Origin of the sequence: Polaribacter sp. IC066, from assembly GCF_007997085.1 — a bacterium.
GTDB lineage: Bacteria > Bacteroidota > Bacteroidia > Flavobacteriales > Flavobacteriaceae > Polaribacter.
Map to the genome: position 1 here is coordinate 1 of NZ_VORR01000005.1, position 115343 is coordinate 115343.

The 115343-nt window shown below is 31.6% G+C and carries 96 protein-coding genes, 9 tRNA genes and 6 pseudogenes (1 of these 111 running past the window's edge); 74 read left to right on the forward strand and 37 right to left on the reverse strand.

Annotated features, from left to right (window positions below):
* Positions 1-128: 128 nt before the first annotated feature.
* The 5 genes and pseudogenes from ES044_RS02300 to ES044_RS02320 all read left to right on the forward strand — a co-directional run.
* Positions 129-608, forward strand: a pseudogene (locus tag ES044_RS02300) (nicotinate phosphoribosyltransferase); the annotation flags it as partial.
* A 9-nt stretch (positions 609-617) separates the two neighbouring features.
* Positions 618-1373: a phosphoribosyltransferase family protein gene (locus ES044_RS02305; RefSeq protein ID WP_147117960.1), complete on the forward strand. Its 756-nt coding sequence runs from the start codon at positions 618-620 to the stop codon at positions 1371-1373.
* Between the two features lie 78 nt (positions 1374-1451).
* The gene (locus ES044_RS02310) at positions 1452-1592 is read left to right on the forward strand and encodes a hypothetical protein (protein WP_410524666.1); all 141 of its coding nucleotides are present in this window, start codon (positions 1452-1454) and stop codon (positions 1590-1592) included.
* Positions 1593-1742: 150 nt separating this feature from the next.
* Complete coding sequence (locus tag ES044_RS02315) at positions 1743-1883, forward strand: hypothetical protein (RefSeq protein ID WP_410524666.1); 141 nt, start codon at positions 1743-1745, stop codon at positions 1881-1883.
* A gap of 150 nt (positions 1884-2033) precedes the next feature.
* Positions 2034-2165 (forward strand): annotated as a pseudogene (locus tag ES044_RS02320) (transposase); the annotation flags it as partial.
* 365 nt (positions 2166-2530) lie between these two features.
* On the opposite strand, the gene ES044_RS02325 reads toward ES044_RS02320, so the two are convergent.
* The 4 genes from ES044_RS02325 to uvrA form a co-directional block, all read right to left on the reverse strand.
* Positions 2531-4984, reverse strand: coding sequence for a thiamine pyrophosphate-dependent enzyme (locus ES044_RS02325; protein ID WP_147117959.1), 2454 nt, complete (start codon positions 4982-4984; stop codon positions 2531-2533).
* 145 nt (positions 4985-5129) lie between these two features.
* Positions 5130-7895, reverse strand: a complete 2766-nt coding sequence (locus tag ES044_RS02330; RefSeq protein WP_147117964.1) for a M1 family metallopeptidase — start codon at positions 7893-7895, stop codon at positions 5130-5132.
* Positions 7896-8187: 292 nt separating this feature from the next.
* Positions 8188-8895 (reverse strand): TIGR00730 family Rossman fold protein, encoded by a 708-nt coding sequence (locus tag ES044_RS02335; protein WP_147117958.1) that lies wholly within the window; start codon positions 8893-8895, stop codon positions 8188-8190.
* 30 nt (positions 8896-8925) lie between these two features.
* The gene (gene uvrA, locus ES044_RS02340) at positions 8926-11748 is read right to left on the reverse strand and encodes an excinuclease ABC subunit UvrA (RefSeq protein WP_147117957.1); all 2823 of its coding nucleotides are present in this window, start codon (positions 11746-11748) and stop codon (positions 8926-8928) included.
* 110 nt (positions 11749-11858) lie between these two features.
* Here uvrA and ES044_RS02345 point away from each other — a divergent pair, with 110 nt between their 5' ends.
* The 25 genes from ES044_RS02345 to ES044_RS02465 all read left to right on the forward strand — a co-directional run bounded on the left by ES044_RS02345 (position 11859) and on the right by ES044_RS02465 (position 35373).
* Positions 11859-12086 carry a PspC domain-containing protein gene (locus ES044_RS02345; RefSeq protein ID WP_147117956.1) on the forward strand — a complete coding sequence of 76 codons (228 nt, stop codon included), beginning with the start codon at positions 11859-11861 and terminating at the stop codon, positions 12084-12086.
* A 2-nt stretch (positions 12087-12088) separates the two neighbouring features.
* Positions 12089-13087 (forward strand): potassium channel family protein, encoded by a 999-nt coding sequence (locus tag ES044_RS02350; RefSeq protein WP_147117955.1) that lies wholly within the window; start codon positions 12089-12091, stop codon positions 13085-13087.
* Positions 13088-13213: 126 nt separating this feature from the next.
* Entirely contained in the window at positions 13214-14113 is a 900-nt protein-coding gene (locus ES044_RS02355; protein ID WP_147117954.1) for an SDR family oxidoreductase, read from the forward strand.
* A gap of 87 nt (positions 14114-14200) precedes the next feature.
* A complete protein-coding gene (locus ES044_RS02360) occupies positions 14201-15823 on the forward strand; it encodes an alanine/glycine:cation symporter family protein (RefSeq protein ID WP_147117953.1) in 1623 nt (540 codons plus the stop codon).
* A gap of 147 nt (positions 15824-15970) precedes the next feature.
* Positions 15971-17563 (forward strand): alanine/glycine:cation symporter family protein, encoded by a 1593-nt coding sequence (locus ES044_RS02365; RefSeq protein WP_147117952.1) that lies wholly within the window; start codon positions 15971-15973, stop codon positions 17561-17563.
* A 9-nt stretch (positions 17564-17572) separates the two neighbouring features.
* The gene (locus ES044_RS02370) at positions 17573-18481 is read left to right on the forward strand and encodes a ComEA family DNA-binding protein (RefSeq protein WP_147117951.1); all 909 of its coding nucleotides are present in this window, start codon (positions 17573-17575) and stop codon (positions 18479-18481) included.
* 20 nt (positions 18482-18501) lie between these two features.
* Positions 18502-19668, forward strand: a complete 1167-nt coding sequence (locus ES044_RS02375; RefSeq protein WP_147117950.1) for an acyl-CoA dehydrogenase family protein — start codon at positions 18502-18504, stop codon at positions 19666-19668.
* 381 nt (positions 19669-20049) lie between these two features.
* Positions 20050-20247 (forward strand): 30S ribosomal protein S21, encoded by a 198-nt coding sequence (gene rpsU / locus ES044_RS02380; protein ID WP_018945147.1) that lies wholly within the window; start codon positions 20050-20052, stop codon positions 20245-20247.
* Between the two features lie 257 nt (positions 20248-20504).
* Positions 20505-21392, forward strand: a complete 888-nt coding sequence (locus ES044_RS02385) for a tyrosine-type recombinase/integrase (protein WP_147117949.1) — start codon at positions 20505-20507, stop codon at positions 21390-21392.
* A 3-nt stretch (positions 21393-21395) separates the two neighbouring features.
* Positions 21396-21704: a ribosome hibernation-promoting factor, HPF/YfiA family gene (hpf, locus tag ES044_RS02390; protein ID WP_147117948.1), complete on the forward strand. Its 309-nt coding sequence runs from the start codon at positions 21396-21398 to the stop codon at positions 21702-21704.
* Between the two features lie 106 nt (positions 21705-21810).
* Positions 21811-21884, forward strand: a tRNA-Thr gene (locus tag ES044_RS02395).
* Positions 21885-21927: 43 nt separating this feature from the next.
* Positions 21928-22009, forward strand: a tRNA-Tyr gene (locus ES044_RS02400).
* 15 nt (positions 22010-22024) lie between these two features.
* Positions 22025-22097, forward strand: a tRNA-Gly gene (locus ES044_RS02405).
* A gap of 86 nt (positions 22098-22183) precedes the next feature.
* Positions 22184-22256, forward strand: a tRNA-Thr gene (locus ES044_RS02410).
* Between the two features lie 61 nt (positions 22257-22317).
* Positions 22318-23505: an elongation factor Tu gene (gene tuf, locus ES044_RS02415; protein ID WP_147117947.1), complete on the forward strand. Its 1188-nt coding sequence runs from the start codon at positions 22318-22320 to the stop codon at positions 23503-23505.
* A 78-nt stretch (positions 23506-23583) separates the two neighbouring features.
* A tRNA-Trp gene (locus ES044_RS02420) sits at positions 23584-23655 on the forward strand.
* Positions 23656-23675: 20 nt separating this feature from the next.
* A complete protein-coding gene (secE, locus tag ES044_RS02425) occupies positions 23676-23873 on the forward strand; it encodes a preprotein translocase subunit SecE (protein WP_147117946.1) in 198 nt (65 codons plus the stop codon).
* Positions 23874-23875: 2 nt separating this feature from the next.
* Positions 23876-24427, forward strand: coding sequence for a transcription termination/antitermination protein NusG (gene nusG, locus ES044_RS02430; protein ID WP_147117945.1), 552 nt, complete (start codon positions 23876-23878; stop codon positions 24425-24427).
* 71 nt (positions 24428-24498) lie between these two features.
* The gene (gene rplK / locus ES044_RS02435) at positions 24499-24936 is read left to right on the forward strand and encodes a 50S ribosomal protein L11 (RefSeq protein WP_147117944.1); all 438 of its coding nucleotides are present in this window, start codon (positions 24499-24501) and stop codon (positions 24934-24936) included.
* Between the two features lie 20 nt (positions 24937-24956).
* On the forward strand, positions 24957-25646 hold the full coding sequence (rplA, locus tag ES044_RS02440; protein ID WP_147117943.1) for a 50S ribosomal protein L1: 690 nt from the start codon (positions 24957-24959) through the stop codon (positions 25644-25646).
* Positions 25647-25665: 19 nt separating this feature from the next.
* The gene (gene rplJ / locus ES044_RS02445; protein ID WP_147117942.1) at positions 25666-26181 is read left to right on the forward strand and encodes a 50S ribosomal protein L10; all 516 of its coding nucleotides are present in this window, start codon (positions 25666-25668) and stop codon (positions 26179-26181) included.
* A gap of 50 nt (positions 26182-26231) precedes the next feature.
* Positions 26232-26603, forward strand: coding sequence for a 50S ribosomal protein L7/L12 (gene rplL, locus ES044_RS02450; RefSeq protein ID WP_147117941.1), 372 nt, complete (start codon positions 26232-26234; stop codon positions 26601-26603).
* A gap of 145 nt (positions 26604-26748) precedes the next feature.
* The gene (gene rpoB, locus ES044_RS02455; protein ID WP_147117940.1) at positions 26749-30558 is read left to right on the forward strand and encodes a DNA-directed RNA polymerase subunit beta; all 3810 of its coding nucleotides are present in this window, start codon (positions 26749-26751) and stop codon (positions 30556-30558) included.
* Between the two features lie 96 nt (positions 30559-30654).
* Positions 30655-34929 (forward strand): DNA-directed RNA polymerase subunit beta', encoded by a 4275-nt coding sequence (rpoC, locus tag ES044_RS02460; RefSeq protein WP_147117939.1) that lies wholly within the window; start codon positions 30655-30657, stop codon positions 34927-34929.
* Between the two features lie 132 nt (positions 34930-35061).
* Positions 35062-35373 (forward strand): DUF3467 domain-containing protein, encoded by a 312-nt coding sequence (locus ES044_RS02465; RefSeq protein WP_147117938.1) that lies wholly within the window; start codon positions 35062-35064, stop codon positions 35371-35373.
* A gap of 305 nt (positions 35374-35678) precedes the next feature.
* On the opposite strand, the gene ES044_RS18415 is transcribed toward ES044_RS02465, so the two are convergent.
* The 5 genes and pseudogenes from ES044_RS18415 to ES044_RS19170 form a co-directional block, all read right to left on the reverse strand.
* Entirely contained in the window at positions 35679-35855 is a 177-nt protein-coding gene (locus tag ES044_RS18415; protein ID WP_189663168.1) for a hypothetical protein, read from the reverse strand.
* A 2-nt stretch (positions 35856-35857) separates the two neighbouring features.
* Positions 35858-35998: a hypothetical protein gene (locus ES044_RS18420; RefSeq protein ID WP_189663167.1), complete on the reverse strand. Its 141-nt coding sequence runs from the start codon at positions 35996-35998 to the stop codon at positions 35858-35860.
* Between the two features lie 7 nt (positions 35999-36005).
* Entirely contained in the window at positions 36006-36482 is a 477-nt protein-coding gene (locus tag ES044_RS19165; RefSeq protein WP_147117937.1) for a serine hydrolase, read from the reverse strand.
* Between the two features lie 74 nt (positions 36483-36556).
* Positions 36557-36661 (reverse strand): annotated as a pseudogene (locus ES044_RS19410) (hypothetical protein); the annotation flags it as partial.
* Between the two features lie 113 nt (positions 36662-36774).
* The gene (locus tag ES044_RS19170) at positions 36775-37128 is read right to left on the reverse strand and encodes a serine hydrolase domain-containing protein (RefSeq protein WP_147117936.1); all 354 of its coding nucleotides are present in this window, start codon (positions 37126-37128) and stop codon (positions 36775-36777) included.
* 473 nt (positions 37129-37601) lie between these two features.
* Here ES044_RS19170 and ES044_RS02485 point away from each other — a divergent pair, with 473 nt between their 5' ends.
* Both ES044_RS02485 and ES044_RS02490 read left to right on the forward strand, forming a co-directional pair.
* Positions 37602-40373: a M16 family metallopeptidase gene (locus ES044_RS02485; protein ID WP_147117935.1), complete on the forward strand. Its 2772-nt coding sequence runs from the start codon at positions 37602-37604 to the stop codon at positions 40371-40373.
* A 663-nt stretch (positions 40374-41036) separates the two neighbouring features.
* Positions 41037-42548 carry an NADP-dependent isocitrate dehydrogenase gene (locus tag ES044_RS02490; RefSeq protein ID WP_147117934.1) on the forward strand — a complete coding sequence of 504 codons (1512 nt, stop codon included), beginning with the start codon at positions 41037-41039 and terminating at the stop codon, positions 42546-42548.
* Between the two features lie 339 nt (positions 42549-42887).
* Here ES044_RS02490 and ES044_RS02495 read toward each other — a convergent pair whose 3' ends face one another.
* Entirely contained in the window at positions 42888-43988 is a 1101-nt protein-coding gene (locus tag ES044_RS02495; protein WP_147117933.1) for a heparan-alpha-glucosaminide N-acetyltransferase domain-containing protein, read from the reverse strand.
* Positions 43989-44177: 189 nt separating this feature from the next.
* Positions 44178-45242: a chorismate synthase gene (gene aroC, locus ES044_RS02500; protein ID WP_147117932.1), complete on the reverse strand. Its 1065-nt coding sequence runs from the start codon at positions 45240-45242 to the stop codon at positions 44178-44180.
* Between the two features lie 239 nt (positions 45243-45481).
* On the opposite strand from aroC, the gene ES044_RS02505 reads away from it, so the two are divergent.
* Both ES044_RS02505 and ES044_RS02510 read left to right on the forward strand, forming a co-directional pair.
* A tRNA-Ser gene (locus tag ES044_RS02505) sits at positions 45482-45566 on the forward strand.
* A gap of 220 nt (positions 45567-45786) precedes the next feature.
* On the forward strand, positions 45787-46122 hold the full coding sequence (locus tag ES044_RS02510) for a helix-turn-helix domain-containing protein (RefSeq protein WP_147117918.1): 336 nt from the start codon (positions 45787-45789) through the stop codon (positions 46120-46122).
* A gap of 118 nt (positions 46123-46240) precedes the next feature.
* Here the strand turns inward: ES044_RS02510 and ES044_RS02515 are convergent, their stop codons facing one another.
* From ES044_RS02515 to ES044_RS02590, 16 genes and pseudogenes are all read right to left on the reverse strand, one after another.
* The gene (locus ES044_RS02515) at positions 46241-46978 is read right to left on the reverse strand and encodes an SOS response-associated peptidase (RefSeq protein ID WP_147117917.1); all 738 of its coding nucleotides are present in this window, start codon (positions 46976-46978) and stop codon (positions 46241-46243) included.
* Positions 46979-47567: 589 nt separating this feature from the next.
* A pseudogene (locus ES044_RS19415) lies at positions 47568-47796 on the reverse strand (ATP-binding protein); the annotation flags it as partial.
* Between the two features lie 198 nt (positions 47797-47994).
* A complete protein-coding gene (locus ES044_RS02525) occupies positions 47995-48378 on the reverse strand; it encodes a DUF6979 family protein (protein WP_147117915.1) in 384 nt (127 codons plus the stop codon).
* Positions 48379-48522: 144 nt separating this feature from the next.
* A complete protein-coding gene (locus ES044_RS02530) occupies positions 48523-49194 on the reverse strand; it encodes a hypothetical protein (protein WP_147117914.1) in 672 nt (223 codons plus the stop codon).
* A gap of 63 nt (positions 49195-49257) precedes the next feature.
* Positions 49258-49680 (reverse strand): hypothetical protein, encoded by a 423-nt coding sequence (locus ES044_RS02535; RefSeq protein ID WP_147117913.1) that lies wholly within the window; start codon positions 49678-49680, stop codon positions 49258-49260.
* A gap of 12 nt (positions 49681-49692) precedes the next feature.
* Positions 49693-51585 carry a hypothetical protein gene (locus ES044_RS02540; protein ID WP_147117912.1) on the reverse strand — a complete coding sequence of 631 codons (1893 nt, stop codon included), beginning with the start codon at positions 51583-51585 and terminating at the stop codon, positions 49693-49695.
* A 60-nt stretch (positions 51586-51645) separates the two neighbouring features.
* The gene (locus ES044_RS02545; RefSeq protein WP_223269098.1) at positions 51646-52887 is read right to left on the reverse strand and encodes a restriction endonuclease subunit S; all 1242 of its coding nucleotides are present in this window, start codon (positions 52885-52887) and stop codon (positions 51646-51648) included.
* Between the two features lie 40 nt (positions 52888-52927).
* On the reverse strand, positions 52928-54553 hold the full coding sequence (locus ES044_RS02550; RefSeq protein ID WP_147117910.1) for a class I SAM-dependent DNA methyltransferase: 1626 nt from the start codon (positions 54551-54553) through the stop codon (positions 52928-52930).
* A gap of 278 nt (positions 54554-54831) precedes the next feature.
* Positions 54832-55809, reverse strand: coding sequence for a RhuM family protein (rhuM, locus tag ES044_RS02555; protein WP_147117909.1), 978 nt, complete (start codon positions 55807-55809; stop codon positions 54832-54834).
* A gap of 53 nt (positions 55810-55862) precedes the next feature.
* Complete coding sequence (locus ES044_RS02560) at positions 55863-58931, reverse strand: type I restriction endonuclease subunit R (RefSeq protein WP_147117908.1); 3069 nt, start codon at positions 58929-58931, stop codon at positions 55863-55865.
* Positions 58932-59564: 633 nt separating this feature from the next.
* Positions 59565-60245, reverse strand: a complete 681-nt coding sequence (locus tag ES044_RS02565; RefSeq protein WP_223813539.1) for a hypothetical protein — start codon at positions 60243-60245, stop codon at positions 59565-59567.
* A gap of 822 nt (positions 60246-61067) precedes the next feature.
* Positions 61068-61304: a hypothetical protein gene (locus ES044_RS02570; protein WP_147117906.1), complete on the reverse strand. Its 237-nt coding sequence runs from the start codon at positions 61302-61304 to the stop codon at positions 61068-61070.
* Positions 61305-61314: 10 nt separating this feature from the next.
* Complete coding sequence (locus ES044_RS02575; protein WP_147117905.1) at positions 61315-61866, reverse strand: CopD family protein; 552 nt, start codon at positions 61864-61866, stop codon at positions 61315-61317.
* 157 nt (positions 61867-62023) lie between these two features.
* A complete protein-coding gene (gene hemH / locus ES044_RS02580) occupies positions 62024-63040 on the reverse strand; it encodes a ferrochelatase (RefSeq protein WP_147117904.1) in 1017 nt (338 codons plus the stop codon).
* A 110-nt stretch (positions 63041-63150) separates the two neighbouring features.
* A complete protein-coding gene (locus ES044_RS02585; protein WP_147117903.1) occupies positions 63151-63660 on the reverse strand; it encodes a TrmH family RNA methyltransferase in 510 nt (169 codons plus the stop codon).
* Between the two features lie 32 nt (positions 63661-63692).
* Positions 63693-64577, reverse strand: a complete 885-nt coding sequence (locus ES044_RS02590; RefSeq protein WP_147117902.1) for a helix-turn-helix transcriptional regulator — start codon at positions 64575-64577, stop codon at positions 63693-63695.
* Between the two features lie 164 nt (positions 64578-64741).
* Here ES044_RS02590 and hemA point away from each other — a divergent pair, with 164 nt between their 5' ends.
* The 15 genes from hemA (at position 64742) to ES044_RS02660 (ending at position 81104) form a co-directional block, all read left to right on the forward strand.
* Positions 64742-66016, forward strand: a complete 1275-nt coding sequence (hemA, locus tag ES044_RS02595) for a glutamyl-tRNA reductase (protein WP_410524664.1) — start codon at positions 64742-64744, stop codon at positions 66014-66016.
* 9 nt (positions 66017-66025) lie between these two features.
* Positions 66026-67660 carry a hydroxymethylbilane synthase gene (gene hemC, locus ES044_RS02600; RefSeq protein WP_147117901.1) on the forward strand — a complete coding sequence of 545 codons (1635 nt, stop codon included), beginning with the start codon at positions 66026-66028 and terminating at the stop codon, positions 67658-67660.
* Between the two features lie 128 nt (positions 67661-67788).
* A complete protein-coding gene (gene hemB / locus ES044_RS02605) occupies positions 67789-68751 on the forward strand; it encodes a porphobilinogen synthase (RefSeq protein WP_147117900.1) in 963 nt (320 codons plus the stop codon).
* An 89-nt stretch (positions 68752-68840) separates the two neighbouring features.
* Entirely contained in the window at positions 68841-69836 is a 996-nt protein-coding gene (locus ES044_RS02610) for a YhcG family protein (protein ID WP_147117899.1), read from the forward strand.
* A 103-nt stretch (positions 69837-69939) separates the two neighbouring features.
* Entirely contained in the window at positions 69940-71229 is a 1290-nt protein-coding gene (hemL, locus tag ES044_RS02615; RefSeq protein ID WP_147117898.1) for a glutamate-1-semialdehyde 2,1-aminomutase, read from the forward strand.
* A 140-nt stretch (positions 71230-71369) separates the two neighbouring features.
* On the forward strand, positions 71370-72401 hold the full coding sequence (gene hemE, locus ES044_RS02620) for a uroporphyrinogen decarboxylase (protein ID WP_147117897.1): 1032 nt from the start codon (positions 71370-71372) through the stop codon (positions 72399-72401).
* 283 nt (positions 72402-72684) lie between these two features.
* The gene (locus ES044_RS02625) at positions 72685-73173 is read left to right on the forward strand and encodes a DUF6973 domain-containing protein (protein WP_147117896.1); all 489 of its coding nucleotides are present in this window, start codon (positions 72685-72687) and stop codon (positions 73171-73173) included.
* A gap of 74 nt (positions 73174-73247) precedes the next feature.
* Positions 73248-74618, forward strand: a complete 1371-nt coding sequence (locus tag ES044_RS02630; RefSeq protein WP_223269097.1) for a TrkH family potassium uptake protein — start codon at positions 73248-73250, stop codon at positions 74616-74618.
* A 1-nt stretch (position 74619) separates the two neighbouring features.
* Positions 74620-75378 (forward strand): EI24 domain-containing protein, encoded by a 759-nt coding sequence (locus ES044_RS02635; protein ID WP_147117895.1) that lies wholly within the window; start codon positions 74620-74622, stop codon positions 75376-75378.
* A 273-nt stretch (positions 75379-75651) separates the two neighbouring features.
* Positions 75652-75810 carry a hypothetical protein gene (locus ES044_RS18425; protein ID WP_189663166.1) on the forward strand — a complete coding sequence of 53 codons (159 nt, stop codon included), beginning with the start codon at positions 75652-75654 and terminating at the stop codon, positions 75808-75810.
* 7 nt (positions 75811-75817) lie between these two features.
* A complete protein-coding gene (gene hemF / locus ES044_RS02640) occupies positions 75818-76726 on the forward strand; it encodes an oxygen-dependent coproporphyrinogen oxidase (RefSeq protein ID WP_147117894.1) in 909 nt (302 codons plus the stop codon).
* A gap of 64 nt (positions 76727-76790) precedes the next feature.
* Positions 76791-78188: a sensor histidine kinase gene (locus tag ES044_RS02645; protein ID WP_147117893.1), complete on the forward strand. Its 1398-nt coding sequence runs from the start codon at positions 76791-76793 to the stop codon at positions 78186-78188.
* Positions 78188-78895, forward strand: coding sequence for a response regulator transcription factor (locus ES044_RS02650; protein WP_147117892.1), 708 nt, complete (start codon positions 78188-78190; stop codon positions 78893-78895). Before ES044_RS02645 ends, ES044_RS02650 begins: the two co-directional genes overlap by 1 nt.
* Before the next feature lie 103 nt (positions 78896-78998).
* On the forward strand, positions 78999-79571 hold the full coding sequence (locus ES044_RS02655; RefSeq protein ID WP_147117891.1) for a hypothetical protein: 573 nt from the start codon (positions 78999-79001) through the stop codon (positions 79569-79571).
* 189 nt (positions 79572-79760) lie between these two features.
* The gene (locus tag ES044_RS02660; RefSeq protein ID WP_147117890.1) at positions 79761-81104 is read left to right on the forward strand and encodes a dihydrolipoamide acetyltransferase family protein; all 1344 of its coding nucleotides are present in this window, start codon (positions 79761-79763) and stop codon (positions 81102-81104) included.
* 445 nt (positions 81105-81549) lie between these two features.
* On the opposite strand, the gene ES044_RS02665 is transcribed toward ES044_RS02660, so the two are convergent.
* The 7 genes and pseudogenes from ES044_RS02665 to ES044_RS02695 form a co-directional block, all read right to left on the reverse strand.
* Entirely contained in the window at positions 81550-82719 is a 1170-nt protein-coding gene (locus ES044_RS02665) for an ATP-grasp domain-containing protein (RefSeq protein WP_147117889.1), read from the reverse strand.
* 207 nt (positions 82720-82926) lie between these two features.
* A complete protein-coding gene (locus ES044_RS02670) occupies positions 82927-83115 on the reverse strand; it encodes a hypothetical protein (RefSeq protein ID WP_147117888.1) in 189 nt (62 codons plus the stop codon).
* A gap of 72 nt (positions 83116-83187) precedes the next feature.
* Positions 83188-83451: a hypothetical protein gene (locus ES044_RS19175; RefSeq protein WP_317131210.1), complete on the reverse strand. Its 264-nt coding sequence runs from the start codon at positions 83449-83451 to the stop codon at positions 83188-83190.
* A gap of 110 nt (positions 83452-83561) precedes the next feature.
* Positions 83562-83813, reverse strand: a pseudogene (locus ES044_RS19180) (serine hydrolase); the annotation flags it as partial.
* A 180-nt stretch (positions 83814-83993) separates the two neighbouring features.
* The gene (locus ES044_RS19420; RefSeq protein WP_147117961.1) at positions 83994-84146 is read right to left on the reverse strand and encodes a serine hydrolase; all 153 of its coding nucleotides are present in this window, start codon (positions 84144-84146) and stop codon (positions 83994-83996) included.
* 516 nt (positions 84147-84662) lie between these two features.
* A complete protein-coding gene (locus ES044_RS02690) occupies positions 84663-85349 on the reverse strand; it encodes a GNAT family N-acetyltransferase (RefSeq protein ID WP_147117885.1) in 687 nt (228 codons plus the stop codon).
* Between the two features lie 68 nt (positions 85350-85417).
* Positions 85418-87985, reverse strand: coding sequence for an ATP-dependent Clp protease ATP-binding subunit (locus tag ES044_RS02695; RefSeq protein WP_147117884.1), 2568 nt, complete (start codon positions 87983-87985; stop codon positions 85418-85420).
* Between the two features lie 264 nt (positions 87986-88249).
* Between ES044_RS02695 and gyrA the strand changes: the two genes are divergently transcribed.
* Both gyrA and ES044_RS02705 read left to right on the forward strand, forming a co-directional pair.
* Complete coding sequence (gene gyrA / locus ES044_RS02700; protein WP_147117883.1) at positions 88250-90790, forward strand: DNA gyrase subunit A; 2541 nt, start codon at positions 88250-88252, stop codon at positions 90788-90790.
* A gap of 23 nt (positions 90791-90813) precedes the next feature.
* Positions 90814-92061, forward strand: a complete 1248-nt coding sequence (locus ES044_RS02705; protein WP_147117882.1) for a tetratricopeptide repeat protein — start codon at positions 90814-90816, stop codon at positions 92059-92061.
* A 54-nt stretch (positions 92062-92115) separates the two neighbouring features.
* On the opposite strand, the gene ES044_RS02710 is transcribed toward ES044_RS02705, so the two are convergent.
* Both ES044_RS02710 and ES044_RS02715 read right to left on the reverse strand, forming a co-directional pair.
* Positions 92116-92886: a C40 family peptidase gene (locus ES044_RS02710; protein ID WP_147117881.1), complete on the reverse strand. Its 771-nt coding sequence runs from the start codon at positions 92884-92886 to the stop codon at positions 92116-92118.
* A 15-nt stretch (positions 92887-92901) separates the two neighbouring features.
* On the reverse strand, positions 92902-94077 hold the full coding sequence (locus ES044_RS02715) for an acetyl-CoA C-acyltransferase (RefSeq protein WP_147117880.1): 1176 nt from the start codon (positions 94075-94077) through the stop codon (positions 92902-92904).
* Positions 94078-94217: 140 nt separating this feature from the next.
* Between ES044_RS02715 and ES044_RS02720 the strand changes: the two genes are divergently transcribed.
* From ES044_RS02720 to ES044_RS02745, 6 genes are all read left to right on the forward strand, one after another.
* Positions 94218-96281 carry an HD family phosphohydrolase gene (locus tag ES044_RS02720; RefSeq protein WP_147117879.1) on the forward strand — a complete coding sequence of 688 codons (2064 nt, stop codon included), beginning with the start codon at positions 94218-94220 and terminating at the stop codon, positions 96279-96281.
* A gap of 100 nt (positions 96282-96381) precedes the next feature.
* Positions 96382-96465 (forward strand) — tRNA-Ser (locus ES044_RS02725).
* Between the two features lie 66 nt (positions 96466-96531).
* Positions 96532-96606, forward strand: a tRNA-Pro gene (locus ES044_RS02730).
* A gap of 30 nt (positions 96607-96636) precedes the next feature.
* Positions 96637-96710: transfer RNA gene (locus ES044_RS02735), tRNA-Arg, on the forward strand.
* 194 nt (positions 96711-96904) lie between these two features.
* Entirely contained in the window at positions 96905-98095 is a 1191-nt protein-coding gene (locus ES044_RS02740; protein WP_147117878.1) for a site-specific integrase, read from the forward strand.
* 176 nt (positions 98096-98271) lie between these two features.
* The gene (locus ES044_RS02745; protein WP_147117877.1) at positions 98272-98988 is read left to right on the forward strand and encodes a hypothetical protein; all 717 of its coding nucleotides are present in this window, start codon (positions 98272-98274) and stop codon (positions 98986-98988) included.
* 130 nt (positions 98989-99118) lie between these two features.
* On the opposite strand, the gene ES044_RS02750 is transcribed toward ES044_RS02745, so the two are convergent.
* Positions 99119-99388 carry a helix-turn-helix transcriptional regulator gene (locus ES044_RS02750; protein ID WP_317132300.1) on the reverse strand — a complete coding sequence of 90 codons (270 nt, stop codon included), beginning with the start codon at positions 99386-99388 and terminating at the stop codon, positions 99119-99121.
* Between the two features lie 37 nt (positions 99389-99425).
* On the opposite strand from ES044_RS02750, the gene ES044_RS02755 reads away from it, so the two are divergent.
* From ES044_RS02755 to ES044_RS02840, 17 genes and pseudogenes are all read left to right on the forward strand, one after another.
* Positions 99426-100232, forward strand: a complete 807-nt coding sequence (locus ES044_RS02755) for an RHS repeat domain-containing protein (protein ID WP_147117875.1) — start codon at positions 99426-99428, stop codon at positions 100230-100232.
* Positions 100233-100288: 56 nt separating this feature from the next.
* On the forward strand, positions 100289-100678 hold the full coding sequence (locus tag ES044_RS02760; protein ID WP_147117874.1) for a hypothetical protein: 390 nt from the start codon (positions 100289-100291) through the stop codon (positions 100676-100678).
* A gap of 305 nt (positions 100679-100983) precedes the next feature.
* Positions 100984-101424: a hypothetical protein gene (locus ES044_RS02765; RefSeq protein ID WP_147117873.1), complete on the forward strand. Its 441-nt coding sequence runs from the start codon at positions 100984-100986 to the stop codon at positions 101422-101424.
* Positions 101425-101681: 257 nt separating this feature from the next.
* Positions 101682-102104, forward strand: coding sequence for a hypothetical protein (locus ES044_RS02770; RefSeq protein ID WP_147117872.1), 423 nt, complete (start codon positions 101682-101684; stop codon positions 102102-102104).
* A gap of 5 nt (positions 102105-102109) precedes the next feature.
* On the forward strand, positions 102110-102628 hold the full coding sequence (locus tag ES044_RS02775) for a hypothetical protein (RefSeq protein WP_147117871.1): 519 nt from the start codon (positions 102110-102112) through the stop codon (positions 102626-102628).
* A 52-nt stretch (positions 102629-102680) separates the two neighbouring features.
* Positions 102681-103700 carry a hypothetical protein gene (locus ES044_RS02780; protein ID WP_147117870.1) on the forward strand — a complete coding sequence of 340 codons (1020 nt, stop codon included), beginning with the start codon at positions 102681-102683 and terminating at the stop codon, positions 103698-103700.
* A 184-nt stretch (positions 103701-103884) separates the two neighbouring features.
* Positions 103885-104229, forward strand: coding sequence for a hypothetical protein (locus tag ES044_RS02785; protein ID WP_147117869.1), 345 nt, complete (start codon positions 103885-103887; stop codon positions 104227-104229).
* Positions 104230-104344: 115 nt separating this feature from the next.
* Positions 104345-104524, forward strand: coding sequence for a hypothetical protein (locus ES044_RS02790; protein ID WP_223269096.1), 180 nt, complete (start codon positions 104345-104347; stop codon positions 104522-104524).
* Positions 104496-104993, forward strand: coding sequence for a restriction endonuclease subunit S (locus ES044_RS02795; RefSeq protein WP_147117868.1), 498 nt, complete (start codon positions 104496-104498; stop codon positions 104991-104993). Before ES044_RS02790 ends, ES044_RS02795 begins: the two co-directional genes overlap by 29 nt.
* 123 nt (positions 104994-105116) lie before the next feature.
* Positions 105117-105539: an endonuclease domain-containing protein gene (locus ES044_RS02800; protein ID WP_147117867.1), complete on the forward strand. Its 423-nt coding sequence runs from the start codon at positions 105117-105119 to the stop codon at positions 105537-105539.
* Positions 105540-105719: 180 nt separating this feature from the next.
* Positions 105720-107114: an RNA-binding domain-containing protein gene (locus ES044_RS02805; protein WP_147117866.1), complete on the forward strand. Its 1395-nt coding sequence runs from the start codon at positions 105720-105722 to the stop codon at positions 107112-107114.
* Between the two features lie 35 nt (positions 107115-107149).
* Positions 107150-110638 carry a DEAD/DEAH box helicase family protein gene (locus ES044_RS02810; RefSeq protein ID WP_147117865.1) on the forward strand — a complete coding sequence of 1163 codons (3489 nt, stop codon included), beginning with the start codon at positions 107150-107152 and terminating at the stop codon, positions 110636-110638.
* Between the two features lie 73 nt (positions 110639-110711).
* A complete protein-coding gene (locus ES044_RS02815; RefSeq protein WP_147117864.1) occupies positions 110712-111203 on the forward strand; it encodes a GIY-YIG nuclease family protein in 492 nt (163 codons plus the stop codon).
* A 45-nt stretch (positions 111204-111248) separates the two neighbouring features.
* Positions 111249-112376, forward strand: coding sequence for an AAA family ATPase (locus ES044_RS02820; RefSeq protein WP_147117863.1), 1128 nt, complete (start codon positions 111249-111251; stop codon positions 112374-112376).
* Between the two features lie 12 nt (positions 112377-112388).
* A complete protein-coding gene (locus ES044_RS02825) occupies positions 112389-112928 on the forward strand; it encodes a DUF3696 domain-containing protein (protein ID WP_223269099.1) in 540 nt (179 codons plus the stop codon).
* Position 112929: 1 nt separating this feature from the next.
* Positions 112930-113913, forward strand: coding sequence for a hypothetical protein (locus tag ES044_RS02830; RefSeq protein WP_147117861.1), 984 nt, complete (start codon positions 112930-112932; stop codon positions 113911-113913).
* Between the two features lie 960 nt (positions 113914-114873).
* Positions 114874-115343: pseudogene (locus tag ES044_RS02840) on the forward strand (IS3 family transposase) (it continues 758 nt past the right edge of the window).

Below are 115343 nucleotides of genomic sequence, written 5' to 3' on the forward strand. Positions count from 1 at the left end.
ATTGCTTTAAACTTACTGAAAAATGAAAACTCTAAAAAACTATCTGTAAAAAGTAAAAGGCTTGAAGCTGGATGGAATGAAGACTATTTGCTCAAAATATTAAATATAAAAGTATGATTCTGCCCTGTGTGGTTGAGTTGCTTTGGGATGTTTTTGGCGGAACGATAAATGCACAAGGTTTTAAAATTTTAAATCCGAAAATTGGTGCTATTTATGGCGATAGTATCACCACAGAAAGAGCAGAAGAAATTTGTAAACGTTTGCACAATAAAGGTTTTGCATCTACCAATGTTGTTTTAGGGATTGGTTCCTTTACCTATCAATTTAAAACGAGAGATACCTTTGGTTTTGCCATGAAAGCAATATCTGTAGTTGTAAACGGAGAAAGAAAAGAGATTTTTAAAGATCCTGTAACTGATAACGGAATTAAGAAATCTGCAAAAGGTTTACTAAAAGTAGTTTTAATGAACGGGAAATATATTTTAAAAGATCAAGTTTCAGAAAGAGAAGAAAATGAAGGGGAATTGCAAGTTATTTATGAGAATGGTGTATTTTTAAATACCATTAGCCTTGAAAAAATCAGAGAAAAAATCAATCAAAATATTTAAAAAATAAAGATGAAATACGCAATAAAGAAATTTAAAGACCATCAAGTTGCTGCTACAATTATAGAAGAAGGAGATTTACATGTAAAAATGAGAGGAAATACCTATGAAGATTTATTTAAAGCGGCGGCTATAAAAGAAGCTTGGGACGCAATTTTAGAAAATAAAAATAAGCTTGCTACTTTAACAATCTATTGCCTAATTGGGCAACGTTCAGACAGACGGTTTCATGAAAATGAATCTTTCGATTTAAAAGTAATCTCTAAATTTATCAATAGTATGAATTTTGATGTTGTTAAAATTTTACATCCGCATAGTTCGGTTTCATTAGCGTTGATAGATAATTCATCAGAGATAAATAGTTTTGAATATGTACAAAAAGCCTTCCATAAAATCAGAAATCCTGTCTTAATTAGTCCAGATGCAGGCGCTTATAAAACTACGCATGAGATGGCAGAAAAACTAAATGCAGATATTATTCCTTCCAATAAGGTTAGAATTAAGGGCGTTCCTCAAATTAAAATACAGGGTGATGTAAAAAATAAAGTGTGTTTGCTTGTGGATGATTTAGCCGATGGCGGCAGAACATTTAAATTATTAGCAGAAGAATTAAAGAAACAAGGTGCTAATAAAGTGTTCTTATATGTTACACATGCACAATTTAATTATGGTTTTGAAGAGCTTAAAAAAAGTATAGAACATATTTTTTGCACCAATAGTTATAAAGATATTCAAGATGATTTTGTAACGCAGTATAGAGTAATATAGTTGTACCCACAAACGTTAGCGCGAGCGTCCCGCTCTTGCCGATAAATATTATTACCCTGTTTTTACTTAAAAAAAGTTATGAGTAGAAAATATAAATTCAGAGAAAAGTCAGGAGCATACTTTATAAGTTTTGCAATTGTAAATTGGATTGATGTATTTACGAGAGAAATTTATTTTTCTTGTATTATAGAATCTTTAGACTTTTCTAAAAAGATTTGAATTAGTTTATGGTCACGAGCAAGATGCTCGCGTTAACGTCTATTATGTAATGCGTTATAATATAATCTGCTTTTTTATTTATTACCGCAAGCGCGAGCGTCCTGCTCGTGCCGATAAATATTATTACCCTGTTTTTACTTAAAAAAAGTTATGAGTAGAAAATATAAATTCAGAGAAAAGTCAGGAGCATACTTTATAAGTTTTGCAATTGTAAATTGGATTGATGTATTTACGAGAGAAATTTATTTTTCTTGTATTATAGAATCTTTAGACTTTTCTAAAAAGATTTGAATTAGTTTATGGTCACGAGCAAGATGCTCGCGTTAACGTCTATTATGTAATGCGTTATAATATAATCTGCTTTTTTATTTATTACCGCAAGCGCGAGCGTCCTGCTCGTGCCGATAAATATTATTACCCTGTTTTTACTTAAAAAAAGTTATGAGTAGAAAATATAAATTCAGAGAAAAGTCAGGAGCATACTTTATAAGTTTTGCAATTGTAAATTGGATTGATGTATTTACGAGAGAAATTTATTTTTCTTGTATTATAGAATCTTTAGCCTTTTGTAGAAATATTTGAATTTGTTTATGGTCACGAGCAAGATGCTCGCGTTAACGTGTATTATGTAATGCGGTATAATATAATCTGTTTTTTATTTATTACCGTGAGTGCGAGTTTCTAGCTCATGCAAAATTTATAAATTATTAAAAGGAAAAGATTTTATATTTCTTGAGTCAAATAAAAAAATATCCTGTAATACTTATTTAAAAAGTTTGTCTGTCTTAACTAAAAATTTCAAAAATGATGAAGTACTATTTCCATTCCTAGAAATTTCAAGAGATTTACAAGAAATTATCAAAGGTGAAAAAATAAAATCTTAATAAAAAATCCCAATCAAATTTTTGAGTGGGATTTTATTTTTTTTATTAAAAGAACTAATACAAACTCTTAAATTTTTGCGGATTAAACTCATGCATAATCTCATATACTTTCTCAAATACATCTTCGGCAGAGGGTTTTGAGAAATAATCGCCATCTGTACCGTATGCTGTTCTGTGTTCTTTAGCAGTTAAAGTTGATGGTTTGCTATCTAAATGTTCATATGCGTTTTGATTTTCTAAAATTTCTTGCAAAAGATATGCAGAAGCGCCACCAGGAACATCTTCATCCACCACTAATAACTTATTTGTTTTGGCAACACTTTTTACCGTGTCGTGATTTAAATCAAAAGGCAGTAAACTTTGTGCATCAATAATTTCGATATCAATACCAACTTGATGCAAATCTTTTGCAGCTTCTTCAACAATACGTAAAGTAGATCCATAAGAAATAATCGTTAAGTCTTTGCCTTCTTTAATGGTTTCTACAACGCCAATAGGTGTTTTGAAATCGCCTAAATTTGTTGGCAATTCTTCTTTTAAACGGTAACCGTTTAAACATTCTATAACGAGTGCAGGATCATCACCTTCTAGTAAAGTGTTATAAAAACCAGCAGCTTTGGTCATGTTTCGGGGCACTAAAACATGCATTCCTCTTACATTATTTATAATGCCGCCCATTGGCGAGCCCGCATGCCAAATTCCTTCTAGTCTGTGGCCTCTGGTTCTAATAATTAAAGGTGCTTTTTGTTTGCCAAAAGTTCTGTAACGCAAAGTTGCTAAATCATCGCTCATAATTTGAAGTGCGTACAGCAAGTAATCTAAATATTGTATTTCTGCAATGGGTCTTAAACCTCTCATTGCTAATCCAATTCCTTGACCAATAATTGTTGCTTCTCTAATACCAGTGTCAGAAATTCTAATATCTCCGTACTTTTCTTGCAAGCCTTCTAAACCTTGATTTACATCACCAATAAAACCAGCATCTTCACCAAAAATAACCACATCTTGATGTTTAGAAAGAATAGCATCAAAGTTATCTCTCATTATAATTCTGGCATCTACAAGATTTTTATTTTGAGCATACATCGGTTTATCCTCTAAAACATTTAGAGCAGCTAATTCAGTTTCGCTTAATAAATGGGTCGAATATTTGCCTTGAGCTATAGTTGTCGAAGTTTTTATAAAGTTTTGAAGTGCTACTTTTTCACTAAAATGTTCATCTTTTACATAGCGCAAACATTTTCTTGCAGCCGATAAAATATCTTTTCTTGTGGGCTCTGTTATTGCCGATAAATCGTTTTTATATTTCGTAATAAATGTACCGTTATTGCTCTTTGCAGCAACATTTTCTAATAACTCAACTGCAACTAAAAGTTCAGATTTTATTTCATTTAAGAACGCGTTCCATGCATTTCGTTTTGCATTGGTTACTTCTTTTTTTGCTTCTTTTTCTAAAATAATTAAGTCTTCTTCAGAATCTACAAAACGTAAAATATCGCCAGTTTCTGTTTCTAATTCAAAATCTAGAATCCACTCCCGAAATTTTGTATTACAATCGTGCTCTTTTTCCCATTGTAAACGTTCCTTGCCCTTATATCTCTCATGAGAACCAGAAGTAGAGTGCCCTTGAGGCTGTGTTAATTCTTTAACATGAATTAAAACAGGTACATGTTCTTCTCTTGCAATTTTTGCAGCGTTTTGATAGATATCACAAAGTTGCACATAATCCCAACCATTGATAACAAAGATTTCGTAGCCATCTTTTTCATGATCTCTCTGAAAACCTTTTAAGATTTCTGAAATACTTTCTTTGGTAGTTTGATGTTTTGCATGCACAGAAATACCATATTCATCATCCCAAACACTCATAACCATTGGCACTTGTAAAACTCCTGCGGCATTTATGGTTTCAAAAAATAAGCCTTCACTTGTGCTAGCGTTTCCGATAGTTCCCCAAGCAACTTCATTTCCTTTGTTAGAAAACTTGGTTTTATGTTTTACACTTTTTTCGTTTCTATAAATCTTGGATGCTTGTGCTAATCCCAACAAACGAGGCATTTGGCCGGCTGTGGGAGAAATATCTGCACTAGAATTATATTGTTTTGTTAAATCTTTCCAACTACCATCTTCATTTAAACTGTGGGTAGCAAAGTGCCCACCCATTTGTCTTCCTGCAGACATAGGGTCTGCTTTGATGTCTGTGTGTGCGTACAAACCCGCAAAAAATTGTTGCGCTGTAAGCTCACCAATAGCCATCATAAAAGTTTGATCTCTGTAATAACCAGATCTAAAATCGCCTTTTTTAAAGGCTTTGGCCATCGCCAGTTGCGGTATTTCTTTACCGTCACCAAAAATACCGAATTTTGCTTTTCCGGTAAGTACTTCACGCCTGCCTAATAAACTACATTCTCTGCTAATTTTTGCAATTTTATAATCATTTAAAACTTCTTTTTTAAAGTCGTTAAAAGAGATTTCTTGTTTGTTTAAAGTAACTGTTTTTTGCAACATATGTTTATCGTTTTTACTTTTACAAAGATAGTTTTTTTAATCGATATTTAGAAATATTTAGATTTGTTTAAGAATATGGTAAATTAACAAGGGTAAATATTGTTTTTGTTGAGAATTATACAATGCATATTATTTTGTTATAATTTTACAAAAATCCTCTTCTAAAGAAATTATAAATTGAGCTTATATCTCCTGTTAATGTAAATCTAATTTTTTGGGGATAAGACTCTTGTGTTATTTCCCAACCGTTATTTGAATAGAGCGGAAAGTAAATTTCGAGTATATTATGGATAAAGTTAAGTCGAACTCCGTTATTATAACCAAAGTAAACAGGGTTTTCTCTGCTTTTTAAAAAAGCAACATCATTATAGAATTCTACCCATCTCCAGATACCTATACTAGAGTTAAAAGATAGCATAAATTGATTTGCAAATCTAACTGGTAGTGCAGATTTAAAGCCTCCTTCGGCAATAATATATTGTTGACTAAAAATGCCAGAATCTTCTGAACGACCAAAATAATTAAGCTGAAATAAATAATCATTTGCCCTGTCTAAACCAAAGCTAAAATAATCGCCAACAGAATTATTATGTAAAAACACACCTGCAAATACTCTAAAATCTAGCTGCGTATCTGAAGTTGATAGCGACCTAAAACGCAAGTCGGTTGCAATTTTAGAAAATTTTTCTGCATATTCAAAACTAAAATTATATCGAAATTCTTTTATAATATCGGGGTTAATAAAGTTATAGCTTGCACTAAAAACACTGTAATTATCTTCAGAAGTTTTAATTTGTCCTTCTGGTATTTCTTTATCAATATGCAACAATCTTGCTCTAACAAATTCTTGCGTGGCATCTCTTAAATCTTTTCTTTTAAAAATAATATTTACAAAGGGTACAAATGATCTGTAAGATAGATTGGGTGCATAATCTAACGTTTGACCACTAACACCGTACATAATTTTATAAATAGATGTTTTTTCAAAATACTGATTATAAAGCGCAGAAAAAGAACCGATTACTGTATTGCTTTTTGTTGCGTAAGATGGGGCAAAAGAAAGTTCTAAATTTCTGGCTATTAGTGGTTTATTGTGTAGGCGCGCACCTAAAATTAAACCATTATAAAAATTATAACTTACGTTTGGTTGGTAAAAAATTTGATTGTAATAAGGATCTTCTATGTCTTTTATCAAACTGAACTTTAAAGGCTTATTAAATATTTTATCTTGTAAATCTCTCCAGTTATCTAACGTATTTATTTCTGGATATAAATTTTCATAATTTAAGGCTACCTTATTAATACCGTGTTTTGGTATCGTTGTCGTTTTTAAATCTTCAACGTTCGTAATCCATTTTTTAAATTTTATTTCTTTGTCTTTTAAACCATACAATAAAACGGGCGTTGTAATATTTCTTTTATTTTTGATGGTTACTTCTAAACTGTCTTTTTTAATTACTACTTTATCTATAGTGTGGTCTATTTTTTTATTTGTTTTGATAAAATCATTAAAAAACCAATCAATATTTTTAGTTGTTTTTGCTGACAAAATTTCTTGAAAATCAAGACTTGATACTATTTTATTTTGATTCTTTTGATAGAAATCTCTGATACTGTGATTTAAAATACTATCACCCAAAAAGCCTTTTAAATATCTAAAACCTAAACCGGCTTTGTATTTATTTGCAATTTTTCTATTAAAGTTTGATAAAGAATCTGTAGAGGTATCTAAAGATTGATCTAGAAATTGGCGAGAAATAAATTGATAAACAAAAGGATATTTATCATTAAAGTCTAATTTAGAAAAATTAAAGCTTTTTATAAACCAGTAGTTTGATACGTCACCTAATAATTTTGTGTTAGGATAAAATTCTTCGATATATTCAATCATCAAATAATTTTGTAATCCCTCTAAAAACCAGTGATCTTGCCTCTTGTTTAAAAGTAGTGTATTTTCGATATATTTTCTGCTAACGGCTTTAAACATGGTTACATCCCATTTAAAAATATCAGAAAACGGTCGTAAAAAATCTGGTAATTGACTCAAACCATAAATAGGATCTTTACTTTGGGTAACTTTATCTATATAAAGCTCTTTATGCGGATATTTACCTAAAAATGTTTCAATAAAATGCAACTCTCTACTTAATATATCTGTGGCTATAGAATCACGAACTTCTTCATTAAATACATCGGTAGAAACTGTTATGTTCTCTGTTTTAAAAGTTCTTAATACCTTACTTTTATTAACACCTAATATAATATCGGTTTTATTTTTTCCTGATAAAAAATAGCGATCAAAATCTGTATTATCAGTTTTATATTGATACAAATTGCTTTCTAAAATGTATTCTTTTGGGATGTCTAATTCTATGGTAAAATTGGTTGCTTTTTCATATAAATCATCAATATTTAGGTTGCTCATTAAATGCCAACTCTCATCGTAAACTGCGGGTGTAATGTACCAATAGCGTAAATGAAAACCTTCTTTAGTTTTGCCGTAACCCGTAAATTTAGCACTTGGTATTTTTACAGTGTAGGTTAAAGATATTTTTAAACTATCTTTTTGCACAAGAGGCTGTTTTAGAAATACTTGTAAAATGTCAGCATTATCTTCTAGCTCATCAAACTCGGTGTTCGCAAAGTTGATTGCAAGATTTTTTATGGTAGTTTTTCCTAAATTTTCTTCTTTAGCAAAGTATAAATCTTTACGAAAATCTTTTATAAGTCTTTTAGATAAGGGAGTTTTTCGGTCTCTGAAACTATTAGCCCAATTATGTAAATAGATATTTGATAAAATAGAATCTGAAGTATTTACAAAGGTAATTTCTTGTTTTATAAAGAGTGCGTTATCATCAATATTTAGTTTTGCTTCTATATGAATAGCGTTTTCTTGGGCTTTACAGAGCATGCAGCCAACAAGAAAAAAGAATAAGATGTTGAAAAATTTTTTAAAATGAAATTTTCTCAAATTTTGATATTTTATGATTTTCAAAGGGATTATGAGAAACTATTTTCTTTTAAACCAAAAAAATATGCATCAACCGCTTTTAATATTGTTTAAAATTGTTCTCACACACGAGCGATTATTTTTTGTAAACAGCTCTAATTAGTATCGTATAATAGATTGTTTTTTTGCTGTAACTTGTTTCACTTTTTAGCGCACAAATAACAGCAAAAAAACATTCATTTCTTAAACATTCTTAAAAATTAGGTTTCAATTGATGTTTAGCGTAAAATTTATTAAAATGTTCTACGGTTTCATCTGCGGTATCTACCAGTCTAAAAAGATTTAAATCTGCTTCACTGATATTACCCTCTTCTAAAAGTGTACTTTTTATCCAATCTAATAAACCACCCCAGAACTTTTTACCGACTAAAACAATAGGAAAACGACCAATTTTTTTAGTTTGAATTAAGGTAATCGCTTCAAAAAGTTCATCCATTGTTCCAAAACCACCGGGCATTACTATAAAACCTTGCGAATATTTTACAAACATTACTTTACGCACAAAAAAGTAATCGAAATCTAAACTTTTACCTTGATCTATCCAAGGGTTGTCATGTTGTTCAAAAGGCAGTTCAATGTTTAAGCCTACAGAAAGTCCTTTTCCTCTATTGGCACCTTTATTTCCGGCTTCCATAATACCGGGTCCACCGCCAGTAATTACACCAAAACCATTTTGGGTTAATTTATAGCCAATCTCTTCGGCTAATAGATAATAAGGATGGTCTGGTTTTGTTCTGGCAGAGCCAAAAATCGAGACACAGGGTCCAATTTTACTTAAACGTTCATAGCCATCTACAAACTCGGCCATTATTTTAAAAATAGCCCAAGAATCGTTTGTTTTTATTTCGTTCCAAGTTTTTTGCTGCAAGCGTTCTCTTATTTTTCTATCGTCGTTTGTCATTAGGGTTGTTTTATTTTTTTTAACAGTCTACTAAATTAGTAATTTTTTCAAAAACTTTGCGGTATAACTTGTTTTATGTTTAGCAACTTGTTCTGGAGTTCCTGTAACTAAAATTTTTCCTCCTTTTTTTCCGCCTTCCATACCAACATCAATTACATAATCTGCCAATTTTACTACATCTAAATTATGTTCAATAATTAAAACAGTATTTCCTTTATCTGCTAATTTATTCAAAACTTCCATTAAAACTCTAATGTCTTCAAAATGAAGACCTGTTGTGGGCTCGTCTAAAATATAAAAAGTATTACCAGTATCTTTTTTTGATAATTCTGCGGCTAATTTTATCCGCTGTGCTTCACCGCCCGATAGGGTAGTAGACCTTTGGCCAAGCGTTATATAACCAAGCCCAACATCTTTAATCGTTTTTACTTTTCGGTGTATTTTAGGAATCAATTTAAAGAAATCGGTAGCATCTTCAATCGTCATATTTAAAATATCTGAAATCGATTTTCCTTTATAACGAATTTCTAATGTTTCTCTATTAAAACGTTTTCCTTGGCAGGTTTCACATTCTACATGAACATCTGGTAAAAAGTTCATTTCTATAACGCGAACCCCTCCTCCTTGACATGTTTCACAGCGACCTCCTTTTACATTAAAAGAAAATCTACCTGGTTTATAACCACGAATGGCAGCTTCTGGAGTTTTAGCAAACAGACTTCTAATTTCATCAAACGTTTTTGTGTACGTGGCAGGGTTAGAGCGCGGAGTTCTACCAATAGGAGATTGATCGATATCAATTACTTTGTCTACATGATCTAAACCTTCTATTTTCTTATAAGGCATTGGTTTTTTGACACCCCTATATATATGAGCATTTAAAATAGGATATAAAGTTTCGTTTATTAAAGTCGATTTCCCACTTCCAGAAACTCCTGTTACACAGATCATTTTTCCCAGAGGAAATTCGACAGAAACATTTTTTAAATTATTGCCAGAAGCTCCTTTTAATTTGATCGTTTTACCGTTTCCTGCTCGTCTGCTTGTAGGAACTTCAATTTTTTTTCTTCCGGTTAAATAATCGGCCGTTAAGGTGTTTTCTTTTTTTATCGATTCAAAAGTACCTTGACTTACAATTTCTCCTCCATATTTTCCTGCACCAGGGCCAATATCTAAAACAAAATCGGCTTTTTTAATCATATCCTCATCATGCTCTACCACAATGACAGAGTTACCAACATCTCGTAGTTTAATTAAAGAATCTATTAATTTCTCGTTATCTCGCTGGTGTAAACCAATACTAGGTTCATCTAAAATATATAAAACGCCCACTAATTGCGAGCCAATTTGAGTTGCCAAACGAATTCTTTGAGCTTCGCCACCAGAAAGTGATTTAGAAGTTCTGTCTAAAGTTAAATAATCTAAACCTACATCTAATAAAAACTGAATTCTAGTGCTTATTTCTTTTAAAATTTCTGATGCAATTGTAAGCTGTTTTTCTGATAAATCTTTTTCTATATTCGCAAACCACTTTGCCAATTCAGTCACATCTAGTTGCGCTAAATCGCTAATATTTTTATCGGTTATTTTAAAATTAAGTGCTTCTTTTTTTAACCTTTTTCCTTGGCAACTAGAGCACGTAACTTCTTCCATAAAGTTTTTTGCCCAACGTTTTATAGAAGTACTTTCGGCATTGTCATACTGCCCAGTAATAAAAGCAACAATACCTTCAAAATCAATTTTATAATTTCTGGTGATGCCCACCGTTTTAGATTCTATTTCAAAAGATTCGTTGCCACCATGTAAGATGATTTCTAATGCTTCTTTCGGAATATCTTTAATAGCATCTGTTAATTTAAACTGATATCGTTCTGCAATATTTTGGACTTGTTTAAAAATCCAACTATTTTTTTGTTCTCCTAAAGGAACAACACCGCCATTTTTTATGGAGATAGAAGTATCTGGAATTACCTTTTTTAGGTTAATTTCATTCGTGATTCCTAAACCATTACAATTATCACAAGCACCTTTTGGCGAGTTAAAAGAAAAATTATTAGGTTCAGGGTTTGGATATGCAATTCCGGTTGTTGGGCACATTAATTCACGGCTAAAATAACGAGGATGGTTGTCATCCACATCAATCACCATCATTATATTATTACCAGAATATAAAGCAGTTTTTATCGTTTCTTCTAATCTTTTTTCTGCAGATTCACTAATCGCTAGTCGATCTATAACCACTTCAATATCGTGGGTTTTATAACGATCTAGCTTCATGCCTTTTTCGATTTCCTTGATAACGCCGTCAACACGAACTCGTAAAAAACCTTGTTTAGAAATTTGTTCAAAAAGTTCCCGATAATGTCCTTTTCTAGACTTTACCAACGGCGCTAAAACGGCTATTTTTTTGCCATCAAAATCTTTTAAAATAAGTTGTCTAATTTGTTCATCAGAATAACTTACCATCTTCTCACCAGTATTGTAAGAGTAAGCATCTGAAGCTCTTGCAAACAACAATCGTAAAAAATCGTAAATTTCAGTGATGGTGCCAACTGTAGAACGCGGACTTTTATTAGTGGTTTTTTGTTCGATAGAAATTACTGGAGAAAGGCCATCAATTTTATCAACATCGGGTCTTTCTAATCCGCCTAAAAACTGACGAGCATAGGCAGAAAACGTCTCTATATAACGTCTTTGTCCTTCGGCATAAATGGTGTCAAAGGCTAAAGAAGATTTACCGCTTCCGCTCAAACCAGTGATGACCACTAGTTTTTCACGAGGAATTTTTACATCTATATTCTTTAAATTATGAACTCTTGCTCCGTAAACTTCTATATATTCTTGGTCTTTCAAAAAAGGGTGGTTTTTGCAAAAGCGCAAAGTTAATCAATAGAAATCATTTTAGATAAAAAAGAAGAGAACAAATAAAGAGATTATAGTATCTTGCAGGTAAAATTTTATTGATGAAATTTATACATGCTATCCGTCATTTTTTTGAAAGACATGGTTTTGGCGTTTTTTCTAGACTAGCCGATAGATTGGGCATGCATGCAAAAAATGTACGTATTTATTTTATTTATGTAACCTTTTTTACAGTAGGATTGTCTTTCGGGTTTTACTTAACCTTTGCCTTTTTAATGAAGTTAAAAGATTTGGTGTATACCAAAAGAAGCTCGGTTTTTGACTTATAAATATGAAGGTTTTAGGTTCTAAAATAAATGTAATTCTTGGGTTAATTGCATCTGTAATGGCAATTGGTACAACAGGGTATATGTGGCTTTCGCATTACACTTTTATAGATGCTTTATATATGACTGTAATTACAGTTACTACGGTGGGTTTTGGGGAGTTAAGACCTTTTTCTCCAGAAGAAAAGGTGTTTACAATTTTTTTAATTTTAACAAGTATTACTATTTTTGGGTATGCAATATCTGCCTTTTCAGAATATTTGGTAAGCGGAAAATTATTTGATCATTTTAAACAAAGAAACGTGGAAAAACAAATAAATAGATTAGAAGGGCACACCATTGTTTGTGGGTACGGTAGAAATGGAAGACAGGCAATTATAAAGTTAAAAAATTATAATATCGATTTTGTAGTAATCGATAATTGTAAAGAAGTGATTGATTTTTTAGACACCGAAGACATGTTAAATGTTCGGGGTGACGCTACTACAGATGAGATTTTAATGAATGCTGGTATTTTAACAGCATCAAATTTAATCACCACATTGCCCTCTGATGCAGATAATTTATTTGTGGTTTTAAGTGCAAGACAATTAAATAAAAAGTGTAAAATAATAAGCAGAGCCTCTAAAGAAAGCTCTTACAGCAAATTAAAAATTGCAGGTGCAGATAATGTAATTATGCCAGATAAGTTAGGCGGCAATCACATGGCATCTTTAATAGCAACGCCAGATGTGATTGAATTTGTAGATCGGTTAACCATTGAAGGTGAAACCACCGCCAATTTAGAGGAAATTGCGGTAGATGATTTGCCAAAAGAATATGTAAATAAAACAATTTTAGATCTCGATTTAAGAAAGAAAACGGGTTGTACCGTTATAGGGTACAGAAATCCTGATAAAGACTATATTATAAATCCAGCATCAAATTGTAAACTAATTTCAGGATCTCACTTAATTGTTTTGGGAAGACCAGAACAGATTTCTAAATTGAGAGAGATTTTTTAAATAAAAATAACATGCTGGTTGTAGACTTAAAAACCCAAATACAGGTGGTTAATCTTGTGGTTTATAAAAAACTTCAAGCTCTGCTTCTTACTGATTGGTATGTTTCAAAAAAACACATAAATATTAATGAATAAAGTAGTCATTACAGGTAGTAACGGTTTATTGGGTCAATCTTTAGTAAGTTTATTGTTAAAAGAAAAAGAAAAGTATCAAGTTTTTGGACTTTCAAGGGGCATTAATAGAAGCGGTAGAAATGATTTTTCTTATATTTCTATTGATTTAACAGACGAAAGAAGTCTTAAAAAAGAACTTCAAGAAATACAGCCTCATGTTATTATCAATACTGCTGCCATGACTTTGGTTGATGTTTGCGAAGATCAAAAAAAAGCCTGCGATGTGTTAAATGTTTCGGTGGTAAAATGGTTGTCTGAAGTTTCTGAAGAATTAAAAGCCCATGTAATTCATCTCTCTACAGACTTTGTTTTTGACGGATTAAAAGGTGTTTATAAAGAGACAGATTCTACAAATCCGATTAGTTATTATGGGATGTCAAAACTAAAATCTGAAGAAGTTCTGCTAAAATCTAAAATTGATTTTACAATTTTAAGAACAATTTTGGTGTACGGTAAGGTATTTGATATGAGTAGAAGTAACATTGTTCTTTGGGTAAAACAAATGCTAGAAGAAGGAAAAGAAATGACCATTGTAGAGGATCAATATAGAATGCCAACGTTCGTAGAAGATTTGGCAATGGCTTGCAAGATTTCTATGGATAAAAAAGCAACGGGTATCTATCATATTTCATCGAACGAGTTGTTAAGTGTTTATCAAATTGCGCAACAAGTCGCAGAGGTTTTTCAATTAGATAAAAGTCTCATAAAACCCATCTCATCGGCTACTTTAAATCAAAGAGCACAAAGACCACCAAAGACGGGTTTCGATGTATCAAAAACAAATAAAGAACTAGGTTTTTATCCAAAATCATTCAAAGAAGATTTGTATAGATTTAAGGCAACTATGAGTTAAAAACACTTTTAACGCATAAAAAGTCGTTAAACCTTCTATTTTTCATCATATTGCAAGTCTTTAAATAAACATAAATCAAAATATATTATGATCAAAAAACTTCTTTCGTTGTTATTTCTAGCAGCACCCCTCTTTACGCATGCAGAAGAATTAACAATAGACGAACAAATAGAAGAAAAATTTAAACCTTTTGCGGATGCTGTGAGTTCAGTGGTTTTCTATCCAATTTCAATTGTTGGTATAGATGTTCCTATTGTTGTTATTCTTTTGTTATCGGGGGCTTTATTTTTTACATTATACTTTAAGTTTGCTAATATTAGACTGTTAGGTGTTGCCATTAGAGCAACTAATGGAAAATATGACGATGTTGACCATAATTCAGTTGATGAAATGGCAGGAGATCCAACGCCAGGGGGTGATATTTTTGAAACTGTAAAATCAGATGGGGTTATTGGAGAGGTCACACATTTTCAAGCTTTAACAGCCGCACTATCTGCAACGGTAGGTTTAGGTAATATTGCTGGGGTTGCAGTTGCCATTGCAATTGGAGGTCCTGGAGCAGTTATATGGATGGTTTTAGCCGGTTTTTTAGGAATGTCTACAAAATTAGTCGAAGCTACTTTAGGTGTTAAATATAGAGAAGTTGGTGAAGACGGTAAAATATACGGAGGCCCAATGTATTACTTAAAAAAAGGGCTAAAAGAAAAGAATTTAGCTGGTTTAGGAAAAGTTTTGGCTGGTTTGTATGCTGTTTTTGTAATTGGAGGTTCTTTTGGAGGTGGAAATATGTTTCAAGCCAACCAAGCCGCTGCACAATTTAAGCAACTTTTTGATATTGAATCTGGATTTATATTCGGAATTGTAATGGCAATATTAGTAGGTGTCGTAATTATTGGCGGAATTAAAAGAATAGGCCGAGTAACCGAAAAAATAGTTCCGTTTATGGCAATTATGTTCGTGGGCGCTTCTTTAATTATCATTGTTATGAATTACGCAATAATTCCAGAGGCTATGGTTCAAATTTGGGACGGTGCTTTTAATCAAACATCTATTGTAGGAGGTTTAATAGGGGTAATGATTGTTGGGTTTCAAAGAGCTGCTTTTTCAAATGAAGCGGGTGTAGGGTCTGCGTCGATTGCACATGCAGCTGTTAAAACTAAATTTCCGGCAAGTGAAGGAATTGTAGCTTCAATAGGCCCGTTTGTAGATACGGTAGTTATTTGTTCAATGACCGCTTTGGTCATTGTAGTAACAAATTTAAGGAACAACTTATTTACCTATGGTAATTTAGATTCTAAAAGTAATGTGCTGTTAAATGCAACGAATGAACCTATAAACGGTGTCGATTTAACATCAGTTGCTTTTGAGTCTGCCATTCCGCATTTTTCTATTTTATTAACAGTGGCAGTTATTTTATTTGCTTTTTCATCGATGCTTTCTTGGTCTTATTACGGCATACAAGGATGGACGTATTTATTTGGTAAAGGCAAAATAGCAGATATCACGTATAAAGCATTATTTTTAGTCTTTGTGGTAATCGGTGCCTCGTCTACCTTGGGTTCTGTAATTGAATTTTCAGATGCTATGATATTTGCAATGGTATTTCCTAATATTATAGGGTTACTATTATTAGCTCCCAAAGTAAAAGTTGAGCTAGCAAGGTACTTAAACGCAATTGGTCATAAAAAATCAACACCAAAACAAGAATAAGTTTTGAGCGTATAAATATTAAAAATTCTATTTTTCAATTTTTAAAAGTCAAAGAAGTTTAATTTTATTTTTGATTTTATTTTATAATTCTTCAAGTTTTTTTTATAATATTGTAAATCAATAATTAAAATTTAATAGCTAGTTCTTATGAATAAGAAACTTTTATCGTTACTTTTTTTAGTAGTTCCATTTTTAACATTTGCCCAAGAAAAAGGATTAGACCAACAGATTGATGAAGTGTTTGGTAATCTTACAGGTTGGTTCGTTGAGTTTATATTTTATCAAATTCCGTTTACAGATACCGTTAGCATTTATTGGGTTCTATTTCCGTTAATTTTAGGAGCAACTTATTTTACAATTTATTTTAGATTTATCAATTTTAGAGGTTTTATTACTTCTATAAATATTGTGAGAGGTAAATTTGACGATTTAGAAGGTAGAGAAGATCATAAAGTAGAACTAGAGAAATCGAAATTTACAGATGATGGCGATAATCCAGACACAATTAGAATAGAAGGTCATGAGGGCGAAGTTTCTCACTTTCAGGCATTAACAGCCGCATTATCTGCAACGGTAGGTTTGGGTAATATTGCAGGTGTTGCTATTGCAGTTTCTATTGGTGGCGCCGGCGCTACTTTTTGGATGATTGTTGCAGGATTTTTAGGAATGGCATCAAAATTTGTAGAATGTACGTTGGGGGTAAAGTATAGAGATATTGAAGCTGACGGAACGGTGTATGGCGGACCGATGTATTATTTAACAAAAGGTTTAAAAAATAAAACTTTAGGTAAAATTTTAGCAGCATTATTCGCAATTTTTGTCATTGGAGGTTCTTTTGGTGGTGGAAATATGTTTCAAGTAAATCAAGCTTTTCAATTGGTAGAGAGCATTACAACGCCCGTTGGTGGTGTTTCATTTTTACACGGAAAGGGTTGGGCTTTTGGTCTGGTAATGGCAGTTCTAGTTGGAATTGTAATTATTGGAGGCATCAAAAAAATAGCAAAAGTAACCGATAAAATTGTTCCTTTTATGGTGGCAATTTATGTGGCAGCTTCTTTATTTGTGATTTTTGCGAATTACGATATGATTGGCGACGCTTTTATGCAAATATTTAATGGCGCATTTAGTCCAGTTGGTATGGCCGGTGGTGCGGTTGGAGTATTAGTACAAGGTTTTAGAAGAGCAGCTTTTTCTAATGAAGCAGGTATTGGTTCTGCATCTATTGCGCATTCTGCCGTAAAAACCAAATATGCCGCAAGTGAAGGTATGGTGGCGTTGTTAGAACCTTTTATTGATACGGTTGTAGTGTGTACAATGACGGCTTTAGTGTTAATTATAACAGGAAATGTAACGGCAGAAAACGCCTCTTTAAACGATGCACAAGCAATCTTATTAACATCAGGGGCTTTTGAATCTGCAATTTCTTGGTTTCCTTATGTATTAACGGTAGCTGTGGTTTTATTCGCATTTAGCTCTATGATTTCTTGGTCTTATTACGGGTTTCAAGGGTGGTCTTATTTATTTGGTAGAACAAAAAAAGCAGAATACACATACAAAGTAATTTTCTGTATATTCGTAGTGATTGGTGCAGCAGCAAGTTTAAACTCTGTGATTGGTTTTTCTGATGCTATGGTTTTCGCAATGATGGTTCCCAATATGATTGGTTTAATACTTCTTGCACCAAAAGTAAAAGAAGAATTAGTGAGGTTTACAGACGCAATAAAGGCTAATAAAGCATAAACAAATTTTATGAAAATATTTAAATCCCATTTCTGGTATACTAAAAGCCAAAGAAATGGGATTTTTCTTTTAGCGGTGCTCATTATATTATTTCAGTGCAGTATTGTTTTTGACCTTTTCTCTTCCGATAAAGAAATTGCGCTAAATCAAACAGAGGTTGTAGCCTTTCAACAGCAAATAGATAGTTTAAAGGCGATTGAAATTGAAAATAGAAAACCTAAAACGTATCCTTTTAATCCAAATTATATTACAGATTCTAAAGGAGAACAATTAGGGATGTCTTTAGATGAAATTAATAGACTACTTGCTTTTAGAAAAACAACTAAATTTATCAACTCAAAAAAAGAATTTCAACAAATCACCAAAGTTTCTGATTCTTTATTGCATCAAATATCTCCGTATTTTAAATTTCCAGATTGGGTGGTAAAACAAAATCAATCTTCTAATTCCGCATTCAGAGGTATAAAACAAACTTTTTCTAAAAAATCTTATCAGAAGAAAGAAATAAAACCAATATCAACAGCAGACATCAATAGTGCAACTGCAAAAGACTTGCAAACAATAAGCGGAATAGGGCCAGCTTTTTCAGAAAGAATTATTAAGTATCGTTCTAAATTACAGGGTTTTTCTTTCAACAATCAATTGTATGAAGTTTGGGGGTTAGAAAAAGAAGTAGCAGATAAAGTGCTTTTGGTTTTTAAAATTAGCCAAAAACCAATTATTGCAAAAGTAAATGTAAACACAGTAACGTTTAAGGAGCTATTGAAAAATCCATATATCGATTATGATTTGTGTAGCAAGATTTTTAAGTATCGAGATGAAGTTGCAGAGCTTCAAAACATATCAGAATTAAAAAACATCGAAGGTTTTCCAATAGATAAGTATGATCAAATAGTCTTATATTTGTTAGCTCAATAAACAACTCAAATTCGCAACAAATGAACAGCATGTATTTTACTGAAGAGCATGAAGCATTTCGTCAAAGTTTTAAAGATTTTTTACAAAAAGAAGTAGTTCCACACATCGAAAAATGGGAGAAAACAGGTACTATCGAACGTTTTATCTGGAAAAAATTCGGTGAAATGGGATATTTCGGTTTATCAACTCCAGAAGAACATGGAGGTATGGATCTAGATCTTTTTTACACCGTTATCTTTTTAGAAGAATTACAGAAAATTAATTCTGGCGGATTTGCAGCGGCAATGTGGGCGCATGAATATTTAGCAATGACGCACCTAAATAAAGAAGGTGATGATTTTATCAAAAATAAATATTTAGTGCCAAGTGTAGAAGGAGATATGATTGGTTGTCTTTGTATTACAGAACCTTTTGGTGGCTCTGACGTTGCCGGAATGCGTTCTACGGCAATTAAACAAGGAGACAAATACATCTTAAATGGTTCTAAAACCTTTATTACAAACGGTGTTTATTCAGATTATTTAATTGTTGCTGCAAAAACAGATCCTTCAGATAAATACAAAGGAATCAGTATTTTTGTAGTGGATAGAAGCTCAAAAGGAGTTTCTGCAACAAAATTAGATAAATTAGGATGGAAAGCTAGTGATACAGGAGAAATAGCTTTTGACAATGTAGAAATTCCGATTTCTAATTTATTAGGTGAAGAGGGTAAAGGTTTTGCCTATATTATGCAACATTTTGCATCCGAACGATTAATCATGGGCGTAAATGCGCACGCAAGAGCAGAATTTGCTTTAGAATATGCGATTAATTACATGCAAGAACGAACTGCTTTTGGTAAATCTTTAGATAAATTTCAAGCATTAAGACATAAAATTGCAGAAATGGCAAGTAGGGTAGATATGTGTAAAGAATATAATTATTCTATTGCAAAACGTTTAAATGACGGTCACTACGTTGTAAAAGAAGCAAGCATGTCTAAATTATTATCAACTAAAATGGCAGATGAAGTAATCTATGATGCTCTGCAAATGTTGGGTGGTTACGGTTATATGGAAGAGTACCCGATGGCACGTTTGTTAAGAGATAGTAGATTAGGTCCTATTGGAGGCGGAACATCAGAAATCTTAAAAGAGATTATTGCAAAGATGGTGATTGATAAAAAAGAATATAAACCTGCTACGTAGGTTTAAAAATACTAATTTTAAAATATTTTATCATCTTACAGGGTTCTTATACTAACTTTATTTTAGTCACAAACCTTGTAAGATTTTTTGTTTTTAACCAAGAACCACGGATCACAAACCACAAACCACACCACAAACCGCGAATTACGATTATTTGGGCGTTTCCTAAAAAGGTCGGGCTTTCACTGCTCGCTTCACGCTAAAAAGCGTGAGAGCTCAAACAAACCGTTCAATCCCTAACGCAAAATGATTGTAGAAAATAAATTGTAAATTTTAATTTGTAGTACGTATTTAATAATTACATTTGCAGTCCAAAAAATAAACCAATAGTTTTAAGAACTATACAAAATATAAAGATACGATGAAGGGAGGTGCCAACATATGTTAATTATACCCATTAAAGAAGGAGAGAATATCGATAGAGCTTTAAAGCGTTACAAGAGAAAATTTGATCGAACAAAAACGATGAAAAACTTGCGTGCAAGAAAGAACTTTACAAAGCCGTCAGTAGCTAATAGAGCTCAAAGAATTAAAGCCTCTTACGTTCAGCATTTAAGAACAAAAGAAGAAGTAGGTTAATGAAACTCAATTTTGAGAAGGCTGTAAGACGCACTCAAAATTTTAAGTTGAATTAATCCCGCTTTTGTAGCGGGATCTTTACTGAAAATTTGCTTAATAAATTAATCTCGTAACACATAATCTTGTGTTACGAGATTTTTTATGCGTTAAGTTTTGTAAATTTACCATCAACCATCAACCATCAACCATCAACCATCAACCATCAACGAAAAACGAAAAACCAACAACCAACAACCAACAACCAAACAACGCTAACTTTGATCGATTCATTCCTAGACTATGTATCATTTGAAAAAAAATATTCTGTACACACGGTTGCAGCGTATAAAACCGATTTAATATCGTTTAGAGATTTTGTGAGTACAACATACCAGCAAGAAGAGTTATTGGAGGTTCATTATGCTCAAATAAGAAGTTGGATTGTTTCTTTAGTAGATGCAAAAATGTCTAATAGAAGTATTAACAGAAAGGTAAGTTCCCTAAAATCGTTCTATAAATTTCTTCAAAAAAGCGAACAGGTAAAAGTTAATCCACTTTCAAAACATAAAGCACTCAAAGTTGCTAAAAAAGTGCAAGTACCGTTTACCGCTAAAGAAATCAATACTGTTATTGAAAATTTGAATCAAGAAAAAGACTTTATATCGGTAAGGAATAAATTAATGGTCGAACTATTTTACTCTACAGGAATTAGAAGGGCAGAATTGATAAATATTAAAGAAAAAAACATAAGTCTTTCAGATGGCACAATTAAAGTATTGGGCAAAAGAAATAAAGAACGTTTTGTACCTCTTTTACAATCTGTTGCAGCTACCTTAAACGAATATGTAATCTTAAAAAAAGAATACTCTAAAGATATAGAAGAGCTTTTTATTACAAATAAAGGAAATAAAATTTACGAAACACTTGTCTACAGAACTATAAATTCATACTTTAGGCACGTTTCTACGAAGGTAAAAAAGAGTCCGCATATATTAAGACATTCTTTTGCCACGCATTTGTTAAATGAAGGAGCAAATTTAAATTCGGTTAAAGAGTTGCTAGGGCATTCTAGTTTAGCCTCCACTCAAGTCTATACTCACAATAGTCTTGATGCTATAAAAAAAGTATATAACCAAGCTCACCCTAGGAGCACTAAAAAAGAATAATTTATGAAAGTATTCACACAGTCAGTTAATTTCAATGCAGACAAAGAGTTAATGGTGTTTGTAGAAAAGAAAGTTGGTGCATTAGTAAAATTTCATGATAAAATTGTAGATGCAGAGGTGTTTTTGAAAGTTCAAAATACAAGTGACAAAGAAAATAAGATTACAGAGGTCAAAATTAATATTCCGGGAAGCGAGTTGATTGTAAAAAGAGAAACAAAAACCTTCGAAGAAGGCGTTAATGCTGCTGTAGACAACTTAAAAAGACAGCTAAAAAGATCAAAAGAGAAGCAGCGAGACGCTATGATTTCATAAAAAGTAAAAAAAAAGTAAAAAAACTATGATAAAATGTTTTAGAATATAAAAAAACTTTATACATTTGCAATCCGTTAGAAATAGCGGATTGTTTTTGCAACAAAAAGCCGATGTAGCTCAGCTGGCTAGAGCAGCTGATTTGTAATCAGCAGGTCGTGGGTTCGAGTCCCTCCATCGGCTCAAAAGCAAAAAAATTGTAGTTCATTGAAATCATAAATTTAGAGGGGAGATACTCAAGCGGCCAACGAGGACGGACTGTAACTCCGTTGACTACGTCTTCGCAGGTTCGAATCCTGCTCTCCCCACAAAATTTATATATTGCGAAAGTAGCTCAGTTGGTAGAGCGTCAGCCTTCCAAGCTGAATGTCGCCGGTTCGAACCCGGTCTTTCGCTCAAAGAGTTTTTGTTTTAAGTAGAAGTATCGTTAATAGTACGTTACTTTTGTTAAAGCAAAAGGCAAGTTGATAGTTTTTCAACAAGCCGGTGTAGCTCAGTCGGTAGAGCGCATCCTTGGTAGGGATGAGGTCGTGGGTTCAAGTCCCATCGCTGGCTCATTTTAAAACGTATTATTGGACACTAAATATATTTAAACTAAGAATTAAAATTAATAATCATGGCAAAAGCAAATTTTGACCGTTCGAAACCACACTTAAACATTGGTACTATCGGACACGTAGATCACGGTAAGACTACATTAACTGCGGCTATTACTAAAGTATTGTCTGATGCAGGTTTTTGTGACGCAAAATCTTTCGATCAGATTGATAACGCACCAGAGGAAAAAGAAAGAGGTATTACAATTAATACATCTCATGTTGAATATCAAACAGCAAATCGTCACTATGCGCACGTAGATTGTCCAGGTCACGCGGATTACGTTAAAAACATGGTTACAGGTGCTGCCCAAATGGACGGCGCAATTTTAGTTGTTGCAGCAACAGATGGACCAATGCCACAAACTCGTGAACACATTTTATTAGGACGCCAGGTTGGTATTCCTCGTATGGTTGTTTTTATGAACAAGGTAGATATGGTTGATGATGAAGAATTAATCGAATTAGTAGATATGGAAGTAAGAGAATTACTTTCTTTCTATGAGTACGATGGAGATAATGGACCTGTTATTGCTGGTTCAGCATTGGGTGCTTTAAACGGAGATCCTAAATGGGTTGAAACTGTTTTAGAATTAATGGAAGCTGTTGATGTTTGGATTGAAGAGCCTTTGAGAGAAATCGATAAGCCTTTCTTAATGCCAGTTGAAGACGTGTTTTCTATTACAGGTCGTGGTACAGTAGCAACTGGGCGTATCGAAACTGGAATTGCAAATACAGGGGATGTAGTTGATATTATTGGTATGGGAGCTGTGAAAATGACTTCTACTATTACTGGTATTGAAATGTTTCGTCAAATCTTAAACAGAGGAGAAGCAGGAGATAATGCAGGTATCTTATTAAGAGGTATTGCAAAAGAAGATATTAAAAGAGGTATGGTAATCTGTAAGCCAGGTTCAGTAACACCACACGCTAAATTCAAAGCAGAAGTTTATGTTTTGAAGAAAGAAGAAGGTGGTCGTCATACTCCATTTCATAACAACTATCGTCCACAGTTCTATGTAAGAACTACGGATGTTACAGGTACTATTAATTTACCAGATGGTGTAGAAATGGTGATGCCTGGAGATAACTTAACAATTACTGTAGATTTAATTCAAGCAATTGCATTAAATGTAGGTTTACGTTTCGCAATCCGTGAGGGTGGTAGAACTGTAGGTGCAGGTCAGGTAACTGAATTATTAGATTAATATTTAATTAGTTTATTAATTGATAAATATAAAAAGGTATTCCGTTTCTAACGGGATGCCTTTATCAATGAATAAGAAACGGGCGTAGTTCAGCGGTAGAGCACTGGTCTCCAAAACCAGCTGTCGGGAGTTCGAATCTCTCCGCCCGTGCAATAAAACATAAAAGTAAGATGAACTTTATACAATATATCAAAGATTCTTTTGATGAGTTAAGTAACCACATGACTTGGATTTCAAAGGAGGATGCTCAAAAAACGACGGTAACGGTAGCTGTTTTTACAATTCTGTTTGCGTTGGCGGTAGCGGGTATAGACTATGTTTTTCAATCTGGACTAGATAATTTTTTCGAAATGTTTAAATCTAACTAATAATGGCAACTGATTCAGTAATGAAATGGTATGTTGTTAGAGCCATTGGAGGACAAGAAAATAAAGTAAAAGCTTACATAGAAACTGAAATTTCTAGAGTAGGATTGTCTGATTATGTAAGTCAGGTAATTGTACCTACAGAGAAAGTTATTCAGATACGAAACGGTAAAAAGGTGAATAGAGAAAGAGCTTTTTTTCCTGGATACATAATGGTAGAGGCAAATCTTTCGGGTGAAGTACCGCACGTTATTAAAGGAATAACAGGTGTTATTGGTTTTTTAGGGGAAGTAAAAGGAGGAGAACCTGTACCGATGCGAAAATCAGAGGTAAATAGAATGCTAGGTAAAGTTGATGAGCTTTCAGTTCAAGATGAAAACATGGCAATTCCTTTTAATATCGGTGAAACTGTTAAGGTTGTAGATGGTCCATTTAATGGATTTGATGGAACTATAGAAAAAGTAAATGAAGAAAAGCGTAAACTTGAGGTAATGGTAAAGATTTTCGGAAGAAAAACACCATTAGAATTAAGTTATATGCAAGTAGAAAAGATATAATTGTTACACAAATATATAGATCGATTTGTTTTTAGCTTCTAAATAAAAGCAAATCATTAAACATTTTTAAAATGGCAAAAGAAGTTAGTAAAGTAGTTAAGTTACAAGTAAAGGGAGGCGCAGCGAATCCATCGCCGCCGGTTGGACCTGCTTTAGGTGCTGCTGGTGTTAACATTATGGAGTTCTGTAAACAGTTTAATGCAAGAACGCAAGACAAACAGGGTAAAGTTTTACCCGTTGTTATTACTGTTTTCAAAGATAAATCGTTCGATTTTCTTGTAAAAACTCCACCTGCAGCAGTTCAGTTACTAGAAGTGGCCAAAATTAAAAAGGGTTCAGGAGAACCAAACAGAAAGAAAGTAGCAGCAGTTACTTGGGATCAGATTAAAGTTATTGCAGAAGACAAAATGGTAGATTTAAATGCCTTTGAAATGTCTTCAGCAATGCGTATGATTGCAGGTACAGCACGTTCTATGGGTTTAACAGTTAAAGGTGATGCACCAGCATAAGCTTTATAAAAAGTAGTAAAATGGCAAAATTAACAAAAAAGCAAAAAGAATCGCACGCAAAACTAGATCGTTCTCAATCGTATGATTTAGCGGCGGCTTCAGTGCTAGTCAAAGAGATTACTAACGTAAAGTTTGATGCATCAGTAGATTTAGCAATACGTTTAGGAGTAGATCCTCGAAAAGCAAATCAAATGGTTAGAGGTGTGGTAACACTACCACACGGAACTGGTAAAGATGTAAAAGTTTTAGCATTAGTAACTCCGGATAAGGAAGCAGAAGCTACAGAAGCTGGTGCAGATTATGTAGGATTAGATGAATATCTTCAGAAAATTAAAGGAGGATGGACAGATGTAGACGTAATTATCACAATGCCAAGTGTAATGGGTAAATTAGGTCCTTTAGGAAGAATTTTAGGTCCAAGAGGTTTAATGCCTAATCCAAAAACAGGTACTGTAACGATGGATGTTGCAAAAGCTGTACAGGATGTGAAAGCTGGTAAAATTGACTTTAAAGTTGATAAAACAGGTATTATACATGCTGCAATTGGAAAAGTATCTTTTGATGCTATAAAGATTGAGGAGAATGCAAACGAGCTAATACAAACAATTATTAAATTGAAACCAACAACTGCAAAGGGAACGTATGTAAAAAGCGTTTTTATGTCTAGTACTATGAGTCCTAGTATTGCTCTTGAGGTGAAAACTGTTTAATACGTTAAAACTTATAATTATGACTAGAGAAGAGAAATCACAAGTAATACAAGATTTAACAGCAGTATTAGCAGGAACGAACACACTATATTTAGCAGATATTTCAGGATTAAATGCACAAGCTACCTCTAATTTACGTAGAGCATGTTATAGAGCAGATGTTCAGTTATCAGTTGTAAAGAATACATTACTTGCAAAAGCAATGGAGGCATCAGACAAAGATTTTGGTGAGCTTCCAACAGTATTAAAAGGTAATACATCAATGATGATTGCTGAAGCCGCTAATGCTCCAGCAAAACTAATTAAAGACTTTAGAAAAAAATCTAAAAAACCCTTATTAAAAGGTGCTTTTGCAGAAGAGTCTATATATATTGGTGATGAGCAATTAGACGCTTTAGTAAATATTAAATCTAGAGAAGAGTTAATTGGAGATATCATCGGATTATTACAATCGCCAGCTAAGAATGTTATTTCAGCATTACAATCTGGTGGTCAGACACTTTCAGGTATTCTTAAAACTTTATCTGAAAAATAAGTACGCGCACAAATAAACTATAATAAACAAAATTTTTAAAAACAATTTAAATGGCAGATTTAAAAGATTTCGCAGAGCAATTAGTTAACTTAACAGTAAAAGAAGTTAATGAATTAGCGACTATATTAAAAGATGAGTACGGTATCGAACCAGCAGCAGCGGCAGTAACAGTAGCAGGACCAGCAGCAGCAGGTGAAGAGGTAGAAGAGCAAACTGAATTCGACGTAATTTTAGTAGCAGCAGGTGGTTCTAAACTTGCAGTAGTAAAATTAGTTAAAGAATTAACTGGTTTAGGTTTAAAAGAAGCTAAAGGTATCGTAGATAGCGCTCCTGCAGCAGTAAAAGAAGGTGTATCTAAAGATGAGGCAGAAGGTCTTAAAAAATCTTTAGAAGAAGCTGGAGCTGAAGTAGAGCTTAAATAAGCTTTCAATCCTGACTACGCCTCGCGTGGCGGGACAACAAATTTAGGTTTAGGTACTGGAAATTCATATTTCTGGTCCTAAACCATTTTGTGTATATATTCGTTCTTTATTTTAATTCAGATTTTAATCAAAAAAATATTCTCTTTTGGCAACGAAAAACACTACTGAAAGAATCAATTTCGCCACTTCTCAAATGATTAAGGAGTATCCAGACTTTTTGGATATTCAGGTAAAGTCTTTTCAAGATTTTTTCCAACTTCAAACTAAGGCAGAAGAAAGAGGTGAAGAAGGTTTGTATAAAACCTTCATGGATAACTTTCCTATTACAGATACAAGAAATCAGTTTGTATTAGAATTTTTAGATTACTTTGTAGATCCACCAAGATATTCAATTCAAGAATGTATTGAGAGAGGTCTAACACACAGTGTGCCTTTAAAAGCACGGCTAAAACTATATTGTACAGACCCAGAACACGAAGATTTTGAAACTATTGTTCAAGATGTTTACCTAGGTACAATTCCTTATATGACAAACTCTGGTACCTTTGTAATTAATGGTGCAGAGCGTGTTGTTGTTTCTCAATTACACAGATCACCTGGTGTATTTTTTGGGCAATCTTTCCATGCAAACGGTACAAAGTTATATTCTGCAAGAGTTATTCCTTTTAAAGGATCTTGGATTGAATTTGCTACCGATATCAATCAGGTAATGTATGCTTATATTGATAGAAAGAAAAAATTACCAGTAACAACATTATTTAGAGCCATTGGTTTTGAAAGAGATAAAGATATTTTAGAAATTTTTGATCTTGCAGAAGAGATTAAGGTTTCTAAAGCTGGATTAAAAAAGGTACTAGGTCGCAAATTAGCTGCTAGAGTTTTAAAAACTTGGCATGAAGATTTTGTAGATGAAGATACTGGTGAGGTTGTGTCTATCGAAAGAAATGAAATTATTTTTGATCGTGATACTATTTTAGATAAAGAACATATAGATGAAATAATAGAGGCAGGTGCTAAAACCGTTTTACTTCATAAAGAGGACAACGATATGGCAGATTATGCTATTATACATAATACGTTACAAAAAGATCCTACAAATTCAGAAAAAGAAGCTGTAGAACATATTTATAGACAATTACGTAATGCAGAACCGCCAGATGAGGAGACTGCAAGAGGTATTATAGATAAGTTATTCTTTTCAGAACAACGTTATAATTTAGGGGAAGTGGGGCGTTTTAGAATGAACACTAAACTACAATTAAACGAGCCGATTGATCAGAAAGTCTTAACAAAATTAGATATCATAACGATTATTAAGTATTTGATTGAACTAATCAACTCTAAAGCAGAGGTTGATGATATTGATCACTTATCAAATAGACGTGTAAGAACGGTTGGTGAACAATTAGCAGGTCAGTTTGGTGTTGGTTTAGCGCGTATGGCAAGAACAATTCGTGAACGTATGAATGTGCGTGATAACGAAGTGTTTACTCCTATCGATTTAATTAATGCAAAAACATTATCATCTGTAATTAATTCATTTTTTGGTACCAACCAGTTATCTCAATTCATGGATCAAACAAATCCATTAGCAGAGATCACACACAAGCGTAGGTTATCTGCACTTGGACCTGGTGGTTTGTCTAGAGAAAGAGCAGGTTTTGAGGTGCGTGATGTTCATTATACACATTACGGACGTTTATGTCCTATTGAAACTCCAGAGGGACCAAATATTGGTTTAATTTCTTCACTTGCAGTGTTTGCAAAGGTGAATAATTTAGGTTTTATTGAAACGCCTTATAGAAGAGTAGAGAATGGTGTAGTATCAAAAGACGAGCCCGTTTACTTAAGTGCTGAAGAAGAGGAAGGTATGAAAACTGCCCAATCTAATTTAGAGTTAAAAGAAGATGGTACTATTGTTTTAGATAGAGTTATTGCGCGTGAGGAAGGCGATTTTCCTGTGGTTACTCCAGATAAGATAAACTTGATGGATGTTGCGCCAAATCAAATTGCTTCTATTTCGGCGTCTTTAATTCCTTTCTTGGAACATGATGATGCCAATCGTGCATTGATGGGATCTAACATGATGCGTCAAGCAGTCCCTTTATTACGTCCTGAATCTCCGATTGTTGGTACAGGTTTAGAGCGCAGAGTTGCAAAGGATTCTAGAATTTTGATTAATGCAGAGGGTGCAGGAGAGGTTACGTATGTAGATGCGAACATGATCACAATCAAATATGATAGAACTGAAGAGGAAAAAATGGTTAGTTTTGATTCTGATGAAGTTTCTTATAACTTAATCAAGTTCAGAAAAACAAACCAAGGTACTTCTATTAACTTAAAGCCGATTGTTGAAAAAGGTGATAGAGTAGAAGAAGGTCAAGTTCTTTGTGAAGGGTATGCAACACAAAAAGGAGAACTAGCTTTAGGTAGAAATATGAAAGTAGCCTTTATGCCTTGGAAAGGGTATAACTTTGAGGATGCAATCGTAATTTCCGAAAAAGTTGTTCGTGAAGATATATTTACATCGATTCATATTGACGAGTATTCTTTGGACGTAAGAGATACAAAATTAGGAACTGAAGAGTTAACTAATGATATTCCGAACGTTTCTGAAGAGGCTACCAAAGATTTAGATGAAAATGGAATGATCAGAATTGGAGCAGAAGTAAATCCTGGGGATATCTTAATTGGTAAGATTACACCAAAAGGAGAATCTGATCCAACTCCTGAAGAAAAATTATTACGTGCTATTTTTGGTGATAAAGCAGGCGATGTAAAAGATGCATCTTTAAAAGCTTCGCCATCATTAAGAGGTGTGGTAATTGATAAAAAACTATTTAGAAGAGCTGTTAAAGATAAAAATAAGAGATTAAGAGATAAAGAGGCGGTTGCTACTTTAGAGTCTTCTTTTATTGGAAAATTTGAAAGCTTAAAAGACGAATTAATAGATAAGTTATTTACTTTAATTAGTGGAAAAACTTCTCAAGGAGTATTTAATGATTTAGGCGAGGAAGTTTTACCAAAAGGTAAAAAGTATACCCTTAAAATGTTAAATTCTGTTGATGATTATGTGCATTTAACAGGTTCTTGGACTACAGATAAAGAGCTTAATGAGTTAGTAGGTGAACTAGTTCACAACTATAAAATTAAGGTAAATGATTTGCAAGGTTCTTTACGTCGTCAAAAATTTACAATTTCTGTAGGTGATGAGTTACCAGCTGGAATTTTAAAATTAGCAAAAGTTTATATTGCTAAAAAACGTAAGTTAAAAGTAGGTGATAAAATGGCTGGGCGTCACGGAAACAAAGGTATTGTTGCTCGTATTGTTAGAGCAGAAGACATGCCTTTCTTAGCAGACGGAACTCCTGTAGATATCGTTTTAAATCCATTAGGTGTACCTTCTCGTATGAACATTGGTCAAATTTATGAAACTGTTCTTGGTTGGGCAGGTCAAAAATTAGGAACTAAATATGCAACGCCAATTTTTGATGGAGCATCTTTAGATCAAATTAATGAGATTACTGATAAAGCTGGAGTACCTAGATTTGGACATACTTATTTATATGATGGTGGAACGGGTAAACGTTTCGATCAGCCCGCAACGGTTGGAATTATCTATATGATTAAGTTAGGGCACATGATTGAAGATAAAATGCACGCGCGTTCTATAGGTCCTTACTCATTAATTACGCAACAACCTTTAGGAGGTAAAGCGCAATTTGGTGGTCAACGTTTTGGAGAGATGGAAGTTTGGGCATTGGAGGCTTATGGAGCATCAAGTATCTTAAGAGAAATCTTAACCGTAAAATCTGATGATGTGATGGGAAGAGCTAAAACATACGAAAGTATTGTAAAAGGTGAAGCGATGCCAGAACCAGGTTTACCAGAATCATTTAACGTATTAATGCATGAATTGAAAGGTTTAGGTTTAGACGTTAGATTAGAAGAATAATTTTAGTATACAGTTATCAGTATTCAGTGAGCAGTCTGCTTCTGAATACTGGATACTGAATACTGCCAACTGAATATTGAATACTCATTAAAAGACATGGCAAGAAAACAAGAAAAGTACACTGTAAAAAAGTTTAACAAAATATCGATTGGTTTATCGTCACCAGAAGCTATTCTAGAAATATCTAAAGGTGAGGTGTTAAAGCCAGAGACTATAAATTACCGTACGCACAAACCAGAAAGAGATGGCTTGTTTTGTGAGCGTATTTTTGGTCCTGTAAAGGATTATGAATGTGCTTGTGGAAAGTACAAAAGAATTCGCTACAAAGGAATCGTTTGTGACCGATGTGGTGTAGAAGTAACTGAAAAGAAGGTACGTAGAGACAGAGTGGGGCACATTAATTTAGTGGTTCCTGTTGCTCATATTTGGTACTTTAGGTCATTGCCTAACAAAATGGGGTACCTTTTAGGTTTGCCATCTAAAAAGTTAGACATGATTATTTACTATGAGAGATACGTAGTAATACAACCAGGTATTGCAAAAAATGTAGAAGGAGAGCCATTACAAAAAATGGATTTCTTAACAGAAGAAGAATATTTGGACATTGTGGATGAAATTCCACAAGAAAATCAGTACCTAGAAGATGCAGACCCAAACAAGTTTATTGCAAAAATGGGAGCTGAATGTTTAATTGATTTATTAGCGCGTATCGATTTAGATGCGTTGTCTTTTGAGTTAAGACACAAAGCAAATACTGAAACTTCTAAACAACGTAAAACGGAAGCTTTAAAACGTTTAAATGTTGTTGAGGCGTTTAGAGATTCTCAAAAGAATAGAGAGAACAAGCCAGAATGGATGATTATGAAGGCTGTTCCCGTAATTCCACCAGAATTACGTCCTTTGGTTCCTTTAGATGGTGGTCGTTTCGCGACTTCAGATTTAAATGATTTATACAGAAGAGTTATTATCAGAAACAATCGTTTAAAAAGATTGGTTGAGATAAAAGCTCCTGAAGTAATCTTACGTAATGAAAAACGTATGTTGCAAGAATCTGTAGATTCATTATTTGATAACACACGTAAATCATCAGCAGTAAAAACGGAATCTAACAGACCTTTAAAATCTTTATCAGATTCTTTAAAAGGGAAGCAAGGACGTTTCCGTCAGAATTTGTTAGGAAAACGTGTTGATTATTCCGCACGTTCTGTAATTGTTGTTGGTCCAGAATTAAAACTTTCAGAGTGTGGTATTCCGAAAGAAATGGCAGCTGAACTTTACAAGCCTTTTGTAATTAGAAAATTAATTGAGAGAGGAATTGTAAAAACGGTTAAATCTGCAAAGAAAATAATAGATAGAAAAGAACCAGTTGTTTGGGACATTTTAGAAAATGTAATTAAAGGGCATCCTGTTTTATTAAACAGAGCACCTACTTTACACAGACTTGGTATACAAGCATTCCAACCAAAATTAATTGAAGGTAAAGCAATACAATTACACCCACTAGTGTGTACTGCCTTTAATGCCGATTTTGATGGAGATCAAATGGCCGTTCATTTACCATTAGGACCAGAAGCTATTTTAGAAGCACAAATATTAATGTTGGCTTCTCATAGTATTTTAAATCCTGCAAATGGGGCACCAGTAACTGTTCCTTCACAGGATATGGTACTTGGCTTATACTATATGACCAAAGAAAGAATTTCTACACCAGAAGTTCCTATTAAAGGAGAAGGTTTAACGTTCTATTCGCCAGAAGAAGTAACGATTGCTTTTAACGAAGAAATGGTTGACTTAAATGCAGGAATAAAAGTTAGAACTCAAGATTTAAATGAAGAAGGAGAAATCATAACTAGAATTATAAAAACTACTGTTGGTAGAGTTTTATTTAATGAAGTTGTGCCTCCTGCGGCAGGATATATAAATGAAGTTTTAACTAAAAAGAATTTGCGTGGAATTATTGGTGCTATTTTAAAAGCAACAGATATTCCTACAACCGGAGACTTTTTAGATGAAATTAAAAATATGGGATATAAATTTGCTTTTCAAGGTGGTTTATCTTTCTCATTAGGAGATATTATTATTCCAGATGAAAAACAATCAATGATTGATGCTGCTAATAAAGAAGTAGATATCATTGTAGGAAACTATAATATGGGTATGTTAACGCAAAAAGAGCGGTACAATCAGGTAATTGATGTTTGGGGTTCTACCAACAACAGATTGACTGAATTATCTATGAAAAACTTGCGTGAAGACCAACAAGGGTTTAACTCGGTTTATATGATGCTAGATTCTGGAGCGAGGGGTTCTAAAGAGCAAATTCGTCAGTTAACTGGTATGCGTGGATTAATGGCAAAGCCTAAAAAATCTACAGCTGGTGGTGGTGAAATTATTGAGAATCCGATTCTTTCTAACTTTAAGGAAGGATTATCAATTCTTGAATATTTTATTTCTACACACGGTGCGCGTAAAGGATTAGCAGATACCGCTTTAAAAACTGCAGATGCAGGTTATTTAACGCGTCGATTAGTGGATGTCTCTCAAGATGTTATCGTAAACGAAGAAGATTGTGGTACATTAAGAGGATTAGAGGTTGCACCCCTAAAGAAGAATGATGAGATTGTAGAATCTTTATCAGACAGAATTGAAGGCAGAATTTCTTTACAAGACGTTTATCACCCATTAACAGAAGAAATTCTTTTAGAGGCAAATCAATCGATTACTTCTAAATTAGCAGACGCTGTTCAAAGATCTGGCATTGATAGTGTAGAAGTAAGATCTGCATTAACATGTGAATCTACAAAAGGTATTTGTGCAAAATGTTACGGTTTAAGTTTATCTACTCGTAATAAAGTACAAATTGGTGAAGCAGTTGGAGTAATTGCGGCGCAATCTATTGGAGAGCCAGGTACACAGTTAACATTACGTACATTCCACGTTGGTGGGGTTGCGGGTAACATTTCTGAAGAGAATAAGTTAATTGCAAAATTTGATGGTAATGTTGTTATCGAAGACCTACGAACAGTACAAGGTAAAGATAATGATGGTAAAACAACAGATATTGTAATTTCTAGAACAGCAGAAATTAAGATTAAAGATAAGAAAACAGGAATTACACAGAGTACAAACATTATTCCTTACGGTTCTGTAATTTTCGATAAGGAAAGAAAGACCATCAAAAAAGGTGATGTTATTGTTCAATGGGATCCATTTAACGGTGTAATTGTTTCTGAATTTGGAGGAAAAGTGAAGTTTGACAACTTACAACAAGGTATTAACTACTCTGTAGAAGTTGATGAGCAAACTGGTTTTCAAGAGAAGGTAATGACCGACTCTAAAAATAAGAAAATTATCGCTTCTTTAATCATTGAAGATAAAGATGGTAATGCTTTACGTTCTTATAGTTTACCTGTAGGAGCACACTTAATGATTGATGATGGTCAGATGGTAGAATCTGGTCATACATTAGTAAAAATACCAAGAAAATCTGGTAAAGCAGGAGATATTACTGGAGGTTTACCACGTGTAACAGAATTGTTTGAAGCACGTAATCCTTCTAATCCTTCTGTAGTTTCAGAAATTGATGGTGTTGTTTCCTTTGGGAAAATTAAGCGTGGTAATAGAGAAATTATCGTTGAGTCTAAAACAGGAGATATTAGTAAGTATTTAGTAAAACTTTCTAACCAAATTTTAGTTCAAGAGAATGACTTTATTAAAGCGGGTATGCCTTTATCAGACGGAGCAACAACTCCTTCAGATATATTAAGAATTAAAGGGCCATCTGCAGTGCAGCAGTATCTAGTAAATGAAATACAAGAAGTATATCGTTTACAAGGTGTAAAAATTAATGACAAGCATTTCGAAGTTGTAGTTCGTCAAATGATGCGTAAAGTTAAAATTATTGATTCTGGAGACACTTTATTGTTAGAGAATCAATTAATTCATAAAATTGACTTTATTCAGGACAACGATGCTATCTACGGAATGAAAGTTGTTGAAAGTGCTGGAGATTCTGAAAACTTGAAAGAAGGTCAAATTATTTCGGCTCGTCAATTAAGAGATGAAAATTCTTTGTTGAGAAGAAATGATAAAAATCTAGTAGAAGCAAGGGATGCAAAGCCTGCAACTGCGGAACAAGTTTTACAAGGTATTACAAGAGCATCACTGCAAACAAAATCGTTTATTTCGGCAGCTTCTTTCCAAGAAACTACAAAAGTATTAAACGAGGCTGCGGTTAGTGGTAAGATAGATACATTAGAGGGCTTAAAAGAAAATGTAATTGTTGGTAAGAGAATTCCGGCAGGTACAGGAATGAGAGCTTACGACAATATAATTGTTGGATCTAAAGATGAAATGGAACAAGGTTTCTAAATAAGCGTTTAAGCGTTTAAAATTTAAAAGTTGAATTGTTTATTGTAACTTCTTTACACTATTCAATTCAGCTTTTTTTTTGTTTATCTAACTTTTATAGAACAAACGATTACGAATTTAAAGATATACATTATGGAAGAAAATAAAAACAAAGACGGACAATTAAACATCGAATTAGACCAAGAGATTGCCGAGGGAACGTATTCTAATTTGGCTATAATTAATCATTCGGTATCAGAATTTATTGTCGATTTTATCAATATTATGCCCGGTGTGCCGAAAGCAAAAGTAAAGTCTAGAATTATCTTAACGCCTCAACATGCTAAAAGATTATCAAAAGCATTAGCGGATAATGTTCGAAAGTTTGAACAACAAAACGGAGAAATTAAAGATTATGAGCAACCTCCAGTTCCGATGAATTTCGGACCAACCGGTCAGGCTTAACACAAAAAACCCCAAACTTTAAAGTTTGGGGTTTTTTGTATTTCTGCGATGTATTCATTTTATGCACTAAAAGTTTAGAAAGAAAATACTTGCAATTAGTAAAAGTGCTTACCTTATTGTACATTTAAATTAGCCTTTTTTTTTGATATCCTATTTATCATTTATCACTATTTAATGCAAATACTTAAAGGGGATGAGCGGTTTTATATGCGGTTAATTTTTAGTAAGAATGCAGTTTTAAATTTTTAAAGATAAAAATACATGTGAAATTATATGACGTAAATAAATGAACCATAATGAGTTATTTATTTTAAATATAGAATTGCCTCGAGTTGTACTGCTTTATTTTTTGAAGAGGTTAGGGTGCTATCCACTTCAAAGCTTTGTTTAAATTTTTTAAGAGCTGCAATCGAATCTCCTTTTGCAAGCAATGCATCACCATAACTGTCGTACGTATTTGCAGATTTTTGGTACTCGTCCATAGTTAATTTAAAAACAACCAAAGCTTCATCATTTTATTAGCCGCAAATAATCGATAACCTAAAGTATTCATTGCTGTTTCAAATGTGGAGTAATTTACGGTGTCTAATTTCAATTCCTTATAGATTATAATTGCCGTACTCATATCTTCTTCATAAATTTTTTTTTGACATTAGACTTTCTATTTGTAGTTTAGGGATGTGATAAGGTTTATTTGCCATGATATTAGATAATCCATTCTCTATACTTCCGTAATTTTCGTCTGAATTATTTGTAAGTAAAATAAAGCTATATTGAGCATCAACTGCAGTATGCAGATAAGTGTCAAAACTAACCCAGCCACCTGAATGATTTAGAACTTTTGGTTCTTTTAATTTTGATTGAATTACCCATCCAAATCCATAATTAGTTAGTTTTCCATTGGTCAAAACGCCAAATGTCCATGTTTCTTCTAAATAACTTTTTGGAATAATTGTATAATTTGCTAATGCTTGATTCCATTTAAATAAATCGTTTAATGTAGAATAAGTACCACCATCTCCTCTTACATCATTAACTAAATTATAATCATTTTCTACAAAATCAACTTGATTTAAAGCTCTTTTATATCCGAAGACACGATTTGTCATGTTGCGGTCTGGGGCAATTTGATAGTTTTAAAGTAGGGTTTTATACATTTGTAAAGGTTCAAAAATAGTATTTTTTAAAAATCTCTAAAATGCATCCCAGAAACTTTTTCAACAATAGATGCTAAAAATAAATAACCGGTATTACTGCATGCCCATTGTTCTCCAGGTTTAAAATTAAGAGGAGGGTTTGCATGATAGAAACTTCTATAACTTCATTATTCCCTAAAATATATGTCTTAGTGCTATCTAACGGTCTTCAATTTTTATCTAATAATTGTTCATAATCTGCAATTCAAGAAGTATGATGTAAAAGCTGTTTCACTGCGATCGTCGGATAAGGAAATTTTGGAAGAATAGAGACAACTGTTTGATTGTACTCTAGTTTTTTCATTTGCTTTAATTTCATAATGCTCATTCCGGTAAATTGCTTGCTAACCGAGGCTAATCTAAATTGAGCATCTACAGTTAAAGAATCCATTGTATGGATGTCCCTTAAGCCAACGGCATTTTTATAAATTATTTTGCCATTTTTATAAACTAAAATATTACCTATAGTGATGGCTTTTTTATTCATTTTATGAATAAATTCAGCATAGATAATATCAACTGTTTTAGTCTCTTTATGACGAGACAATAGGCAGATCATAATAACCAATAATAAGGTAAGTTTAATAAATTATCACATAACTAATTTATTAATTGACTTTTATAGATGTACATCATTAAAGTTTGGTCTTCTAATTTAAAGAGTATTTATTTTGTATTTAATAGAGAAACTGCTATTTGCTTTAGGTACTAACGAATAAGATAAAGTTGATTGCGGCCAGAAATTTATTCATTAAATGACAGAATTTGTAAGAAACTTTTTTGTTATAAAATCATTTTAAATTGAATTTAAATGGAGTTTTGGTAAGCATCGTTTATAATAATGTTTGTCTTTTATGAGTGTGTATAAATGTTTATTTCATTAGCTAGCAAATAATATTTGTTACTATCTTAAAAACCATCAAACAAAAAAAAATGAATAAAAGTCGAAATAATTTTTATAAATAATTTGTTTTTATTAGCGATGTTGCGCTGTAATTTGTACATTTATAGCATACTAACTAAAAATATATCATGAGAAGACTAATTTATTCCTTAAAAAGTATGGTACTCTGCACATTTATTTTTGCATTGTCAGTACCATCAAACGCACAAATTACAAAAACAGCAAGTGTAGAAGGTATTACCGAATACATGCTAGATAATGGTCTAAAAGTACTATTATTTCCAGACAATTCTGCACAAACTATCACGGTGAATATCACTTACAAGGTAGGTTCAAGGCATGAAGGTTATGGTGAAAAAGGGATGGCTCATTTATTAGAGCATATGGTGTTTAAAGGTACACCTAACCACCCAAACATTACAGAAGAGTTAACATCTCATGGGGCAAGACCCAACGGAACAACCTATTATGACCGTACCAACTATTTTGAAACCTTTAATGCAACCGAAGAAAATCTAGATTGGGCTTTAGATTTAGAGTCAGATAGAATGATGAATTCTTATATTTCAAATGACGATTTACAATCAGAATTTACGGTAGTACGAAACGAGTTTGAAAGCGGAGAGAATTCTCCATCGCGTGTTTTATCACAAAACGTTATTAGTGCCGCTTTTTTATGGCATAATTACGGACAATCTACTATTGGAAATCGTTCTGATATTATGCGGGTACCCATTGAAAATTTAAAAGCTTTTTATAAAAAATATTACAGACCTAGTAATGCCGTATTAATGGTAACTGGTAAAATTGATGTTGAAGCGACATTAAAGTTAATTGTTGAAAAATTTGGGGTGTTAAAAAATCCAGATGTGCCACTTAAAGATGTGCCTACTATCGAGCCAGCTCAAGACGGAGAGAGAACAGTTGTTTTAAATCGAGTTGGTGATTTACAAATTGTAGCTGCCTTATATCATATTCCAGCAGTTTCGCACATAGATTTTACAGCAATGGCTATTGCAGAACAAGTATTAACAGATGAACCTTCAGGAAGATTGTATAAAGCTTTAGTTGAAGGTAAAAAGGCTTCTAGTCTTTATTCTTATACGCCATTTACAAAAGAGCCATCATTTCTGTATATCAATGTAGATGTGCCTTCGGATAAGTCTTTAGAGGCGGCTAAAGAAACATTATTAAATGTTTTAGACAACCTATCTAAAGAACCAGTAACAGCAGATGAATTAAAGCGTGCGAAGGCAAATATGTTAAAGCAAATGGATCAAATTTCTCGTAATTCTTCTTATTTAGCAACGTATACGAGTGAGTTTATTGGAGCCGGAGATTGGAGATTAATGTTTATTTACCGCGATTTTATTGAGTCTATGACTTTAGACCAAGTAAATACTGCTGTAAAACGGTATTTAATAAAAACAAATAGAACTGTTGGTTTATTTGTACCTACAGAAAACCCTGTAACGGTTGCCATAGATCATACAGAAGGTTTAGAAGAACTTGTTGCAAATTATAAAGGAAGAGAAGGTTTAGACGCTGGTGACGCTTTTGATGTGTCTCATGATAATATTCAGAACAATTTAAGTACGGGTATGTTACAGAAAGCACCTATTGAATACGGATTTATAAAAAAGAATAATCGTGGTGAGACCGTAACTTTAGATTTTACGATTAGAAATGGTACTGTTGATGATTTTATGAATAAAGGTAAAATTGCGAGTTATACAGGGCGTATGTTAAACAAAGGAACCACCACTAAATCTAGACAAGATATTGAAGATGCCTTGAGTGCTTTAAAATCTTCTACTTTTGTGAGTAGTTCTAACGGACAAATAAACGCCACGGTTAGCTCTACAGAAGAAAACTTAATGGCAACGCTAGATGTGATGACAGACATGTTGAAAAATCCTGTTTTTGATGCAACAGAATTAGAAAAGCTAAAAACACAAGATTTAGCAGGTTTAGAACAAAGTAAAACAGATCCGCAGGCAATAGCCATCCGTAAAATGAGCTCAATAATGAGTGAAATTTATCCGAAAGGGCATCCTAATCATGCTATGACTTTAGATGAAGAAATAGAGGCAATTAAAGCTGTAACTGTGGCAGATTTAAAAGCATATCATAAAGAGTTCTACGGTATTTCTGATAATGCTAGTGTAGTTTCAATTGGTAATTTAAATGAGCAAAAATTAAAAGATTATTTTGAAACAAATTTTAGCGATTTTAGAAATAATCGTGCATTTAAAAATATACAGAAACCTTACCTTGCCAATACAGCAACCAATGAAAGTACTAATACACCAGACAAAAAGAATGCGATTTCTTTTGGTGTATTGAGTATGGAAGTTAGCACAGATGATAAAGATTATGCTGCTTTGCAGGTTGCCGGAGAAATTTTAGGAGGTGGTTTTATATCCTCTAGAATCGCGAATAGATTGCGTCAGAAAGATGGTATTAGTTACGGAGCAGGTGGCAGAGTAAGTGTAGATAATGATCGTAAAGATAAAAGCTCTTCAGCTTTTGTGTATGCAATTTATGCACCTGAAAATGCTGCTAAAGTACAGCAAGGTTTTAAGGAAGAAATTGCACTATTTATTAAAGATGGTATTACAAAAGAAGAACTGGAATCTACCGTTAATGGTTGGGTGCAAGCTCAAAGTGTTGCGCGTGCAAAAGATGATGAGTTGGCAGGTTTAATAGAGACTAATTTATATTATGACCGCGATTTAACATTTCAAAAAAATATAGAAGAGCAGGTAAAAAGTTTAACTGTAGATCAGGTAAATGCAGCGATTAAAAAATACTTTAAAACTTTTGATAAATGGACAGTATCTAATGCTGGAGATTTTAAAGAATTAGAAGTTCAAAAAGAAGGTAAAAAGATTGATTAATTTTTTTAAAAACCTAAAGTAAAAGCCAATTTGTATTTTCAAATTGGCTTTTTTTTGATTTTAAGATTGACTGTTGTATTTCTAATTCATCATTGTTCGCTAAAGAAACAAGCCGATTCACTTTTAAAACGAACTGCAGTTTCAGAACCAAGACTTGATGATAACCAACTTAAAATAAGAGAAAAAAAGATGATTTTTTTTAAAATTAATTCAAAATATAAGGTATTATTAAAAAAAAAAAGTGAAATCTCTTCATTTTAAAACGATTTATGAACCTAAATATTTTTAATCGGACACTATTAATTCTAATTATAGAGCCTCAACACTAGTAGAATTTTAAGGATTAGAAGTGTTTTTTTTGGTGATACTTTTTAAAAGTAAAATAATTTTGACTTTTTTTTAAAATAATTGTCGAACTTTTTTAGCTATATTTTTCGAGGATTTTTAAATTATTTGAGGTTATTTTAAAAGAAATAAATCGGATGTTTCGATTTTTTATCGCGATAAATCAATGGTATTATATGTAATTATTTAGATTTTATTTTCTAAATTTATAGAATAAACCAACTTTATACATAAGTATTGTTTATGTTTATTATAAAAAACATAAATAAAAAGTTATGATTAATTTTTTTGATATTTGCCCCATCAAAAAATATAAAGATGGAAAATATTCAAATAAAGCAAAAAGAAAAAAATGTTAGTAAAAGTACTATTACTAGAGTTGCAGTAGCACATGGTGATGGAATTGGTCCAGAAATTATGGATGCTACTTTAAGAATTCTAGAAGCTGCAGGAGCAAATATTGAAGCTGAAAAAATTGAAGTTGGTGAAAAAGTATACTTGTCTGGCAATTCTGCCGGAATAGAAAAAAGTGCTTGGGAAGTAATCAACAGAAATAAATTAATTTTAAAAGCACCTATTACAACACCGCAAGGAAAAGGTTATAAAAGTTTAAATGTAACCTTGCGTAAATCTTTAGGATTGTTTGCCAATGTAAGACCTGTAAATGCGTATGCGCCTTATGTAAAAACTAATTTTGCAGGAATGGATGTTGTTATTGTAAGAGAAAATGAAGAAGATTTATATGCAGGTATAGAACACCAACAAACACAAGATGTAGTACAATGTTTAAAATTGATTACGAGACCCGGTTGCGAAAAGATAGTACGATATGCTTTTGAGTATGCCCAAGCTTATGGAAGAAAGAAGGTTACTTGTATGGTAAAAGATAATATTATGAAATTAACGGATGGTTTATTTCACAGTGTTTTTAAAGAGATAGCTGCAGAGTATCCTAACATAGAGAGTAATTCTCAAATTATAGATATCGGCTCTGCAAAATTAGCAGCTAATCCAGAAAATTATGATGTTATTGTAACTTCTAATTTATACGGAGATATTATTTCTGATATTGCAGCAGAGATCGCAGGTTCTGTGGGTATGGCTGGTTCTGCTAATATCGGCACCAATATAGCAATGTTTGAGGCTATTCACGGTTCTGCACCAGATATTGCTGGAAAAAAAATAGCAAATCCTTCTGGATTACTAAATGCCGCAGTAATGATGCTGTCTCATGTAGGTAAAACAGAAATTGCATACACTATTAAAAATGCTTGGTTAACCACTTTAGAAAAAGGCTATCATACGGCAGACGTGTATCAAGAGTCAATTTCTAAAGAATTAGTTTCTACAAGTGAGTTTGCTTCTAAAGTCATTGAAAATCTAGGAAACCAACCAACAACTTTACCGATAAGTAATTTAGCAGCAGGTAACGGCGAAATTGTGATTCCTGTTTATAAAAGAAAAGAACAAAAGCAAGTTTTAGTGGGTGTGGATGTTTTTATCAACTGGCAAGGTACCGATGCTACTATTATAGGCGATATTTTATCTGGTATCGATTCTTTTAAAATGAAGTTAAAAATGATAACCAACAGAGGGGTAAAAGTATATCCCGAAGGGATGAAAGAAACCTATTGCACAGATCATTGGAGATGTAGATTTGTAGATATACACTCTAAAATAGAAGGAAATTTGGTGTACAATCCGGTAGATTTTGAAAAAATAATAGCTTTATTATCAAAATTAAATAATGAAGGTTTTCAAGTGATTAAAATTGAAAACTTATATGAGTTTGACGGAAAAAGAGGGTTTTCTTTAGGACAAGGAGAGTAGGTATTAGTTATTTTATATAATAAGCAGTTGTATTTTTGTACAGCTGCTTTTTTTGTATTGATAAAATAAAAAATATTCACGAAAATGAATTATTTGAATCATTCTTGTCCGATAAAAGACTCAAGATTGCATCGTTTTTAGAATCAAGAATTAAGACTTGATTTTAACTACTTAACAAACACCTATAATTTAAAATAAAATCTGCTACTTTATTTTGATGAGGTTATTTCTAAAAAAGAAAGGTATCATTTAAAAAACTTACAGAATCCTTTCTTTTGAGAGAGATGATCAGACTAAAAATATTTTTAATCTTACACTAATGTCTTTTAATTAAATCTATCATCCCTGAATTTTTTTATTCTTGGCGGTATCAAAAAAGTTTCTTAAATTTTTATAGACAAAAGCATTTGTTTTCACGTAATAAAAAGAAATAAAACAGACACAAGTAATAAATGAGATGGCACCAAAAACGGCTTGCCATGGTGCAAGGGTTTTGCCTATTAATTTTAGACCAATTCCTGTAAAGCTGCCGTAAATAAGAATAAAGTGAATTACATAAATAGACAATGTTTTTTGTCCGATTTTTAAAAGTAAAGGAAATTTTAAATATTTTTCGAATGCATAGAAAAAAGCAAAATAAAGAAAAACATTGCCCAATCTAGTAAATAAGTAGTTATAACTAGCGGAGTCCATAAATAATTGAATGTTGGTTGCTTTTGATATTTCAGCCAAAAGATAAGAAGAATAAAATATCAAAATAGCACCAGTAAAGATAAAAGAACTCACAGCAATTGCCTTAAAATTTCTTTTTTGCAAATTAGTATAAAATAAAGTAGCTAAAAAAGCACCAAAAGAGAAGTAACCAAACCAAGGGATAATGGTAAATATAGAGCCTCTATTTTTGGAGATATAATTGCGTAAAATAAGAGGAACACTTTCAAAATTTACCACACGATACAAGGGTTCGGTAAGAAAAATTAAAACACCTACAAACAAAGTAACACATGAAAAAAGCACTAACTTTTTTGCGGATAAAAAGTAAAGAACAATAATACAAATTAAACTTAAACCGATGCATTGTAAAACATCAACAACTAAAAAATAAGTATTAAAGCTGCCAGATAACCATTGCAAAATAGGAATTCTTATAAGATATCCCACAAAAATTAAAAAGAAACCTCGAATAATTCCTTTTCGCATTCGCTGTTTCTCATCATCTTTTTCTTTCGCTTTTAGTAATAAATAGGTGAAGATTAGTCCTGAAATCGTAAAAAACGTAGGCGCTGTAATTCCTCTAAAATAAGACCATACAGCAAACGGAATTAAATTTAAATCTCTGTAAGTTGTATTTAAAAGTGTGTCTATAAAATGACCTTGCAGCATCATTATAATGGCAAAAGCACGAATGATATCAATAAAATATAATCTTTTAGATTCCAAGGGATAAAATTAAATCTTAAATGTAAGCATATATTTTATTGAATCTACACAATTCATTTAGAATTGTAATAATAGATTAGAATCTTAACGTTTAGATTTCCTCAAAGACGCCTAGTGGACCATAAATTCCAAAAAAAAATAATGACTTTAGCAGAAATTTAAAATAGCTATTTTATGAATAATTTTAGGTTAAATTTTTCTAGTTTTATTAATTAACCAGAAATCAGCTAACACTAAAGCTGTCATCGCCTCTATAATTGGTACTGCTCTTGGCACAACACAAGGATCATGTCTTCCTTTCCCTGTTATTTCTGTTAGCTCATTTTCAGAATTAATGGTTTGTTGTGAACTCATAATGGTTGCCACAGGTTTAAAGGCAACTCTAAAATAGATATCCATTCCGTTACTAATTCCACCTTGAATACCGCCAGATAGATTAGACTGTGTAGAACCATCTTCGTTAAAAATATCATTATGTTCAGAACCTTTCATTTTTGCGCCACAAAATCCGCTGCCAAATTCAAAACCTTTTACAGCATTAATAGAAAGCATTGCTTTACCTAACTCTGCATGTAATTTATTAAAAATAGGTTCACCAAGGCCAACGGGCATATTTTGTGCAACACAGGTTATGGTTCCTCCAATAGTATCGCCAGCCTTTCTAATTTCTTTAATTCGAGTAATCATTTTTTCGGCAGAAGCTTCATCGGGGCAGCGCACAATATTACTTTCTGTTTTAGAAAAATCTAAATCTTGATATGGTTTGTCTATAAAAATATCGCCAACAGAAGAGGTAAACGCATTAATTTTTATGCTAGCAATTAATTGTTTTGCCAAAGCACCAGCAACAACCCAGTTTGCAGTTTCACGAGCAGAACTTCTTCCGCCACCTTTATAATCTCTAATTCCGTATTTTTGGTCGTAGGTATAATCCGCATGCGAAGGTCTGTACACGTTTGTGTTGTGGTTGTAATCTTTACTTTTCTGATTTGTATTTTTGATGATAAAACCAATAGAAGTTCCTGTAGTTTTTCCTTCAAAAATGCCTGATAAGAATTCAACGGTATCAGGTTCCTTACGCTGCGTTACAATTTTAGATTGCCCGGGTTTACGTCTATTTAGTTCTTCTTGAATTGCTTCAAAATTTAAGGCTAAACCCGCGGGAAATCCGTCGATAACACCACCAATTGCAGTACCATGAGATTCTCCGTAGGTAGTTACTTTTAATAAATTTCCGAAAGAGTTAAAAGACATAAGTAGATATAATTTTAGCACAAATATACGAATCTACTTAAAAAGTAAGTTCATTAGACGTTGTTTAATTATGATTCCTAAATTATTTATTTTCTTGTGATGGTTTGATAATTAGAGGGATATCTTTTATATTTTGAGATATTCAAAATAAATAAAAATTAATAGTTTTTTTGTTTCAAATAATGAAAAAGGTTTCTATATTTGCACCCGCAATCAGAGTATATCTGATGAGACGCACTGGAGAAATGGCAGAGCGGTCGAATGCGGCAGTCTTGAAAACTGTTGACTGTAACAGGTCCGGGGGTTCGAATCCCTCTTTCTCCGCAAAACCCTTGTTAATCAATTGATTTTCAAGGGTTTTTTATTGGAATTGATCTTTGTTTCTTTTAATTATTTTCAATTTCACTTCAGCTTTCAATGTTTTTTTAAGTTTAATAGTTCTGAAAAATACATTTTTTCATTTTTATTTGTTTTTATAGTTATCTAATTTCTCTCTTCATACAAGAATTTTAACAAGAAATAAAATAAACTTAAAATAATAACTATGGAAAATCCTTTCGAAATTATCAACAACAGATTAGAGCGCATTGAAAAATTACTGGAAAATATCTATTCAGATATGCAAGAAAATAGAGGGAATCCTACTTCTCCCAAAATAATGAATTTAAAACAACTGGCAAACTATTTGAGTATCTCAACATCGAATATTTATAAATTGACAGGTTCTCGTAATATTCCTCATTCAAAAAATGGTAAAAAACTGTATTTTGAAAAATCAATACTTGATGCTTGGTTTTTAAAAAATACTATAATGACAAATGATGATCTTGAGCAAGAGGCTTTGAAATACACATTAAAAAGGAAGTTTAAACGTAGGTAATCATAAAAGAGTTTCAAAAGTGAGTTTAATGAAAAAAACACCAATATAAATTCTTTTAAAAGCTACAATAACCTTTCCATAACAATTTTTCCACCTCTCAATGATGTTCATTTTATTTTTAAAACAAACCTCGTTGAAAGGGGACTTCATTTAAAATACTAGGTATGTTGCTATCTTTTTTAGTCGAAAATAAATCTGGAGAAACAGGGTAAGTCGATAGTTCTTGGGATGTAAAAGTATTTAGTAATTCTTTAATTTTATCTTCTTCTGAAGTTTGCAGCCAATCCTTATAATCTGTAGGATCTAAAATTAAAGGCATTCTGTAACTACCTAATTTATTTGGTGTGTTATGTATTTCTTTAAACATTGAATTTGCTTCTGTAGTAATGATAGAAGCTGAATAAACAGGCTTGGTACAACTATTCTTTAGAACAGAATAAACACCTGCAAAAGCAATTAAAGCATGATTTTTTTCTTTAAAATAATAAGGTATTTTATTTTTTATTCCAATAGCTGAATGAGGTTCAAAGAAACCATCTGCAAATAGTAAACATCGCTGCTTTCTAATGAATTGATTAAAAAAATTACTTTCAAATAAACGCTCTCTGGTAGCGTTTAGAGTATTCGTTTTTATTAAAAACTCTTTTCTTTTTAATACATCATATTTTGTTGGTAATACACCCCAAGTTGAATTTACTATCGATGTTGGATCATCTTGTTTTACGATGGCTAAATTCTTTGTTTCCCATCCATTAAAATGATAATAAGGCTTAAATGACAAAGGATCATTGAATATCATTTTAGACTGAATTTCTATATCTTTTATGGATTTGGTTAAGGAAATATGGAAACACATGATTTTTTTTTTGATTAAAGATACATTATTACTTTAAAGAATCTTTAATGGCACTAATTAAAGCGTCTTTTGTCTTCAAGGTTTAATTCACTCCATATTTCTTTGGGTAAATTAGTGTTGGATTTATGCTTTTGTTAAAACCTCAATAGCCTGCAAATTATACGCTATTATTCCTTTTTATTCTCTAATAAACTTAAACAGACTTTACCTGCTTCAGTGGTGTAATATTTTTGAAACTTACTGGTAGGTTTATTTGGTAATGTTCTTCTTAATAATTCTTGTCTCAATAGTTTATCTGTATGATACTTGAAATTTTTTGTCTGATTACTGATATGTAAACAATCTTCTAATATTTCCTTTTTCTTTTTAGGATTGTAGGTGAATTTTAAAATTTTAATTTCATGGTTTGTCAGCCCATTAGCAATTACTTTGTATTTATTAATAATTGTTTGGGTATCGCTCTTGCTGCCTTTATCTAATACTTCTGAAACTAACTTAACGTACCTTTCTAATTCGTGACTACTTAATTTGAATAGAGCCGTTTTATCTTGGTTACCTTCTTGGTTACTATCTTGGTTACTTGTAGTTTTAGGTAACACAATTCTTAAAAAATTATCTGAAAACTGAAAACAGTCTTTTGGATAATACGCACTAATTCTAGGAATACCAGAACCTAACTGCTCCACCAGTTCTAAATCTTTAAAAACCCGAATCAACTCTTTATTTCTAGGAATTGAATAGCCTTCAAAAAATTCTTTTTCACTTAAACCATCAGGCAGGGAACCTGTAGATGTAATTTCTATACGATCGCTAAAAATGCAATCACTTCCTTTGCTAAATCTACTTTTTTAGAAAGTTCTCGTTTGTATTCGATATGGTTGGTTTCGCTCATGACTTTATAGTAACTGTTTTACTGTCGGATTGTGAAGGTCTTAAATTTTATGAAAAGAACGTATCGTACTCTCTTAATTGACTCCATACTAATTTTGACGCTTTCATTTGTACTATTCGTTTTTTTACTCCACAATCAAACCCTCATTCCAAAGTGCCAAAACCACCTCCATTTGAGAATTAGATCTTTTGTCTCCGGGGTTTAATGCTGCCCATAATTCTTTTGGTGTAAATGTTTTTGTTTCAGCCCACTTTAAGATCTCAACAGCCTGCAGAGCATATTCTTTATTTTTAACAGATTTCGTATAATTTCCTTTTGGAATTCCTTTTACTAAGCCCAATTCACAGAGGCCTAAAAAAGTGTTTTTTGGACAACTTTTTTCTTGTGAGCTTTTAGTTTCAAAAATAGCTGTTGCAGCTCTAGCATATACCTCTGTTATTGAATAAAGTTCTTTAAAATTTTGTGCATTTTTTAGAGGGGTTAAGCCGTATTTATTTAAGTCGAACATAATATTTAATGAACTACCTCGAGGCAGAGCCATAGAGGTATCAAGCGGAAAAAAAACTATATTTTTAGTTTGATGAAAACCCAGGTTTTCAAACTCTCCTCTTGACCACCGACGCAGAGCGTCGGGGAATTCTAACGATTAAAATTACTTTTCTAACAATTTAATTTTCTGATCTAAAGAGGTTTTTAATTCCTTTAATTTGATTAAACTTTTACTTTCATTTGCAAATAACATTGCATGTCTTTCTTCATTGTTTGTAGCAAAATAGATACAATCATTTTTTAATAACCATATTTCTTTTCTAATAGATGATACTTGAGTCACTATTTCTTCGATACCAAAATTATCAAAACCAATTTCTTTTTTTATAGCCATGCATTTAGTGAGAAAATCATATAATAAATTTTGAGAAAGATCATCAAAATCTGTCTCCTCTTTTGTGTCTTGATATTTTTGTAAATATTCATAGTATTTAGGAACAAATTCATTTATCACTTCTGCAAAAGGATACGCAAGGTAAGTGTCGTTAAGTTCTTGTCTATATCTATTTAGTAATCTTGATGATTCATCCATTAAGGTTTTCAATTCTTCTCCAATTTTTTTCTTTCTTGAATATTTATCAGTTTTATGGTAATCATAATTTGCTCTTAATTCTAAAAGGGCATCATTATAAAAACCAACAGAATTAAAAAGAACTTGATAGTTTATAATCCAATCTTTTTCATCTTTAAAAAATAATTCAAAACTTTTAAAGATTGACAAGTGATCCATTTCTATCAATTTACTAGTACTTTTATTTACTAAAAAGAAAAGCATATTCATTTTAAGTGGATTCTCCTTTTCGGCTTTAATGAATTTAAATAATTCATCTCCAGTTTCTTATATGTGTTTAATAATTGAATCAAGAAAAACGGAAATTAATTTTATAAGCGAAAACTTACTTGATCTTTCCTTATTTTCTGCTATTAACTTTTCGCTATCAAATTGTTTTTTCTGAAGTGCATGTTGTTTTTTAAATCTTTTTTTCTGTTTTTTGGACTCTGCGCTTTGTAGATAAATTGTGTAAACTAAAAGAATAATTGAAATAGAGCTTAAAATAGCGCCAAGTAATGCACTATATCCAGAAATTATATTTTCTTTATTAATAAAGTCAATATCAAAGAACTTCCAATTTTCAGTTTCTACAATTGCTTGGACTGTTATAAAGACTAAAAGACAAAGGATAAAAAAACATGCCACTAAAATAGTTGATATAACCTTGTTTTTTTTTATGCGATTTATCCAAAATGAAATTAATTTCATATGTAATTTCTTTTATTGATTATTTAACTCATTATGATTTTTAAATGCCTTCTTTTTTAATTTTATTTTTATTGATTTCCAGCTAAGTAGACTTGATAATAGAGAAATTCCTGAAATTGCAAAAACGATAACAGAAAGAGTAGAGTCAGTTTCTTGTTTTATTATGTAGCCAACAAAAGCAATTAAAATTATTAAACTACTAATTGACAACTTTGCCGAAATTATGTAAACACCATAAATTCTATTAGCATCTTTTGAGGAGTTCTCAATTAATTTTTGTTGAATTTCTCGGGTTTCTTCTTCTTTTATTTTTGATGCTGCTTCCAATTCTTCAACTTTTTGTTTACGCCATTTTAATGCAGACTTTTCGGCAGATCTATTTCTCAAATAATTTTCTAAATCATCATCATCATAAATAAAGTCTATTTGACCTTCTAGAGATTCAGAAATAATATTTTCTGGACTAAATGTATTAGATCTTAATCTTAGGTAATATTCTTCGAGTTCTTCACTCGTTCTAGCTCCAGCAGCAATTTCTCTTTCAAGTAAATTAAACCTCTTTCTAACAGATGAATTAATTTGACTTGATATGATCACTCTAGCTTTGTTCACGACATTTAAAGTGGATGGCAAAGGAGATGTAAAGCCTAAACCTCTATTGAGTTTAAACCATAATTTCTGGGTTATATAATAGACATCTGTTGCAAAAGAAAAATCACTACCTATAATTTTTAAGTCATTATCAAAACTCATAGAACGGGTAACTCTATCTCCTGTCATTATAATGTGACCTATTTTATCAAAACCAGTATTGTTTTTTCCGTTTCTTAATATATTTATATAAGTAAATTCTTCTAAAATTTTATTTATTTGTTCTTCATTTTTTTCTGTGGAATATTTTATAAATGCTTTTTTATCAACAATATTATATTCTGGGTTTTCAAAAAGATCAATTTCATCGGCTTCAGTTATTCCCATATTTCTTAACGAAGAGAAAAATTCACTTACTTTTCTTGTAATATCTGATGGTTCTGAACAACCGTCTACAATTTTTTTAACTGCAGTTTTACCGGGCTGTAATGCTGCTTTTCCCCTAATAATTAATTTAGCTACATAAAAAAGCTTCTCAATCTCTTCTTTTGCATTTTTTGTGTATTGCAGTTTAATTAATTTATCACCCTTTGACTTTGTTTTCGTGTTAATATCTCTTACTAAATTATAAAAGTCCATTAGCATAAGCGTAAATGTTTCTCCGTTAAGACCACTTAAGCTCAAAAGATGTTCAGTATCTAAGTATATTGTGAGTTTATCTTTCCAAACATTTATGTCGTTAAAATCAGAAGTATAGTATATTCCTTTAAGAATAGTAGAGCCTTCTCTAATTAAATTAAGTTCTTTAAGAAACTCTGTATCGTGATCGTTTTTTACTATAAATGCACTTATTAAAGTGGAATATTTATCTTCTACTGTGTTGTCAAATAAATATTCTACAAAGCTACTTTCAAGTGATTTTTCATCTCCATTGATCAACGGACCTTTTTGCAAAATAACATAAGCAGATAGATTTTTAAAAATTTCTAACTGTATGTCTTTTTTAATATTTACATCATCATTAACATATTTTCGACTCTCCCTGTGTTTGGGGTTAATAATAAATTGACTGTCAATTTGTTCAACAACATTGTCTTTTTTGAGTCTTTTAAGCTGCGTTCTAACAATAGCTTCTGGTATGTCGATGTCAAAATGTTCAATTAATTCACTCCTTATTTCTGAAGTGTTTTGAGAGTATGTGTTATTAAGTATATAGGTATTAATAATAAATTCATTTATTATTTTTTGAAGATCTATATTATTATTTGCCATTTCTGCAAAGACAGAAGTAGATGCTAAAAATTCTTTATTCATATTTATTTTCTTTTTTCTTTTCTATAAATAGAAAAAGTAAATAGTTTCCTAGCAATAAATCTATTTATATTCTTCTCCTCCCTCAGCAACCAACCCCAAACTCTTCATTTCTTTTTCTGCACCACCAACTGTAATTTGCCCATTCATTAACATAGGCAATAACCAATCTCTTAATTCGGAAAGTTTTTGATTTTGTTTTAGGTTTAATAAAATATTATCGAAATTAGATTTTACTTTATTATGAAAAGTTGAAATCAAAGATTCTTCGGGTATTATTATATTTAACTCTTTAATTTTATCTTGTGATAAATTATCTCTTGCAGAACCAGTGCTTAAATTAATTAAGTATTGATATAAATCCTCTAATGAGAACTTTGTATAATATTTAAATTTTTCATCATTAGTATTGATTCCACAAATTGCTTGATTTGTGCAAGCCTCAAGATCAATTAAACTTACTTGTCCTGCTGTTGCTCCATACATAGCCATCAGTATAGTTCCTTTTTTAAATAATTTAGCACTAGATTTTTCTAAACCTAATTGTGAAATATGCTTTTTTGCAGAAATAATAAATGAAGCGTTTACTTCACCACTATTAATCCACGGAACATTTCCATTTTCATAATATTCTTTCTTAGATTTTAAAGGTGTTGACCCAGAACCAGTTTTAGCAATTTCTTTAATTTTTTTCACCTCCCAACCAACTGGAATGACACGTTTCAACTCCTCATTAAAAACCATTTGACCACCAGAAGATTTATAAGGTTTCCAAGCCTGTCCAGAGCTTGACGAAGGAGCAGGAAAATCGAACTGTACAAACCAATAATCATACAACGTTTTTGCCATTGCTTCTAATTCTTGGTTTATCTTATTGTTGAGTTCTATTTTGGCATCTAAATCTGATAAAACTTTGGCTATTTGTTTTTGTCGATTAATACTAAAATCAGGAATAGTGAAATCTAAAACTTGTGTTTTATCTCCACGAGGCATTTTTGTTCCTTTTGAACCATTCATCATATGTTCAAAGAAGTCATCACGAAATAGCGAATAATAAACAAAAGTTGAATTAAAATTTTCTTTAATTTTTAATGTTAATACATCTGAAGAACTACCACCTGTGTAATTGGCTAACCATATCTTTTTTAAATAAGGACGAATGTTACCTATTAAAATATCTCCTTTGTCAAATCTAGTAACGTTATTTACTGTTTGTGTTGGCATTTTGACAGCATTAACTTTTCCTTGTTTATTTTGAAGTAAGTTATCTGTTGATATATATGTATCAATATCTATTTCATCCAAAGAAATTCTATGTTTAGAGTAATCGGCAACAATTCTTAATCTATTGCTCATACTTTAAACTTTTTAAATTAGTTTGAATCTCCTTTTCCAGCGCTTTAGATTCTGCAAATAAGGTTACTAAATTACTTTCAAAGTTATTTATTTTAGTTGAAAAATCCTCTGCAGAAATATCTGTGTATTCAATTTTTACTTCAAAATATTGTCCCGCACTTAAACTGTAATTTTTTGCTTTTATATCATCATAAGAAACCACTACAGAAAAATCTTCTTTAATTTCTTTGATGTTAAAAACATCAATAATTTGTTGTTCTTCAGTTTCGCTTAAAACCGTTTTTTGGTTTTTCCCATCTTTTACTTTGGTGCCTAAATTAGACGCATCAATTAATACTACATCTTTGGTATTTGCTTTGTCTAAAAACAAAATACTAACATTGGTACCTGTGGTTGCAAAAATATTAGAAGGCATAGAAACAACTCCTGCCAACATTTTACTTTCTACTAGTTTTTCTCGGATTTTTTTATCAATACCAGATTGTGCTGTTATAAAACCTGTAGGCACCACAATGGCTGCTTTTCCTTTTGCCGATAAAGTGTGCATAATATGTTGAATAAACAACAAATAAATTGCCATCGAATCTTTCTTGGTTTTCGGAATATTTGGAATTCCTGCAAAAAAGCGATCTTTGTTGGCTTTAGAATCTAAAGTAGCACTGTAATCAGAAAAGTCTAATTTAAAAGGTGGATTCGAAACAATATAATCGAAGGTTTCTAACTGTCCAGATTCTTGTTTATGATACGGACTCAAAATTGTATTCCCTTGAATTATGTTTTGTATAGAATGTACTAAATTGTTTAAAATTAAATTTAAACGCAATAGGGCAGAAGACTTTTGCGAAATATCTTGCGAGTAAATCGTACACTTATCTTCGCCAATGGCGTGTGCTAAATTCATTAACAAGGTTCCAGAACCTGCACTTGGGTCGTAACAAGTTGCATTATTGATCTCTTTGTCTGTTACCAAACAAGCTGCCATGATTTTTGCCACGGCATGTGGTGTAAAATACTCGGCATATTTACCACCACTATTAGAATTATAGTCTTTTATTAAATACTCGAAAATGGTGGCAAAAAAGTCGAATTTCTGCTCAAAAATCTGCTCGAAACTAAAGCTTACTAATTTGTTTATTAATGCTTTGCAAAACGAATCTCTATTATCGGTTACATATTTGCTAATATTTTCAAACAAGACAATTTTTTCTCCGCCTTGGGTGAGTACAGAAAAAATATCATTATTGGCGCTGGCAACTTCTAAAAAGGTTTCATCAAAAATTTCTGAAAACTTATCTTTGTTTTGTTGTTCAAACAAGCGAGATAATAAATTTTTAGGGGCAAAAACAGCGGTGTCCTGGCTAATTTGCATGCTTAATAATTCTAAATCATCTTCAGAATAGCTTTTTAAAGCAGCATCAAAATCCTCGGCTTCGGCCAATGCAGGTGCTATTTGTTTAATTTCATACACATATTTATCATTCAAGAATTTGTATAAAAATACTTGGGTGATAATTTTAAATTCGTTCCCGTCATTTCCTAAACCATAATTGGCACAGACGCTTTTAAGGTCGTCTATTAATGCTTTGGTTTTGGTTTCAAATTGTGCTGTGTTCATGGTACTTTATGTAATTTATAGTTCACTTTATTTTTTCAGTAATATCTAATTAAAAAACATCTCGATACAATTTTGCAAAAAGCAAAATCACTCGATGTGACAGATTGAAAACTAGATTTATAAGGTGCATGCTGTCAGTTCGAGTGAAATTTCTTTTTCAGAAATTTTGTATCGAGAACATTTCATTTATAAATATACAATTTACATGCTCATTTCCGCTTGATAATTTCTTTATCTGATGTTTCGAACAGCTATTCGTAATTCCTAATTCGTAACTCTCAATTCATTTCATTTCTATTCAGCACACTAATTACGAGTCGTTTTACGGTTTCCATTTCTTCTGGTTTACTAGAAGCGATAAAAAGTGTTAAACTGGCTAATGTATCGTTGCTAATTATTGGTTGATTTTGGCTATTAAATAGCATTTCATTTTGCTGTAAAAACTTTAAAAAACAAGCTGCTGCAATCCGCTTATTGCCATCTACAAAAGAATGATTTTTTACAACAAGATATAAAAGCATTGCTGCTTTTTCTTCAATGGTTGGGTAAAAATCAGTTGTTCCAAAGCCTTTTCCAATTTGAGCAATAGAGCTCAAAAAACTTTTATCTTTTTCTTTACCAAAAACGTCAGAATCAAATTCAGTGAGCATCTGGTTGATTAATTTTTGATAGTCGGTTACACTTGGATAGTCTGCTTCTTTTGTAGTTAGCCCTTTTGCATCTAGCGCTTCATGGTCATAATCATCTAACAAACGTAAACCTTTTGCAAAAACGGCAAGCCATTGATGGTCTTCTGTTTTTTCTTCAATAACCCTGCTTAAAATTTGAATTCCGTTTTTTAATATATGAATTTCTTGTTCTTTTTGCGCTAAACGTTTTTCGTTTATTGTATATCCTTTTACTAGATATTCTTTAAGTCTTTGAGTAGCCCATTGCCTAAATTTTGTAGCTTGTAAAGATCTTACTCGGTAGCCAACAGATATGATAACATCTAAATTATAATGTTTTACATCTTTTAATTGACTTTTACCTTCTATAGCACCATGTTTAGTGGTGTGTGCAAAATTTGCACACACCACTTTTTCGTCTAATTCTTGTTCTTTAAATATATTACGAATATGTCTTCCAATAACCGTTCTATCTCTTTCGAATAAAACAGCTAATTGCTCTTGATTAAGCCAAACTGTTTCCTTTTCAAATTGAATGTTTACTTCAATTTGATTTTTGCTAGATTCGTATATAATTATTTCATTCATTCTAGATCCTTTTGAACTTGCGCTATTTTTGCACTAGTTACCTTTCATTTACATCAAGCAACATTGCCATTATATTCGTTGATATATTCTTTTACCAATATGTTGTTAATCCGTTTTACATCGGTTGCATTGATGTTGATGTTTTGTTTGTTCTTAAATTGATTGATGACCAAACGCATGATCATTTTTTCTACATACCGCTCGTTTTCTAGTATTTTAGAGTTTTGTAGAATTTCACTATCTACATCGGCTTTTAATCCTTTTAAGGCTTCAAAAAGTTTTCGTTCATTGTCTGTTAGCGGATTTTTTTCTAACAATCTTTTATGAATACGTGCATATTTTGCATCATAACCATACTTTGCACTTAATAGCTGATTCTCTCTTTCTAGTTTTTTTGCTTGATCGTAAATTTCATTCAATGCCTTAATATTGGCTTCCATGTCTTCTTTAGAAACTTCGCTTAAATTTTTCTTTTTGAACAAACGTTCTAATTCTTCTCGTAATGAAACAAAAACAGGATCTTTGGGATCGAAATTTCCACCTAACATTTCACGTGTTTTTTGCAAGGTATCTTTCAATTCATCTGCCAATACCATTTCCTCTTCCTTTATTTTGGTAAAAGCAAAAATGACATCTTCTAAAGCGGTATTTAAAATATTGTTCGTTTCTAAATTAGTTTCTAATGCAATTTTGGTGTTGATTAAAGCCAATCGATCATTGGTCATTCTAGATAAAACGACTAACTTTCTAAAGTCTAATTGTTCTAATAATTCAAAGTTACCAGACAATCTAATTAAGTTGTAAAGTTCTTTAGAATTGTTTAAAACCTTGGCAATTTGTCTAATTTCTGTACGATCGTTTATTTCTGAAATTTGCCGACTAAAGACTTCCGCGTTCCCCGTATCAAATCGAAAAAGGACATCTTTTATTTCTTCTATTTCCTGTTCAATTTCTTCTGCAGATTTAAATAAATTCGAATAATGTTGCAGTTCATCACCTAATTCAGATTGTAGCTCGTTAAAATAATCTTGGTTTGTTTTGTCAAATTCTTTTTGAATATCAGCAAAATCGACGACAAAACCGTATTTGTGATTTTTATAAGTTCTATTTACTCTGGTAAGTGTTTGTAATAAATTATGTGCTTTTATTTTACGCCCGATGTATAATTTCTTTAATCGCTTAGCATCAAAACCAGTCTGTAACATATTGTAGACAAATAGCAAATCGATATTTCCTGCTTTAAAATCATCAATCCAATCTTTCCGTTCCTGCTTTGTGCCAACATCATGCAAAATTACTTGCGCCTTTTTTACTTTACGATGTTCTAATTTCTTTTTTCCATAAGGTGCTGGATCTTCTGCAGCTTCTGAAAAATAAGATTCGGCTTTGATAGCGTATTTATCTTGAAAAATGGTTTGCATCATTTTTGCCTGATCCGAAGAATCACAAACCACCATGCCGCCAATAGAAGCGTCATTCATAGCAATTCTTGCTTGTTCTAGATCTTGAACGATATAAGTGAGCATCGGCTCTACAAATTTATGATGTGCAAATATTTTCTTTTTATCCGCATCGCCCTCTAAAACTTTAATTTTTTCTAAAGTTTCTTGCAATGTCAGTTTAAATTTCGTTTCAATTTCTTCACGAATTAAACGCAAGGTATAGCCATCTTTAATAGATAGATTATAATAGTACTTATGAATGTAATCGCCAAATAAGGTTTTAGAATTGTATTCCTTTCCTAAAAGCGGTGTTCCTGTCAATCCAATTTTTATAGAATGTTTGTCTGCCAATTCTAAATTTGCTAAAAAGCTTCCTTTGGGGTTGTAACTTCTGTGCACTTCATCCAAGAAAAAAACACGTTGTACACTTAAATTGTAATCGTTGTTTTTGATTACATCAGGATCGTCTTTAAACTTCTGAATGTTAACCACCGTAATTTCTGCTTTTCCAGAACTATTGTGAATTACTTTGGTCGATTTTATATCTCTTGTAAAAGCTTCTCGGCTATCTACTTTATGTACCACTAGACCCCGAGCATTAAATTCTTTTGCTGCTTGATTTAATAAATCGATTCTATCTACAATAAAATAAAATTTAGGAATGATATTTTTTTGCTGATAAAAGTCTGTGAGATGTTTTACATTAAAATAGGCGAGGGCTGTTTTTCCAGATCCTTGGGTGTGCCAAATAATCCCTTTTTTAATTCCGTTTTCTAGTTTATTGGCAATTGCTTTTGTGGCAAAAATTTGGGGATAGCGCATTACGTGTTTCTCCAAACCATTTTCTTCTTCCACATAGGCAAAGGCATATTGCAAAATGAATTTTAATCTGTCTTTTTGGAACAGCGAAGTAGCAATTGTGTTGGTTGCCGAATTTGGGTTTTTATTAGAAGCAAACTCATCAGAATTTTTAATACTGATTAAATTGGTATCCTTTAAAACAACGTTTTCTGTTTCATCGGAAACTGGCGTTAGCAACTCTTCTATATCGAATTTTTCTTCTTCTCTAAAATAATTAAATATAGGTTTTCTGTAATTTGTTGTGCTGTAAAATGCACCTTCTAACATCTGCTTATCGGTATCACTATACGCCATATTGTTAGAAAAAACCATTAACTGTGTTAAGTTGATGAACTTTCTAAACTTCTTATTTTGAAAACGTCTTTGCATGCGGTCATGCTCGTCTTTTATTCCATTTCTATTATTTGGTTTTTTAACTTCGATAAAAATAAGCGGCATTCCGTTTATTAAAAGGATGATGTCGGGTCTAAAGGTATCATCATCTTTTTCATAGGGTAATTCTGTAACGACATGAAACGAATTATTCTCGAAATTTTCGAAATCAATCAATTTAATCCCTGACTGATCTACTAGCTTCTTGTAAAAGGCTCTTCCTAGATCTTCGTTTTCTAGTGAAAGAGAAACTTCTGTAAAAATTTTTTCAGCTTCTTTTTGAGTAAGATTTTGGTTGATTTTTTTTAGCTGATTATAAAATATATCGGTAAAAATATTTGTATCTACATCCCAACTATTTTGTTTCAAAGAAAGATAGGTGTATCCTAATTTGATTAAGTGGAGTATTGAAGGTATTTTGACTCGGGAGTCTTCGTTGAATTTCATAGCACATGCATAATGGACTAAAGTAGTGAAATCGATTGAAATATTGTCAAGAAAAACCTTAATTATGTACTTAAATCGAGTAAAAACACTTGAAATATTCTACTTGTGTTGGTGATTCTTGGTGTTTTGGCTAATTTCTCTATTTTGATAGTTGAAAATATCCAAGGCAAACATCTTCTAGAAATTGATGATTATAAAAAGTTTATTACGAGTAGTTTTGCGCTTATTAGTTTGAATTATAGTTTGATGAAAATTGTTGCTTTTAAAATAGTCTTAAATGCATTTATTTTTCGATTATATCTATAAGATAAAAGTAGTTTTTTGGTTGTTTTTTTTGTTCGATTTCGATTCATGAACTACGCCTTTTGTCATTTTTCTAAAATTATCTGTAGGATAAAGGCACTTGGTTTTAACGGTTATTTTAAACCGTGTTTTATTCTGTTATTGAGGTGAAATTAACACTTAATTGATATTATTTATTTTTTAAAAAATAAGAGTTACCTTAATAAAAGCATTGTGAAAACATAAAGCACGAAAATTTTATGATGTCATTTTTTATGATATAATTAAGTTTTGACTTAAAAATATTTGATTACATAAATAACAGAATAGATAGATTACAATACAACTGTGTTACATTTCAATGCCAACACAGTATATGAGAATCGCTTTTTGTTTAATTTCGTTTTCGTGATTTTTAATAATTTCCTCAAGTTTTTCTTTTTTAACTTTTGGGAGTATTTTTATAATCTCCTTTCTTGTCAGTTCTTTTGGCTCTCTTTTTTCTATCATTATTTTTACTTTCTGACCTAGGGTCAGGTATTGCAAGTAATTTTGTGTTTTACATTCAGTATGTACGCTAATATTCTTATTATAATCGAGCTCCAATCTTTTAGAACCTCCGTTTCCAACAACAAGGGCATTAATAGATTGAGTTAAATGATTTGTTTTTTTCCATAATAAAGATGAATAGTTTTCAAAAGGTGTAAAATTGTAGTACGCATTCTTGATATTATTTGTTTTACTTTCTTTTTGTTTATTAAGTTTAATAATATATTCTATCGCATTATTTTTTGTTATTATCGTACCATTAAATTTTATGCTGTCTTGTTCCATCTCGAATAAATAAGTTGGCCTTAACATTTTAGCGACCCATTCAGAACATAATTTATATTTCATTTGTTCTAATTCACTTAAATAAATTTCTTGGTTCGTTTCAATACAATCGTTTAATAGGTCTTCTGTATCAAAAGCGTTTCTTATTAGTGCTAGTTTTTTAATATTTTTTGAGAAGGATGCGTTAAGGTTTAACAAAAGTTTTCGCGCTGCATTTGTTTGTTTTCGTGTTGCGTTTTCTTCTGTTCTAGAATCAATATGTCTTTGATCATAATCTGCGGCATAATTATTAAGTTAATTATTTTAAGTTATTGAATAAATCATTTTTTAATAGTGACAAAAATATTAGAAACTATGGAATTAAGGGTATTTCGCTTTTTATGGAAGCGCAATCTCATTTAAAATACTTGGTTTCTTAATATCCAATTTATCAGAAAACAAATCTTTAGAAACAAAATAAATAACTAGTTTTTGATTTGTAAAAGTAGGGGGTAATTTTTTAAGTGTATTTTTTCGAAAGTTTGCAACCAATCTTTATAACTTGTTGGTTTTAGAATTAAAGGTATTCTATAACTACATGATTTATGTTGTTTTACATTTAGTTAAATATTGAATATGCTTTTATCGTAATTATAGAAGCTGAATAAACGTTCTTGTAGAATTATTGTATAACATAGAATAAACACCTGTAAAAGCAATTAAATTGTTGTTTTTCGACTTAAAAGAATAAGGTGGTTTATTTTAAATCTAGGATTCGAAAGATGTTTAAAGAATACCAATCTAACAGCACTCCTTGCGCATTTTAACGAATACTAATTTTAATATTATTGATAAATTGAACCGTTTTTAATGCTGCTACTTTTCGAAGGACTTTGGCTTTAGATCTTTCAAAAAAATTTACTTAATTACGCCTTATCAAATGTTAATCAAATTAGTTGCGAAAATGAAGTCTCTATTTTTTGCAACTAGTTTAACTGATTTTATAAATTTATTAGTGAGTTCTCTCAAATGATTGTTTTTTTAGGAATTATCTAAACAAAGAAACGCATTAAGTTTTTTTATATTTGGTTTTATATTGGAAATAGGAGGCTTTGTAGTGCTAAAAATACTAGCAGAAATGACTTGAGAAGAGTCCGCAAAAAATGTATCAGAAATTAAAATAGTTAGAATATTTATTGCTGATAGTATTTCTAAACGTACAGATTTTTTTAATTTTTGCCAAAAGCCAAAAGCTAAAAGCCAAAAGCCAAAAGCCAAAAGCCAAGTATCAATTTTTATCCCAGCTTCTTTTTTGAAGAATTTTCTTGTAAAGTTTAATCCCTAGCATAATTAAAATTCCGAAAAGAATAATTCCGACAACGCCCCAAATCCAGTTGATAGCACTTTTTACGGTTACTAAAAAGACAACTGCAAATAAAATGATTGTAGAAACTTCATTAAATATTCGCAATTTGAAAGCAGAATATTTTATAATGTCGTTTTGCAGTTTTTTGTAAATATGTTGGCAAAATCCGTGGTAAAAGTATAAGGCGAAAACAAAGGCGAGTTTTACCAACATCCAAGGTTCTGATAAATAGTATGGACTTTGATATAGCATCCAAAAACCGAATATGCTTGATAAAATTGCTGATGGCCACGTTATAATATACCATAGCCGTTTAGTCATTAATTTGTATTGCGTTTGCAAAATTTCTTTAGCCGGTTCTAATTTTGTTTCCGCTTCTGTTTGATAAATAAACAACCTCGGAATGTAAAATAACCCAGCGAACCAAGTAACCACAAAAATAATGTGTAATGCTTTTACGTATAAAAAATCCATAGTTTTAAATTAATCTAATGGAGCGCAGTCAAAATTTAATTAAACTTTTCGATTGCGCTCTCGCAGATACTTTTTAATTTAACAACACAATTCCTGAATTTTAACAATTGTAAAATTCAGTAAAAAAATATATTTTAGCCAATAGCCAACAGTAAATTTAAGCTTCAATCCAATCTACTAAAACATCTACCCAATCGTCATTATCATTGATACATGGAATTGCATAAAATTCTTCTCCACCAGCTTTTAAAAACTCTTCTTTACCCTCCATGGCAATTTCTTCTAAAGTTTCTAAACAGTCAGATACAAATGCGGGCGTAACAACCGCTAATTTTTTAACACCTTCATTCGGGTATTTTTCAAGCATTTTATCTGTATAAGGCTGTAACCATGGGTCGCCGGCTAGTCTAGATTGAAACGAAACAAAATATTGATGTGGCTCTATACCTAAATATTCAACAACTTGTCTCGTGGTTTCATAACATTGATGTTTGTAACAAAACTCATGTGCTGGTGAGGCGGTTTTACAGCATTCAAAGTTTACGCTATCATTCGGTTTACAGTGGCTTTTTGTGATATCAGATTTCCGAACATGTCTTTCTGGAATTCCGTGATAAGAGAACAAAATTTTGTCCCATTCTTTGCCTTCTAAAGAGTTTTTAATACTGTCTCCTAAAACCTTTATGTATTCTTTTTTGTGATAAAAAGCAGGGATGTCTGTAAACTTCATTTGTGGAAAAAACTCCTTTCTTAATTCCTCTGCTAACACCAAAATCGTGTCGGTAGTTGCCATTGCATGTTGTGGATATAAAGGAACAATTAAAACGTCTGTAATGCCTTTATCGTTTAATTCTTGCAATCCATCTTTTATAGACGGACTCCCATATCGCATAGCTAAAGCAACAGGCAATGCTGTTTTTGCTTGTACTTTGTCAAGTAATCTTTCTGACAAAACAATTAACGGCGAACCTTCATCCCACCAAATTTTCTTGTATGCTTTTGCAGATTTTTTTGGTCTTGTGTTTAAAATAATTCCTTTAACAAGTATTGCTCGAAGCCAGTATGGGGCGTCAATAACGCGCTCATCCATTAAAAACTGGTCTAAATACTTGCGTACATCTTTGGTAGATGTACTCGCTGGTGACCCTAAATTAACTAATAAAACTCCTTTCATAATTAAAGCCCATCTTAATCTTCCTTGCAGAAAGAAATTGTTATGGGTATTTTAGTTTGTTTATATTCCTGTTATTCTGAATTCTGTATCAGAATTAATTTTATTTTTAGCTAACCGCTAACCGCTAACTGCTTCGTGATTTCATAGAGCGTAATTGCTAAGCTATGTATTACATTCATACTAGAATTTCTGCCAAACATAGGTATTGATACTGTAAAGTCCATTAAATTGATGTCTTTAATGCCATTGCGCTCACTTCCCAAAATTAACACTATTTTTTCGTTATTTTTAAAATCGAAATCTTGAATATTGATACTTTTATCAGTAATTTCTATGCCGATAATTGTATTTCCTTCGGCTTTTAGTTGTTCAATAATTTGATTAAAATTGTTGTAATACCCATGCTCAATTTGAGTAATTGTATTTCTTGCAGTATTGATTACTCTTCTGTTTTCTGTAGATGGTGAATCTTCATGAAAATAGATTTTATGAACCCCAAAACTTTCAGAAACTCTAAAACACATGCCAATGTTTTCTGGTGTTCTAATCGCATCACAAACAATAGTTATTGGAAACTGTTTCTGGTTATTTTTGATGTCGTAGTGTGTTAATTGTTCCAAAGTCTTGGTTCTTGTTTCTAAAAATCTTGATTCTAATTATTCAAACTCATCACATATTTTTTCGGGGTCGTTCCGAATTTCTTTTTAAAAGCGGCTATAAAATGACTTGCGGTGCTATACCCAACTTGCAAACCAACTTCATTTACATTGTATTGATTGGTTTCTAACAATCTTCTAGAATGTTCCATTTTATAATCGAACAAAAAACTAAAAACGGTATCGCCATAAATTTGCTTAAAACCTTCTTTTAATTTTTTAATATTCAAACCAATCTCATTTGCTAACTCTTGCAAGCTTGGTGGTTCTGCCATATTGGCAATGATAATTTCTTTTGCCTTTCTAATTTTTAGAACATTTTGTTCATCAACCAAAAACGGACAATATTCACCTCCGGCAGTTTCATCTTTCTGAAAATGTAAACTTAATAGTTCGTACACTTTTCCTTTTACGTACAATTCTCTAATAGAGCTGTTGATGTTCGAATTGATGATTTGCTGCAAAACGACAGAAACTGTTGGTTTAATTTCTGCATCATCATAATATTTACGATTGCTATTTTCATCACTCAAAAAAGGAATATGACCGGATTCTTTAGAAAACAAAGAATGAAATTTTTCTATTGAAATTAACAAAGAAATTAAGGTTGTTTTTGGCTGAATTTCTAAATTAATAGGTAATATTCTTTGGGGGTTATACAATAAAATAGATCTATTGTCTAAAACATCAAAAGAATAAGAACCATTATTAAACAAAAATTTAGAACTTCCTCTTAAACAAAAGTGTATTTGTATAAAAGTGCTGTTAATTTCTCTCTCAAAATTTTGTACTTTATTGCTTTCGTTCTGAAAATGAAGCACATAAAACCCTTTTTCAAGATTTATTTCATCAAAAGAACTTTTACCGACATTTTTAAACATCAAAAATATTTTTTTAAGAATCAATTTATTTAGAACCATTCTATATTAAGGATCTAAAGAACCTCTCTACGGCTACAAAAATAAGGCTTTTTAGAGGTTAATTTATTAAATAAAAGCTAAAAAACATATAACGTTATAAAAAGTACTTTAAGCGACATTTTTTTATGGATGAAGGTTTTACTTTTGTGCAACTTTCAGAATCTATGCAAGATAATACGCAAACACATTTCTATAATATCGGAGTTAATTACAAAAAGGCTGATGTAAAAACTCGTGGTAAATACTCTTTATCGAAAGAGAATCAAGCAGCATTGTTGGAGCTAGCAAAGGAACAAAAATTTGATGGAGTCTTTATTTTATCAACATGTAACAGAACAGAAATCTCTGGTTTTGCAGAGCATCCTTATCAATTAATTCAATTATTGTGTCATTTTTCTGAAGGTTCTGTAGAAGAATTTGCTTCTATTTCTAACGTGTACAAAAATCAAGAAGCGGTTCATCACTTATTTAGAATTGGTACGGGTTTAGAAAGTCAGATTTTAGGAGATTACGAAATTGTAGGGCAGTTAAGGCAGTCGTTTAAAATGGCGAAGCTGCACAAAACTACAAATGCACATATAGAAAGATTGCTAAACAGTGTTTTACAAGCAAGTAAAAGAGTAAAGAATGAAACCAAATTAAGCTCAGGTACAACTTCTGTCTCTTATGCTGCTGTGCAATATATTATTAAAAATTTACCAGATTATAATTCTAAAAATATTTTAGTTTTCGGGTTGGGTAAAATGGGGAAACATACCTGTAAAAATTTAGCAGAATACACTAAAAATGCTGCCGTTTGTTTGATAAACAGAACAGAAGAAAAGGCGATTGAATTTGTAAAAGAACACAATTCTATTAGAAAATCTGTGATGCATAATTTAACTGAAGAAATTGAAAATGCAGATGTTTTAATCGTTTCAACAGGTTCAGACAAACCAACAATAAATAAAGAGCATATTAGAAACAATAAGAAATTATTGATTCTAGATTTATCAATGCCAGAAAATGTAGCAAAAAACGTTACTGATTTTGAGGGTGTTTCTTTGGTAAATGTAGATGAACTTTCTAAAATTACCGATGAAACTTTAGCGGCTCGTCAAAATGAAATTCCGTTAGCAGAAGCAATTATAGAAAAGCACAAAACAGAATTTAATGATTGGTTAAATCACAGAAGATTTACACCTGCAATTGCTGCTTTAAAAGAATATTTAGAAGTTATAAAAAACGATGAAATAAATTTTCAGAAAAAGAAAATTACTGATTTTGATGAAAATCAAGCAGAAATATTAACTTCACGTTTTATTCAAAAAATCACTACACAGTTTGTAAAGCACTTAAAACATGATGAAACTTCGGTTACAGAAAGTATCCAAGTAATGCAAAAAGTGTTTCAATCTTAATAAAATTTCATGCAAAAAACCATTAGAATAGGAACTCGAAATAGTCAATTAGCGCTTTGGCAGGCCAATAAAGTCCGCAAAGAACTAGCTGAATTAGGGTATGAATCAATTTTAGTTCCTATAAAGTCTACAGGAGATATTATTTTAGATAAACCTTTGTACGAGTTAGGGATTACAGGAATTTTTACCAAAAATTTAGACATTGCCATGTTAAATGGCGATATTGATATTGCTGTGCATTCTTTAAAAGATGTACCAACTGCTTTACCAGAAGGAATTGTGCAAGCGGCTGTTTTAAAACGTGGTAATTATAATGATATTTTAGTTTTAAAAGGTACTGAAGAATTTTTCGGAGAACCAGAAGGACTTATTGCTACGGGTAGTTTGCGAAGAAAAGCAATGTGGCTAAATCGATATCCAACCCATAAAGTTGAAGATTTAAGAGGAAACGTAAATACACGTTTAGAAAAGTTAGAAAATAGTGAAACTTGGAACGGAGCTGTATTTGCAGCGGCAGGTTTAGAGAGATTAGATATTCTTCCAGAAGGAGCAATTGATCTTCCATGGATGATCTCTGCGCCCGGCCAAGGTGCCATTATGATTACTGCTTTAGAAAAAGATAACTTTGCGTTAGATGCTTGTGAGCAGTTAAATCATCATGAAACGAAAGTTTGTGTGGGTATAGAGCGTGAGTTTTTAAAGTTATTAGAGGGTGGTTGTACAGCACCAATTGGAGCTTTGGCTTACGTTAACTCTAAAACTGAAGAAGTAAATTTTAAAGCTGTTTTATTAAAGAAAGACGGTTCTAAAAAAATAAGAGTTGAAAAATCTGCAAAACTAGGAAATCATAGATATTTGGCAAAAGATTGTGCAGATTATGTGATTAATAGAGGCGGAAAGGAAATGATGGCAGAAGATGAAGAGGGTGCTTCTACAAAAATAGCTTCTATATATTCTACAAAAAAACTATCTGAACTTCAAAAAGATACATTATCTGACGCTATTGGAGTTAGTGATAGCGATTTTATTAAAATTCGTTTTAATAGAATTAGCCCAAGAGTAGTGAAAAAAGAGATTGAAAACGTAATTATTACCAGTCAAAACGGTGTTGAAGCAATTTTAAACTCTTTTACAAGGGATGAATTAAAATTCAAGAATATTTATTGTGTTGGTAGAAGAACTAAAAAACTGATTGAAAATAGAATTGGTAAAGTGACCAAAGTTGCAAAAAATGCAAAAACTTTAGCGGCTTATCTATCAACAGAATTAGAGAATAAAGAAGTTACTTATTTTTGTAGCAATGTAAGAATGGATATTTTACCAGCGTATTTACAAACAAATGATATTGTTGTAAATGAAGTAGAGGCTTACAAAACAATGTTAAGTCCGGTTAAATTAGACGATGCGGTTTCTGGCGTTCTATTTTATAGTCCGTCAGGAATAGAAAGTTATTTAAAAGAAAACATTGCAGATAAAGTTGCCTTTTGTATCGGAGAAACAACCGCTGTAGAGGCAAGAAAACATTTTGAAAATGTTCAGGTTTCACATATGCCAAGTGTAGAAAGTGTTTTAGAATTGGTAAATAGTCATTACACAAAAGCCCATCCTAGCCTTTCCGAAGGGAAGGAACACTCGGAAGAATAAAAGAACGTGCTACTTTTTTAGCACATTAGCAAGTGATCAAATTCATTTGCCCTAAAATACAAAATTAACACCATACTAATTCCGCTGTACTCCCCTTCGGGAAAACAGGGGCTTAAACAGAGGCTTTTATGTTCAGAACAAGAAGACTACGCAAACAAGAAGGAATCAGAAGATTAGTCAGAGAAACGAAACTATCTGTAGACGATCTTATTTATCCATTATTTATTGAAGAAGGTGAAAACATCGAAACCGAAATCGTCTCAATGCCGGGAATCAAACGTTTTTCTTTGGATACAATTTCGAAAGAATTAGACGAGGTTGTTGCTTTAAAAATACCAGCCGTTTTATTATTCGGAATTCCAGCAACGAAAGATGAAGAAGGTACAGAAACTTGGAATGATAACGGAATTATGCAAAAAGCAATTCGTTTTATCAAGAAAAATTATCCTGATTTATATGTAATTACAGATGTTTGTTTTTGCGAATATACGTCTCATGGTCATTGTGGAGTTATTCACGACAATGATGTTGATAACGATGCTACTTTAGTAAATATTGCAAAGCAAGTAATTTCTCATGCAAAAGCAGGTGCAGATATGGTTGCACCTTCAGGAATGATGGATGGAACGATTGATATGATTCGTCAATCTTTAGACAATACAGGTTTTGCAAACTTGCCAATTATGGCATATGCTGTAAAATATGCATCCGCTTTTTATGGTCCTTTTAGAGAAGCTGCAGGTTCTGCTCCGAGTTTTGGAGACAGAAGAACCTATCAAATGGATCCTGCAAATAGAGATGAAGGAATGCGTGAAGCAACTTTTGATGATCAAGAAGGAGCCGATATTTTAATGGTAAAACCAGCATTGTCTTATCTAGATATTATTAGAGATTTAAAAAATAATTTTGACAGACCCATTGCATGTTACAATGTAAGCGGAGAATATGCCATGGTAAAAGCTGCGGCAGAAAAAGGTTGGATAGATGGCGAAAAAGTAATGATGGAAAGTTTACTATCTATGAAAAGAGCAGGAGCAGATATTATAATTACTTATTTTGCTAAAGAGGCAGCGAGGGTTTTAAACAAATAGCAAGTAGCCTTTAGCTTTTGGCTTTTGGCCCTTTGCTAATAGCAAAAAACAGAATTGACACGTTAATTCCTAAATAAAAAAAACCAATTATGACTTTGCTTTCAAAAGCATTTGTAGCGTCTATAAGACAAATCATAGTTACTGCACAACAACATGCAGTAAGCGCTGTGCAGCAACAGCGTGTTTTAATGTATTGGCATATTGGGAATCATATTGTTGAAGAGGAACAACAAGGAAAAACACGAGCAGATTATGGTAAAGAACTTATAAAAAATCTTGCTCAAGAACTTACAGAAGATTTTGGTTCTGGTTTTTCATTTAGGCAACTCAATTTTTGCAGGCAATTTTTTTTAGCTTTTCCAATTATGAACGCACTGCGTTCACAATTGAATTGGACGCAGTATCGATTATTACTTCGCGTAGAAAATGAAGACAAAAGAGACTACTATGTAGAAGAATCCTGCAGTAATAATTGGAGTGCAAGACAGTTAGAAAGACAGATAAACAGCCAATTATACGAACGATTATTGTTGAGTAACGATAAAGAAAAGGTATTGGCAATCGCCAGAAAAGAAGCGATACCAGAACACCCAAAGGATATTATAAAAGATCCAATGGTGTTAGAGTTTTTAGGTTTACAACCACAGGCAGCTTATTATGAAAAAGATTTAGAACAAGCTTTGATTGATAATATACAAAGCTTTCTTTTAGAGTTGGGTAACGGTTTTTCTTTTGTGTCAAGGCAAAAGCGCATACAAATAGAAGACGATGAGTACTTCGTAGATTTAGTGTTTTATAATAGATTGCTTAAATGTTTTGTTATTATAGAAATAAAAACACATAAATTAACACATCAAGATTTAGGACAATTGCAGATGTACGTGAATTATTACGACCGTACAGAAAAACAAAATGAAGAAAATAATACGATTGGTATTTTATTATGCACAGATAAAAACGATACGATGGTAGAATATGCATTACCAGAGAAAAATGCAACTATTTTAGCCAGTCAGTACCAACTATATTTACCTAAAAAAGACGAAATTACAAAAGCTATCAAAGAAGTTTTAAAACAGAAATGAGCGTTACAGTAATCTTTTAAGAATATTAAACAAATAGCAATTAGCATATAACTATTGGCAATTGGCTAATAGCAAAAAAGCAAATTGCCAAAAGCTTAAAAAAATGAAATTCAAGAAATCACAAGAATTATACGAAAAAGGATTGGTAAATCTAGTCGGAGCAGTAAACTCTCCGGTTAGAGCATTTTCATCTGTTGGTGGAAGTCCGTTATTTATCAAAAAAGCAAAAGGAAGTAAAATTATAGATGTTGATAATAATGAATATGTAGATTTAGTTGTTTCTTACGGTCCGATGATTTTAGGTCATCGTCATAAAGCAGTTGAAAAAGCAGCAAAAAAAGCATTAAAGAAAGGATATTCTTTTGGAGCATCAACAAAAGCTGAAATAAAATTAGCTAAAATAGTTTGTGATGCTTTTCCAGAAATGGATAAAGTACGTTTTGTAAACTCTGGAACGGAAGCGGTGATAAGTGCAGTTCGTTTGGCAAGAGCATTTACAGGCAAAGATAAAATTATAAAGTTTGCAGGTTGTTACCATGGGCATCAAGATTCTTTGCTAGTGGCAGCAGGTTCTGGTTTAGTAACATTAAGTTTACCAGGCTCAAAAGGAGTGCCAGAAGCTGCGATAAAGAATACCTTAATTTCAACGTACAACGATTTAGACAGTGTTAAAAAACATTTTGAAGAGCACAACGACATTGCAGGGGTTATCCTTGAGCCAATTTGCGGTAATATGGGTGTTGCAATTCCGCAAAACGGATTTCTAGTAGAATTAAAAGCCTTTTTAAAAGAAAAAGGAGCCTTGTTAATTGCAGATGAGGTAATGACAGGTTTCCGTTCTAAATTTGGTGGAGCGCAAGAATTACTTGGTGTTACAGCAGATATTACCTGTTTAGGAAAAGTAATTGGTGGTGGTTTTCCAGTGGGCGCTTACGGCGCAAGAAACGAAATAATGCAAGAAGTTGCACCTTTGGGAGGAATGTATCAGGCAGGAACGTTAAGTGGAAACCCGATTGCAATGGCAGGAGGAATATCAACCTTAACAGAATTAAAGAGACAAAATCCTTATAAAAAGTTCGAAGAAATAGGGAGCATCATTGAAGTTATTTTGTTAGAAACAGCAAAGAAATACAATGTAGATTTAGTTGTGAATCGTTTTGGTTCTATGATGAATCCTTTCTTTACAAAAGGAAAGGTGACTAATTTTGACGAAGCACAAACTTCAGATACCAAAAAATTTGCTGTATTCTTTTGGGAAATGATAAAAAATGGAGTGTTTTTACCACCAAGTCAATTTGAAGCTTGGTTTTTAAATTCAGCCATTTCAGACAAAGATATTAAAATAATTGCCGAAGCAACTGATAAAGCGATGTTAGCGGTTTCTAAAATGTAAAAAGACAAACCGTTTTAAAGAGAAAATATGAGGAAGTGAATTTTTAGTTCTTATAAAGATTACCTCTCTTTTTTCAAAATTACGATCAGTAAAATCAAAAATAGCTAATAGCAAAACAGCTAATAGCCCAAAGCTATAAAATGATAAAAAACGATTTATTTTTAAGAGCATTAAAAGGAGAAACTGTTGATAGACCACCAGTTTGGATGATGCGACAGGCAGGTAGGTATTTGCCAGAATTTCAGGTAATCAAAAAGAAATACGATTTCTTTACGCGTTGCAGAACTCCAGAATTAGCGTCAGAAATTACGGTGCAACCCATCAGAAGATATGGCATGGACGCCGCAATTCTATTTTGCGATATTTTGGTAATTCCGCAAGCAATGAATATTGAAGTACAAATGAAACCTGATTTTGGTCCTTATTTACCAAACCCGATTCGTACTCAAAAAGATTTAGATTCTGTTATTGTTCCAGATGTGCATCAAGAACTAGGTTATGTAATGGAAGCGATTAAAGCAACCAAAGAAAAACTAAATGACGACATTCCGTTAATTGGTTTTGCAGGTTCACCTTGGACTATTTTATGCTATTGTGTGCAAGGACAAGGTTCTAAAAACTTTGATAAAGCAAAAGAATTATGTTTTACAAATCCTGTTGTAGCACATTCTTTATTGCAAAAAATTACAGATACCACCATTGCTTATTTAAAAGCGAAAGTTGATGCTGGCGTTAATGCCGTGCAGCTTTTTGATTCTTGGGGTGGCATGTTATCGCCAGTAGATTATCAAGAATTTTCTTGGCAATATATGCAACAAATTATTGATGCTTTAAAAGATAGCATTCCTGTAATTGCCTTCGGAAAAGGATGTTGGTTTGCTTTAAACGATATGTCTAAATCAGGCGCTTCTGCTTTGGGTGTAGATTGGACGTGCTCTGCAAGAAACGCACGTTATTTATCTGGCGGAAATATTACTTTACAAGGTAATTTTGATCCATCAAGATTGCTGTCTCCACCAGATCAGATTAAAAAAATGGTGCATCAAATGATTAACGAATTCGGAAAAGATAAATATATTGTAAATCTAGGGCACGGAATTTTACCAAATATTCCTGTAGAAAATGCAAAAGCATTTGTAGATGCTGTAAAAGAATATAAGAGTCCGTCTTAATCAAGCTATTTCGATAAGCTTACTACAAACGGGTAAAGAAGTTTATGTTGTAAATTAGTTTTTAAAACATAAAATAATAATTTGGGCGTTCCCACGCAAAAAAGCGTGGTCGCGCTTTTCGTTATATCTTTTTATGAAGATTATTTAGTGCTTGTTCTATAATTTGTATTTTTAAAGTACTCAAAAGAAATCCTGACACTAGTTTAGCATAAAAAGGATGCCACTGCAATCGCTAACGCAGCTTTTGCCAACTAAAAGCCAAAAGCTAAAAACACAAAAAAACATGTCTTTTTGGAACATTGTTAAAAGTCTTAATTATAGAAAAATATTTAGAGTGTTCGTTTGGTTTCTGCAGCATCCGTTATTTATGTTTGCCACTGTAAAAGCTACTTTTTTAACTATTAGAATTGCTCAAATTGAATTTCCAGATATTCACGGGAAACATAATAAGGCAAATGCTTTTCGTCATGCTTTATGGAATTTATTAATAGCGAATCAAAGTAATAAATTTAGTACTAATTTAGAGGCTGTTATAGCTTGGACAAAGAAAATTACAGATTGGCACGAAGAATTTTCGCCTAACATGGAAATGGCCAAATTAATGGATTTGCATAATAACGCTATTGGTAGGCAACTTTATATCGACTGGCAAGAGCAATCATTAACTACCTACATAGATTTACTTAAAACAGCACTTTCTAAAGCTACTATTGTTACACATAAATCTGACTTTAAAAATTTAAAAAACAACCTAATTTATTTAAGGAAATAGCTTAATTTTATTCTATGCTATGGGTATTAATCGAACTAGAAGTTGGTATTTATAGGTGCTATGAGAAACTATAAATGATTAAGAGAAAGATGGATAATAAGTTCAAGAAATTAACTAAAAAGTATGTCCTTATAAAAAGAGGATGGAGTCCGCAACAAAATTTATTTTACGGTTTTCTAACCTACGTTATAGTAGGTTTTTTGCTGTTGATGCTTCCCATTTTTAGTAAAGTTGCCACGCCAGCATTAGAGCATCTTTTTACAGCAACCTCTGCCGTTTCTACCACAGGCTTGGTAACCATTTCTATTTTTGATACCTATAATTTTTTCGGTCAATTTATTGTGATGGCTTTATTTCAGTTAGGCGGAATAGGATATTTGTCATTCACTACTTTTATGATTTTATCGACCACGAGAAAGTTAACCGTTTGGCATAAAAAAATACTATCTACAGAGTTTACGTTACCAAAAACAATCAAAATAAACGACTTTCTAAAATCGGTAATTCTGTTTACGTTCATCATGGAAATTTTAGGAGCTATTTTATTTTTTATCGCCTTTAAAAATGAAGGAATGCCTACTTTAGAAGCAGTTTGGTCTTCTGTATTTCATAGTATAAGCACTTTTTGTACGGCAGGTTTTAGTTTGTTTAACGACGGTTTTACAGGGTATGTAGACAATCATTTTATAAATTTTATTATTGCTATGTTAGCTATTTCTGGATCTTTAGGGTTTATTGTGATTACAGATTTCGGAATGTGGATAAAACATAAAACACACAAGTTAAGCTTTACGACTAAAATAATTTTCTATGGTTTTGTATTTCTATTGTTATTCGGAACTACTTTTTTCTATTTTTTTGAACCAAGTATTACAGCTTTACAGGGAGATTCTAGGTTTTTAGCAGCCTTTTTTCAATGCATGTCTGCAATGACTACCGTTGGCTTTAACACAGTAGATTTTGGTGGGTTTTCTCAAGCAATGCTTATTATTTGTATCTTTTTAATGTATATAGGTGCATCACCTTCTGGAACCGCAGGCGGGATAAAAATAACCACGTTAACGGCAATTTTGGCGATTGTTAAAAGTAGATTGCAAGGACGCAGGCACGTAACTTTTTTAGGTAGAAAAATACCTATGGAAAGGTTGTATATTGCCACATCAGCTTTTATATTTTATACCTCAATAATTCTTATTGGTACTTTTTTAATCACTTTTACCAACGATTTAAAATTAGATGATATTGTTTTCGAAGTAGCATCTGCACTCGGTACGGTTGGTATTAGTAGAGGTATAACGTCAGATTTAAATACTTTTGGTAAATGGGTTATTATCTTTTTAATGTTCATTGGCAGATTAGGTGTCTTAACTTTTGGATTGGCTATTTGGGCTAGAAAATCAATTAACGAAAATAACGGAATTCTAACAGAGGATATTGCGGTGTAATATGATAAAGAATGTAATTTTAGGAATTAAAGAATATGCAGGGGCTTTTGCATTAATAGGCAACTTAAAACTTTGGCAATATTTTATAATTCCGATATTGATTAGCATTATAACTTTTATACTGATTGGTTTTCAGGCCTATGTATTATCTGATAACGTGGGCAATTTTATTGCTAAAGTATGGATTTGGGATTGGGGTAAAGAAACCTTTATTTCCATCAGTAACTTTATTGGTGGTGTTGTGGTTTTTATCATTGGCTTAATTTTGTATAAACACATCATAATGGCTTTGTCGGCGCCATTTATGAGTCCGGTTTCAGAAAAAATCGAGTTTCATTTGTATGGTGATGTAAAACACTTGCACAGAAAAACATCTTTTACAGATCAATTAATAAGAGGTATAAAAATAAATGTTAGAAATTTGAGTAAAGAATTGCTAATTACACTGCCAATTTTATTGCTGAAATTTATTCCGATTGTAAACATATTCTCCACAATTTTATTGTTTTTAGTCCAGGCATATTACGCAGGGTTTGGTAATATGGATTATACCTTAGAGCGTCATTTAAGTTATAAAGAAAGTATTAAATTTGTAAAAAAGCACAAAGGTTTTGCGGTAGGAAACGGAATTGTTTTTATGCTTTGCTTATTAGTTCCTATTATTGGTATTATTTTTGTTTTACCCTTATCAGTAACGGCAGCATCAACAAAAACAGCAAAATTAATACATGATAAGCAGGAGCTTGTTGATGAAAAATAAGTTGTAAACTTTTATGTTTGAATTCAGTTTTTTTATAAAAGTCCTTCGTAAAGTTCCGCAAATCACCTAAAAGATTTATTTTGAATCTTGTAGGTATTTAAAATCAAAAAAAAAACATGAAACTAGAAATTTTAGAGAAGTATAAATTAATATCAGATTTTTCTAATTACAAGTTTTCTTCTTATGCAAAGATTATAAATCAAATTTAAAATATGCAGAAGAAGTTATGTCTTTGGTGTTGTTGATAATTTTATTATTTGTCATAGAAATGAGATGAATAATGAAGATTTACAAGACCTACAAGGTTTTGGAAACCTTGCAGGTCGCCAACAAGAAAGTAATATTGAAAGTAATAATACCAACAAGGTTTTAAAAGCCTTGCAGGATGAAACAGAAAGTTTACAGGATAAATCTGAAACTTTACAAGAATAAAGTTAGCATGAAAAATAAATTTCACAAGTATATAGAAGAATTACAAGATGCCATTACCTCTAGGATAGAAAAACTAGACGGAAAAGCTATGTTTGAAGAAGATCTTTGGGAAAGAGAAGAAGGCGGAGGGGGCAGAACGAGAGTCATAGAAAACGGTGCAGTTTTCGAAAAAGGCGGTGTTAATATTTCTGCGGTTCATGGCGAATTGCCCGAGGTTTTAAGAAACCAATTTAAAGTGAAAGAAGGAAATTTTTTTGCCTGCGGGTTGAGTTTGGTTTTGCATCCAACAAATCCTTTTGTGCCAACAGTGCATGCAAATTGGCGTTATTTTGAAATGTATGATGCGGAAGGAAATATTGTGACACAATGGTTTGGTGGTGGTCAAGATTTAACGCCTTATTATTTGTTTGATGAAGATGCTACTCATTTTCATACCGTGTGTAAATCGGCTTGTGATCTTCATAATGACGGTTTTTATAAAAATTTCAAAAAAACCTGTGACGAATATTTCTGGAATTCTCATAGAAATGAAGCCCGCGGAATTGGGGGTTTATTTTTCGATTACTTAAAAGAAAATGATGAATTTTCTATTGAAGATAGATTTAATTTTGTGACGCAAGTTGGCAATAGTTTTTTAGAAAGCTATGTTCCGATTGTAGAAAAAAGAAAAGAAATTCCGTTTACAAAAGCACATAAAGATTGGCAAGAAGTAAGGCGAGGTCGTTATGTTGAGTTTAATTTAGTGCATGATAGAGGAACTTTGTTTGGTTTAAAAACCAACGGAAGAATAGAAAGTATTTTAATGAGTTTGCCGCCAATTGTGCAATGGAAGTACAATCATCAGCCAGAAAAAGGAAGCGAAGAAGCAAGACTTCTAGAGGTACTTATGAATCCTAAAGAATGGGTTTCGTTTTAAGTTAATACAAGGTTAATAAAGCCTTTTTCTAAATAAATAAAAAATCATTTTCTTATTTTTGAAAATGAACAAAAAAATTAGGCTTCTAATTGTTATTTCTAGTTTGGGTTTATTGGCGTTGTCTGTTATTCAAGGATATTTAATTAACAATACCTATAAATTAAAGAAGACTGCTTTTATTGCCGAAACCAAAAAATCTATTTCTAGGTTAGATGACCTATCTCCAAAATTAGATGGAATTAACGAAACTTTGCAAGACAATTTCTTAAACTTAATTGCAGATTATTACGTAAAAAAAATCACAAAAAAACAAGTTTTAGAAAAGTTGAATTCTTACACAGATTCGATCAATCGCGTTTATATTGAATCTTATGAAAAAGAATTAAAAGAGCAAGAGATTGGGTATGATTTAAAATTTCAAAAGGTTGTAAATACCATTATTGTTTTAGATAGTGCTGGTATAAAAAATGACACTATTTTTTCATCTTTAAAAACGCCCTCCTTTCATTTGTTAGGGCACAAGTTTGATGAGAAAGATGGTCATAAAATAAGTAATTCTTTGTGGTTAACCGATCATGTTTTTAATAGAAAGGTGAACGGAGAAATGAGATCCATTACATTTAATCTTCAACTTGAAACAGAAGATAGAATGAATATTGATGGTTGGGAAAGAATTGTATTTGGTAGAATGGCAATTTTATTAGGTATGTCTATCTTTATCTTTTTACTAGTTTTTTGGTTGTTGTATTATTCCATTATAAACTTAATTACACAAAAGAAAATTGTTGATATTAAAACCGACTTTGTAAATAATATTACACACGAATTAAAAACACCGCTTTCAACCTTAACATTAGCCACAAAAATGTTACAGAATGATGAAATGGTTTTAGCTTCAGCACCATCAAAGAATATTGTGAACACCATTGAAAGACAGAATATAAGGTTGCAAAAGTTAATTGATCAGGTCGTAAACAATTCTTTGGGCTATCAAGAAATTAAATTGAATAAAGAGCTGGTAAATGCAAACGAATATCTGAATTTGATTGTCGATGATTTTCAATTGTCGTTAAATCTAGCTAATATTCAAATTAGTAAGAACATTAATATTGATATACCGTTATCTGTAGATAAATTTTACTTTACCACAGCAGTGCTCAATATTTTAGAGAACGCCGTTAAATACGGCAAAGAGAATTTAAAAATCGTTATTTCTGCAAATATAACTGCAGATTTTAAGTTGATTATTTCTGATAACGGAATAGGGATTCCTAAAAAAGAAGTTCCTTTTTTGTTCGATAAGTTTTTTAGAGTAGGCAATAAAGAAGTGCACGATGTAAAGGGGTTGGGGTTGGGTTTGTATTATACAAATCAAATTGTAAAAGCACATCAAGGTAAAATTTTAGTTGAAAGCAAGCAAGGAAAAGGAACCAGTTTTACCATTTTAATTCCAATAGCATAATGATTTTGAACAAGCACATTTTATTAGCAGAAGACGATGCCGATTTTGGTAGCATTTTAAAACAATATTTAGAGATGGTCGGTTTTTCTGTGGAATGGGCAAAAGACGGAGAAGAAGCGTTAGAATTATTTGATAAAGGCAGTTTTAATATCTGTGTTTTAGATGTGATGATGCCAAAATTAGATGGTTTTTCTTTGGCTGAAAAAATCATAGAAATAAACCCTGAAGTCCCTTTTGTTTTTCTTACCGCCAGAAAAATGAAGGAGGATACATTAAAAGGTTTACAATTAGGCGCAGATGATTATATTGTAAAACCCTTTGAAGCTGACGAACTGGTTTTAAGATTAAGTAATATTTTAAAAAGAACACAAAGAGCTATAAGCAACATTACTTCAAATATCACTTCCGAAGAAATTGTGCAAATAGGAAACTACAAGTTCAATACCAAAAGATTAGAACTTCAGCTTCATCATAAGACGCAAAGACTCACAGAAAAAGAGGGGGAGTTAATCCAGTTTTTGTACCATCATAAAAATCAATTATTAAAAAGAGAAGAGATTTTAAAAGCAGTTTGGAGCACCGATGACTTTTTTTCGGGCAGAAGTATGGATGTTTTTATTAGCAGATTACGTAAATATTTTAAAGAAGATCGTAAAATTTCTATAGAAAGTATTCGCGGAATTGGTTTAGAGTTTAAAGTAGGTTAATGTCTTTTTACGACGGTTAATCTTGGGTTAACGAACTAGGAATATTTTTTTTAAGTGAAATTCAGAAATATATTTGCCTCACAATAATCTTAAAAACAGACGTATGAAAAATTTATTTTTAACAACAGTAGCAGCTTTATTTTTATCAAGTAGTACTTTTGGGCAAGGAACTCCAAAAACACTTAAAACTCCAAAAACTACTTCTTCATCAACCACAAAAAGTAATTCTTATTCTTTTAGTTTTGATACGGATGATAAAGAAGAAAATTCTTCAGTCTCTATCAAAAGGAATGACAATGTTTATAAATTTTCGGCAAAATTCCATGAAAGTAAATTTGAAAGTCTTAAAAAATTAGTGACGGATAAGTTAGGAGATAAAAATTTAACAGTCTCTAAAGACATGCACAAATGGTTAAAAAGTGAAAACGGAGAAAAAGTCTATGAATGTAAACTTACCGAAGATCGATTAAGAATTTACGTGGACAAGGAATATGCAAGTACGAATATGATTACGATGATGAACGATTTTGGTGATGTTCTTAAAGATGCAATTTCTGGCACAGATTCTAAACAGCAAGACAAAGAAGAGGCAGAAAGAGCATTAAAAAAAGCAGAAAAAGCCCTAAAACGTGCGCAAAGAGAATTAGAAAAAGTAAAAAATAGAGCAGATAATTAAGCGACTCTCTTTAGTATATGTTTAAATATAAAAGCTAAATTGTATATTATATTTTGTAATAATTATAATTTTAGCTTTTTTTTTACGAATAATATAATTTATATTTTTTTTGTTGATAAATTAAAAAGATAAAAAAACATTAAAATCATCGCTTTGTCGTACTTTTGCAGTCTCTTAAACTAGAAAAAAATGGCAATTTTTGAATTAAAATTACCCAAGATGGGTGAAAGCGTTGCAGAAGCAACAATAACTTCTTGGTTAAAAGAAGTTGGAGATACTATTGAATTAGATGAAGCTATTGTAGAAATAGCTACTGATAAAGTAGATTCTGAAGTGCCAAGTGAAGTAGCAGGGAAGCTAATAGAAATTCTGTATCAAAAGGATGACGTAGTTGCTGTTGGAGAAACAATTGCTATTATAGAGATTGAAGGCGAGGATTCTGGTGAGGTTGATACTAAAACTGAAAAAGTGGAGGAAACGCCAAACGAAGTTGCAGAAGTAGAAAAATCGATTGAAAAAGCAGCAGAAGTGGTTGCTGATCCGATTTCTAAAACTTCAGATTCTGGTAAGTTTTATTCGCCATTAGTAAGAAATATTGCCCAAACAGAAAATATTTCGATGCAAGAGCTAGAAACTATTTCGGGTTCTGGAAAAGATAGTAGAGTAACAAAAGACGATATTTTATCGTACATAGAAAATAGAGGGAAAGCAACACCAAATGAGGTAGCTCCTGCAAAAGTAGAGGCGCCAAAATCAACTGAAAAAGCACCTGAAAAAGTAATTGAAAAAACGGTTTCTAAAGCAACACCGGTATCTGTAAATGGAGGTGATGAAATCATCGAAATGAGTAGAATGGGCAAGTTGATTGCGAAACACATGGTAGATTCTGTTCAGACCTCTGCGCATGTACAGTCTTTTATAGAGATTGATGTGACTAATATTGTAAAGTGGAGAACGAAAGTAAAAGACGCTTTTTTACAAAGAGAAGGTGAAAAATTAACGTTTACGCCAATTTTAATGCATGCAATTGCATCGACTATTAAAAAATATCCGATGATTAATATTGCTTTAAATGGCGATACCATCATCAAAAAGAAAAATATCAATTTAGGAATGGCAGCCGCTTTGCCAGACGGAAATTTAATTGTGCCTGTGATTAAAAATGCAGATCAATTAAATTTAGTAGGAATGACAAAAGCTGTAAATGATTTGGCAACAAGAGCTAGAAATAATGCTTTAAAACCAGACGACATTCAAGGAGGAACATATACGGTAACAAATGTTGGTAGTTTTGGTTCTGTCATGGGAACCCCAATAATAAACCAACCACAGGTAGCAATTTTAGCTTTAGGTGCTATTAGAAAAGTACCTGCTGTGATTGAAACGCCAGATGGAGACTTTATAGGAATTAGACAAAAAATGTTTGTGTCGCATTCTTATGATCATAGAGTTGTAAATGGTGCTTTAGGCGGCATGTTTATCAAAACCTTAAAAGAAACTTTAGAAGCTTGGGATTTAAATGCTGATTTTTAAAATATTATTATTGTTGGAGACGAGATAAAAGAAACAAGATAAAAGAAACAAGAGAGAAGAATTAAGACTAGATTATAGCTAATTACAGTTAACTCTAAAAAACAAGGTGTCATTTTAAAACAAGTGAAATCTCTTCATTTAGGAACGATATATAAACCTAATCTATTTTTAATCGGACTCGAATTAGTAAATAAACAAAAAAACGCTTGGATTGACCAAGCGTTTTTTTGTTTATTTACTTTATGAGTTGGTTTTCGTGTTTTATTTTTTTGTAACCTCCTGATTATTATAGACGCTTATTGGTGGGTTTTTTTTATCAATTTTTAAAAGAATAGTAAATAATTTAGGATGCTTGTATTAGAACATTATTAGAGAATTTCTGCTGTTTTAATTTTTTGTTTTACAGCTATATTTTATACCATTTCATCATTTATAAATTGATTTTCTAATTGATTTTTGTAATATATTTAGCCAAATCAGAATTTAGAATCTCATTTAGCTCCTTCTCATTTCCTTCACTTGTTTTGATAAATAGAAGTCCGAATGCAGGATATTTTTTAAAATCTAATTCTCTTACCACGACTATGTTTTCTAAATCTTGCGCAAGCATATTAAAATCAAAAGAAGCTATTTCTGATGGCTTTATACCTGAATTATTATTTAATAAAATAATGCTATAAATTTCATTTTTATCGTTTTTGAAAATAGCATCCCAATTCGGTTTTTTATTTAAAAATAAATATTGATACGAATTAAATCCAAATGCATAAAAAGAAAGATCTCCTGTTGTGCACCAACCTCCAAATCTTTGTGGGTTAATTTCGATAGGTTTAATTACATTATTTTTATCAATTCTAACCTCTAAATGCAAGGGAAAGTTTTTTAAAGCTGCTTTTTTTCCTATTGGTTTTAAGAAATTTTCAATACTTTCTTTATAGGTACGAATGATGCTTTGAGAAGTGGAGTACACTCGGTCACTTACATCGGTACTCGAAGAAAATTTATGATGTAGAATATTTAGAATTACTACTTCTCCATCCGCATTAAAGTAGGCATCTATGGCAAACTCTTCTCCTTCTATGTATTCTTCAATAATAAAGGTAGAAGCATCCATAACATCTTTAGGATAAATGCTTTTTAGAGTTTCATAGTTCAGTTCTTTTTTTGCGGTGTTCCAATCTAACTCATTATGAATAATATGCACGCCAATACTAAAAAAACCTAAAGAGGGTTTGATTACAAAAGGCAGTTTTATTTCATTTATGTTTAAAGTTTGAATTTCTTCTATTTTAATTTTTCTGAATAGAAAATCAGGAAATAGCGCTGCAGTGAGCTCTCTAAAGGCAAATTTATCTTTAAAGAATTTTATTTGTTCAGGGAGGTTTGTTGATTTTAGATTTTTAAAAATCCATGGTAATGAATTTTCTGAATTTGTATATATAATAGGATTTACACTGTTTAAAAACGTATGTTTTGCATCGCTTTCTGAAATCCAATTTAGTGCATCGTCATTGATCAATGACTTCGCTTCTTTGGTGGCAATGATTTCAAAATTATTGTCTTTAATCGTTTTTATGAGAAAATCTGAAACAAAAGGATAGTCTATAAGTATCATTATTTTTAGTTATATAATTTTATTAGCTGTGAGTTTTAAAGCAACTAAAGTAACAAACAAACTTCAGATAAAAAATTTAAAAGTAATTCAAGAAAGTAGATTATGCTTTGATTATTCCCATTTGTGGTTTTGTTTAAATTTTTTTAAAATAAGTACTGCGCTTTTTGCAAATAGATCCTATTTTTAGGATTGTTTTATGGCTGTTTTTTAAACCAAGCATCGAGCTTTTCCATTAGAAATTATAATTCCTGTAATTATGTTTTCAGTGTCTCGAACAATGTTTATTGAGCCAATACTTACTATTTCTAAAGCATTTTTACTTTTAAGTTTTACAGGGAAATCGTCATTTCTGGCATGATGGGCTATTAATTGATCGTTTTTTATACTAATAGTCATAATAATACCCGATTCTATTTTCTAGTTAATTGCGCTAATGGATCTGTTGTTTTGAATCTTCAATCTTCATATTTATTTTTTTGCAATGGCTCTCGGTTTAGGTTTTAGAAAAATAGCAGCGGTACTGCGCTCAATACTTCCTATAGCAGCAGACGAAAAATTAGTTAAGATTGCAATACTTAATTGTTTTTCTGGATACACACTTGCATAGCTTCTAAAACCAACACTAGCAACTCCATGCTGAATTTTGTCAGACCCTTTAACGTTATCCATGAATAGGCCAAAAATATACTTATTTTTGTTTCCATTATTGAGTGAATCGGTCGTTTGAAGCATTTTAAAAGTTGAGCGCCAATTTGAAGTGGATACAGTAAAATTTTGAAACCAATTTAATAGGTTTTTTGTGGTTGAGTATACGTTTATAGAGCCTATATAACCCCAATACGCTACCGCTCTAAAGAAATTATCTTTTCATTATAATAAGAGGTTGCATTATTGGGAACAATTCGATCATACCTGTCTTCTATATAGGTATTTGTCATTCTTAAGGGCTCAAAAACATTGGCTTTCATCCAGTCGGTAAATTTTTCTTTAGTTACATTTCCAATACTATTCACCATGAGCATATAAACCGTATTACAATATAGAAATTCATCGCCAGGAATAAAATTTAGTTTTTTTTGCTTTCGCATAAAACGATTTAAATCTTCATTTGTTCTAGAATTGTTATCTCGTCAACTCGCTAAACTTTACATAGCGTGCAAACTACGCATTTCGTTGGTGTGATGTAACATTTGGCGCATGGTAATGGTATGACCAAAATCTGGCATATCAGGCAACTATTTTCGGATGTCGTCATCTATCGATAACAATCCTTTCTAGTGAAGCATTAAAGTTACAATTGCGGCAAATTGTTTAGAAACTGAACCGATAGTAAAGATTGTTTTTGTGGTATTCAGAACCTGATACTCTAAACTAGCTAAACCGAATGGTTTTGAGTACAAAACTTTTCCGTTTTGGATAATACCGATAGCTCCTTTGGTATGTTTAGGTGCTGTCTATGTTGTAAATAAGCTATGAATTCAAAATTGTAAGTTGAACCAGCCTGTTTGGCAGGCAGGCTAATTTTGCTTTTTAGCGAAATCTTGGGTTCGAGGGTATTCATTTAGGTAGCATTTATAGGCATATCAAACGCTTTATTGTTAATATTTAATTCTTCTTGTCCGATAAAAGACTCGAGATTGCTCTGCTTTCAGAACCAACCTGCCGGCAGTTAGGGAACCAAGACTTTACCCTAACCACCAACAAACAGCTACAAGTTAAAATAAAATTGTCTATTTTATGTTGATGAAATTATTTTTAAAAAAGCAAGGTGTCATTTAAAAAAATTCGCAGAATCCTTTATTTTAAGAGGGTTTATCAAACTAAAAATATTTTTAATCGGACACCAATGATATTTAATTTAGAATATTAATTTAACTTTTTAATTTCAGAAAATATATAGGAAAACCCTTTTTATGTAGTGCAATATATTTGTAATTAGTGTTTTACTTTTTATTATATAACCACCAATTCATATCTCTGGTAATTTTATAGCCTAATTTTTCATAAAGAAAAATTGCTGGGTTTCCTTTGTTGGTATGTAAAATAGGAAGTTTATTTTCTTTTAAAATTTCTTTTGTGGTGTGGGTAACTAATTGTTTAGCGAGTCCTCTTTTTGTAAAATCAGGATGTGTAACCACAGCACTTACTTCAATAAAAGAATCGGTTTGCATTCTTTGGCCTGTAATAGCAACTAATTTGTCATCTTTAAAAATACCGTAATAATTGCCCAATTCAAAACTATTTTTTTGATAAAAACCGGGCATTACTAGCCAAATTAAATTGTAAATTTCATCGAGATATTCTTCGGTTAATAAAACTATTTTTTCAGTAATTTCAAGGTCAATCAAAGAATCTAAAACCATTTGACAACCATCAATTTTTTTTTCTAAAATTACTTTTGATGCATCGATTATTGGGTCTTTATTTTCTGAAACTAGAAAAAATGTATCTGCAGATTTTACAAATTGATTTAGCGCTTTTTTAGTTTTTGTTGCATCGATAAAACCACCGAAAGTTAAGATATCTGGTTTATAAAAGTGCACGCCATCAAATTCTATTTTGAATTTTTTATGGGTTTCATTTAAGGAATGCCAAACGGGGTTTTTTAATTTTTGTTCTAGTGTTGCCATAGTGATTTAAAAGTAAAAAACTCGAAGTAATTACTTCGAGTTTTTTGTGTCAATTAATTAAAAAAAAATTAAGAATTACTTTCTGTTCTAATTTCCTTTTTCTTTTCGCCTTTCTCTATTTTTATAGTAAGTTCGTCCTTTTCTTTATCAAAGTCCATCATAATACTATCGCCTTCGGTTAAATTAGAGTTTACAATTTCTTCTGCTAAAGCATCTTCAATATATTTCTGAATTGCTCTTTTTAGAGGTCTTGCACCATACTTTTTATCGAATCCTTTATCAGCAATATAATCTTTTGCCTCTTCGCTTAAATTTAACGTGTATCCTAAATCTAAAATTCTGTTTAGAAGTTTGTCTAATTCAATATCAATAATAGAATGAATATCTTCTCTTTCTAAAGCATTAAAGATAATTACATCATCAATTCTGTTTAAGAATTCAGGAGCAAAAGATTTCTTTAAAGCACCTTCAATCACAGATTTTGCATAAGAGTCTGCTTGGTCATTTTTAGAAGAAGTTCCAAAACCAACACCACCACCAAAGTCTTTTAATTGACGAGCACCAAGATTAGAAGTCATTATAATAATGGTATTTCTAAAGTCAATTTTTCTACCTAAACTGTCTGTAATATGGCCATCATCTAAAATCTGTAGCAACATATTAAAAACATCTGGATGCGCTTTTTCAATTTCATCTAATAGAATAACTGCATACGGTTTTCTTCGAACTTTTTCTGTTAATTGGCCGCCTTCTTCATAACCTACGTATCCTGGAGGTGCACCAATTAAACGTGAAATAGCAAATTTCTCCATATATTCACTCATATCAATTCTAATTAAAGAATCGTCAGAATCAAATAATTCACGTGCTAAAACTTTCGCTAATTGTGTTTTACCAACACCCGTTTGTCCCAAGAAAATAAAAGAACCAATTGGTTTGTTAGGGTCTTTTAATCCTACTCTGTTTCTTTGAATTGCTTTTACTACTTTGGTAACTGCTTCATCTTGCCCAATCACTTTTCCTTTAATGGTAGAAGGAAGTTCATGCAATCTGTGGCTTTCTGCTTCTGCAACTCTATTTACAGGAATGCCTGTCATCATAGAAACTACTTCGGCAACATTATCTTCGGTTACAATTTCTCTGTTTAATTTAGAGTCGTCTTCCCATTGTTTTTGCGCGGAATTTAAAGCAGCTTCCATATTTTTTTCGTCATCTCGCAATTTGGCAGCTTCCTCATATTTCTGTCCATTTACTGCTTTTGTTTTTTGATCACGAATAATTTCTAATTGAGATTCTAATTCTAAAACCTGTTTAGGAACTACAATATTTGTAATATGAATTCTAGATCCTGCTTCATCTAAAGCATCGATAGCTTTGTCAGGTAAAAATCTATCCGTCATGTATCTATTTGTTAATTTCACACACGCTTCAATAGAATCATCTGTATAATTTACATGATGATGTTCTTCGTATTTACTTTTAATATTGTGTAAAATCTGTATGGTTTCATCTACTGTAGTTGGTTCTACAATTACCTTTTGAAAACGACGTTCTAAAGCGCCATCTTTTTCGATATTTGTTCTAAACTCATCTAACGTAGTGGCACCAATACATTGTATTTCTCCTCTAGCCAGAGCAGGTTTTAACATATTAGAAGCATCTAAAGAGCCTGTTGCGCCACCCGCACCAACAATGGTATGGATTTCATCAATAAAAAGAATAATATCATCATTCTTTTCAAGCTCATTCATTAACGCTTTCATACGTTCTTCAAACTGACCTCTATATTTTGTACCAGCAACTAAACTTGCCAAATCTAAAGAAACAATTCGCTTATCAAATAAAATTCTAGAAACTTTGCGTTCTATAATTCTTAAAGCTAAACCCTCTGCAATTGCAGATTTACCAACACCAGGTTCCCCAATTAGCATTGGGTTATTTTTCTTTCTTCTGCTTAAAATTTGAGAAACTCGCTCAATTTCTTTTTGTCTACCAACAACAGGATCTAGTTTTCCTTTTTCTGCTAAATCTGTTAAATCACGACCAAAATTGTCTAAAACAGGTGTTTTAGATTTCTTAACCGTTTTTCCTTTTTGAGATTGATCAAAAGGATTTGATTTCCCTGGAGGATATTCATCATCCGAAGGCGTCTCTGCAATTGGGTTTGAAGGTAAAATGTCATCGTCAGTATCATCTACATGCAATTGTTTATACAAAGCTTTTGCTTCGTCATAATTTACCTGGTACTTCTGCATTAGCTTAGTTGTTGGGTCATTTTCATTTCTTAAAATACACAACAATAGGTGGGCAGTGTCAATCGCGTCACTTTGATATAATTTAGCTTCTAAAAAAGTAGTTTTTAATGCTTTTTCTGCTTGTCTTGTTAATCGTAAACTAGGTTTTTCTGTGCCTTCTACAAAGGCAGGATTTGAAGGATTTAATTGTTCTAATTTTTTTCGAAGTAATATTAAATCAACATCAAAAGCTGTTAATATCTCAATTGCTTTTCCTTCTCCTTTTCTTATTAAACCTAATAAAAGATGCTCTGTTCCAATAAATTCGTGCCCTAATCTTAAAGCCTCTTCTTTACTGAATGTGATTACGTCTCTTACTTTTGGTGAAAAATTATCGTCCATATTTCTTTTTGTATTCAGGTGAATTTAGTCTTCTTCTTTTCTCATTTATTACAAAAAAGATGCCAATATAAATAACTGCCAATTTGACTTTTCATTAAAGGTATAAAACTAATAGAAGTCAGACAAATAAATGACTGTTAAAAATTATAAAAAAATGTTGATAACTATGATGCATTCCAAGGGTGAAAGCCTTTGCAAGTACTATAAGAAATGTTATCTTGCCTTGTTTTAAAAAATTAGGATAAATACTAATAAGAATAATATATGGCAGACGGAGAAAAATTAATTCCGATTAATATTGAAGAGCAGATGAAAGCTGCATACATTGATTATTCAATGTCAGTGATTGTTTCAAGAGCATTACCCGATGTAAGAGACGGCTTAAAACCCGTTCATAGAAGAGTTTTATTTGGGATGCATGAGTTGGGTATTAAGGCCACCGGAACCTATAAAAAATCTGCAAGAATTGTTGGAGAAGTTTTAGGAAAGTATCACCCTCACGGAGATACTTCTGTGTACGATTCTATGGTGCGTATGGCACAAAGCTGGAGTGTGCGTTATATGATGGTTGATGGTCAAGGAAATTTTGGTTCTGTAGACGGGGATTCGCCAGCTGCAATGCGTTATACCGAGGTAAGAATGCAAAAGATATCAGAAGATATGTTGGCTGATATTGAAAAAGATACGGTAGATCATCGTTTAAATTTTGATGATACTTTATTAGAACCTACTGTTTTGCCAACTAGAATTCCTAATTTATTGGTAAACGGAGCTTCTGGAATTGCTGTGGGAATGGCCACTAATATGGCGCCTCACAACATTACTGAAGTTATAAACGGTACCATCGCCTACATTGAAAATAATGATATAGAGATCGATGAGTTAATGCAACACATCACAGCTCCAGATTTTCCTACAGGAGGAATTATTTATGGGTATGACGGTGTTAGAGAAGCTTTTCATACAGGTCGTGGTCGTATTGTAATGCGTGCCAAAGCGATTATTGAAGAGGTAAAAGGGCGTGAATGTATTATCGTTACAGAAATTCCGTACCAAGTGAATAAAGCAGATATGATTAAGAAAACTGCTGATTTGGTAAATGAGAAAAAAATATCAGGTATTGCGAATATCCGTGATGAATCTGATAGAAACGGAATGCGTATCGTGTATATTTTAAAGCGTGATGCCATACCAAATATTGTTTTAAATAAATTATTTAAATACACACAATTACAGACTTCTTTCAGTGTCAATAACATTGCATTGGTAAAAGGAAGACCAGAACAATTAAATCTAAAGCAATTAATTCTTTATTTTGTTGAGCACAGACATGAAGTTATTGTTCGTAGAACAGAATACTTATTAAAGAAAGCAGAGGCAAGAGCGCATATTTTAGAAGGATTAATTATTGCTTCGGATAATATTGATGAGGTTATTAGAATTATTAGAGCCTCTAATAATGCAGATGAAGCTAGAGAGAGTTTAATTGAGCGTTTTGCGTTAACAGAAATTCAAGCAAAAGCAATCGTAGAAATGCGTTTGCGTCAATTAACAGGCTTAGAACAAGATAAGTTGCGGGCAGAGTTTGATGAAATAATGTTAACGATTACTGATTTACAAGATATTTTAGCGAATGAGCCAAGACGTTATCAAATTATAAAAGACGAACTGTTGCATATTAGAGACAAATATGGAGATGATAGACGATCTGTTATCGAATATGCAGGTGGAGACATGCGCATTGAAGACATGATTCCTGATACCAAAGTAGTAGTAACAATTTCAAATGCAGGCTATTTAAAACGTACGAATCTAGATGAGTATAAGGTTCAAAATAGAGGAGGAAGAGGTCAAAAAGGAGCAACAACAAGAAATGAAGATTTTCTAGAACATTTATTTGTGGGTACCAACCATCAATATATGATGTTCTTTACGCAAAAAGGAAAAGTATTCTGGATGCGTGTATACGAAATTCCTGAAGGTGGTAAAAATACCAAAGGTAGAGCGATGCAGAATTTAATTAACATAGAACAAGACGATTCTGTAAAAGCATTTTTGGTAACACAAGATTTAAAAGACGAGGCATACATTAACAGTCATTATGTAATCATGGCAACGAAGAAAGGTCAGGTTAAAAAGACTTCTTTAGAGCAATATTCTAGACCAAGAACTAATGGTATTAATGCAATAACGATTAAAGAGGGTGATGAGTTACTAGAAGCTAAATTAACAACTGGCGATAGCCAAGTAATGTTAGCATTAGCATCTGGAAAGTCGATTCGTTTTGAAGAAGCTAAAACGCGCCCAATGGGACGAACTGCTTCTGGAGTTAGAGGTATTACTTTGCAACACGAAAATGACGAAGTTATTGGAATGGTTGCTGTAAACGATATGGAAAGTAATATACTTGTTGTTTCTGAAAAAGGATACGGAAAACGTTCTAAATTAGATGATTATAGAATTACCAACAGAGGTGGTAAAGGTGTTAAAACGTTAAATATTTCTGAAAAAACAGGTAATTTAGTAGCCATTAAAAACGTAGATGATTCTAACGATTTAATGATTATTAACAAATCTGGATTAACGATTAGAATGGCTGTAGAAGATTTACGTGTTATGGGGCGTGCAACACAAGGTGTACGTTTAATTAATATTAAGGGTGATGACAGTATTGCTGCCGTTGCAAAAGTAATGCGTGAAGAAGGTGAGGAGGTTATAGATTTAGAAGATGAAAATCCTGAAGGGATAGATTCTGATGATGAAATAGAGAATGGCACGGAAATTGAAAATGATAACCAAGAATAACAAATAAATTAATAAGTAGTAAAATGAAAAATAAAATAGTAGCGCTTTCTTTAGGATTGATGTCAATAGCAACCTTTGCGCAAAAAAACGAATTAAAGACTGCCGAAAAAGCCATTAAGAAAGGTCTTTTTAAGGAGGCTCAAGCAGCAATTCTTCCATTAGAAAGTATGGAAGCAAACATGGACTCTAAATACGAAGCAAAGTATTACTTTGTAAAAGGAGCTGCTTACGGCAAAATGGATCCGAAAAAAGCTGCTGAAGCTTACAATAAATTATTTCAAGTAGAAAAAGAAAGTGGAAAATCGAGATATACAGACGATGCCACTCCTCAATTAAATGACTTAATTCAGTTTGTTTCTGAAAAAGCAGTAAAGGCTTACAATACAGATAAAGATTATGAAGTAGCTGCTAAAAATTTTTATTTAACGTATAAGTTAAGTCCTACAGATACCTCTTTTTTATACAATGCGGCAGTAAGTGCTTCTTTGGCAAAAAAGTTTGATCAATCTTTGAACTATTACAAAGAGCTTCAAAATATAGGATATACTGGCGTTAAAACTGAATTTTTTGCCATCAGTGCAGATACTGATGAGAAAGAAAATCTAGGTTCTAAAGAGAATAGAGATACAATGGTTAAGTTTGGAAAGTATAACAATCCAACTCAAGAAAATTCAGAATCTAAAGAAGCCGATATTGTAAAGAATATTAGTTATATTTTAATAGCGCAAGGAAAAACTGATGAAGCAATTGTTGCGATTAAGAAAGCACGAGAATCAGATCCAAAAGATTTAAACTTATTGTTAAATGAAGCTCAATTATATATTAAGTTAGGTCAGATGGATAAGTTTGGTGCATTAATGCAAGAAGCGATTGAATTAGATCCAAACAACCCAACCTTATTATTTAATTTAGGTGTTGTTAATCAGAATGAGAAGAAAACAGAGGAAGCAATTGGTTATTATAAAAAAGCGATTGAACTAGACCCTGAATATGGCGATGCTTATATGAACTTATCGGTAGCAATTTTATCTGGCGAAAAAGAGATTGTAGATGAAATGAATAAAAACTTGTCTAATTTTAAAAAGTATGATGAATTGGCAGTGGTTCAAAAAGCTTTGTACAAAAGAGCACTTCCTTATTTAGAAAAAGCTGATTCCATAAAAAGAACAGAAGAGACTGTAAAATCTTTATTAAATATTTATGATCTTACAGGAAACACTTCAAAAGCAGAAGTGTTAAGACCAATTTACAAGAAATTGAGAGGTATGTAAACTACATCTATTCGCAATAATAAAAAAACCGAAATCGTACGATTTCGGTTTTTTTTATATCATTTTTTTAATAACTCTTAATCTGTGGGTGTGCTTTTGCAAATCATGATTAAAAATACCGCTATGATCTAGCGTGTCAATTCTTACTTTGCCATGGGCATGTATAATATGATAATCTTGTAAGATAATGCCAACATGAATTATTTCTCCTTCTTCATTATCAAAAAAAGCTAGATCTCCAGGCTCGCTTTCTTCTATAAAGCTTAATACATCACCTTGTTTTGCTTGCTCATTGGTATTTCTGCATAATTTATAACCACATAGTTGATATACTATTTGGGTAAAACCAGAACAATCAATACCAAAAGGTGTTTTTCCGCCCCAAAGAAAAGGCGTATTTAAAAACGTAAAAGCCTTTTGTATTAGCTCCTTTTTAGGCAGTTTTCCAGAAAGAACGTTTCCTTGATAACTAAATGTTTTTCCGTTTAATTGAAATGTATCATTTGTAAAAAAAGGCAATCTCGATCCTAAAGGAATCGTTAATAAATCGTTTGTTGAATTTGTGATAAAATCGATTACTTCACCAGCATACACCTTCTTTTGAGTAGCGAGTTTTGTGAATAAATCTTCAGAAATTTCTTCAAATTGTTTATTGTCTATATAACCTTCGCAGGCGTCAAAAGATATTTTAATTTTACTCCAATATTTTTGTTTTTCAAGAATTGTAAAGTTTTCGCCAAACAATACCTGACTAATCATTTCTGATTTGTCTGATGGTTCTACTCTTAAAGCAACACTACTTAAAGTACAAATTCCGTATAACAAGTTATAAGTTTTGAGTTAAATTTTTTCTATCACAATTGCACTTGCACCACCGCCACCATTACAAATAGCAGCTGCACCAATTTTTGCATTATTTTGTTTTAGAATAGAGGTTAACGCAATTACAATTCTAGCCCCAGAAACCCCTAACGGATGGCCTAAAGATACAGCACCCCCATTTACGTTAACATTTTTATCAGTAATATTTAAGATTTTCATATTTGCTAAACCAACAATAGAAAAAGCCTCGTTTAACTCAAAATAATCTACATCATCCATAGAAATATTTGCTTTTGCCAAAGCTTTTGGTAATGCTTTAGACGGCGCAGTGGTAAACCATTTTGGTTCGTGAGCGGCATCTGCATAACTTACTATTTTTGCAAGAGGCGTAAGATTTAATTCTTTTGCTTTATCCGCAGACATTAAAACTAAAGCAGCGCCACCATCATTTATAGTCGATGCGTTTGCAGCTGTTACCGTTCCGTCTTTTGTAAAAGCAGCTCTTAAAGTAGATATTCTATCCATCTTTACATTTTTAAACTCCTCGTCTTCAGAAAAGATAACAGGTTCTCCTCTTCTTTGCGGAATTGAAACAGGTACAATTTCATCAGCAAATTTACCTTCGCTCCAAGCTTTTTCAGATCTTTTGTAAGACTGAATTGCAAATGCATCTTGATCTTCTCTAGAAAAGCCATATTCAGTAGCACATTCATCAGCACAAACCCCCATGGCAACTTTGTCATACGCATCTACCAGACCATCTTTTTGCATTCCGTCTTCTAAAGTTATCGGACCAAATTTAGAACCGTTTCTTGCATATTGATAATGAGGAATCATACTCATGTTTTCCATACCACCAGCAACCACAACATCAGCATCTCCCAAAGCAATTGTTTGAGCCGCTAACATAATTGCTTTCATACCAGAAGCACATACTTTGTTTACAGTTGTGCATGGAACCGAGTCAGGAATACCAGCATAAATTGCAGCTTGTCTTGCAGGTGCTTGTCCTAAACCCGCAGAAACCACATTGCCCATAAAAACTTCTTGCACTAAATTAGGATTTAAATTAATTTTGTCTAAAGCTCCTTTTATGGCTGTTGCTCCTAAAATTGTTGCAGGTATACTTGATAAGCTACCCATAAAACTTCCAATTGGAGTTCTTGCTACTGATACAATTACTACGTCTTTCATGCTATAAATTTAAGTATGTTCTTCTCTTTAATATGGGTGCTAAAATAACCATTTTAAATCAAAAAGAAATCTTATTATAATTGTAATTTTTTGTGTTCGCATTTTTACTGTAAGTTTGTGTGCTTAACAACGTTTTTTTCATGAGTGAGTTTGTAAATAAAATCTACAGAAACAATACAATTATCTACAAGGTGATTTTGTTTTTAATTACCACAGTTGCTATTGTCTATTTATTTCCGAAAGGAGGTCAATTTAAGTATGATTTTAACAATGGTCAGCTTTGGAAGTATGACAATTTATACGCAACCTTTGATTTTGCGATTCAAAAAACAGCCGAAGAAATTTTTTTAGAGAAGAAAGAAATTAAAACAAATACAAAATTGTACTTTTTATATGACACCGAATTGGTGTCTAAAGTAAATGAAACCTTTAAAAATAGAATAGGACTTTTAAAAGCCAATGATTCTTTAACGTTTGATGCTATTAATAGGCTTAAAAGTGTTGGTGAAAGCGTTATAAAAAAAGTTTATACACCTGGTTTTTTAGCGGTAACAAGTGAGAATAGAGTTTCTAGCACTAATGAAATTATAGCGTTAAAAAAAGACAATGAGGTGCAAGATGTTTTGTTTAAAAGTCTGCTAACTTCTAAAGATGTTTTAACGATTATTAATTCTAATTTAGGCAAAGAACCATATTCATTAGGGCAAAAATCACTCTTAAATATTTTAGCGAGCATTATAAAACCAAATATTTCTTACGATAAAGTATTTACAGATAAGGTAGTCGAAAATGAAATTAATCGCATTTCATATACGCAAGGAAAAGTTACCGAAGGCGAATTAATTATCTTAAAAGGAGGCATTGTTGAAGGCAAGAAATTAGCAATTTTAAACTCCTTAAAAAGTGAATCTGAATCTAAAGTATGGACAGATTCAAATTATAATTGGATTGTTTTTGGATACACAATTTTAGTGTCATTGGCCTTGCTGATGTTATTGTTATTTCTGCATAAATATCGATTTGAAACTTTCGAAAATAATAATAAAGTTACTTTTATATTCTTTAATGTCTTTGCTATTATTTTTATTCAAACTTTAGTGATCAAATATAATTCAGATTATTTATATATTGTTCCTTTAAGTATTCTTCCTATTATTATAAAAGCTTTTTTCGATGCACGTTTAGGATTGTTTACGCATGTTTTAACAGTGTTGCTTTTAGGGTATATTGTACCAAATAGTTTCGAGTTTATTTATCTGCATATTATTGCGGGTATTGTAACCATACTAACCGTTTCTGAACTGTATAAAAGAGCCAATCTGTTTATTTCTGTTGCTCAAATTACAGGGATTTATATGATTACGTACTTTGCATTTTCGATAATAAAGGAAGGCAATCCATCTCAAATAAATGGCGATTATTTTTGGTTGTTTGCAGCAAACGGCGCACTTTCATTCTTATCAATTATTTTAATTTATATTTATGAAAAGGTTTTTGGTTTAGTGTCTGATGTGACACTTTTAGAGTTGTCTAACACCAACACAAAGCTTTTAAGAGAGCTTAATGAAAAAGCCCCAGGAACGTTTCAACACTCTATGCAAGTTGCTAATTTAGCAGAAGCTGCAGCAAATGAGATTGGTGCAAACTCGATGCTTGTAAGAACTGGTGCTTTGTATCACGACATTGGTAAAATGTTAAACCCTATGTATTTTATAGAAAATCAATCTACAGGCGTAAACCCGCACAACGATTTATCACCCAGAGATAGTTCTAAAATTATTACAGATCATGTGATAAAAGGAGTAGAGTTGGCTAAAAAAAATAAGTTACCAGATAGAATTATCGATTTTATAAGAACACATCACGGAACGAGTACAGCGTATTATTTTTACAAAAAAGAACAAGAATTAAATCCTGATTCTTTGATCGATATTAAAAAATTTCAATATCAAGGGCCTATTCCTTTTTCTAAAGAAACCGCTATTTTAATGATGTGTGATGCTGCAGAGGCTGCCTCAAAGAGTATAAAAAACCCTACGGCATTGTTAATTAACGCTTTAATTGATAAAATTATTGATAAACAAATGGCAGATAATCAATTTTTGAATTCAGATATTACTTTTAGAGAGATCAAAGTGATTAAAAAAGTGATCAAGAAAAAATTGATGAACATATATCATTTGCGGGTAGAATATCCTGAATAAAAAAAATACAGAAAAAAGTTAAAAACAACTTGCAGAATTGTAATTGTAATAGTACATTTGCACTCGCAATTTTAAACAATTGCAATGAAGTTCAAAAACCGGAGAGGTGCCAGAGTGGTAATGGAGCAGATTGCTAATCTGTCGACGGGTAACTGTCGCCAGGGTTCGAGTCCCTGTCTCTCCGCAAATTTTTTACAATTTTAAAATTGTTTATCTAGTTTAGATATCCATTTTATAAGCTACATATTTTCGGGGTGTAGCGTAGCCCGGTTATCGCGCCTCGTTTGGGACGAGGAGGTCGCAGGTTCGAATCCTGCCACCCCGACATAGTTGTACGTAGCAACTTTAAAACTACGGGCTCTTAGCTCAGCTGGATAGAGCACCTCCCTTCTAAGGAGGCGGTCGCAGGTTCGAATCCTGCAGGGCTCACTTAAAGCTTCACAGAAATGTGAGGCTTTTTTGTTGTTTGTATATTTCATAAGGGTTTGCAGTCTTTTTTATATTTCACTTCAGTATTATTTCAATTAATTTATTAATCAAATTTCACCTTTTTAGGTGCACAATCGGGTACACCATTTTTACTTCAGGTACACCAAAAAAACTACAAAAAACTACAAAATATTATGAATAATTATAAACTATCAATATTGTTCTTATTACAAAAAGTAAGAATTAACAAACAGGGAAAATGCCCTATTAGATGCAGGATAACATACTTTAAAACAAGAAAAATATTCTCTACGGGGTTATTTATCAATCCAGATAATTGGGATAGTGGTAAACAAAAAGCTTCTCCACCAAACACTGAAAACACCATTTTAAACAACAAACTAAGCCTTATTCATCAACAGATAGATAAGGCTTTTTTAATGCTTCAAATTCTGCCTAATGATTTTGATGTAGATGATATCTATAGGAAGTATAAAGGAGAAGATTCTAAAGAGGAAATTACCATTTTAGGAGCGTATGATTTACATAATGATAAGACTAAAAAACTGATTGGTATAGATTTTAATGAATTGTCTTGGAGCAGATATTTAGAGAGCAGGAGGAAATTAGCTTTATTTATCAGTAAATTCTACAAAAGAAAAGATGTGAGATTGAAAGATTTGGACTTAAAATTTATTCAAGATTTAGAATATTTCTTTAAAACGGTATTGAAATTAAAACAGGCAACCGTTTATAGAAGCATCCAAAGAGTAAAGAAAATAATTCAGTTTGCTATTTCAGAGAACTATCTAAAAAAAGATCCTTTCCATCTATATAAGAATAAGAAGTATAAAACTGTAATTGTTTATTTAACAGATGAGGAACTAACAATTTTAGAGAAGCATACTTTTAGTCAAATTAGGCTACAACAAGTAAAGGATCTGTTTGTTTTCTGCTGTTATACAGGATTGGCATATACAGAAATGACAACTTTGAAAACTAATAATATAGAAATTGGATTTGATGGAAATGAATGGATTCAGATGATTAGAAAGAAAACAAATAGAAAAATATCAGTTCCAGTACTACCAAAAGCAAAAGAGATTTTAGAGAAGTATGATAATGAATTACCTAGCATTAGTAATCAGAAATTCAACTCCTATTTGAAGGAGATTTCAGAGCTTTTAAGCATAGATAAAAAACTAACTCACCACACTGCTAGAAAGACTTTTGCAACGACTGTATTGCTATTTAATGACGTACCAATGGAAATTGTTTCAGAACTATTAGGTCATACTAATATGAATGTTACACAAGCTCATTATGGGAAAATTGTGAAGAAAAAAGTGAGTGAACAAATGAATATATTAAAAAATAAGTTGTGATTATGGAAAACCGTACATATTTAAGTAAAAAAAATTATAAATTTCCATTTTATAAAATATGTACTGCGGATTGTGTTTCTGCTTAAAGTAAATTTAGAGGGTTTCGTTATTAAAGAAAGAAAAAAATAAATTCTGTTAGATTAAAACTAATTATTATAATATAAAATATGAAAAATATGAAAAACATTAAAATTATTACACTTTGTTTATGCGTCTTGTTTTCTTTTAAATCTCAAGCTCAAAAAAATAATGGAATTGTTGCTGCAGTTGCTGGTATAGCAGCTGTTGGAACTGCAATTGCTATTAACTCTCAAATGAAAGAAATGGCAGAATTGAAAGCAACAGAATGGATTCTGGGAGAGTATTCAGAGTTTACAAGTTTTTCTTTAAAAACACTTGACTTTGATGCAAAAAAAAAGAAGGATGCCTCTGCAGTATCTATTGTAACTTATAAAGTACAACTTTTTAAACCCGCTGATAAAGTAGAATTAAACGGAAAAAAATATGTTCTATTTGCTTTTTTAAGTGATGGATGGATAAATCAAAATGGTATAGATTTTAATAGATTTATATGGCATTTAGTTGATGAATCCGAGTGGATCAATATGATGACTTCTTATGTCAAAGTTTCTTCAGATGAGAAAAACATTGGAACAATACAGAAGACTTTAAAAGAAGGTAAAATTGTTAATAAAGGAGTCAGGGTTAAGAGTAAACTTGTTTTGCCATTTTATAAGTTAGAAGGAGATATGTATGTAGTGACAGATTATTCTGATATGATGAAAATTATATACAACGAGAAATCTCTAGGTATTTATTTAAAAAAAACAAGAAATTTAGTGCAAATAGGTAGGGATGATATTATTGAAATTCATGATTTTTTAGTTGATTAATCAATAAAATATTTATCATGTTTTTATGACTACTCAATTAGCAAATAAATAAAAAACACCAGTTCTATAGTGAGGTGGTGAAATTGCTTTGAGAAAGAAAAAGAAAATTCTTTCTTTTTTAATGTGGTTATTAAAAACCAAATAAATCTTTTACCTCAATATTTAAAGCTTTTGCTAAAACAAATAAAGTTGAAATTGTAGTATTTATCTCTCCTCTTTCAATTCTACCAATTTGTGATATAGATATATCGCAGTCATTTGCTAAATCTTCTTGAGAAAGATTAGCTTCATTACGGAGCATTTTTAGGTTTATACCAAATGCTTTTATGAATTTTTTATTCTTGACTTTTATCACTGGGTAAAAGTCAATAAACAATACACAATACATTAACGCATACATGCGTTATAGTTATTATATGTACTAAAAAAAATAAATTATGAAAAATAGACTTTTATTATCAGTATTACTTTGTCTAACTTTACTAACCTCTTGCGGAGGTAATAATGAAGAAGACAACCTAGGAGACTTGCCAAATGTTGAAAAATTAATAACACAAGTTACAGTGCAGAATCCTGAATTTCCAGATTATTACAACCCAGACACATTTATATATGAAAACGGAAAACTTATAAAAGCATGGTTTTATGGTCAATCTGGTGCTTTAAGTGAATTTGAATATGGTGCAAATGGAAAAATAGAAACTGTTTATCAAAAAGAAAGTGTTAGTTATTCAGATATAGATATCTCTATAAAAACGACAGGTCAAATAACAAAACAAATTTATAACGGGGATGGAAATTTAATTTCTATTACTGATAATGCAGGAAAAGTTCTTTGTAGCCTCGATTATGATTCAAGCGGAAGGTTCTATAAAGTAGATGTTAAAGATTATTTGATTGGAAAACAAGAAACTTATATTTATTCCGATTTTGATACAAATGGGAATCCTAGAAAAATGAATGATCCAGTTACTATTACTTATGATAATAAGGTAAACCCAATCTATATATTATTTAAAAAATTTGGTCTCTTTAATGTAGAAATGGGTAATTCTTTAGAAGGAAGCCGGAGTGGACTTTATTTTTCTCCAAACAATATAAAAGAAATAATAGATGCGGATGATAGTAGCGAAATATTCTTTAGTGCAATCTATTCTTATGATTCAGATGGTTACCCTATTTCTAGTAGTTTTAATGTTGATGGAGGTGTAAGTTATAGTGGTGTTGAAATATTTGATTATTAAATTTAATTTTTAAACTTTATCCATATTATGGGACTGGACATTTAAATTCAAGAAAAATGGAAATTATAGAACTTAAGGAATTAACACTATTCGAATTAGTTATGGAATTTGAAAAAATTTTGAAACAGCGATCGGAAACAACTTACAGAAAATACAAAGAGTCTAAATTATCAAAAAGTAATGAATATTATATTTTAATAGACTTAAAAAAATGGAATACCCAATCAAAAGAGTTGTTATTAAAGTCTTCTATGGTTGGTATTCTTAACTATTATTTTAATATAAGTACAAATAAAGCTCTAAATGTTGGAGGTTTCAATGGTGTAATGGAAGTTGTAAATGGTCGAGAAGCTTTCTTTCTCTATATAAAATCAATAAAGTGGATACCATTAGAAATTTTAGAAAAAATTAGTGTTCAAGGAGTGAGTTTTACAGAATTTAGATAATATAAATACAAGTTGTTAATTTCAAAAGGCAGATTAAGTTTCATACTTAATAAATGTCATTTTATCCGCTAGCTTAATTAAAGTACTGGTTAAAATATTCAAGTTATAAAAGTCATTAAAATTAATTTAAAACACTGTTGTTTTACAAATAAAATCAAGAATTTATCAGAAACTTAGAATGTATATTTAAAACTACGTAAACATTTTAACAAATTGTAAATATGAAACTACAATTTTATTCAAATTGTAATTCAATAAGCCGAATAGTTAAAAGTAGAGTTATTATAACGTTAAAATAAAAAATAATGCCAACAGATTTTAGATTAATCAAACCCATTAAAAGATTTAGTGATTACTATCAAAAAAACTTTTATGTAGTTCCTTGTGAAATATTAGAGATGTTGGGGGAAAGAAGATTTAATGGAGAATATGTCAAACTTAAAGTTTTAAACCCAAATTCAGGAGATTTAATCTTTGTTAAAGGCTTAATATATGATAAGACCTTGGAGATGATTAAGGAGCTAGGGGCATTAGAATTGCCTTTTTTAACTCAATGTTGTATTTATAAAGGATGTAATATTTATAATGGGAATGAAAATTTTGATTTAATAGTTTATGGTATGTTTAACGCTGATATATTGGAAAGAATTTTTGGAATTGATGAGGATGGTTTTTTAACCGATGAGCAAATGAATGAAGTTTTTAATAACCATTATAAGGACTTAATAGAATGGTTTAATAGTTAACTCTAAAAGATTAAATTATTTTTATGTTTAAAAATTAAATAATCTAGAATGTCTAGTTCTTAATGCTTCTGATCTTTTTTAACTGTTGTGACTGAAGTATTCACAGTGTAAAATATGAGTAATTATTTATACTTATGAAAAGGGTTTACAAGAGGTTTAAGGGAGGAATTATTGAAAGTTTTAGATAAAACTGAATTAGAAATAACAATTGAAAAGACTTATAATGAATTTACAAATCAAATTTTAAATTAGAAAAAATGATAATAATATTGGTGGTATTGATAGTAGGATTTTTTGTGATAATGGCATTAATTAATAACTCCAAGGATAATGACGATTTAAAGAATAAAGCTTTAGAAGAAAAGTTTAAGGTAATCGTAAACCATCTTACTAATTATGCCTTTGATGATAATTACATTGTTAAACCAGAAGGTAAGAGGCATCTTTTTCTTTTACATTCTCAAGGAAATAATCATAAGATAGAATTATTGTATAACCAAGGAGTTCTTTCAATAATTTGGAAATATAAGTATTTACAAAAAGAGCTAACGTATAAAAAACATCTGAATAATGTGAGGAATTTAAGTTTGATTGAGCAAAATAAAATTGGACAATCTATAGTAGGTTTGATGAACTTAAGGATTCAAGAATTTCAAGCAAGCGTGTGGGGTGAAAATTAATTAAAATGAAAATCAATTTAAAAACAAAGTCAATTTACACAGATAATGGAGAGTTAATAAAAAAACTAAATTGTAAACACAACATTACTGAAAATGATTTAAAAGAAGAAAACAAAGCTATAATAGGTAATTGTATTCATTGTTTAAAAGGGGTTTATAAAACTGAAAATTTAACTGATGAGAAGTTAAAAAATCTCGTTAAGAAGAATCCAAGTATTTGTTTTTATATAAAGAGAAATCAAGCTAATGTTTCTAGAATAGAAATAGGAGAGTTGTTATATTTTAAAAATATTTCAGGAGCTACAACTATACAATGTTTTGATTGTGGTTTTGAATCAAAATCATTTATAACTAATTTAAGAACTGAATCTAATAAACCTTGCCAATGTCAAGAATGTGGTGAGATTTATGAAAATTTAAAGGAAGCTACTTGTTCACATAAAAATATTTCTGCTATCGAGCCTATTTTCTGTAAAAAGTGTAATTCTACAAATGTCAAAATTGGTGAACTTATTATGGGATAAAAAAATATTTATTACATAACTTTTTTATCATTAGAACCTATAAAATTAAATTATGAAAGAAATAGCATTAATAACATTACTGATATTTTTTTTTTCTTGTAAGAGAGAAAACTCTGCTATTAAATTACCTCTAAACTCTGCTACCTTATTATTAGAAAAGAGAGGGTTTAACAGAAGTATATATAAAAGCTCATCTAAAAATATTGATATTATTAATGGGTTTAGGGGATTGAAATTAAGTATGGAAAAAGACTCATTGTACCTGGAAGATTGGAATCTAAATAATTATTCTTTAGATATTAATTACTTTAATAAAAAAGTTGCAGTTTACTTTGATGGTAAAGCTTTTAAAGGTGAAGTTTATCTTACTTTTTATTTAAGTAAACTAGTTATGATAGATATTGAGCTTGATGATTATAATGTTTTAAGTACAATTAGATATTCAGTTGATGAAGCAAGAAATACATTAATTAAACCAAAATTAATGGATTTGTTCTATAATTTATTTGGTGCACCTATTGAAAATTATGACAATTATTTAGTAAGTGAAAAAAAGCTAGAGACACTTCAAAAACTTCCTTTGAAATATTCCTTTTTTAATAAAGATATGGACGAAAATTTTGAACAAGTTGAGAAAACATTAATAAGTTTTCCAAAAGGAGTCTTTATAAAACAACCGTATGAATTAATTACAAGAAAAGTTATTTATTCTGAATTAAAAAATAAAAATACAAATAATAGATTTGTCGGAGCTGATGTATTTTATAAATTTATTAATAATAAGGGTAATAATGCTTTATATACTTATAGCGGAAATTTAAATAAATTAAAATTGCTTGTTCAAAATAATTTTGAAAGAATAGACACTCCCGAAAGAGGCTCTAATGTTTATTATAAATTAAAAAATATTAAGACACAAATTAAAGTTTATAATAAAAAATTAGTTAAGAAATATATTTTAAGTAAAAAGAAGCAAGAATCAATTAATTTTCTTGAACAAGAGAGAAAATTTAAAGAAAGAGAAATGGTTGAAGATTCTTTAAAATTGAAAAAATCATTAGAAAATTTTTAAATTTCAAGCGATCTGCTAATCTTGTTAATTTCAATATCACGCTTGAGGTAAAAAAATTATTTTTTCAAAATTTTTTAACATTTTTTCCATAGTAAAAGCGAGTTAATCTAACATCAGCCCCCACTCACCTTGAGTTTTGCCGGGTATCCGGTGCTAATTAATAATCTTTAAAATTTAAGAAACTATGGTAAAAATTGTAGGATTTAAGACCTTTGAAAGAAAAGATGGGTCAGAGTTTTGTGCATTAATTGTACAAGGAGGAATTGAAGCTGTGAAAAGCAAAGAAACAGGAAAAACTTATTTTACAGTAAGAAAAGTAAATGTCCCTTGTACATTTGATGAAGTTACATGTGAAAGTTTAATTGGTTCAGACTTTCCTGGGAGTATTCAAAAAGTTGAGGTTGCACCATATGAATATGTAGTTCCAGAAACAGGAGAGGTGGTTACGCTTAAACATAGTTATCAATATGTAACTGAAGAAGAAAGCGTTGTTAACGACAATGTTGTAAAAAAAGAATTGGTTTTATAGTCAATTAAAGTATCAGATATAAATTAAGAGTTTACAGAAATGTAAGCTCTTTTTTTATGTCTTTTTTTATGGGAGAATCTCATAAAGTAAATTATAAACAATAATATTTAAAATTATGCAATTACAAAAAGCACAAAGACATCAAGTTAAATTAAGATTAGGATTGTCAGGAGCAAGTGGATTTGGTAAAACTTATTCAGCATTATTATTAGCATTTGGAATTACAGAAGATTGGACTAAAGTTGCTGTTATTGAATTACGCGCTAATGGTCAGAACCACAGATTTAGAAAATAATAATTTTGAACAAGGGGTAAATTATATTTCTGAAACAGCATATAAGTTTTTAAGCAAGTCAAAAGTTTATGGTGGTGAAATTATAATGAATAAGATTGGGAGTGCAGGGAAAATTTATTTAATGCCTTGTTTAAAGCGTCCAGTATCTTTAGGCATGAATGCGTTTATGTTGCGCCTTAACGAAAATATGAATACTTTATTTGCTTATTTCTATTTAACAACCAAATTTGGTGTATGGCAAATTAGTAAAAGAGTGAAAGGTGCTGTAACTAAAACTATTAGAAAAGACGCCGTTAGAGCAATTCCAATAATAGTTCCACCAATAAACCTCCAAAACCAATTCGCAGAAAAAATAGGGTTAATAGAGCAACAAAAAAAGTTAGCCAAACAAGAATTGCAAGAAAGTGAAGATTTGTTTAATTGCCTGTTACAAAAAGCATTTAAAGGAGAGCTTTTTTCACATCCGTAAGCCATTCCCCTCTTCGGAGGGGTGGTCGCAGACCGGGGTGGGCATTATAAGAAAACAGAAACAGTATCATCACACACCCCGCCCTTTGGGCACCCCTCTTGAGAGGGGAGTTAAAAAATAAAGATGAAGACAGAAATTATAACTCGTATAAACGGCATCCCTATTTACAGGAGAGCAATTGGTATTTTGCCTAAAAATAAGTCCTTACAAAGTAGGGCGAGGGCATTAAGAAAAGCAGGAGTTTTGTCGGAAGTTATTTTTTGGTTACAGGTAAAAAACAATTTATTTCATCACATAGATTTTGATCGTCAAAGGATTATTGGAAATTTTATTGTCGATTTTTACATTAAATCTTTAGGATTAATTATAGAAATAGATGGATCTAGTCATAATAACAAAGAAGAATATGATAAGAAAAGGGAGGTTTATTTAACATGTTTAGGGCTTTTAATGTATCGTATTTCAGACACGCGTGTAAAATACGATTTAAATAACGTATTAGAAGAATTAGAAGTTTTTATTTGTGAAAAATTTTCACATCCGTAAGCCATTCCCCTCTTCGGAGGAGTGGTCGCAGACTGGGGTGGGCATTATAAGAAAACAGAAACAGTATCATCACACACCCCGCCCTTTGGGCACCCCTCTCAAGAGGGGAGTTAAAAAATAAAGATGAAGACAGAAAATAAATTAAAAATAAATAAACTTACATTAGTATCTTTATAAATTATGACAGAAACCAAACTACAAGAACTATTAGAGAAAGGCGAAGGCACTCAAATTGAGTTTAAGGCGGCAAGTATAGGTCTTAACAAAGATGCGTTCGATTCTGTTTGTGGTTTTTTAAATCGTAGTGGTGGGCATCTTATTTTAGGTATTAGTGATGGGAATAAAAGCATTTCCGGCGTTCAAGAAAATCAAGTACAAAATATACTAGATAATATTGTAAGCAGCGCCAATAATCCAGATCGCTTAAATCCGCCGTATTATCTATCGCCAGAAGTTTTAGAAGTGCATGGTAAAAAGCTAATTATAGTTTATGTACCAGAAAGTTCTCAGGTACACGCTACACGAGGTAAAATTTTTGATCGCAGCCAAGATGGCGACTTTAATATTACCAGAAACAACGAACTCGTTGCACAATTATATTTGCGCAAACAAAATACTTATTCGGAAAATCAAGTATTTCCGTTTGTACAAGTATCAGATTTTAAGCCTTCTCTTTTTGATAAAGTAAGAGCTTTGGTTCGGAATATACAACCAAGACATCCTTGGTTAGCCATCGATAATGAAGAGTTACTGCGATCGGCAGGTTTGTTTAAACGAGATATGAAAACAGGTGCTGAAGGTTATACATTGGCGGCAGTGCTGTTATTTGGTTCTGATGAATGCATACAAAACGTCTTGGCACACCATAAAACAGATGCTATTCTTCGTGTAGAAAACACAGACCGTTATGATGATCGGGACGATATCCGCACCAATATTATAGAAAGTTATGAACGTTTAATGGCTTTTATTACAAAGCATTTACCCGAGAAGTTTACCATTATAAACGGACAACGAATTAATTTACGAGACAACCTGTTTCGGGAAATTATTGGTAATTTATTGGTGCACAGAGAATACACAAATCCTTTTCCTGCAAAATTAATTATTGAAGCAGCTCAAGTTCGCACCGAAAATTGGAATAAGCCACAAGGAAACGGTGCAATAGATCCAACTAATTTTTCGCCTTATCCTAAAAACCCTGTTATTGCCAAATTTTTTAAAGAAATTGGCTGGGTAGATGAATTAGGTTCTGGTATACGCAACACGTATAAGTATTTGGAGTTTTATACGCCAGGTGCAGTGCCTAGTTTTACAGAAGGTGATGTATTTAAAATTGTAATTCCTATTGATAAAACTGTGGAAGAAACTGTGGAAGAAACTGTGGAAGAAACTGTGGAAGAATTATTAAGACTCTTTAGAAGTGATTCAAAATTAACCGTTAGCAAGATAGAAAAGCAGATAGGTTTAAGTAGGCGTGGGATTGAGTATCATATAGCAAATCTAAAAAAAGAAGGCAAATTGAAGCGCATAGGTTCAACAAAATCTGGGTATTGGGAAGTTATTGATAAATAATAAAAAAAAGGTGTAAAATAAATAGAGCAGCGCAAATGGAGTCAAACTTTCAATTTTTAGCAAAAGAATTTCCAGTCTTTTATGACAGAGCTCATAAAGCAGAACAATTGGTTATTACAGATCCACGAGCATCATTATTCTATGCACGTATGGCGCTAGAAGTTGCTGTAAACTGGATGTATGTAAACGATGATGAACTAGAGTTGCCCTATGAAAAAGGATTGCATAATTTGTTATTGCAAATAGCATTTAAAGAACAGTTTAACCATAGCATGTATAACGAGTTACATGTTATAAAAAAAACAGGCAATCTTGCAGCACATAACAATCCTGTAACAGATGTAGATTCAAATATTATTATAGAACATCTATTCTATTTTTCTAAGTGGTTTTCTAAATCTTATGCGCAAATAGAATCAGGTTTGTTGGGTTTGTTTGATTTTAACTTTATTCCACAAAAAGGAGATAGTACACTTTCGAGAAAACAAATAAAAGCTCTGCAAACTCAATTTGATGGTGAGCTGAATACCTACCAAGCGCAATTAAAAATAAAAGAAGAAGAAAAGCAACTACTCGCGGCTGAAAATGAACTTTTTAGAAAGCAAATAGAAGCTTTAAATGCGCAGATAGAAAACAATAAAGTTGAAGCAAATGTAGAAGATGAGGTTCATCACCATCGAAATGAGGTTGAAACCAGAAAATACCTAATCGATGTTGCTTTACGAGAAGCAGGTTGGGATTTAAAAGGCGTAAATGATAAAGAATATAAAGTGCAGTTTATGCCAAAAGCTACAAATGCTTCAGAAACGGGTTATGTAGATTATGTATTATGGGATGATGATGGTTTACCACTAGCGTTAGTTGAAGCAAAAAGAACGTTAGAAAGTGCAAGCAAAGGAGAAAATCAAGCACAATTATATGCAGATAGTTTAGAAAAAATGCATGGTCGTCGTCCAATTATGTATTACAGTAATGGGTATGAAATATATTTATGGGATGATCAGTTTTATAAACAATCAAGAATCGTACATGGTTTTTATACCAAATCAGAATTACAGACGGCAATGTTTCGTCGCACGCATCGTAAAGACATTCGCACGGCACCTATAGACACAGAAATCTCTGGGCGTTCTTACCAAATGCGCTCTATTAAAAGTATTGCTGAGCATTATGCAGGAACAGATAAAAGTGATGGAAAGTTAATAGGGACGAATCGTGGAGCGCTTTTGGTACTTGCAACAGGCACAGGAAAGACGCGCACAGCGATTGCGTTTTCAAAATTACTATTAGCGTGTAATTGGGCAAAACGTATTCTGTTTCTTGCGGATAGAATAAGTCTTGTAGAGCAGGCAAAACGAAATTTTGTTAAATTTCTTCCAGAGCACTCAAGTGTGAATCTTTTGGAGGAAAAAGACAATCCAGATGCTCGAATTGCTTTTTCGACCTATAAAACGATGATGGGCTTAATAGATCGTAGTCGAGAGGAAGAAGCTCGGTTTTATGGGGTAGGTCATTTTGATTTAATCATAGTAGATGAGGCTCACCGTTCTATTTATAAAAAGTATCAAGCTATTTTTGAATATTTCGATTCTTTGTTTTTAGGTTTAACAGCTACACCAATAGATTATATAGATAGAAACACATACCAAATATTCGGCCTGCCAGACAAATCACCTACTGACGCTTATACGTTTGAAGAAGCAGTAAAAAATAAACATTTAACACCTTATAAAACGATTGATCTTCCAACAAAATTCTTACTGGAAGGAATCAAATATGACGAACTTTCAGAGGAAGAAAAAGAAGAGTTTGAAGAAGAAATATTAGATGGTGAGGAGGCAACTGGTAATGAATGGATTGCTTCGTCAGAATTAAATAAGTGGTTATTTAATAAGCCTACAGCCATAGAAACACTGCGTTATATACTAAAAAATGGTATTAAAAAACGAGGTGGTGAAGAGTTAGGGAAGACCATTATTTTTGCTAAAAATAGAAAACATGCACAATTCCTTAAAGACACTTTTATGGAATTAGATAAAGAGCAGTTTGGCAATGATTACGTGAAAGTAATAGTTCACAATGAACCAAAAGCAAAAGAGTTTATCAATCGTTTTTGTGACGAAGAAAAAGAACGTTTGCCACAAATAGCCATTTCTGTAGATATGATGGATACAGGAATTGATGCACCAAGTTGCGTGAATTTAGTTTTCTATAAACCTGTAAAATCATATGCTAAATTTTGGCAGATGAAAGGCAGAGGTTCTCGATTACGTCCAAATTTATTTGGTCCTGGCGAAGACAAAACACATTTCTTGATTTTTGATCTCTGTCAAAATTTTGAGTTTTTTAAGGAGAATCCAGAAGGCATAGAACCGAGCTCACAAAAAAGTTTGACAGAAATTTTGTTTGGCTTACGCTTGCGGCTTGCAGAGTATTTAAAAAGTGATCAGTTTAAAGACAATAAAGCGCTTCAAGAATTCAAAACCGAATTAGTTGATGGCTTACATCGAGATATTGCAACTTTAGATTTAAAGAGATTCGATGTGAAAATGAAACTCCAGATTGTACACGAATTTGGCAATGAGAACCGTGAAATATGGAATCATTTATCGAAGCGAGATATAAAACGTATTGAAGATAATTTAGCTCCAATTGTAAAACCACAAAAAGGAGATACGGACTTGGCGAGATATTATGATAAACTGCTATTTACGTTAATTACAAAAAGGCTTGAAACACCAAATAGAGAAGAGTACACAAATAGCTTTATAGTTCCTATTAGTAAAGTTGTGAGCACATCAAATAAACTTTTAAAGAAGACAACAATACCAGCCGTTAAATTAAAAGAGTCCCTGATTAAACTGCCATTAGAAGAAGATTTCTGGAAAATAGATGGCATTGCACATTTAGAAAAATTAAGAAAGGGAGTCCGTCAATTAGTAAAGTATATAGATCCAGTAGATCAGCGATACGTTACGACAGATTTTGCAGATTATATTTTAGAGGATAAAATAAAGGAAGGTGGTTTTTCAAACGAAGCAGGTACTGGGTATATTCCATCACCATTTCAAAATAATGTATTCCGTTTAGAACAACTGATACGCGAAAACGCAAACCATATCACGATAGCGAGAATTAGAAAAGGTGAGACTATTACAAAAAAAGAACTTCAAGTATTAGAAGAGATACTGTTTAAAGGAGGCATAGATAAAGAAGCTATCGAAAAAGAGTTAGGCTCACAGTTTAGTCTAGTAAAATTTATTATTTCATTAATGGGTTTAAGTCCCGAAAAAGTAGATGCTGCTTTCGCTAATTTCATCAATGAATATAAATTAAATGCTGTGCAAATTGAGTTTTTAGATATCATTAAAAAGTTCTTAACTACTAACGGTGAAATAGAACCCAGTAAATTATACGATTCTCCTTTTAAAAATTATCACAATATGGGAATTGATGGTGTTTTTAGTGTGCAGCAAGCTGATAGAATTTTTAAAATTGTAGAAGAATTTAATCAAGTGAATTAACTAATTTAAGTATGCAGTTAGATTGCACACATGTAAAATATATTTGCACTATTAATATTAAAAATAGAAGATAATGATAGCAATAGCAAAGTTGAAAAAAGTTGATCCGAATGCCAATAATTTAAAAGCGATTATACCTAAAGCAAAAGGGATTTATTTTTGGTGCACAAAGGATACAGATAAAGTAGTTTATATAGGCACCGGCTCTGGTGTAAATGGTCTTTACAATAGAATTGTAAGACAGCATTTAAACCCCAAATACATCGAATACAGAGAAGAAAAGCAGAGTGTAAAAGATTTCTTCCAACAAGAGCACCCGATTATTAAAGAAGTAAAAGGAGTGTTAAAAGCCGGAATTGACCAAAGTGCTTTTAGAAAAAATATTGGACGTACATATAATATAAAACCAGGTGAAGATACAGTTGCATACATAAAAGACAACTTATATTTAAAACTTCATGAACTTGAAGATAAAGAAGAGTTAATGTTGCTTGAAAAAGAATTGATACAAATACACCAACCTGTTTTAAATATCAGCCATAAATATAAAATTTCAAATCGCTAATCATAAGTGTTCTTTTTGAAGTAATCGCGTAAAAAAATAGCCAAAATGATTAAGAAAATAGGAATAGAAAATTTTAGAGTTTTTAAAGAGTTAACGGAGTTTGAGTTGGCGCCAATTACTGTTTTAACAGGAACTAATAATTCTGGGAAGAGTTCCTTTTTAAAAATGATGAATCTTTTGCAACAAAGCGTTAAAGACATTGGTAGTCTTAATGTTTTAAATTTTATTGAGGGAAATCACAACTTGGGAACCTTCGAAAACGCTGTTAATTGGGACAATGATAAGGAGAATATAACACTTGTAGTTGATTTTCCTTTAGATTACTTTGATGAAGATTTTAAGCTAGAACTTGTCTATCGAAGAATGGGAGAGGTGGGTTTTATTAAATCTTATAAAATTTTCAATAAGCATAGGAGTTTTTTAGTAATTGATGACATAGCACTTGATCGCACGGATTCAAATTATCAAACCTTTATAAATGACGAATCTGCTTTATACTATAATTTTTCATTTGATTTAAAATACATTAAAAAGTTTGTTTTTCAAGAAAAAATGAAGAATAATACGATTTCAGATGATGCGATTAAAACAGCTAACGATTTTCTTTTTTATACCTACAGATTTAAAGAAAAAGAAGAATGGGTTAATATTAATATAAATGAATTTATAGACTTAAGAGATGATTTACTTTTGGTAGAACGCACTATAAATCAGGCTAAAGCTCCTTGCAATAGTTTTTTTTTAAAGAGTAAGCGGAGTGATTTGTTTTCGGATTGTTTTGATAATATAGATGAGCCTTTATATAATTGGAAGTATGAAAATTGTCTAAACGAAAATTTGTCAGAATTATTCAAAAGTGAACTATTGAATAGAGAGAGTGAATCTAATTTTTTCGATGATAACATTTCTATAAATATTGAAGCAGAAAATTTAGATATTTTTAGAAAGTTGGTCATTGATAATATTCAAAACAGCCTTGATAAACTCAAATATTCTTTAACAAACGTAGATTTTATTTCGGCACAAAGAGGTAATTCTAATGGAGAGATTGAAGAGATTGCAAAAGCATATAATAGTGCTCAATTAGATACTGCACATCCTTTTATTATTAACTCTTTAGAATTATTAAGCATTAAAGGAGCATTAAAAATTGATAGAAATAAAGGCAGGTAGACAACAGTTTCTATCTTTCATAATGATAAAAATACTGATACTGCTGATTTAGGGTATGGGTATTCGCAAGTACTACCAATACTACTTAAAATTGTTCTTTCTGCACAACTGAATGAAACCAATAAATCAGCAATTATAGATGAGGCAATAAGTAAATCTCCTTCATTTATGTCCTATATTGATAGTCTAAAACCAACTCTTGTTATAGAAGAACCCGAAGCTAATTTACACCCAAACTTACAAGCAAAATTAGCAGATGTTTTCGTTTTAGCAAACAAAACATTCGGTACACATTTTATTTTAGAAACACATAGTGAATACTTAATACGAAAGCTTCAATACTTGTCGGCAAAAAATGAAATTACGCAAGATGATGCTGTAATTTATTATTTTAATGCTGATGAGTATGTGAATGAAAATGAACCAAAAGTAAAAGAAATTAAAATTAATGAATTTGGTGGGCTTTCAGATAGTTTTGGTCCAGGTTTTTATGATGAAGCAACCAATTTAAAGTTTGAGTTAATGAAGTTGAACAAGTCTCAAAGCAATTAATATGGAACTATATATTGAAAAAGAATTTCTTGATAATTTTGAGGCTGCTTACATTAACGAGCTTATTCAAAAAACAGTAAAAGAAATATTTATTGGGTATGGTGAAAAAAGAGTTTTTATAGATTACAACGTAGAAAATTTTGAAAAACTAGATGCAGAAAATGAGTTTTTTGCCCTAATCAGTAACATTATACCGCCAACACCTGTAAACTCGATCAAAGAACATTTATTTTCCAACTCAGACTTCAGTCAAACGATTGTTTTTACAAATGAACAGGAAGATTGGTTTGTAGATGCAGAAAATAAAGGGGCATTGTGTTTTTGCTTTGATAATTACCAAGAAAAAATAAATAAAATTATTGATAAACTACATTTTGAAATTGACCTTAGCGAAACATTTAAAGGTTGGGGTTTTTTAACTGAGTACTCCAATTTAAGATATAACCAAATAACAATTATTGATAAATACATTTTATCTGGTGACGATATTAAAAAGGTAGAAGAGAATATTATTCCGATTTTAAAAAAAATGAAGCAGAACAATAATAAATTGAATGTTTCATTTTTAACCAGAAAACTCGTTGCTCGAAATTTAGAGCATTTACCCGAAAAAATAAAGGAGAGAGCTAAAAAAAGATGTAAGTTTATTTCATCTGAAACAAAGCTGCCTTTAACTGACATAAGAATCATATTGTTAGACAATGAGCTTAATTTTGATTTTCATGATCGAATAATACAAACTAATTTTAGTATGTTGGAGAGTGGAAAAGGATTTATCCTTGAGGGGGTAAATCCTTCAAATTCAGTTATTAGGTCAGAAACAATCTTTAAAAAATTCACATACAATAGATTAAAAAATATTAGAAAAAGAGTCAAAATTTGTACTGAAAAGCAATACAAAAAACAAGAAAACTATGAAATCCGGAAAAATACGGGGACATTTCCTGATCCTGAATTTTATATGTTTCCATTTTCAACTAAATAGTTAATAGCTTACTAAATTAGACCTTTTTAGAGTACTTTTAATTTTGATAAAAAAAATCGTCTAATTACATTGTACACAAGCAAAATATATTTGCATAGTTCTTTGAAAAGCTTGCTTTAAATTATTGATTTGTGCCAACTGGAAATTAAACCTATTTACTATTACCGATCGGTTGGTGTCTCAACGATTATACGCCAACTAGAATTCAGATTCAGCGACAAATGTTGCTTCAGTTATTTAACTTTTTAAAGTTATTTTTAGGCGTTATTTATTTAAAGTTTTATTTTAAGCCTATATCTTTTGAGTTTTCAGAATTGTCTATAAGTGATGATATACTGCTATTGGAGTGACTATAAAAAGATGTTTAGTTACATAAGTTGAGCTTTACTATTCCAACCCTTTTTTAAAATACTATTAGGTGGGTTTTTAGTGAGTATTATTGATGTTTTAGTTGGTTTGAGCCTTCTTGCTGCACTATTTAAAAACAGAAAGGAAACTTCAGTTTAAAGTTAGAACCTATGAAAAAACATTTTACTTGTTTTAATAATATGGTTATTAGTTAATTGCAAGAATAGTAAAGTTTACGGTACTAATTGAAATTAAATTATACTGAACTTTAAAAATGAAAATAACTAGAATTTTTATCAATTATTACTTTTTGTAAAATACACTTTTACTAAACGAACCAGTAAACTGCTTTATTTTTAGATGCATTCTTATTTGAAGATGTTTTTTAAAAATGAATCGCTTATTTTTTTAATCAACTAGAAACAACTTACATCCAAAGACTATTTTAAAAAGTAATGTATGATCACTTAATTATCTAAATTAAGATAACAATGAGTGTTTCTTCCGCTTCCGCTAACAATGAATGCGCTAATTGATGCCAGAAATTTTAAATTGGAGTGTTTACCTTTGATGTGACGATTTTTATGAGCTTATTAATTTTATAGTTGAGGTATGGCAAAAAAGTATGACAATGAATTTAAAGTTATAATCGTAGAACTATTAAATTCCGGTATTAAAACAAAACAAGTTAGTGAGGATTATGACTTAAGGCTTAGCCTGGTTGGGCGTTAGAAACGAGAATACAAGTTGAAATCTGGAGATTTTTCCAAAAAAAAAGGAAATGTATCTAGAAGCTCAAGAGCTGAATGCGCTAAAAAAGGAATTAAAGAATGTAACGATGGAACGTGACATCTTAAAAAAGGCGGTAATCAAACAACCCGAAAACGATATTTTCTCCTCTTAATATCAAATCTTCAAGAGCAACTTATAAGATATCAATTCATTTTAGAAAATGTGAATATATCCAGTTGAAAAGATATGTAGATCTATGAAAGTTTGTAAAACACTTACTATAATTGGTTTAAGAACAAATATATTGTGTTTTTAAAAACACCAACAGCACATCGAAAAGAGAGAATTAA

Bases quoted from the DNA above. Each gene is read 5' to 3' on its own strand.
- ES044_RS02790 (WP_223269096.1), top strand. From the start codon at position 104,345: ATGCAATTACAAAAAGCACAAAGACATCAAGTTAAATTAAGATTAGGA.
- ES044_RS02360 (WP_147117953.1), top strand. From the start codon at position 14,201: ATGATCAAAAAACTTCTTTCGTTGTTATTTCTAGCAGCACCCCTCTTT.
- ES044_RS02560 (WP_147117908.1), bottom strand. From the start codon at position 58,931: ATGAAATTCAACGAAGACTCCCGAGTCAAAATACCTTCAATACTCCAC.
- ES044_RS02665 (WP_147117889.1), bottom strand. From the start codon at position 82,719: ATGATACTTATAGACTATCCTTTTGTTTCAGATTTTCTCATAAAAACG.
- ES044_RS18415 (WP_189663168.1), bottom strand. From the start codon at position 35,855: ATGGACGAGTACCAAAAATCTGCAAATACGTACGACAGTTATGGTGAT.
- hemE (WP_147117897.1), top strand. From the start codon at position 71,370: ATGATAAAAAACGATTTATTTTTAAGAGCATTAAAAGGAGAAACTGTT.
- rplA (WP_147117943.1), top strand. From the start codon at position 24,957: ATGGCAAAATTAACAAAAAAGCAAAAAGAATCGCACGCAAAACTAGAT.
- tuf (WP_147117947.1), top strand. From the start codon at position 22,318: ATGGCAAAAGCAAATTTTGACCGTTCGAAACCACACTTAAACATTGGT.
- ES044_RS02820 (WP_147117863.1), top strand. From the start codon at position 111,249: ATGATTAAGAAAATAGGAATAGAAAATTTTAGAGTTTTTAAAGAGTTA.
- hpf (WP_147117948.1), top strand. From the start codon at position 21,396: ATGAAAGTATTCACACAGTCAGTTAATTTCAATGCAGACAAAGAGTTA.
- hemC (WP_147117901.1), top strand. From the start codon at position 66,026: ATGCAAAAAACCATTAGAATAGGAACTCGAAATAGTCAATTAGCGCTT.
- ES044_RS02770 (WP_147117872.1), top strand. From the start codon at position 101,682: ATGATAATAATATTGGTGGTATTGATAGTAGGATTTTTTGTGATAATG.
- ES044_RS02810 (WP_147117865.1), top strand. From the start codon at position 107,150: ATGGAGTCAAACTTTCAATTTTTAGCAAAAGAATTTCCAGTCTTTTAT.
- ES044_RS02660 (WP_147117890.1), top strand. From the start codon at position 79,761: ATGGCAATTTTTGAATTAAAATTACCCAAGATGGGTGAAAGCGTTGCA.
- ES044_RS02655 (WP_147117891.1), top strand. From the start codon at position 78,999: ATGAAAAATTTATTTTTAACAACAGTAGCAGCTTTATTTTTATCAAGT.
- ES044_RS02690 (WP_147117885.1), bottom strand. From the start codon at position 85,349: ATGGCAACACTAGAACAAAAATTAAAAAACCCCGTTTGGCATTCCTTA.
- ES044_RS18425 (WP_189663166.1), top strand. From the start codon at position 75,652: ATGAATAATGAAGATTTACAAGACCTACAAGGTTTTGGAAACCTTGCA.
- ES044_RS02550 (WP_147117910.1), bottom strand. From the start codon at position 54,553: ATGAACACAGCACAATTTGAAACCAAAACCAAAGCATTAATAGACGAC.
- ES044_RS02490 (WP_147117934.1), top strand. From the start codon at position 41,037: ATGGAAAATATTCAAATAAAGCAAAAAGAAAAAAATGTTAGTAAAAGT.
- ES044_RS02365 (WP_147117952.1), top strand. From the start codon at position 15,971: ATGAATAAGAAACTTTTATCGTTACTTTTTTTAGTAGTTCCATTTTTA.
- ES044_RS02670 (WP_147117888.1), bottom strand. From the start codon at position 83,115: ATGACTATTAGTATAAAAAACGATCAATTAATAGCCCATCATGCCAGA.
- ES044_RS02630 (WP_223269097.1), top strand. From the start codon at position 73,248: ATGATTAAGAGAAAGATGGATAATAAGTTCAAGAAATTAACTAAAAAG.
- ES044_RS02535 (WP_147117913.1), bottom strand. From the start codon at position 49,680: ATGAAATTAATTTCATTTTGGATAAATCGCATAAAAAAAAACAAGGTT.
- ES044_RS02760 (WP_147117874.1), top strand. From the start codon at position 100,289: ATGGAAATTATAGAACTTAAGGAATTAACACTATTCGAATTAGTTATG.
- ES044_RS02310 (WP_410524666.1), top strand. From the start codon at position 1,452: ATGAGTAGAAAATATAAATTCAGAGAAAAGTCAGGAGCATACTTTATA.
- ES044_RS02625 (WP_147117896.1), top strand. From the start codon at position 72,685: ATGTCTTTTTGGAACATTGTTAAAAGTCTTAATTATAGAAAAATATTT.
- nusG (WP_147117945.1), top strand. From the start codon at position 23,876: ATGGCAACTGATTCAGTAATGAAATGGTATGTTGTTAGAGCCATTGGA.
- ES044_RS02815 (WP_147117864.1), top strand. From the start codon at position 110,712: ATGATAGCAATAGCAAAGTTGAAAAAAGTTGATCCGAATGCCAATAAT.
- hemL (WP_147117898.1), top strand. From the start codon at position 69,940: ATGAAATTCAAGAAATCACAAGAATTATACGAAAAAGGATTGGTAAAT.
- ES044_RS02375 (WP_147117950.1), top strand. From the start codon at position 18,502: ATGAACAGCATGTATTTTACTGAAGAGCATGAAGCATTTCGTCAAAGT.
- ES044_RS02720 (WP_147117879.1), top strand. From the start codon at position 94,218: ATGAGTGAGTTTGTAAATAAAATCTACAGAAACAATACAATTATCTAC.
- ES044_RS02590 (WP_147117902.1), bottom strand. From the start codon at position 64,577: ATGTTTAAAAATGTCGGTAAAAGTTCTTTTGATGAAATAAATCTTGAA.
- hemH (WP_147117904.1), bottom strand. From the start codon at position 63,040: ATGAAAGGAGTTTTATTAGTTAATTTAGGGTCACCAGCGAGTACATCT.
- ES044_RS02705 (WP_147117882.1), top strand. From the start codon at position 90,814: ATGAAAAATAAAATAGTAGCGCTTTCTTTAGGATTGATGTCAATAGCA.
- ES044_RS02780 (WP_147117870.1), top strand. From the start codon at position 102,681: ATGAAAGAAATAGCATTAATAACATTACTGATATTTTTTTTTTCTTGT.
- ES044_RS02645 (WP_147117893.1), top strand. From the start codon at position 76,791: ATGAACAAAAAAATTAGGCTTCTAATTGTTATTTCTAGTTTGGGTTTA.
- secE (WP_147117946.1), top strand. From the start codon at position 23,676: ATGAACTTTATACAATATATCAAAGATTCTTTTGATGAGTTAAGTAAC.
- ES044_RS02800 (WP_147117867.1), top strand. From the start codon at position 105,117: ATGAAGACAGAAATTATAACTCGTATAAACGGCATCCCTATTTACAGG.
- ES044_RS02695 (WP_147117884.1), bottom strand. From the start codon at position 87,985: ATGGACGATAATTTTTCACCAAAAGTAAGAGACGTAATCACATTCAGT.
- ES044_RS02345 (WP_147117956.1), top strand. From the start codon at position 11,859: ATGAAATTTATACATGCTATCCGTCATTTTTTTGAAAGACATGGTTTT.
- ES044_RS18420 (WP_189663167.1), bottom strand. From the start codon at position 35,998: ATGAGTACGGCAATTATAATCTATAAGGAATTGAAATTAGACACCGTA.
- ES044_RS19170 (WP_147117936.1), bottom strand. From the start codon at position 37,128: ATGATCTGCCTATTGTCTCGTCATAAAGAGACTAAAACAGTTGATATT.
- rpoC (WP_147117939.1), top strand. From the start codon at position 30,655: ATGGCAAGAAAACAAGAAAAGTACACTGTAAAAAAGTTTAACAAAATA.
- rpsU (WP_018945147.1), top strand. From the start codon at position 20,050: ATGTTAATTATACCCATTAAAGAAGGAGAGAATATCGATAGAGCTTTA.
- ES044_RS02350 (WP_147117955.1), top strand. From the start codon at position 12,089: ATGAAGGTTTTAGGTTCTAAAATAAATGTAATTCTTGGGTTAATTGCA.
- ES044_RS02530 (WP_147117914.1), bottom strand. From the start codon at position 49,194: ATGCTTTTCTTTTTAGTAAATAAAAGTACTAGTAAATTGATAGAAATG.
- ES044_RS02355 (WP_147117954.1), top strand. From the start codon at position 13,214: ATGAATAAAGTAGTCATTACAGGTAGTAACGGTTTATTGGGTCAATCT.
- ES044_RS02715 (WP_147117880.1), bottom strand. From the start codon at position 94,077: ATGAAAGACGTAGTAATTGTATCAGTAGCAAGAACTCCAATTGGAAGT.
- ES044_RS02785 (WP_147117869.1), top strand. From the start codon at position 103,885: ATGGTAAAAATTGTAGGATTTAAGACCTTTGAAAGAAAAGATGGGTCA.
- aroC (WP_147117932.1), bottom strand. From the start codon at position 45,242: ATGTCTTTTAACTCTTTCGGAAATTTATTAAAAGTAACTACCTACGGA.
- ES044_RS19165 (WP_147117937.1), bottom strand. From the start codon at position 36,482: ATGACAAATCGTGTCTTCGGATATAAAAGAGCTTTAAATCAAGTTGAT.
- ES044_RS02575 (WP_147117905.1), bottom strand. From the start codon at position 61,866: ATGGATTTTTTATACGTAAAAGCATTACACATTATTTTTGTGGTTACT.
- rplL (WP_147117941.1), top strand. From the start codon at position 26,232: ATGGCAGATTTAAAAGATTTCGCAGAGCAATTAGTTAACTTAACAGTA.
- ES044_RS02510 (WP_147117918.1), top strand. From the start codon at position 45,787: ATGGAAAATCCTTTCGAAATTATCAACAACAGATTAGAGCGCATTGAA.
- hemF (WP_147117894.1), top strand. From the start codon at position 75,818: ATGAAAAATAAATTTCACAAGTATATAGAAGAATTACAAGATGCCATT.
- ES044_RS02750 (WP_317132300.1), bottom strand. From the start codon at position 99,388: ATGTATGCGTTAATGTATTGTGTATTGTTTATTGACTTTTACCCAGTG.
- ES044_RS02465 (WP_147117938.1), top strand. From the start codon at position 35,062: ATGGAAGAAAATAAAAACAAAGACGGACAATTAAACATCGAATTAGAC.
- ES044_RS02335 (WP_147117958.1), bottom strand. From the start codon at position 8,895: ATGACAAACGACGATAGAAAAATAAGAGAACGCTTGCAGCAAAAAACT.
- gyrA (WP_147117883.1), top strand. From the start codon at position 88,250: ATGGCAGACGGAGAAAAATTAATTCCGATTAATATTGAAGAGCAGATG.
- ES044_RS02540 (WP_147117912.1), bottom strand. From the start codon at position 51,585: ATGAATAAAGAATTTTTAGCATCTACTTCTGTCTTTGCAGAAATGGCA.
- ES044_RS02805 (WP_147117866.1), top strand. From the start codon at position 105,720: ATGACAGAAACCAAACTACAAGAACTATTAGAGAAAGGCGAAGGCACT.
- ES044_RS02740 (WP_147117878.1), top strand. From the start codon at position 96,905: ATGAATAATTATAAACTATCAATATTGTTCTTATTACAAAAAGTAAGA.
- ES044_RS02325 (WP_147117959.1), bottom strand. From the start codon at position 4,984: ATGTTGCAAAAAACAGTTACTTTAAACAAACAAGAAATCTCTTTTAAC.
- ES044_RS02515 (WP_147117917.1), bottom strand. From the start codon at position 46,978: ATGTGTTTCCATATTTCCTTAACCAAATCCATAAAAGATATAGAAATT.
- ES044_RS02775 (WP_147117871.1), top strand. From the start codon at position 102,110: ATGAAAATCAATTTAAAAACAAAGTCAATTTACACAGATAATGGAGAG.
- rplK (WP_147117944.1), top strand. From the start codon at position 24,499: ATGGCAAAAGAAGTTAGTAAAGTAGTTAAGTTACAAGTAAAGGGAGGC.
- ES044_RS02315 (WP_410524666.1), top strand. From the start codon at position 1,743: ATGAGTAGAAAATATAAATTCAGAGAAAAGTCAGGAGCATACTTTATA.
- rplJ (WP_147117942.1), top strand. From the start codon at position 25,666: ATGACTAGAGAAGAGAAATCACAAGTAATACAAGATTTAACAGCAGTA.
- ES044_RS02745 (WP_147117877.1), top strand. From the start codon at position 98,272: ATGAAAAACATTAAAATTATTACACTTTGTTTATGCGTCTTGTTTTCT.
- rhuM (WP_147117909.1), bottom strand. From the start codon at position 55,809: ATGAATGAAATAATTATATACGAATCTAGCAAAAATCAAATTGAAGTA.
- ES044_RS02755 (WP_147117875.1), top strand. From the start codon at position 99,426: ATGAAAAATAGACTTTTATTATCAGTATTACTTTGTCTAACTTTACTA.
- ES044_RS02635 (WP_147117895.1), top strand. From the start codon at position 74,620: ATGATAAAGAATGTAATTTTAGGAATTAAAGAATATGCAGGGGCTTTT.
- ES044_RS02830 (WP_147117861.1), top strand. From the start codon at position 112,930: ATGGAACTATATATTGAAAAAGAATTTCTTGATAATTTTGAGGCTGCT.
- ES044_RS02305 (WP_147117960.1), top strand. From the start codon at position 618: ATGAAATACGCAATAAAGAAATTTAAAGACCATCAAGTTGCTGCTACA.
- ES044_RS02525 (WP_147117915.1), bottom strand. From the start codon at position 48,378: ATGTTCGACTTAAATAAATACGGCTTAACCCCTCTAAAAAATGCACAA.
- ES044_RS02765 (WP_147117873.1), top strand. From the start codon at position 100,984: ATGCCAACAGATTTTAGATTAATCAAACCCATTAAAAGATTTAGTGAT.
- ES044_RS19175 (WP_317131210.1), bottom strand. From the start codon at position 83,451: ATGCTTCAAACGACCGATTCACTCAATAATGGAAACAAAAATAAGTAT.
- ES044_RS02485 (WP_147117935.1), top strand. From the start codon at position 37,602: ATGAGAAGACTAATTTATTCCTTAAAAAGTATGGTACTCTGCACATTT.
- hemB (WP_147117900.1), top strand. From the start codon at position 67,789: ATGTTCAGAACAAGAAGACTACGCAAACAAGAAGGAATCAGAAGATTA.
- ES044_RS02370 (WP_147117951.1), top strand. From the start codon at position 17,573: ATGAAAATATTTAAATCCCATTTCTGGTATACTAAAAGCCAAAGAAAT.
- hemA (WP_410524664.1), top strand. From the start codon at position 64,742: ATGGATGAAGGTTTTACTTTTGTGCAACTTTCAGAATCTATGCAAGAT.
- ES044_RS02650 (WP_147117892.1), top strand. From the start codon at position 78,188: ATGATTTTGAACAAGCACATTTTATTAGCAGAAGACGATGCCGATTTT.
- ES044_RS02795 (WP_147117868.1), top strand. From the start codon at position 104,496: ATGGTCAGAACCACAGATTTAGAAAATAATAATTTTGAACAAGGGGTA.
- ES044_RS02330 (WP_147117964.1), bottom strand. From the start codon at position 7,895: ATGCTCTGTAAAGCCCAAGAAAACGCTATTCATATAGAAGCAAAACTA.
- ES044_RS02610 (WP_147117899.1), top strand. From the start codon at position 68,841: ATGACTTTGCTTTCAAAAGCATTTGTAGCGTCTATAAGACAAATCATA.